The following is a 110,441-nucleotide window of genomic DNA, read 5'->3' on the forward strand; positions in this document are numbered from 1 at the left end:
CACTACCGGCGAACGGGCCTACTACCGTTGCTCCTCGCCTGCTCCGGCACCCCTTGCCACGCTGGTCCGCGTCGCCGGGTCGAGGTGGCGAGTGGAGGAGACGTTCCAGTCGGGAAAGGGGCTTGCGGGACTGGACGAGCACCAGGTGCGCCGCTTCACCTCCTGGTCACGCTGGGTCACCCTGGTCATGCTCGCGCACGCCTTCCTGGCGGTCATCCGTGCCGCAGAACATGCCCGCCATCCCGCTCCGGACGGGTTGATCCCACTCACCTGCAATGAGATCCAGCGGCTGTTCACGGCGCTCGTTAGACCCGCGCCCGATGCGGTCCACCGGCTGCGCTGGTCCCTCTGGCGGCGCCGCCACCAGGCCCGATCCAGAACCAGCCACTACCACCGACAAGTCGCCGAACAGACATGAAGATCACGATCTACAGCTGGAGTACTAGCCTGACACGAAAAAACGGGCTGCAGAGTGGAAACACCAACTGTGAAAGTGTCGCCGAACCAGAAAATCCGACACGAAAGAACGGGCTGCAGAGTGGAAACACCAACTGTGAAAGTGTCGCCGAACCAGAAAATCCGACACGAAAAAAGACAGCAGGGTGACCACCTGGCCTCCCTCCCTCCCTCCCTCCCTCCCTCCCTCCCTCCCTCCCTCCCGGCCTCCCGCCCGGCCGGGTAATAACCGCGGTGGCGGAAACCCGCACAGTGCAGAAGGAGGCCCAGGGGTGGCTTTACGGGAGCGCCGCCCGCCGAGCATTCGGTTCATTGGAAGTCCCGACAGCTTAAGAATGGGGGCCGGCCCAACAGTCATGCGGAAGCATCGGCTCCGAAAGGCGGTGGGGGATTTGCGCGGCGAGGTCGCTGTGCAATATCGTCCCGATCACTAGCGGGGAAGCGAGAAGGCCACCCAGCGCAATGGGTGGCCTTCGATCTCCATTAGTGCCTTGTCGTTGAGTCAACTAGGAGGAACTCATGGAGAACACTATGGTGCCACGCTTCGGCGTAACCATCGACATCACCCCGCGCGAACCCGCGTTCGCGGTAACCGGGGGCGTGGTTGGTGTACTCGGCCTCTGGGTGGGGGCACCCGTGTATGCCGTCGCCATCGGGGCGTTCTTCGTTACGTTCCGAGTGTGCGTCCGTGTCTGGAGGAGGCGAGACATCTAGTCGGGCGGCCCCACCACGGCCCAGGCATGACTTCAGGCCTCCTACCAGCGAAGAAAGTGCTGGTAGGAGGCCTGAAGCGTCGGGCTTACTACTTCTTGCCCTGGTTCTTCACTGCCTCGATGGCCGCCTTCGCCGCGTCCGCGTCGAGGTACGTGCCGCCCGGGTTCAGGGGGCGGAACTCCGCGTCGAGTTCGTAGGTGAGCGGGATGCCCGTGGGGATGTTCAGGCCCGCGATGTCGGCGTCGGAGATGCCGTCGAGGTGCTTGACCAGGGCGCGGAGGCTGTTGCCGTGGGCGGCGACCAGGACCGTGCGGCCGGTCAGGAGGTCCGGGACGATGCCGTCGTACCAGTACGGCAGCATGCGCGTGACGACGTCCTTCAGGCACTCCGTGCGCGGGCGCAGCTCCGGCGGGATCGTCGCGTAGCGCGCGTCGTCGCTCTGGGAGAACTCGGTGCCGTCCTCGAGGGCGGGCGGCGGGGTGTCGTACGAGCGGCGCCAGAGCATGAACTGCTCCTCGCCGAACTCGGCGAGCGTCTGGGCCTTGTCCTTGCCCTGGAGCGCGCCGTAGTGGCGCTCGTTCAGGCGCCACGAGCGGTGTACGGGGATCCAGTGGCGGTCCGCGGCCTCCAGCGCGAGCTGGGCGGTGCGGATGGCGCGCTTCTGGAGCGAGGTGTGCAGCACGTCGGGGAGCAGGCCGGCGTCCTTCAGCAGCTCACCGCCGCGGACCGCCTCCTTCTCGCCCTTCTCGGTGAGGTTGACGTCCACCCATCCGGTGAACAGGTTCTTCGCGTTCCACTCGCTCTCGCCGTGGCGGAGGAGGATCAGCTTGTACGGTGCGTCGGCCATGAGTCCGAGCGTAATCGAACCCGTCCGAGCCGCGCGCGACCGGTCACAGAGCGGACAGGGCCGGAAGGGGCCTGCCGACGTTTGACGGCGCCCGTCAATTGAGTGGCAGGCGGGCCCCGAGGATTCGTAATGTTCGGACCGTCGGTGGGCCACTTACCTCCCCCGGCCCCATCCGTCGTATGTCCCTGGGGGGGAACCCGTATGTCTGCCACCGGTCTCGGACGGGCCACCCGTGCCACCCGGGAAACCGTCTCCGGGCTCCCCAGGGAGTTCTGGTGGCTGTGGACCAGCACCCTGGTCAACCGCCTGGGCGCGTTCGTCGCCACCTTCATGGCCCTGTACCTGACCCTGGACCGCGGCTACTCCGCCTCGTACGCCGGTCTGGTCGCCGCACTCCACGGGCTCGGCGGTGTCGTCTCCTCGCTCGCGGCCGGGGTGCTGACCGACCGCATCGGGCGGCGGCCCACCATGCTCGCCGCGCAGCTCTCCACCGCCGCCGCGGTCGCCGTGCTCGGCTTCATGACGCATCCCGCGGCCATCGCCGGTGTCGCCTTCCTCGTCGGCATGGCGAGCAACGCCTCCCGCCCGGCGGTCCAGGCGATGATCGCCGACATCGTCCCCGCGAAGGACCGGGTGAGGGCCTTCTCGCTCAATTACTGGGCCATCAACCTCGGTTTCGCGGTCTCCTCCGCCGGCGCCGGGTTCGTCGCCGAGTACAGCTATCTCGCGGGCTTCGTCGGCGAGGCCGCGATGACCCTCGTCTGCGCGGTCGTCGTCTTCCTGAAGGTCCCGGAATCGCGTCCGGAGCGCTCGGCGCCGGCGGTGCCCGGCGGTGTGCCGGCCGACGACGGCGTACGGCTCTCCACCGTGCTGCGCGACGGACGGTTCATGGGTGTCGTCGGCCTGTCGTTCGTGATCGCCCTGATCTTCCAGCAGGGTTACGTGGGCCTGCCCGTGGCTATGGGCGCCGACGGGCTCAGCAGCTCCGACTTCGGCACGGCGATCGCCGTCAACGGCGTCCTCATCGTCGTGCTCCAGATCCCCGTCACCCGGTTCATCCAGAGCCGCGACCCGCGCCGGCTGCTCGTCGCCTCCTCACTGCTCGCGGGGTACGGGTTCGGGCTGACCGCCTTCGCCGGTTCCGTCGGGGTGTACGCACTGACCATCAGCGTGTGGACGGTCGCCGAGATCATCAACGCCCCCGTGCAGAACGGCCTGGTCGTCCAGCTGGCCCCGGCCCACGGCAGGGGCCGCTACCAGGGCATGTACACCCTGTCCTGGTCGGCCGCCGCGCTCATCGCCCCGCTGATGTCCGGTGTGGTCATCGACCACTTCGGCGCCGGCTGGCTGTGGGCGACGACCGCCCTCCTGGGCACGGTGGCCGCCGCAGGCTACTGGCTGCTCATGCGCGGTCTGCCGACGGGGGAGACCGCGGTGGCCGAGACCGCCGCACCGTCGCCGCGGACCGGGGCACGGGTCACGAAGGCGGAGGCGTCGCCCTCGTAACCCGTACGGCCCGGCGGTGTCAGCCGGAGCAGCCTCCGCACTGGCAGGGCGCCCCGGACTGGCAGCCGCACCCGCAGCCCGAGCCGCAGCCGCAGGCGCCCAGGACGGTCAGCGGCACCACCTCGGCGGGGGCCTCCCGCTCCGGTTCGGTCATGGGGGAATCGGCCATGGTTCCTCCTCAAGGCGTACGACAGGGCCGCACGCCCGCTACGGGGAACGCGACCGGGGCGTACGGACACGTCGTGCCGCCCCGTCCCATTGCATGCCCACCCGGGCGGGCGCATCAACGGCGCACATGCGCAGGAACGTATGTACGAGCCGTGCGCGCGGGCGTGCGCCAGGCCGCTCGCGCCCCGCCCTTCCCGCACCGGAGCCCCGCTAAGCCCCCTCGACCGGCGCGGGCTGCTGGATCTCGTCCGCGTGCTCGCCCGTCACCAGGTAGACCACGCGCTTCGCCACCGACACCGCGTGGTCGGCGAACCGTTCGTAGTAGCGGCCGAGCAGCGTCACGTCGACGGCCGTCTCGATGCCGTGCTTCCAGCGGTCGTCCATCAGGTGCTGGAACAGCGCGCGGTGCAGCAGGTCCATCTCGTCGTCGTCCTGCTCCAGCTGGAGCGCGAGGTCGACGTCCTTGGTGATGATCACCTCCGCGGCCTTGGCCATCAGGCGCTGCGCGAGCTGGCCCATCTCCAGGATGGTGGCGTGCAGGTCGTGCGGGACCGCGGACTGCGGGAAGCGCAGCCGGGCCAGCTTGGCGACGTGCTGGGCGAGGTCGCCCGAGCGCTCCAGGTCCGCGCTCATCCGCAGCGACGTCACCACGATCCGCAGATCGGTCGCCACCGGCTGCTGCCGGGCCAGGAGCGCGATGGCCCGCGCCTCCAGATCGTGCTGGAGGTCGTCCACCTTCTGGTCGGCGGCGATCACCGACTCGGCCAGCTTCAGATCGGCGTCGAGCATCGCCGTCGTCGCCCGGCCTATCGCCGAGCCGACGAGCCGGGCCATCTCGACCAGGCCCTCGCCGATCGAGTCGAGTTCCTCGTGGTACGCGTCACGCATGGGTGTCCCTCTCCAGTCCTTGACCGAGGCCGGGGCCCGCCGACGACCGGCTCCGAACCCCACGACACCACCGTGACGGCCGTACGCGTCGGATTCCGACCGGCCAAGTGAACCGCCCCTTGCCCCTCGGTGAACTCTGGGCGACGAGTGGCCGTGGAGGGCATCGGACGGCTGGGAGAGTGTCCGAGGTGCCGCATAACCTGGGGACATGGACGTGAACGCGGCGGTCGCCGCAGCTGCCGCGATCGCCGGTGTCGGTACCGGCGTGATCGCCATGCTGGCGTTCCGCTGGAGCGAGCGCGACCAGAAGAAGCCGACGCGCACCTCCCTGCGGCCCGACAGCGGTGCCCCGCTGCCCCCCGGTGTCGACACGGTCCTGTCCGTGCTCAGCTCCTCCGCCGTGGTGCTGGACGAGAGCGACAGCGTCGTCAAGGCCAGCTCCGCCGCGTACGCGCTGGGGCTGGTCCGAGGCGGCCGCCTGGCCGTCGAGGCGATGCTCAACATGGCGCGGGACACCCGCCGCGACGGCGAGATACGGCAGGTCGAACTGGACCTCCCGCGCCGCGGCACGGGCCGGGGCGAGGCCCTGGCGGTCTCCGCGCGGGTCGCCCCGCTCGGCTCCCGGCTGGTGCTGCTGCTCGTGGAGGACCTCACCGAGGCCCGCCGCATCGAGGCGGTCCGGCGCGACTTCGTCGCCAACGTCAGCCATGAGCTCAAGACCCCGACCGGAGCCCTGTCCCTGCTCTCGGAGGCCGTGCTGGACGCCTCCGACGACCAGGAGGCCGTCGAGCACTTCGCCCGCCGCATGCAGATCGAGGCGACCCGGCTCACCAACCTGGTCCAGGAGCTCATCGACCTCTCCCGGGTGCAGAACGACGACCCGCTGGAGGACGCCGAGCCGGTCCGCGTGGACGAGCTGGTCGCCGAGGCCATCGACCGCTGCCGCCAGCAGGCCGGCTCCAAGCAGATCACCATGGCCGCCGGCGGCACCGCCGACCTGCGGATATGGGGGAACCGCGGCCAGCTCGCCGCAGCGCTGGGCAACCTGGTCGAGAACGCCGTCAACTACAGCCCCGCCCGCACCCGCGTCGGCATCGCCGCCCGCCGCGTGGCCGTGCCCGGCGGGGACGAGATCGAGATCGCCGTGACCGACCAGGGCATCGGCATCTCCGAGAAGGACCGGGAACGGGTCTTCGAACGCTTCTACCGCGTCGACCCGGCCCGCTCACGCGCCACCGGTGGTACGGGCCTCGGCCTCGCCATCGTCAAACACGTGGCCGCCTCGCACGGCGGGGAGGTCACCGTGTGGAGCTCGGAGGGACAGGGCTCCACCTTCACCCTGCGGCTGCCCGAAGCGGGCTCCGCACGCGGCCGGGACCGTGTGTCCGGCGGCCCGCTCATCGTCAACGGCGACGAGGCGTCCCACCTGGACGCCGCCCCCGACTCCTTTGATTCATTCCCTTCCCCGGAGGCCCTTCCGTGACCCGAGTGCTTGTCGTCGAGGATGAGGAATCCTTCAGCGACGTCCTGTCCTACATGCTCCGCAAGGAAGGCTTCGAGGTCGCCATCGCGGCCACCGGACCCGACGGCCTGGACGAGTTCGAGCGCAACGGCGCCGACCTCGTGCTGCTCGACCTGATGCTGCCCGGACTCCCCGGCACCGAGGTCTGCCGCCAGCTGCGCAGCCGCTCCAACGTGCCCGTGATCATGGTGACCGCCAAGGACAGCGAGATCGACAAGGTCGTCGGCCTGGAGATAGGGGCCGACGACTACGTCACCAAGCCCTTCTCCTCCCGCGAGCTCGTTGCCCGCATCCGGGCCGTGCTGCGCCGGCGCGGCGAGCCCGAGGAGGTCGCCCCCGCCGCCCTGGAGGCCGGACCGGTCCGCATGGACGTCGACCGGCACGTCGTCACGGTCTCCGGCGGCAAGGTCGACCTGCCGCTGAAGGAGTTCGACCTGCTGGAGATGCTCCTGCGCAACGCGGGCCGGGTGCTGACCCGGATGCAGCTCATCGACCGGGTCTGGGGCGCGGACTACGTGGGCGACACCAAGACCCTCGACGTCCACGTGAAGCGGCTGCGCGCCAAGATCGAGCCGGACCCGGGCGCGCCCCGGTTCCTGGTGACGGTGCGGGGCCTCGGGTACAAGTTCGAGCCGTAGGCCGGCCCCGCGCTCCGCGCACATGGCCGAGGCGCCTCCCCCGGGTGGGGAAGGCGCCTCGGCCATGTGCGGTGCGGGCTGCGGCTCAGCCGGGCTGGCCGGACGCGGAGGCCGCGGACGAGGCCCCGGCCTCGCCGGACGGGCTCCCGGACGCGTCCGGGGACGCGGACCCGGACGGCGAGCCGGACGGCGAGGCGTCCGGCGTCGTCGACGGCTCGGGCAGGGCGCTGGGGCCGAAGCCCTTGAAGTAGTGCGCCGCCGGGACGACGGAGGCGCCCAGCGAGATGTCGCCGGTGCGGCTGAACTTGAAGACCAGCGGCTGCACGTTGCCGTTCTCCGTGGCCTCGTGGCCGTTCTCGATCACGGCGGACGCGTTGCCCTGGCCGCCGAGGATCACCCGGCCGCCGGCCGGCACGACGACCGGACCCGAGCCCTTGGCGGGGTGCAGCTGCACGGAGCCGCTGCTGCCCGTCAGGGTGATGGAGTCCAGGGTCTCCGGCGTGGAGCCGTTGTTGAACAGGGTGGCGGTGACGACCGCCGGGCCCTTGGCGTCGCGCTCGGGCTGGGTGATGACGTTGGCGTTCTGGATCTTGATGGCGCCGGACCGGGTGGAGGCGTTGTCCGGCCGGACTTCGAGCGTCTGCGCGTTGTTGCCCGCGCCGCATGCGGTGAGCGCGGTGATCGAGAACGCGATGGCAGTGGCGGCGAGGGCGCCGTGTCGAAGGCTGCGGCTCACGGCGGCGGCAACTCCTTGAACGTGCGGACGGTGCGGACGGGTCGGGCGCCTGGGGTAAAGCCGCCCTAAGGGTCTGTCAGCGGTCAGGTTACCGAGCCCTCCTCGCCGCCCCGCACCCGACCCGCCCCTGACGGGCCGGTGATCGCGGGGCTCGGACACGTACGGACATTCGCTGTCTCTTCACATAACGCGCTTGATCAAATTCCGGCCATCCGTTCGTCCCGGGCTTCGTGGCCGTTCACGGACGGTGGCGCATTCATTGCGCATAATCCCCGTCGGCGTCGTACGTTGATCAATTTCATTGGCCATCGGCACTTACGCCCGAACGAGTGATCCATCCTCGAACGCGCTACGGAAAGTTCCGCAAGCTGAACCCGACAAAACGGGACGTTCGGCCCCTTCGGAGCGGGGTGGAGTGTGTGTAGGGTCCGCGTTTCCCGGTCGCCGGACAGCCGCTCCGACCTGCGAATACCGTCTTCCGCAGGCCCCGCGCAGCACGTTCCCGTCTCTCTTGTCAAGCCCCGAGATATGCCCTGACCTGCGAAAACGCCATTCAGGAGTAGCGATTCTCGTGTTACGCTTGATAGCCACGGAAGGGGTACCTGTCACATGACGTTCAAGGTTGGCGACACCGTGGTCTATCCCCATCACGGGGCCGCGCTGATCGAGGCTATCGAAACTCGCCAGATCAAAGGCGTGGACAAGACCTACTTGGTGCTCAAGGTCGCTCAGGGCGACTTGACGGTGCGTGTACCGGCGGACAATGCGGAGTTCGTGGGCGTGCGCGACGTAGTCGGGCAGGAAGGGCTGGACCGCGTCTTCGAGGTGCTGCGCGCACCGTATGCCGAGGAGCCGACGAACTGGTCCCGGCGCTACAAGGCAAATCTCGAGAAGCTCGCGTCCGGCGATGTCATCAAGGTCGCCGAAGTCGTGCGCGACCTGTGGCGCCGCGAGCGTGAGCGCGGACTCTCCGCAGGTGAGAAGCGCATGCTCGCCAAGGCCCGCCAGATTCTGGTGAGCGAGCTCGCTCTCGCGGAGAACACCAACGAGGACAAGGCCGAGGCTCTCCTCGACGAGGTTCTCGCATCCTGAACCGGATGGCGCCGGTCATGACGACCGGATCGCACCGGCTGTAGATAATGTGCCGCGGTGCCCGCTGACCAGCCGTATTCACGCTGTGTCGTCGGGCGCTGCGGCATGTCCGGACCGCGAAATCCAACGGCGAATTCCGGCCACGTGCCGACGATCCCCCGGTACACGTCCTTGGTACGTTGCTCGCGATCTTGCCGAACCCGGCGTGCGAGACCGACCCCGGACGGCCGCGGCGTGTCCCGGCCCGCCCGGGGTCACGGAAAGGGTCCCGGTCGAGTCATGGCGCAGCGCCCGGCTCGCTTGTGGCCATACCCACGCCGGCCGTGGACACAAACATGCCGAAGCCTCGGAGTGCAACCGATGTCTGAACAACCGCGTCCTTACCGCACGGCCGCCGTGATCCCCGCGGCCGGCCGCGGCGTACGGCTCGGCCCGGGCGCCCCCAAGGCGCTCCGCGCGCTCGGCGGTACCCCCATGCTCGTGCATGCCGTACGCGCCATGGCGGCCTCCCGGCACGTGTCCCTGGTCGTCGTCGTCGCGCCGCCCGAGGGCGTCACCGAGGTCCGCAACCTCCTGGACGAGTACGCCCTGCCGGAACGCACCGACTTCCTCGTCGTGCCCGGCGCCGAAACCCGCCAGGAGTCCGTGAAGCGCGGCCTCGACGCGCTCCCCGACACCATCTCCGCCGTCCTGGTGCACGACGCGGCCCGGCCCCTCGTCCCCGTGGACACCGTCGACGCCGTCGTCGAGGCCGTACGCGACGGCGCCCCCGCCGTCGTTCCCGCTCTGCCGCTCGCCGACACCGTCAAGGAGGTCGAGCCCGGGGCCCCCGGCGCGCCCGAGCCGGTGCTCTCCACCCCGGCCCGCGCCCGGCTCAGGGCCGTACAGACGCCGCAGGGCTTCGACCGGGCCACCCTGCTCCGCGCCCACGAGCAGGTCGCCGTCAGCGGCGAGGGCGCGACCGACGACGCGGGCATGGTCGAACAGCTCGGCGCCCCCGTCGTCGTCGTCCCCGGGCACGAAGAGGCGTTCAAGGTCACCCGCCCCCTGGACCTGGTCCTGGCCGAGGCGGTTCTCGCACGCAGGAGGGCCAACGATGGCTTCTGAGGCCCCCCGGCCCGACCGGGCCCCCGCGCCGGTGATCCCGCTCGTCGGCATCGGCACCGACATCCACGCCTTCGAAGAGGGCCGCGAGCTGTGGTGCGCCGGGCTGCGCTGGGACGGCGAGGGCCCGGGCCTGGCCGGCCACTCCGACGCGGACGTCGTCGCCCACGCGGCGTGCAACGCGCTCTTCTCCGCCGCCGGCCTCGGCGACCTCGGGCAGCACTTCGGCACCGGGCGCCCCGAGTGGTCCGGCGCCGCCGGGGTCACCCTGCTCACCGAGGCCGCCCGCATCGTCCGCGCGGCCGGGTTCGAGATCGGCAACGTGGCCGTCCAGGTCGTCGGCGTGCGCCCGAAGATCGGCAAGCGGCGCGAGGAGGCGCAGCAGGTGCTGTCCGACGCGGTCGGCGCCCCCGTCTCGCTGTCCGCCGCGACGTCCGACGGGTTGGGTTTCACCGGCCGCGGCGAGGGCATCGCCGGCCTCGCGACCGCCCTCGTCTACCGCACCGGCTGACCCGCGCGCGGGGGCGCCCGGGACCGTTCCGAACGGTCCCGGGCAGCCCCCGTAACAACTGCGCCCGCAAATATCCACAGGGGCGCGGGGCACTGGTGCGGGCCCACTACCCTTGAGGGGTGACTATTCGCCTGTACGACACCAGCGCCCGGCAGATCCGTGACTTCGTCCCGCTCGCAGCGGGCTGTGTCTCGATCTACCTCTGTGGCGCTACCGTCCAGGCCGCCCCGCACATCGGGCACATCAGGTCCGGACTGAACTTCGACATCATGCGCCGCTGGTTCGCCCACCGCGGCTACGACGTGACGTTCGTCCGGAACGTCACGGACATCGACGACAAGATCATCGCGAAGTCCGCCGAGCAGGGCCGCCCCTGGTGGTCCATCGGTTACGAGAACGAGCGGGCGTTCAACGCGGGCTACGACGCGCTCGGCTGCCTGCCGCCCACCTACGAACCGCGCGCGACCGGGCACGTCCCGGAGATGATCGAGATGATGCGCGGCCTCATCGAGCGCGGCCACGCGTACGCCGCCGACGGCAACGTCTACTTCGACGTGCGCTCGTTCCCCGGCTACCTGGGGCTGTCCAACCAGGAGCTGGACGACCTGCGCCAGCCCTCCGGCGAGGGCGAGACCGGCAAGCGCGACCAGCGCGACTTCGCCATGTGGAAGGCGTCGAAGCCCGGCGAGCCCAGCTGGGAGACGCCCTGGGGCCGCGGCCGTCCCGGCTGGCACCTGGAGTGCTCCGCCATGGCGCACAAGTACCTCGGCACCGCCTTCGACATCCACGGCGGCGGCATCGACCTGATCTTCCCGCACCACGAGAACGAGATCGCCCAGGCCAAGGCGTTCGGCGACGATTTCGCGCGCTACTGGGTGCACAACGGCTGGGTCACCATGTCCGGCGAGAAGATGTCGAAGTCCCTCGGCAACTCCGTTCTCGTCAGCGAGATGGTCAAGACCTGGCGCCCCATCGTCCTGCGCTACTACCTGGGCACCCCGCACTACCGGTCCATGATCGAGTACAGCGAGGAGGCCCTGCGCGAGGCCGAGTCGGCGTTCGCCCGCATCGAGGGCTTCATCCAGCGCGTCACCGAGAAGGCCGGCGAGACCGTCGCCCCCGCCGCCGAGGTGCCGCCCGCCTTCGCCGAAGCCATGGACGACGACCTCGGCGTCCCCCAGGCCCTCGCGATCGTCCACACCACGGTCCGCCAGGGCAACTCCGCCCTCGCCGCCGACGACAAGGAAGCCGCCGTCGCCCGCCTCGCCGAGGTCCGCGCCATGCTCGGCGTCCTCGGCCTCGATCCGCTCGACGACCACTGGGCCGGTGAGAGCGACCGCGGCGACGACCTCCACGGCGTCGTGGACACGCTCGTCCGCTTCGTCCTCGACCAGCGGCAGTCCGCGCGTGCCCGCAAGGACTGGGCCGCCGCCGACGCGATCCGCGACCAGCTCAACCAGTCCGGACTCGTCATCGAGGACAGCCCGTCCGGCCCCCGGTGGACACTCGGCCCGCGCCAGTAGCCACCACATGCCGCCCGGTCCGCCGGGCGGCACACTTCACTTATACGTACGCACGACCGAAGCAACGAAACAGGTAGGTCATGGCCGGGAACAGCCAGCGCAGGAACCGCCGCACGTCCAACAAGAAGGGCGCCACGGTCGGCAGCGGTGGCCAGCGACGCCGGGGCCTCGAAGGCAAGGGCCCCACCCCGCCCGCCGAGCAGCGCAAGAAGCACAAGAAGAACCGCATCGCGACCGCCAAGGCCAAGCAGGCCGCCAACCGCCGCCCCGCCCCCCGGCGCGGCGGCGTCAAGGGCACCTCGGAGATGGTCGTCGGCCGCAACCCGGTGTACGAGGCCCTGCGCGACGGCGTCCCCGCCACCACGCTCTACGTCCAGCAGTACATCGACAACGACGAGCGCGTCCGCGAGGCCCTCCAGCTCGCCGGTGAGCGCGGCAACATCAACCTCATGGAGGCCCCGCGCCCCGAGCTCGACCGCATGACGGGCGGCCTCAACCACCAGGGCCTCGTCCTCCAGGTCCCGCCCTACGAGTACGCCGACCCGCAGGACCTCCTCGAAGCCGCGTACGACAACGGCGAGGACCCGCTCATCGTCGCCCTCGACGGCGTCACCGACCCGCGCAACCTCGGCGCGATCGTCCGCTCCGTCTCCGCCTTCGGCGGCCACGGCGTCGTCGTCCCCGAGCGCCGCGCCGCCGGCATGACCGCCGGGGCCTGGAAGTCCTCGGCCGGCACCGCCGCCCGCACCCCCGTCTCCAAGGTCACCAACCTGACCCGCTCCCTCGAAGCGTTCAAGAAGGAGGGCATCGCGGTCGTCGGCCTCGCCGCCGACGGTGAGCACACCGTCGAGGACCTCGAAGCGCTCGGCGGGCCCGTCGTCATCGTCATCGGCAGCGAGGGCAAGGGCCTCGGCCGCCTCGTCGGCGAGACCTGCGACTACCGCGTCCGCATCAACATGCCGGGCGGCGCCGAATCCCTCAACGCCGGTGTCGCCGCCGGCATCGTCATGTACGAGGTCGCGCGCCGCCGCGCCTGACCGGCCGGCCCGACCCGGCCCGAGGGCCACCCGGGGGCGCGCGCGCACGTGCACGCGCCCCCGCGCAACCCCCCACCACCTGTTGACGGGTCTCGGACACCTTCGGCACGGTCAAGGCAGTGTCCTAAGCACACATCACTCGGTTAGATGAGTGTGGACACCAGAACGCCTCGGTTCGACGAACTACCCGCCCTGAGCATGACCAAGGTGGACTGCGACCCTGCGCAGGTCATCGTCAACCACGCCAGCTTCCGGGTGCAGCTCGCCCCCGGCCAGCGCGCACGGCTGCGCGGTGTGACACCCGCCGGCGCGCCCAGGATCCCCGCCATGAGCGCCCCCGGAGCGGGACGCGGCCGACGCGCCCCCGTCGTCTGGAGCGGCAAGTCCGCCCCCGGCGACCCCGGCGCCACCGGACTCCTCCAGGCCGTACGCAACTCCACCGCCGGCCGCCCCGAGGGCGCGTACGACCCCTATGACCCGTACGCCTCCTACGAGTACGACCACGGACGCGGCGCCGGCACCCAGGTCATCCCGCGCCTCGCCGAGTCCCCCCTCGAAGAGACCCAGCCCAACCCCGTCATCGGCGCCCCCCGCTCCGGCGGCCCCCTGCTGCCCCCCATGCGCCGGGCGGTCGGCGCCTACGACCCGGTCGACCCCGGCCCGTACGACCCGGACGGCTACGACGAGCGGGGCCCGTACGACGACGAGGCCGCCGTCGACCTCACCGACGAGGAGGCCCGCGGCCGGCGCCAGGGCGGCGCCGACGACGTCCGTCACGCGTACTACCCGGGCCGCCGCATGAACCTCGGCGTCGTCCTCCTGCCGATGCGGGTCTTCCTCGGCTTCATCTCCATCTACGCCGGCATGGGCAAGCTCTGCGACCCCGTGTACTTCGACGGCGGCGAGCGCGGCTCGATGGTCAAGTGGCTCAACTCGCTCCACCCGTGGGCACTGGCCGAGCCGCTGCGCGAGTTCGCCCTCTCGCACCCCGTCGGTGCCGGGCTCTCGATCGCCTTCCTCCAGGTCGTCGTCGGCGTCCTCACCGTCCTCGGACTCTGGCAGCGCGTCGCCGCCACCGTCGGCGCCCTGCTGTCCGCCGCCCTCCTGGTCACCGTCAGCTGGCGCACCGTCGCCGCCTACGACGCGCCGGACATCATCTACCTCGCCGCCTGGAGCCCGCTGATCATCGCGGGCGCACCCGTCTACTCCATCGACGGACGGCTCGCCGGAGAAGCCTGGCGCAAGCTCGGTCCCCGCTCCGAGATCTGGGACCTGCGCCGCCGCGTCCTGCGCCGGGGCGCCGTCGTCGCCAGCGTCGTCGTCGGCCTCACGCTGCTCATCGGGTCCGTCCTCGGCGGCGCCGTCCGCTCCACGGAGGTCGTCACCGTCCCCGGCCCCCACGGCGTCCCCACCAACCAGCTCCCCGGCTCGCCCCTCCCCGACAAGTCCCGCAAGGGCAAGGCGTCCAAGAGCCCCACGGGCCACCAGCCCACGCCCTCGCACAGCACCGCACCCCTCACCCCGTCCGCCGACGCCTCCACACCCTCGTCGGACAGCGTCCGCGAGACGGGCCAGACGGCGGGCGCGAGCACCGGCCAGCCCAGCCAGACCCAGGGCACCGGCCAGCAGACCCCGCGGCAGACCACCCCCCAGCAGCCCCCCGCCACCAGCTCCGGCCCCAGCTCCTCCGGAAGCACCGGCACCGGCGGCGGCTCCACCACCGGCGGCACCGCCCCCGACCCCGGCACCGGCTCGGGCGGCGGCGACGGCGGCAGCGGGGGCCGCAACCCGATCGGCGGCCTCCTCGGCTGAGGCTGACCGCGGGCGCCCCTGAGCGGCACACGGGGCGGGCCCGGAGGAACTCCTCCGGGCCCGCCCCGTTTCCGTACGCGCTACCGCCCGTCCAGCTCCTTGGCGGCCTCCGTCAGGTCCTTCGCGGTGTCGATCGCCCGCCAGTACGCCCCGTGCGGCAGCGGATATCCGGCCAGCCGGCGTTCGCGGGCCAGCCGGGGGAAGGTCGTCCGCTCGTGGTCGCCCAGGTCCGGCAGCATCCCCGTGAACGCGGGGGAGAACACGTACACCCCCGCATTGATCAGATACGGCGACGGCGGCGCCTCGATGAAGTCGGTGATGTGCCCGAACGCGTCCGTCTCCACCGCGCCCCACGGGATCCGGGGCCGTGCCAGCGCCAGCGTCGCCGTCGCGTCGCGCTCCGCGTGGAACGCCGCCATCTCGCGCAGCGAGAACCGGGTCCAGATGTCCCCGTTGGTCGCATACCACGGCTCGTCCGGCTCGGGCAGCCGCGCCGCCGCGTACTTCAGGCCGCCGCCGCGTCCCAGCGGCTCGGACTCCACCACCGTCGTCACGCGCAGCGGCAGCACCGCGTCGGCCAGCCACTCCTGGAGCACCTCGGCCAGATGCCCGCACGACACCACGGCGTCGGTCACGCCCTCGGCGGCCAGCCAGGAAAGCTGATGGCCGATGATCGGCGTCCCGGTACCCGGGATCTCGACCATCGGCTTGGGGCGGTCATCGGTATACGGGCGCAGCCGTGACCCCTGGCCACCCGCCAGGATCACGGCCTGCGTCGGAAACGTATGCATGCCAGGCACGATAGGCCGTGCCCGGCAGCGGAGAGGGGCGTGTCGGTCAGCTGAACTGGGCGACGCCCGAGGCGAACGAGGTGTCGCAGACGGGGCGCGAGAAGCGGTGCGCGCGCGTCGGGCCGTACTTCTCGACGGCCGCCTTGCCCAGGGTCTTCGCGAGGGACATGCAGTGCTTGGCGAGCGACGGGCGTCCCTCGACGGCGCGCTGGAGGTCCGTCAGGGCGACCCCCGGGTCCTTGGCGCGGAGCTCCTGCAGGAGCCGGTCGCGCAGGACGTCCTGCGGGGCACGCGGCTTGACGGCGGCCTCGGCACCCTTGGCGTCGGGGACGGTGCGGGCCGACGCGGCGAGGAGCTGCGAGTCGGAGTTGCTGGCTGCCCACGGCACGGCGGTGACCGCGAGGGTCCCGGACAGGACCATGACGACGGGCAGTACGAAAGCGAGGGTTCGGCCGATACGGCGCACGGTGTGGGTCACGCAGCGAGCGTAGCGGCCGGTGATGACATGGCGACATTACGTCACCCTCGCGGGGGATGGTTCGAGTGTGCTTTTCGAATCGCGTGTTGACGAACGGGGGTGAAATGACCGTTCCGGCGGGGAATCCGCCTCCGCCGCTTCAAACGCCCCGCCGCTTCGGACCCGGCCCGTGACGCGCGGTGGCCCCGCACGAAGATCGTGCGGGGCCACCGTACAGCGTGTGCGACGTCAGTCGGTGAGGCGCTCACCGGTCGACGTGGCGAAGACGTGCAGCTCGTCCGGGCGGGGCACGACGTGCAGCTTGGTGCCCTTCTCCGGGACGGCGCGGCCGCCGACGCGGACGACCAGGTCCTTGTGCTCGCCACCGACCTCGGCGGCGCCGTAGACGAAGCCGTCGGCGCCGAGCTCCTCGACCACGTTGACCGAGACGGCCAGGCCGGCCGGGGCCTCCGCGGAGTCCTTGGTGAGGGTCTTCGCGGCGGCGCCGCCGTGCTCGACGATGTCGAAGTGCTCGGGGCGGATGCCGACCGTGACGGTGGTGTCGCCGCGGTTCGCGGCGGCGGTCAGCGCCTCGCGGGAGACCGGGACGACGCTGTTGCCGAACTTCACGCCGCCGTCGGTGATCGGGACCTCGACGAGGTTCATCGCCGGGGAGCCGATGAAGCCGGCCACGAAGAGGTTCGCCGGGCGGTCGTACATGTTGCGCGGCGAGTCGACCTGCTGGAGGAGACCGTCCTTGAGGACCGCGACGCGGTCGCCCATGGTCAGGGCCTCGACCTGGTCGTGGGTGACGTACACGGTCGTGATGCCCAGGCGGCGCTGGAGCGAGGCGATCTGCGTACGGGTGGAGACACGGAGCTTGGCGTCGAGGTTCGACAGCGGCTCGTCCATGAGGAAGACCTGCGGCTCACGCACGATCGCGCGGCCCATCGCGACACGCTGGCGCTGACCACCGGAGAGCGCCTTCGGCTTGCGGTCCAGGTAGTCGGTGAGGTCCAGCATCTTGGCGGCCTCTTCGACCTTCGCCCGGATGTCGGTCTTGTTGACGCCGGCGATCTTGAGCGCGAAGCCCATGTTGTCCGCGACGGTCATGTGCGGGTACAGCGCGTAGTTCTGGAACACCATGGCGATGTCCCGGTCCTTCGGCGGCAGGTGCGTGACGTCGCGGTCACCGATGCGGATGGCGCCGCCGTTGACGTCCTCAAGACCCGCGAGCATGCGGAGCGAGGTGGACTTGCCGCAACCGGAGGGACCGACGAGGACGAGGAACTCACCGTCCGCGATGTCGATCTCGAGCTGGTCGACCGCGGGCTTCGTGGAGCCGGGGTAGACGCGGGACGCCTTGTCGAACGTGACACTGGCCATGCTGATGCTTCTCCTTCACCGGCAGGTACGTGCCGGACGATCCGTCGTAAGGGAGTGGTCTGGTCCATCGGAGTGAACCTGCAAGGACGCTACCTGGCGGTTTCGGATCTGTCAGCAGTTCTTGGGGGAGGAAAATCTCGCAGCAGAGCGATTGCCTTTTGGCCGCGTACGAGCAAGGTGGCAGAGCACCGCACTTTTGACCCGCACCACCAAGGCAGAGCACCGGATTTTTGGCTTTGCGCCTTGGTGGCACTTCCTGCTTCGACGCCCCCGCCGCCCGGACGCACCCCTGGGGGGTGCTTCCGACCGGTCTTACATGGGCTCCGCAGGCATGACGGCCGACGGCCCGTCGGTCCGCACCGCAGTACTTCTTACGCAGCCAGCTGTACGTCGGCCAGCTCCGACGCCTTGATCACCGACGGCGGCATCCGCCCCGGCGGGAGCGCGGTGGCCATGAGCCAGTACAGGCGCATCCCCTCGTCCCGGAGGTTCCGTGCCGCGTTCACATCCCGGTCGTGGACCGCACCGCACTCCGTGCAGGACCACTCCCGTACGGACACGTCGAGGGACGGCCCCTGCGCGTGACAGTCGGAGCACCGCCGCGTCGACGGGAAGAAACGGTCCACGATCACCAGCGTCCGCCCGTACCACGCGCACTTGTACCGCAACTGTCGTACGAGCTCACCCCAGGCGGCATCGATGATCGACCGGTTCAGCCGGGCCTTGCGGCGGCGGCCCTTCCCGGCTGCCGGACGCAGCAGATTCATGACGGCCAGGTCCTCCACCACGAGCACTTGGTTCTCGCGCACGAGGCGGGTGGTCAACTGGTCCAGCATGTCCCTGCGTACGTCACTGATCAGCGCGTACAGCCGAGCGATCCGCTCCCGGGCCTTGCCCCGGTTGTTCGACCCCTTCTTCTTGCGGTGCAGACCCCGCTGCAGCCGCGCCAGCTCCTTGTCGTACTTCTTCAGCAGCCGTGGATGGTCCACCTTCGTTCCGTCGTCCAGAGTCACGAGGGCGGCCAGGCCGAGGTCGATGCCGACAGCCTTCGGCTCGCGACTGCCCGGCAGGAGCGCTGTGGGCAGATGAGCGATGTACTCCTCCACCAGCACCGCGAGGAAGTACCGGCCGGCGCGGTCACGCGTCACGGACAACCTCACCGGCGCCGCACCAGCCGGCAAGGGCCGGGACCAGCGCACATCCAGTGGCGTTGTCTGCTTCGCCAGTGTCACCAGGCCCGTGCCGGGCCGCTCCGGGTCCTCCGACCACCGGAAGCCGGTGCGTACGTACGTCGCCGAATCCCGCGACCGGTGCTTCTTCTTTCGTTGCGGATACTTTGCCGACTGCTTGAAGAACCGGGTGAACGCCCCGTCCAGATGCCGCAGTGCCTGCTGAAGCACCGTCGAGGAGACCTCACGCAACCACGAGGTCTCCGGCGCCTGCCGCCAGCCCGTCAATGCGCGGCACGACTCGGCGAAGCCGACCGACACGCGGTGCCGCTCCCATGCGCCCGCCCGGAGCGCCAGGCCCTCGTTGTAGACCCAGCGGCAGGCCCCGAAGGTCTTCTCCAGCTGCTCGGCCTGGGAGGGGGTGGGGTAGAAGCGGTAGCGGTACACGCGCTGCTGCGTACCCGGCTCCTTGACCCTGCTCTTGATGGCCGTGGCCGCACGACCCTGATGCTTTCTGCGGTCGCCGATGCCCATTGCCTCGCGCTTGATGCGCTTGGCCTCGTCGCTCGAAACGCGCGTCCGCTGGTCCTCGGCGTCCGCCATGAGCCCTCCCCACCCTTCGACTGTCCGATATCCGGATCAGCACGTCAGTGTTCTTAACGCACGGATGCTCGGGTGGTTACGGGGACGATGGAACTTCGTGGAGTAGAACGTGGGGTGCTGTGTAAAGTGAGGCTCGCGCGCGTGGCCTTCTCGGCGTGCGCGTTGCCGCCTTAGCTCAGTTGGCCAGAGCGTTCGATTTGTAATCGAAAAGTCGTCGGTTCGATTCCGACAGGCGGCTCAAAACCCCAGGTCAGCGTCCCACTGGCCTGGTTTTTTTATGTCCCGCGCCGCGTCAGCGGGTAGCACCCCAGTCCGGTCAGGGCCGCTGTCAGGTGGCCGATGTCCGTGAAGGTCGGGTTGGTGATCAGCGGCACCGTGTAGATCACCAGGACCGCGAAGAGGTAGACGGGGCGCCAAGGGCGGGGGACGTAGGAGGTGAGGACCGCGACCACGCCGGCGAGGGCGTAGCTGACGCCGATGTCGAGGGTGTGGGCGGCGGAGAGCGGGGCGTGGCCGTGGCGGATGGCCCAGGCGAGGACGGACTCGCTGACGAGGGTGGCGAGGACGTGGGCGGTGGCGGCGACGGTGAGCCAGCGCGGGGTGCCGAGGCGGCGTTCGGCGGGGGCGTGGAAGACGGTGTAGAGGACGGCGTAGGGGAGCCACGTGCCGCCGTCGATCCAGAAGGCGCTGGTGATGAGGGTGCGCACCGGGTTCTGGGACAGCTCGTGGATGTTGGTGGATTGCCGGCGCAGGAACTCCTCCTCGAAGGCCGGTGACATCTGGTGGACGATCACCGTGGTGACGAAGAGGGCGGTCAGCCAGAGGTAGGTGCCGGGGGCGCTGCGGATCCAGGAGCGGAGGGCGTGGAGCCACGAGGCAGGCGTGGCGTAGGGCCGTGCTGGGTGGCCGGAGGGCATGCCCGATTGACGCACGCCCCTACGATCGGGGGTGTGATCGACATTCCGGATGCGCTCATCGCCACTCAGTCCGCATACAACGGGGAGGCGGGCCGGGCGTTCGTGGCCGCGCTGCCGGGGATGGCGGCGGAGTTCCTGGAGCGGTGGGGGCTGCGCCGGGACGGTGCGGCGATGCACGGGGTGTGCGCGCTGGTCCTGCCGGTGGTGCGGCTGGGGGACGGGCGGCGGGCGGTGCTGAAGTTGCAGCCGGTGGACGCGGAGACGGCGGGGGAGCCGGTCGCGCTGCGGCTGTGGGGTGCGGCGGGGGCCGGGGCGGTGCGGTTGCTGGAGCACGATCCGGTGACCGGGGCGATGCTCCTGGAGCGGCTGGACGGAAGCCGTTCGCTGGAGGGCGAGCCGGACGCGGACCGGGCGGTCCGGGTGATCGCCGGACTGCTGGCGGAGCTGACGGCGGTGCGTCCTGGGGCCGGGCACGGGCTGCGGGGGCTCGGGGAGGCGGCTTCCCGGATGCTGGCCGCAGCCCCGGACGTCGTGGCGGGGCTGGCGGACGAGGAGGAGCGGGGGCTCGTACGGGACTGTGCGGCGGCGGTGCGTGAGGTGGCGGGGGAGCCGGGGGACCGGTTGCTGCACTGGGACCTGCACTACGGGAACGTGCTGGCGGCGGAGGGCGGGGCGGGGTGGGTGGCCATCGATCCGAAGCCCCTGGTGGGGGACGCGGGGTTCGAGCTGCTGCCCGCGCTGGTGAACAGGTTCGACGCGGGTGCGGTGGGGAAGCGGTTCGATGCGCTGACCGGGGCGCTGGGGCTCGACCGGGAGCGGGCGGCGGCGTGGACGCTGGGGCGGGTGCTCCAGAACGTGCGCTGGTCGGTGGAGGGCGGTGCACGGCGGCCGGCGCCGGAACTGGCGGAGATCGCACGGGTGGTGCTGGGCCGGGGGTAGGCGTCGGAAGGGCGTTGTTTACGCTGCCCCCCATGATTCGTACCGCTGCTCCCGCCGATGTCCCCGTCATCCACGCCATGGTGTGTGAGCTGGCCGATTACGAGAAGGCGCTGCACGAGGTGCGGGCGACGGAGGAGCAGTTGCACGAGGCGCTGTTCGGGGAGCGGCCCGCCGCGTTCGCGCACATCGCCGAGTCGGACGAGGACGGCGAGGTCGTCGGTTTCGCGCTCTGGTTCCTGAACTTCTCGACCTGGCGCGGGGTGCACGGGATCTATCTGGAAGACCTGTACGTACGCCCTGAGCGGCGCGGCGGCGGGCATGGGAAGGCGCTGCTGACGGAGCTGGCGCGGATCTGTGTGGAGCGGGGTTACGAGCGCCTGGAGTGGTCGGTGCTGAACTGGAACGCCCCGTCGATCGCGTTCTACGAGTCGCTGGGCGCGCGTCCGCAGGACGAGTGGACGGTGTACCGGCTGACCGACGGGGCGCTGGCGGAGCTGGGCGGGGCGTGAGGCGGGCCGGGTCCCTCGTCAGGGGATGAGGACCACCTTGCCGAGGGTGCCCCGGGTCTCCAGGTCGCGGTGGGCGTCGGCGGCGCGGGCGAGCGGGTAGGTCTGGATCGCGGGGCGCAGGCGGCCGGCGGCGGCTTCGGCGAGGGCGCGGGTTTCGAGCGCGCGTGGTCCGCCGCCCTTGTGGAACAGGGCGGGGCCGAGGACGTTCTGGGAGGTGATGCCGCGTGCGTGGAGTTCGTCGTCGGTGGGGGAGTAGGGGCGGCCGTTGCCGGACCGGCCGTAGATGACGTGCTGTCCGCCCTTGCCGAGGAGGTCGACGGCGGCGTGGGCGGTGATGGAGCCGACGGAGTCGTAGACGACGGTGGCGCGGCGGCCGAGTGCGTCCAGGTGGGTGCGGACGTGGTGGGGCCAGTCGGGGCGGGTGTAGTCGACGGCGAGGTCGGCGCCGTTGTCCAGGGCCCGGGCGGTCTTGGCGGGGCCTCCGGCGAGGCCGATGACGGTGGCTCCGGCGTTCTTGGCGTACTGGACGATCAGGGTGCCGATGCCTCCGGCGGCGGCGGTGACGAGAACGAGGGAGTCGGGGCCGAGAGGGGTGAAGTCGAGGATGCCGAGGGCGGTGCGGCCGGTTCCGATCATGGCGACGGCTTCCGCATGGCCGAGTCCTCGGGGTACGCGGTGGAGCCGGTCGGTGTCGCTGACGGCGAGTTCGGCGTAGCCGCCGGGGACGTTGCCGAGGTGGGCGACGACGTCGCGGCCGAGCCAGGCCGGGTCGGTGCCTTCGCCGAGCGCGTCGACGGTGCCGGCGACTTCGCGGCCCGGGACGGTGGGCAGTGCGGCGGGCGGGAAGGGGCCGGGGAGGCCCTGGCGCAGCGTGGTGTCGATGAGGTGGACGCCGGCGGCGCGGACGGCGATGCGGACCTGGCCGGGGCCGGGTCGGGGGGCGTCGGTGTGTTCGTAGGTGAGGTTCTCGGCGGGGCCGAAGGCGTGGAGGCGTACGGCGTGCATGGTGGGGTCCCCCGGAGCGGTGTGCGTTCTGGTGGCCCCAGCCTGTGACCTCAAGCGGGGTTGAGGTCAAGCGTGGGCGGGGTGTTGTCAGTGGCGTGCGTCACGATGGGGGCATGGTGCGTGCTGGTGGTCGGAGCGGTGGTGTGAAGGCGGCGCGGCGGCCGGAGGTGCGGTTGCCGTCGCTGGTGGAGTTCGAGGAGGGCGGGCTCGAACCGGACGGGGATTACGACGGGGTGCGGTTCGGGGCGTCGGTGGATCTGGCGGACGCGTCGGGGCGGGGTGCGAGGTTCATGGACTGCGCGCTGGAGGGCTGCGCCCTGGACCGGGCGGAGCTGGTGCGGGCGCGGTTCATCGATTCGGTGCTGACGGGGGTACGGGGGGTGGGCACCGATCTCGCGGAGGCGTCGCTGCGGGACGTGGAGGTGGTGGACGCGCGGCTGGGCGGGACGCAGTTGCACGGCGCGGTGCTGGAGCGGGTGCTCGTGCGGGGCGGGAAGATCGATTACCTGAATCTGCGGGAGGCCCGGCTGACGGACGTCGTCTTCGAGGGCTGTGTGCTGGCGGAGCCTGATTTCGGGGGTGCGCGGCTGAGGCGGGTGGAGTTCCGGGACTGTGTGCTGAGGCGGGCGGACTTCAGCGCGGCGCGGATGGAGGCGGTGGATCTGCGGGCGGTCGCGGAGCTGGACATCGCGCGGGGGGTGGAGCGGCTGGCGGGTGCGGTGATCAGCCCGGTCCAGCTGATGGAGCTGGCGCCGGCGTTCGCGGCGCAGATCGGGGTGCGGGTGGAGGTGTGAGGGGGCGGCCGGGCCGGGGTCAGAGGCGGGGGAAGCGGGCCTGGAGGTCCCAGACGGCCGGGTTGTCGGCCAGGCCCTCGTGCATGTCGGCCAGGTCGGCGATCAGGTCGTGCAGGAAGTCGCGGGCTTCGCGGCGCAGGAGGGAGTGGCTGAAGGTGAGCGGCGGTTCCTCGGGGTCCATCCAGTCTGCCTCGATGTCGACCCAGCCGAAGCGGCGCTCGAAGAGCATGCGGTCGGTGGACTCGGTGAAGTCGAGTTCGGCCTGCTGGCGGCGGTGCGAGCGGCTGCCGCGCGGGTCCTGGTCGATCCGTTCCACGATGTCGCACAGCGCCCAGGCGAAGTCGAGCACCGGCACCCATCCCCAGGCTGTGGATACTTCGCGGTCCTCCTTGGTGTCCGCGAGGTAGACGTCTCCGGAGAACAGGTCGTGCCGCAGCGCGTGGACGTCCGCGCGGCGGTAGTCGGTCTGCGGGGGGTCGGGGAAGCGGCGGGAGAGGGAGTAGCCGATGTCGAGCACGGTTCGATGGTGTCATGCCCGGCGTGTCGTCCGTTACGGCAGCAGGCGCTGCTCCTTGGCGACGGCGACGGCGCCCGCGCGGGTGTCCACGCCGAGCTTGTCGTAGATGCGGCCGAGGTGCGTCTTGACCGTGGCCTCGCTGATGAACAGGGCGCGGGCGATCTCCCGGTTGCCGAGACCCCGGGAGAGCTGACCGAGGATGTCGCGTTCGCGGTCGGTGAGGGTGGGGCGGGGCGCGCGCATGCGGGCCATCACGCGGCTGGCGACGGGCGGCGAGAGTGTGGTGCGGCCCTGGGCGGCGGAGCGGATGGCGGCGAACAGCTCCTCGGGGCGTTCGGCCTTGAGCAGGTAGCCGGTGGCGCCGGCCTCGATGGCGCGCGTGATGTCGGCGTCGGTGTCGTACGTGGTGAGGACGAGGACGTGGGTGCCGGGGCCGGCCGCGATGCGGCGGGTCGCCTCGGCGCCGTCGATGCCGGTGCCGAGCTGGAGGTCCATCAGGACGACGTCGGGGGTGAGCCGGGCGGCGAGCGCGACGGCTTCCTCGCCGCTGCCCGCCTCGCCGATGACCTCGATGTCGGGTTCGCTGCCGAGGAGGGCGAGGAGCCCGGCGCGTACGACGGCGTGGTCGTCGCAGAGCAGGATGCGGATGCGGTCGGCGGCGCGGTCGGCGCTCATGCGGGGTCCTGGTGTGTGGGGTGCCGGGGTGTGGGGGCGACCGGCACGGTGGCGGTGACGACGGTGCCTTCGCCGGGGGCCGATTCGATGGTGAGGGTGCCGCCGAGCTGGTGGAGCCGGGCGCGCATGGCGGGGAGTCCGTGGCCGCGCACCCCGCCGGGGGCCGTGGCGGTGGGTGTGAAGCCGCGGCCGTTGTCGGCGATGTCGAGGACGGTGCGGTCGTCCAGGTGCGTGAGCGTGAGGGCGGCCTCGGTGGCGCCCGCGTGTTCGGTGACGTTGGCCAGGGCGCCCTGGGCGATCCGCAGCAGGGCGGACCGGGTGCGGTCGGGCAGGATGGTGGGCGGGGCGCCCTCGATGTGGCAGCGGACGGTGAGCCCGCCTTGCGCCTGGGCGGTTTCGCGGGCGGCGAGGGCGTGCAGGGCCGCGTCGAGGCCGCCGCCCTCGGCCAGGTCGGCGGGGGCCAGGTCGTGGACGAAGCGGCGGGCCTCGGCGAGGTTGCGTTCGGCGATGCCTTCGGCGGTACGGACGTGGCGTCGGGCGGCGGCCGGGTCGGTGTCCCAGGTGCGGTCGGCGGCCTGGAGGAGCATCTGCTGGCTGGACAGGCCCTGGGCGAGGGTGTCGTGGATCTCCGCGGACAGCCGCTGGCGTTCGGCGAGGGTGCCTTCGCGGCGTTCGGTGGCGGCGAGTTCGCGGCGGGTGCGGAGCAGGTCGTCGATGAGCCGGCTCTGGCGTGCGGCCTGGCGCCGCATGTGGACGAACACCGCGGTGGCGACGGCGGCGACGGCGGGCGGGGCGAGGACGAGGTTGGGGTCGAAGCCGTGGGCGAGGCGGAGCTGCGCGGCGACGACGAAGAGGGTGAGCAGGGCGACGAGGGCGTACGCGGCGCGGGGCGGCAGGATGCGCAGCCCGGTGTAGAAGAGCGGCACCGCGCACCACGCGAAGCTGGGCGCGAGGACGACCACGACCATCCACACGGCGACCAGCGCGCCGAGCCAGACGAGGCTGCGAGGGGTCGGCCGTGAGCCGAGCACGGGCCCGAGGACGTAGAGGGCGGCCAGGGCGATGGACAGCCCGATGATCCACGGGGTGCGGGCCTCCCCGGGGTGCCGCAGCAGGAACCGGGCGAGCGAGGCGCCGAGCAGCAGGAAGAACGCGGCGTGCATGAGCAGGGCGAGCGGGCGGGTGTCCCCGTCGTCGGCGTCCCGCTCCGGCACGGGCCGGGGCCCGTCCTCGTACGCCTGCTCCACCTCGTACTCCTGTTCTCCGGTCCCGGACCGGACCCCGCTGACCTGCGTGGACATTCCATCGTCACCTCGTACGGACGCGGGCGCATCAACCGATCGGCCGATGGGGACGTCGGCCGTCCCGGGCGCCGGGTCGAGCCGGTACGACGACCGTCCGGAGGCGGTTGTGGGCCAACGATGGACGACAGGACGCGGGAACCACCCGCTTCCGCCCCCGCTGAGGAGCCCTTGATGAAGAAGATGTCGCTGCGCACCCGTGTCCTGACCGGTGCCGTCGCCGCCGCCCTCGGGGCGGGCACGTTCGGCGCGATGTCCGCGAACGCGTCCACCCCGGCCGCCGCTCCCGCGACCACCGTCACGGCGGACACCGCGCACCGCAACCTCCAGCAGACGACGCACCTGACGCTCGACGCCGCGACGAAGGCCGCGAAGGCCGCCCTGGACGCGGCGAAGAAGGAGAACCAGCGCGTCGCGGTCTCGGTGGTCGACCGCAACGGCAACACGATCCTGACCCTGCGCGGCGACGGCTCGGGCCCGCAGGCGTACGAGTCGGCCGAGAAGAAGGCGTACACCGCCGTGTCGTGGAACGCCCCGACCTCCGAGCTGGCCAAGCGGCTCGCCCAGGCCCCGAACCTGAAGGACATCCCTGGCACGCTGTTCCTCGCGGGCGGCGCCCCCGTGCAGGTCAAGGGCGCCCCGGTGGCGGGCATCGGCGTCGCGGGCGCGCCCAGCGGCGACCTGGACGAGAAGTTCGCGCAGGCCGGCGTCGCCGCCCTCGCCAAGTAGTACGCACGCGCACATCCCCGGGAGACGGACATGAACGCCCTCGATCACCGGCTGCTCGACGCCGCGCGCACCGGCGACACCGACGGAGTGCGGACCGCGATCGAGGGCGGCGCCCGGGTCGACGCACGCGACGCGGAGGCGCGCACCCCGCTGCTCCTGGCCGTCCACGGGGACCACGTCGAGGCCGCCCGGCTGCTCGTCGCGGCGGGCGCCGACCCGGACGCGCGGGACCGGCGCGAGGAGAGCCCGTGGCTGGCCACCGGTGTCACGGGAAGCGTGGAGATGCTGCACGCCCTGCTCCCGGCCGGTCCCGACCTGAAGCTGCGCAACCGGTTCGGCGGGATCGCGCTGATCCCGGCGAGCGAGCGCGGCCATGTCGCGTACGTACGGGAGCTGCTGCGGGTCACCGACATCGACGTGGACCACGTCAACCGGCTGGGCTGGACGGCCCTGCTGGAGGCCGTGATCCTCGGTGACGGCGGCCGGGCGCACCTGGAGATCGTGGAGCTGCTGCTCGCGGCGGGCGCGACGCCGGGGCTGGCGGACGGCGACGGGGTGACGGCGCTGGAGCACGCGGAGCGGCGCGGGTTCGCGGGAATCGCGGCGCTGCTGCGGGGCGCGGGGAGCGCGGAGGCGCCGGACAGCGGGGGCACGCGGTGAGCGCCCGCGGGCCGGGGCCGCGCCCGCCGCCCCCTCCCCGTCCTCCTGGCCGCCGTCGCGGCGGCGGCCGTGCTCGCCGGCTGTGGGGCCACGGACGCGCCCGCGTCCCCCGGCACCTCGCCCGCCGCGCAGGCCCCCGCGCCCACCGCCAGGGCTCGGGTCCTGGCTGAAGCCGCACCACGCGGTGGTCCGGCCGTCCGACGGGAAGCTGCTGCTGCCGTTCGAGGGCGAGCGGCTCGCGGTCCTCGACCCGCGCACCGGGAAGGCGGCCGTCGAGCGGATGACGGCCGACACCCACCAGCACGGCGCGGCGCTCACCCCCGGCGGCACCCTGCTCGTCGTCGGCACCGGCCCGATCACCTCCGACGACGAGGAGGCGTCGTTGACGATCCGTAAGCCGGACGGCTCCGAGCGCGTCGTGAAGCTGGACGGTCCGCACGAGGACGTCGCCGTGTCGCGGGACGGCCGTACGGCGTACGTCACGGCAGGCTTCACCCGGGGCGGCTACGGGAACGGCATCACGGTCGTCGCCCTCGACGGGAAGACCCCTCCCGTCCGGCTGGCGGCGGGCGAACGGCCGCTGGGGATCGCGGTGCTGTGAGCCCGCCGCACCACCTCCGGATTACGACATTCCGCACATAGGATCATCCGTGTGGATCATCGAACTCCGGTACGCCGCAGGGCGGCCCGCGCCGCCCTCCCCCTGCTCGCCCTCGCCCTCCTGGCGCCCGCCTGCTCCGGCGGGGTCGAGGGGAAGCCGGGCGCGTCCGGTGTGCGCGATCCGTACTTTCCGAAGCTGGGCAACGGGGGCTACGACGTCACGCACTACGCCCTCACGCTCGACGTGGACCCGGACGAGCAGACCGTGCGCGGGACGGCCGAGATCACCGCGCGGGCCACGCAGGACCTCAGCTCGTTCAATCTGGACCTGGCCGGGCTGACCGTGGAGTCGGCGACCGTGGAGGGGCGTCCGGCCGCCGTGAACCGCGCGGGCAACGAGCTGACGCTCCGTACGGACGCGAAGGTCGAGGACCGGCTGCGGAAGGGCGAGACGTTCCGGGCCGTCGTGCGCTACTCCGGATCGCCGAAGACGATCACCGACCCGGACGAGTCCGAGGAGGGCTGGCTGCCGACCGACGACGGGGCGCTGGCCCTCGGTGAGCCGACCGGTTCGGCGGCCTGGTTCCCGGGGAACCACCACCCGAGCGACAAAGCCGCGTACGACCTGACGGTCACCGTGCCGAAAGGGCTCACGGCGGTCTCCAACGGGGTGATGGCGGGTTCGCCGGTCACGGAGAAGGGCCGCACCACCTTCCGCTGGCACACCGCCGAGCCGATGGCGAGCTATCTCGCGACGCTGGCCGTCGGGCGGTTCGAGACGAAGACGTCCACGATGGCCGGGGGCGTCACGGTGTTCACGGCCGTGGACCCGGAGGTGGCGAAGGCGAGCGCGCGGACGGTCGCCCGGGTCCCGGAGGTCGTGGCGTGGGAGGCGGAGCACTTCGGTCCGTATCCGTTCTCCGCGACGGGCGCGATCGTGGACCGAGAGGACGACGCGGGGTACGCGCTGGAGACGCAGACCCGGCCGTTCTTCCCCGGACCGCCGAGCGTCGGGCTGCTCGTCCACGAGATGGCGCACCAGTGGTTCGGCGACTCGGTCACGCCGGAGAGCTGGCGCGACATGTGGCTGAACGAGGGCCTGGCGACGTACGCGGAGTGGCTGTGGGAGGAGGAGAAGGAGGACACCCCGGCCGAGGAGTCGTTCGACGACGCCTACGAGGACGAGGACAACTGGGCCTTCCCGCCCGCCGATCCGCCGTCCGCCGCGTCCGTCTCGGACGATCCGGTGTACGGCCGCGGGGCGATGGTCATCCACAAGATCCGCGAGGCGGTGGACGACGACGAGGAGTTCTTCGCGCTCTTGCGGGGCTGGACGAAGAAGTACCGGCACCGCAACGCGTCGACGGCGGACTTCACGGCGTACGTGGAGGAGGAGACGGGCCAGGACCTGTCGGACCTGTGGAAGGCGTGGCTGTACGGCGGGAGCCGGCCCGCCGCGGACGGCTGACCGGCTCCCGCTTCCGCTCCCGCGTACGGGCTACTTCACGTTGACGCCGCTCCAGGCCGCGTCGACGGCCTTGAGCTCGGCGCTGTCGCGCCGTAGAGGTCGGTCGCCGCCTTTTCGGTGGCGGTGCGGGCGCCCGCGTAGTCGGTGGTGGAGGACGGCGGCGGTCTGGCGGTCGTTGCCGGTGCCGTCGCCCCAGGTGTCGTCGTCGTCCGCATGGGGGGTCATGCGAACTCCGTTGCTCGTTTTGTGGGGGGTTACGAGCCGGGAGCCTGCCACCGAATCGGCATTATTGACGGTGTACCAACAAATGCCTCGCATTTCCTTGACCAGTTCTTGTCCGGCTGAGGCGCTGTCATGTCTGTTATCCGGCGGCCTTCGTCCGGTCATGACCGGACCTCCGGACATACGGGAGCCCCCGGCCGCAGGACGTTCGGCCGGGGGCTCCTCGTAAGGGTTCGGGCCTGTCTGGCGGATCATGGCCGGGGTCGCGGCGTCTGGCACGGCACCTCGCGGCGTTGCCGAAACGCCCGAATAGCTCCGCTATCAGGACGCTCCGGCGCCTTGCGATGCACCGCGCCAGACGTCGCGCCCTGTCCGACCCTGATCCGCCGGACAGGCCCTAGCTGGGCGTCAGAGGCTGACGCCGAAGTCCTGGGCGATGCCGCGCAGGCCGGAGGCGTAGCCCTGGCCCACGGCGCGGAACTTCCAGTCGGCGCCGTTGCGGTACAGCTCGCCGAAGACCATGGCGGTCTCGGTGGCGGCGTCCTCGCTCAGGTCGTAGCGGGCGATCTCGGCGCCGCCGGCCTGGTTGAGGATGCGGATGTACGCGTTGCGCACCTGGCCGAAGTTCTGGCTGCGGGTCTCGGCGTCGTAGATGGAGACCGGGAAGACGATCTTGTCGATGTCGGCCGGCAGACCCGCCAGGTTGACGTTGATCTGCTCGTCGTCGCCCTCGCCCGCACCCGTGACGTTGTCGCCGGTGTGCACGATGGTCTGGTCCGGGGTCGCCTTGTTGTTGAAGAAGACGAAGTGGGCGTCGGAGTAGACCTTGCCGGCCGTGTTGACCGCGATCGCCGAGGCGTCGAGGTCGAAGTCGGTGCCGGTGGTGGTACGGACGTCCCAGCCGAGGCCGACCGTGACGGCGGTGAGGCCGGGGGCCTCCTTGGTGAGGGAGACGTTGCCGCCCTTGGACAGGCTTACTGCCATGGGAAGTCCCTTTCATCTGTCGGTGCGGGCTTCGCGGTCACGAAGCTACCGTCACAGGTCATAACGCCGACAGGGGACCGCGAGGTTCCGCCCGCCTTTACTTTCTTTGCCGAAGGGGGCCGGGGCGCCGCAAAAAGAGGTGACGAACAGCTGGTGGGGCGGGGAACATGGGTGTCATGTCCGGGCCCTATGTCATCCGCGGTTCGGTCTCCCTGCCGGAGGCCGAGCTGATGTGGCGTTTCTCGCGGTCCTCCGGGCCGGGCGGCCAGCACGTCAACACCAGCGACTCGCAGGTCGAACTGCGCTTCGACCTCGCGGCCACCGAGGCGCTGCCCGAGGTGTGGAAGGAACGCGCGCTGGAAAGGCTGGCGGGCCGGCTGACCGGCGGGGTGATCGCGGTACGCGCCTCCGAGCACCGCTCGCAGTGGCGCAACCGCGAGACGGCCGCCGTACGCCTCGCGGCGCTCCTGGCGGAGGCGTCCGCCCCGCCGCCCAGGCCGCGCGTGAAGAAGAAGGTCCCCCGCGGGATCAACGAACGCCGGCTGCGCGAGAAGAAACAGCGCAGCGATACGAAGAAGGGCCGCTCGGGGCGGGACTGGTAGCGCGCTCCGGGGTCCGGCTCCGTGGGCTGTCCGGCGCGCTCGCCCCGGCCCCGGCCCGGCCCCGCGGGCGTTCCGGCGGCTCGGCTCAGCCCAGCTGCCGGTACGTGCCCCGGAAGTACGTCAGCGGTCCGCCGTCCCCGCTCGGCACCCGCGCCGCCAGTACCCGGCCGATCACCAGGGTGTGGTCGCCCGCGACCACCCGCTGCTCCGTGCGGCACTCCAGCGTCGCGAGCGCGCCGCCCGCCAGCGGCGCACCGGTGACCTCGCCGCGTACGTACGGGATGTCCTCGAAGAGCAGCCGGTCGCTGATCCGGCCCTTCATCGCGAACCGGCCCGCGATGTGCCGCTGGCTCTCCGCCAGCACGGACACCGCCCACAGCGGCTGCTCCGCCAGCAGGTCGTCCATCCGGGAGTCGTTGCGCAGGCTGACCATGACCAGCGGCGGGTCCAGGGACACGGACATGAAGGCGGTCGCGGTCATGCCGACGTCCTCGCCGCGCCCCTCCTCGTCGAGCGGCGGCTCCTGGGCGGTGACCAGCACCACGCCGGCCGCCAGCCGGGACAGGGCGGCACGGAACTCTTCGTTGCTCACCCCCTCAGCATGGGGGACGGGTTCGGTACGCGGGGTGGGGGGCTTCGTCTGCAACACACCGGGAACGCTAGCCGCGCGTCCGGGCCGCCCGCATCGGGCCAGGGGACCAGCCGGGTCCTAGGACCTGACGCCGCCCCGCCCGCCCTCCGGGCGGCCGACGGGAGAGGACGACAGGGCCCGGGGTTGCCTGGTTCCACCACCGCTCTGACCTGCCATGACCTCTTCCCGCTCGTTTGTGACTTGAGTCACAGAGTGCAATATTTGCTGACCCTGTGTACCGGGTGCACAGCTCGCTGTGATTCAGTGGCCGTGACACTGCAGTAAGTACGTCACGTACGTCGATATGAATTCTGGAGTGCTGTCGAGGTCTCGGGGAGTGCGAGCGATGGACGCCGAGTCGGAGCCCTACGTCCGTCTCGCGACGATGCGGCAGCTGCACCAGGCCGTCGCCGATCTCAACACGGCGCGGAGCCTGGCCGACACACTGCAGACCGTGGCCGACGGGATCGTCGCCAATCTCGGCTACGAGCTCGCCTGCGTCAACCTCGTCCGCCCCGACGGCGACCTCGTCGTCGCCGCCCTCGCCGGGAACCACGCCGCCGAGGCCCTGATCACCGGCCGGGTCGGCTCCCGCGCCTCCTGGGAGCGCCGGCTCCTCATGGGAGAGGCGTGGGACGGGCTGCGGTTCATACCGCACACCGAGGGCTGGGTCCTCCTCGACGACGACGTCCCGCAGTGGCACACGGAGGGCCCCGAGCCACGCTTCGAGGACGAGTGGCACCCGCAGGACCGGCTGTACGCGCCGATGTACGCGTCCGGCGGCGGCTCGGACCTCCTGGGGGTCATATCCGTCGACCGGCCGCGCAACGGACGCCGCCCGGGCGCCTGGGGACGGGAGGCGCTCCACATGTACGCCTCCCAGTCCGCCATCGCGATCAGCAACGCCCGGCTCCGGGCCAACATGCAGCGGGCCCTGGTCCGGCTGGAGCGCGAGCAGCAGGCGCTCCGGGCCAGTGAGGAATCCTTCCGCCAGGCATTCGAGTACGCCCCCAGCGGCATGGCGATCGCCGAGCTGGGCGGCGACCAGCAGGGGCGGCTGCTGCGGACGAACGACGCGCTGTGCCGGCTGCTGGGCCGCCCCGCGTCGGTGCTGCGCCGCTACTCCTTCGCCGACCTGGTCCACCCCGAGGACATCGGCACCCTGCTCCGTACCTCCGCCGAGGGCGGCCGGGCCGAGCTGCGCCTGGGGCGGCGGGACGGCTCGTACCTGTGGGTGTCGCTGCGCAACTCCGTCGTCGCGGACACGGCGGACGGGCCGCGCTTCCTGCTGACGCACGTCGAGGACATCGAGGAGCGCAAGCGCCATGAGCTGAACCTCGCCCACCGCGCCTCGCACGACGCGCTCACCGGTCTGCCCAACAGCGCGGAGCTGCGGACCCGGCTCGGCGCCCGGCTGTGCGCCCGCCCGGACGCGGCGGCGACGACCGACGTCGAGGCGCTGGACGCGGCGTACGGGGACGTGGACGAGACGCGGGGGCACTACCCGGTCGCCGGTCAGGGGGCGCACCCGTTCGACCACCATGTGCACGCGGTGGCTCCGGACACGTCGCGGGACGACGGGGCGAAGGGGCTCGCGGTCCTCTTCTGCGACCTGGACGGCTTCAAGTCGATCAACGACCGCTTCGGGCACCACACGGGTGACGCGGTGCTCATCGAGGTGGCCCGGCGGCTGACCACCTGTGTCCGGGACGGGGACACCGTCGCCCGGCTCGGGGGTGACGAATTCGTCGTCCTCGCGGACGGCCTGGGCGCGGCGGACGCCGCTGACCTGGCCGTTCGCCTGCGAAATGCGATCATTCCTCCCATTCGGGTCGACGGGCGCGCGGTGCGTGTGGGGGCGAGTTTCGGCATCGGCTGGGCGGCCTGCGGGATGACCGCGGAAGAGGTCCTGCGCTCCGCCGACCAGCGGATGTACGTGGAGAAGCGGTCGCGGTCGAAGGTTCACCGCAGGGCAGGCTGACGTTCTTCCGCGTGTCCCCGTCCGGGTTCCCGCCGAGGTCCTCGTCCATCCTTGACATCGTCCATTCGAGGTAGGCTCGGCCGGTCGGCGAGGGCCGGCGCTATTCGGCGACGGCTGGCGACATGGTGAGGAGTGACCCAGGGATGGCCGGGAACAACGGCGCGAGCACACCCGAGGACGACGATCCGTTCGGCTACCTCTACGCGGACGGGCAGGCGGCCGGTGCGCAGCCCCCGGGGCAGGGTGGCTACGGCTACCCGGGTCCCGCCGCCCAGCCGGGTGTGCCCAGGACCTCGTACAACCAGGTGCGGACCGTCGGCGAGCGGCAGTACGGGCAGCAGGTGCCGCCGCAGCAGGCGTACGGCTACCCGCCCCAGGCGCCCCAGGGCCGGCCGAACGGGCAGAACGGCGCGTACGGCCGGCCGAACCCGCAGTACGCCGCTCCCGAGACGTATCCCGGCGGCGCGGCCACCACGCAGGTGCCGCAGCAGGGCGGGCGCGGCGGTTCCGGCAAGGGCGGCCCGAACACCAAGGGCCTGCTGATCGCGGCGGTCGCGGTCGTCGCGGTGGTGCTCATCGGCATCGGCGCGGCGCTGATGACGAGCGACGGCGACAAGGACAAGAAGGCCGAGGCGACGGCCTCCGAGGGCCCGGGCAAGCAGGTCGAGCAGTCTCCGACCCCCGAGACCTCCCCGAGCTCGTCGGCCCCGGTGGAGCTCCCGAAGCAGGACGCGGCCTCGCTCCACCTGGGCGGCTCGGCGCAGCTCGACAACTCCGTGAAGGGCGCCAAGAGCGCGAACGGGCAGTACATCAACCTCAACGAGGTGGGCCGGTCGGCGACCTGGACGGTCGAGGTGCCGGAGGCCGGTGAGTACACGCTGTTCGTGACGTACGGCGTGCCGGGCAAGGACGCCAAGACCTCGCTGACGGTCAACTCCGAGGACCCGCGCTCCATCAACATGGAGAACTTCGCGCACGCCCCCGAGGGCGATCTGGAGAAGGGCTGGACGACGACGTACGCCTACGTCAACCTCGTCAAGGGCCAGAACACGCTGATGATCTCGTGCAACGAGGGCGACCAGTGCGACGCCAACCTGGACCAGCTGTCGCTGAAGGCCGGTCACCAGACCCGCTGACCGTACGGCGTACGACTTTCCGGCCCCCTCGCTTCCGGGCGAGGGGGCCGGTGCGTTTCCCGGGTCGGCTCAGCCCATCAGGGCGAGGAAGGCGGCGACCGTCGCGGCCATGGCCTCGCGGCCGGGGGCGATGTACTTGCGGGGGTCGACGCCCGTGGTGTTCTCGGCCAGGTGGGCGCGGACGGCGCCGGTGAACGCGGTGTTCAGGGCGGTGCCGACGTTGATCTTGACCATGCCGGAGGCGGCGACGGCCTGGCGGATCTCGTCGTCCGGGACGCCGCTGGAGCCGTGCAGGACGAGCGGGACGGGGACGGCGGCGCGGAGCCGGCCGATCAGCTCGTGGTCGAGGGCCGCGGTGCGCTCGGTCATGGCGTGCGAAGAGCCGACCGCGACGGCGAGGGCGTCCACGCCGGTCGCGGCGACGTACGCGGCGGCCTCGTCCGGGTCGGTGCGGACGCCGGGGGCGTGGGCGTCGAGCGGGGCCTCGCCCTCCTTGCCGCCGACCTTGCCGAGCTCGGCCTCGATCCAGATGCCGCGCTCGTGGCCCCAGGCGACGGCCTCGGCGGTGGCCCGGACGTTGTCCTCGTAGGAGAGCTTGGACGCGTCGAACATCACGGAGCCGAAGCCCTCGTCGTGGGCCTGGTGGAGCAGGTCCACGGACTCGACGTGGTCGAGGTGCAGGGCGAGCGGCGCGGAGGAGGTCCGGGCGACCGCGGCGGCGGCCGCGGCTATGGCGGTGAGCCGGCCGCCGTGGAACTTCACGGCGTTCTCGGAGACCTGGAGGATGGCGGGCGCGCCGGCCCGTTCGGCGCCGGTGGCGATGGCCTCCGCGTGTTCCAGGGTGATGACGTTGAAGGCGGCGATCCCGCGTCCCCGGGCCTGGGCGGCCGAGACGAGTTCACCGGTGCTGACGAGCGGCATTGCTGACCTCTGTTGTGTTTCTCCGGGCCCGAGGGGCGGGCCCGGTGCGGGGCGGGCACGGCGCTCAGGCCGCCCCCGCTGCGTGTTCCTCGATGGCGACGCGCGGCAGCAGCTCCTCGTACGCCGTGCGGTCGAAGTCGCCCGCGGTGGGGGCCAGCACGGTCGCCGTCGACAGTGCCACCGCCCGGCGCAGCCGGTCCGGCCAGCTCAGGGCCTCCACGAGGCCGGAGAGCAGCCCGGCCACGGCGGAGTCGCCCGCTCCGGTCGGGTTGCCCCTGACGGGCGCGGGCGGCGAGGCCCGCCAGACGCCGTCCGGGGTGACGGCGAGCATGCCGTCCGGGCCGAGCGAGGCGATGACGCCGTGGGCGCCGCGGCGGCGGGCGTCGCGGGTGGCGCGCAGGGGCTCGCGGGAGCCGGTGAGCTGGGCGAGCTCGTCGGCGTTCGGCTTGATCAGGTCGGGGCGGGCGGCGATGCCCCGGCGCAGCGGTTCGCCGCTGGTGTCCAGGAGGACGGGGACGCCGGCGTTACGGGCGAGCCGGACGAGTTCCGCGTACGCGCCGACGTGGATGCCGGGCGGGAGGCTGCCGCACAGGGCGACGGCGTCGGCGGTCTTCAGCAGACCGGCGTACGCGTCGAGGAAGGCGGCCCATTCGCCGGCGGTGACGTGCGGTCCCGCCTCGTTGAACTGGGTGGTGTCGCCGGTGGCCGCGTCGGCCACGGCGAGGGTGCGGCGGGTGTCGCCGGAGACGGGGACGAGCGCGTCGGTGAGGGTGGCGCTCTGCCGGGGGAGCGCGGCGAGCAGGTCGCGCAGGACGGTCCCGGTGGCGCCGCCGGCGAAGCCGGTGACGACGGTGTCGTGGCCGAGGGCGGTGAGGACGCGGGCGACGTTGAGGCCCTTGCCGCCGGGGCGCTCGGAGAGGTCGGTGACCCGGTGGCTGGAGTGCGGTACGAGGGCGGGGACGGAGTAGGTGAGGTCGAGTGCCGTGTTCAGCGTGACCGTGAGGATCACCGCGGCCGCCCTTTCGCGTTCGGTCCGTGCTGCGCGCTGATTCCTTGCCGGAACGCGCTTTCCGTGCTGGTTTCCCAGGCGATCATGCCAAAGAGGGGGCGGTTGGCCCAGACCTCGGGGCCAACCGCCGTCTCTTCGTTACGTGCGGGTCAGCGCGTCGCGGCGTCGGGGCGCACGATCCACTCGCCCTTGCGCATGACGCCCTTGAGCCGGAAGTCCTCGTCCAGAACGACCAGGTCGGCGTCCTTGCCGGGCTCCAGTGAGCCGACCGTGTCGTAGAGGCCGAGGAGCCGTGCCGGGTTGGCGGAGATGGACGTGACGACGTCCTCGACGGGGATGCGGTCGATGGTCACGGCGCGGTGGAAAGCGGTGTCCAGGGTGAGGGTGGAGCCGGCGATGGAGTTGCCCTCGACCAGCCGGGCGACGCCGTCCTCGACGTTCACGGCGAGCGGGCCGAGCTGGTAGCGGCCGTCCCCGAAGCCGGCGGCGTCCATGGCGTCGGTGATGAGGGCGACGCGGCCGGCGCCCGCGTGGTGGTAGGCCAGTCCGAGCGCGGCCGGGTGCAGGTGCGTGCCGTCGTTGATCAGCTCGACGGTGATCCGCTCGTCCTCCAGGAGCGCGGTGATCGGGCCGGGCGCGCGGTGTCCGATGGCGGGCATCGCGTTGTAGAGGTGCGTGGCGACGGTGGCGCCGGCGTCGATCGCCTCGACGGTCTGCTCGTACGTGGCGTCGGTGTGGCCGATGGCCGCGATGACGCCGTGCTCGGCGAGCAGCCGTACGGACTCGATGCCGCCGGGCAGCTCGGTCGCGAGGGTGAACATCTTCGCGGTGCCGCGCGCGGCGTCCATCAGCTTGCGGACCTCGGCCGGGTCCGGGTGGCGCAGCAGGGCCTCGCTGTGGGCGCCCTTGCGGCAGGGGGAGATGAAGGGGCCCTCGAAGTGGATGCCCGCGAGGTCGCCCTGTTCGACGAGTTCCGAGAGGATGCCGGCGCGCTCGGCGAGGAAGTCCATCTCGCCGGTGACCGTGGAGGCCACGAGGGTGGTGGTGCCGTGCTCGCGGTGGGTGCGGACACCGGTCAGGACCTCGTCCACGGTGCCGGAGGTGAAGGAGGCGCCGCCGCCGCCGTGGTTGTGCATGTCCACGAAGCCCGGGACGATCCAGTGGCCGGAAAGGTCCACGACCGGGGCGTTCTCGGCCTGGGTGCCGGAGATACGGGTGCCTTCGACGGTCACCCGGCCGTCCTCCACGGTGCCGGTGGGCATTACCACCCGGGCCCCTGCGAGAACGGTGCTGTCTGCGCGTCCGGCCATCAGGCGGATACCTCCGTGGAGAGTAGATCCCAGGCGAGCAGCCCTGCGCCCAGGCATCCGGCGGTGTCCCCGAGGGCCGCCGGGACGATGTGGGGCAGCTTCTGGAACGTGACGCGTTCCTCGACGGCCGCACGGAGTGGTGTGAACAAGGTTTCCCCGGCCTCGGCGAGCCCGCCACCGATGATGAGCGTGCGCGGGTCCAGCAGGGTGAGCGCGGTGACGAGTCCGGCGGCGAGCGCGTCGACGGCGTTCTGCCAGACCTCGGCGGCCTTCGGGTCGCCGGATTCGACGGCCTTGGCGCAGTCGGCGGCGTCCGCCTCCGGGTCGCCGGACGCGGCCGCCCAGGCGCGGCTGACGGCGGAGGCGGAGGCCAGGGTCTCCAGGCAGCCGCGCTGGCCGCAGCCGCAGTCCGGGCCGTCCGGCCGGATCACGATGTGGCCGATCTCGCCCGCGTAGCCGTGGGCGCCCTCCTCGATCGCGCCGGCGATGCCGATGGCTCCGGCGATCCCGGTGCCGAGCGGGATGAAGAGGAAGCGGTCGGCGCCCCGGCCGGCGCCGATCCGGCCCTCGGCGAGCCCGCCGGTGCGGACGTCGTGGCCGAGCGCCACGGGCACCCCGCCGAGCCGTTCGCCGAGCAGCCGGCGCATGGGTACGTCGCGCCAGCCCAGGTTCGCCGCGTAGACGGCGACCCCCTTCGCCGCGTCCACGATGCCGGGCACGGCGACACCGGCCGCGACGGCGCTCTCGCCGAAGTGCTCCTCGCCGTATGCGCGCAGGTCGCCGGCGAAGGCGAGGATCGACTCCACGACGGCGTCGGGCCCGCGCTCCCTGCCGGTCGCGCGCCGTGCCTCGTGGAGCAGGGCGCCGTCGGCCCCGACCAGTGCGGCCTTCATTCCGGTGCCGCCCACATCGAGGGCGATGACGTGTTTCACGGGAAACAGTTTCGCCCGAGCGACCCCAAAAGGTCTAGTCCACTAGTGCTGTTTGTTGCGCACCCATACAAAATCCCGGGACCGGTTACGGGGAACGGCCCGGTTTGTGGAGAAGGCCGCCCGGGAACGGCTCGGCGCCTGCCCGGTTCCGGTCCGGCCCCCGGTTCCGGCCAGGAAAGGGGCTACTCCGGCAGGATCACGCTGCGTGTCAGGTTCCGGGGGTGGTCGGGGTCGTACCCCTTCGACTCGGCCAGGGCCACCGCGAGCCGCTGCGCGCGGATCAGGTCGGCCATCGGGTCCGCCGTCCCGTTGGCGACGAGCGTCCCGCCGACCGCCGCGACCTCGCCGGCCAGCCCTTCGGGCAGCGCGCCGAAGACCCAGGCCACCCGGTTCGGGCCGGTGATCGCGATCGGGCCGTGGCGGTACTCCATCGCCGGGTACGACTCGGTCCAGGCGCCGGCCGCCTCGCGCATCTTCAGCCCGGCCTCCTGGGCGAGGCCGTAGGTCCAGCCGCGCCCCAGGAACGTCCACTGCTCGGCCGCGACCACCGCCTCGTCCAGCGGCTCGGTCACCGCCAGCTCCGCGTCGACGGCCGCCTCGGCGACCGTCTTCACGCCGGCCGGAAGCGGACCGGCCGCCTCCAGGCCCGCCCGCAGGAAGGCGAGCGCGGTCGTCGCGAAGCGGGTCTGGACCACTGACTCCTCGTCCGCCCAGTCCAGCACCGCGACCGCGTCGGCGGCCTCCATGACGGGCGTCCGCGGGTCGCCGGTCAGCGCGACGGTCGCGGTCCTGCCGCGCAGCTCGCGCAGGAGGGCCAGCACCTCGCTCGTCGTGCCGGAGCGGGTGATCGCGACCACCCGGTCGTACGGCCGGTCCACCGGGAACTCCGAGGAGGCGTACGCGTCGGTCTCGCCCTGCCCCGCGGCCTCCCGCAGGGCCGCGTACGCGATGGCCATGAACCACGAGGTGCCGCAGCCTGTGACGGCGACGCGCTCGCCCGGCTTCGGCAGCCCCTCGAACTCCGCGCCCGCCTGTGCGGCGCGCCGCCAGCAGCTGGGCTGGGTGGCAATCTCGGATGCGGTACGCGACATGCGGAGCGGCTCCTCGGGCTGGGCGGGTCGGACGCGACGGGGTGGACCGGTACGAGAACTGACGCGCCGTCGGCTAAAGGTCTGGACCAATAAGGCCCGTGCGTCGAGACTTACTTAGCAGTCGCCACCGGCCCCGTGCAATGCTGCTGCGTTGTGGAAGCGATACCTCCGTGGTGTAGACCTCTATGCCGGTGGCGGGCAAAATCGCAGCTCACCCGGAGCGCTCCGCACAGAAGCGGGAGCCGCGGGCAGTGCGATCGACGAGGATGGGCAGAGCTGTGCAGCGGCGTTACTTGGGACTGACGGCGGCTGTGGCCGTACTGGGGATGACGGCGACGCTGTCGGGCTGCGGCGCGGACGGAGGCTCCGGCGATGTGACGCTGAAGCTGGTCGCGGCCGACTACGGCACGAGCGCGGCGAACAAGTCCGACAAGTACTGGGACGGCATCGCCCGCAGCTTCGAGGCGTCCCACCCCGGCATCAAGGTCGACGTGACCGTCCTGCCCTGGACCGACGTCGACCGCGAGGTCGCCAAGATGGTCAAGGACGGCAAGGCCCCCGACATCGCGCAGATCGGCGCCTACGCGGACTACGCGAAGGCCGGGAAGCTCTACTCGGCCGACGACATGCTGAGCATCCCGACCCAGGCCAACTTCCTGCCGAAGCTCATCGACGCGGGGCAGGTCAACCGCATCCAGTACGGGCTGCCGTTCGTCGCCTCCACCCGGCTGCTCTTCTACAACAAGAAGCTCTTCTCGCAGGCCGGCCTCGACGCCCCCAGGACCTGGAGCGACATAGCCTCCGACGCCGCCGCGCTCAAGCAGCGCGGGGTGTCCTACCCCTTCGCGCTGCCGCTCGGTCCGGAGGAGTCCCAGGCCGAGACCCTGATGTGGATGCTCAGCGGGGGCGGCGGCTACACCGACGAGGTCGGCTCGTACGACATCGCCTCCGAGGAGAACGCCAAGACGTTCGACTGGCTGAAGTCGAACCTCGTGGACAAGGGCCTCGTCGGCCCGGTCGCCCCCGGCAAGCTGAACCGCGCGAAGGCGTTCGAGGAGTTTTCGAAGGGGAAGGTCGGCATGCTCAACGGCCACCCCACGCTGATGGACGAGGCGCAGAAGCAGGGCGTCGAGGTCGGCATGGTCCCGCTGCCCGGCGAGCACGGCCCCACCGCCGGGTCCATGGGCGTCGCCGACTGGATCATGGGATTCAAGCAGAACGATCACCGGGTCGAGATCGGCAAGTTCTTCGACTTCCTGTTCACCGACAAGAACGTGATCGAGTTCGCCGACATGTACGACATGCTGCCGGTCACGGGCAGTGCGTCCGCCGCGATGGAGGACGACGCCAAGTACAAGCCGCTGCACCAGTTCCTGGCGGCGCTGCCGGAGTCGGAGTTCTACCCGTTCGGCAAGACGTCCTGGGCGGCGGCGAGCGAGTCGATCAAGGCGAACATCGGCAAGGCGGTGCAGCCGGGGGCGAACCCGCAGAGCGTGCTGGAGCGGATATCGCGGGACGCGACGCAGGCGGAGGCGGCGGAGTAGCCTCCGCGTTCCACGGGGGCGGGGCGCGCCATATATTGGCTGATATGACCGCCCACCCCCCGAACGGCCCTGCCGAGTCCGCGCCGCTGTCCGACCGCGATCGCGCGGTGCTGGCGGTGGAGCGGCAGTCGTGGGCGGGGGCGGGGGCGAAGGAGCGGGCGATCCGGGAGCGGCTCGGGCTGTCGCCGACGCGGTACTACCAACTGCTCAACGCGTTGCTGGATGACCGGCGGGCGCTGGAGGAGGACCCGGTGACGGTGAATCGCCTTCGGCGGGTACGGGAGGCCCGGCGGGGGAGGCGGTAGGGGCGCGTGCCCTGCGCCGCGCCTGCGGCGGAGGCGGAAATCAAGCCCCTGCGGCGATTGAGCAGCGGGGGTACGGGGCAGCGCCCCCGCATCGGCAACGCGGCGGCGCTACGCTCACCGCATGGGCACCCCTCCACACACCCCCGCAGGCCGCACCGGACTCGACGCCATCCTCGCCCGGCCGGCCGAGGCCCTCGTCGCGCTCGACTTCGACGGGACGCTGGCGGACATCGTGCCGGACCCGGAGCAGGCGCGGGCGCACCCCGGAGCCGTGGCGGCGCTCGCCGCCCTCGCGCCGAAGGTCGCGTCCGTGGCCGTGATCACCGGGCGGCCCGCCGACGTCGCCGTGCGGTACGCCGGGGTCGCCGGGGTCGAAGGGCTCGACCACCTCGTCGTGCTCGGGCACTACGGGGCCGAGCGCTGGGACGCCGTGACCGGGACCGTGCACGCCCCCGCCCCGCACCCCGGCGTCGGCGCCGTGCGCGCGGAACTCCCCGGCGTGCTGGCGGAGTCCGGCCTCCAGGGGGAGACCTGGACCGAGGACAAGGGCCGCGCCCTCGCCGTGCACACCCGCCGCGCCGCCGACCCGCAGGCCGCGTTCGACGCGCTGCGCGGGCCCCTCGGCGAGCTGGCCGCGCTGCACGGGCTGATCGTCGAACCGGGGCGGCTGGTCCTGGAGCTGCGCCCGCCGGGCATGGACAAGGGCGTCGCGCTCACCGAGTACGTGCGCGAGATCGGCGCCACGTCCGTGCTGTACGCGGGCGACGACCTGGGCGACCTCGCCGCGTTCGCGGCCGTGGAGAAGCTGCGCACGGACGAGGCGGACCCCGTCCCCGGCCTGCTCGTCTGCAGCGGGAGCGCCGAGGTGCCGGAGCTCGCCGACCGCGCCGACCTCGCCCTGCCGGGGCCGGCCGCGGTCGTGGAGTACCTGCGGGAACTCGCCGGCCGGCTCGGCTAACCGCGGCGCAGCGCCTCCAGCTGGTCCAGGAACCACTGCTGCGGCGGCAGCGCGGTGGCCGCCTCGGCCAGGCGCTCCGTGCGGGCGGCCCGCACGTCGTCCGGGAGCGTCAGCGCCTCGTGCAGCGCGTCGGCCGTCGCGGAGACGTCGTACGGGTTGACCGTGAAGGCGTGCTCGCCCAGCTCCTCGTACGCGCCGGCCTCCCGCGACAGGACCAGTGCGCAGCCCTCGTCGGAGACGACCGGGACCTCCTTGGCGACCAGGTTCATGCCGTCGCGGATCGGGTTGACGAGGGCGACGTCGGCCAGCCGGTACGCGGCGAGCGAGCGGGCGAAGTCGTCCTTGACGTGCAGGACGACCGGGGTCCAGGCGGCCGTGCCGTACGTCTTGTTGATCGCGTCGGCGACCTGCTGGACCTCCGCGGTGTACTCCCGGTAGACCGCGAGGTCCTGGCGCGAGGGGTAGGCGAAGGCGACGTGCACGACGCGTTCGCGCCACTCGGGGCGTTCGTCCAGCAGGGTGCGGTAGGCGTGGAGGCCCCGGACGATGTTCTTGGACAGCTCCGTGCGGTCGACCCGGACGATGGTCTTCCGGTCGGGCCCGATCTGCTCGCGCAGGGCCGCCATCCGTTCGTCCACGTCCGCCTCGTGCGCGCGGCTCCGCAGGAATCCGGCGTCGGCGCCCAGGCCGTGGACGCCGACGCGGGTGTGGCCGGTGCCGCCCAGGATCTCCGTGCAGCAGCCGATGAAGGCGTCCGCCCAGCGGCGGGTCAGGAAGGCGGCGCGGTCGGCGCCGAGGATGCCGCGCAGCAGCTGTTCGGCGATGTCGTCGGGGAGCAGCCGGAAGTAGTCGACGGGGGCCCACGGGGTGTGCGAGAAGTGGCCGATCCGCAGGTCGGGGCGGAGCTCGCGGAGCATGCCGGGGACCAGCGAGAGGTGGTAGTCCTGCACGAGGACCGCCGCGCCCTCGCCCGCCTCCTCGGCCAGCGCCTCGGCGAAGGCGCGGTTGTACGTCTCGAAGGAGGCCCACTGCCTGCGGAACTCCGCGTCGAAGACGGGCTCGACGGGCGTCTGGTAGAGCATGTGGTGGACGAACCACAGCACGGAGTTGGCGATGCCGTTGTACGCGTCGGCGTGCACCCCGGCGTCGATGTCGAGCATCCGGACGCCCGGCTCGCCGACCCCTCGGCGCACCGCCTCGCGGTCGCCGTCGCCGAGGGCGGCGCAGACCCACATCTTGTCGTCGACGGCGCTGAGGCCGGAGACGAGTCCGCCTCCGCCCCGTTTCGCTTCGAGGGTGCCGTCGTCGCCCAGGGCGTACGAGACGGGGCCGCGGTTGGACGCGACGAGGACCTGGGCAGCGGGCTGGGGGGCGTGCTCGGAGACCATGGCCGGAATCTAGCCCGAACCCGATCCGCCCAAACGTACGAAGTCGGACGGGATGGGGTCGTGATCAGGCCGCGTGGCGTGTCACGTACTCCTCGATCTCGCACATGGGCGGCCTCTCCTGCGTGTCCACCGGGTAGGTGTGCGGAACGAACCCGTCCGGTCCCCGTTCGAACTGGGTCAGCGCGGGCCGCACCAGATGGCCCCGGGAGAGCCGCACCTGCGCGGTGCGGTAGATCGCGGCAGCCATCCGACCGAGCGCCTGGCCGTCCTGGTGGCGGTGGACGCGGACGCCGACGTCCACCTGCGCGAGGGCGTCGAGACCCACGGTGTGCAGCGCGTCCACGAGCAGGCCGAGCTCGACCCCGTAACCGACCGGGAACGGCAGCCGCTCCAGGAGCGAGCGGCGTACGGCGTACTCGCCGCCCAGCGGCTGGACGAAGCCGGCGAGGAGCGGCCAGTGCAGGTTCAGCAGGGGGCGGGCCACCAGCTCGGTGACGCGGCCGCCCTGGCCGGGCAGCTCGCCGAGCGGCCGGTCGTACATCGCCTTGACGAACTGCACCTCGGGGCGGGCGAGCAGCGGGCCGACGATGCCGGAGACGAAGTCGGCCGAGAAGTCCTTCAGGTCCGCGTCGATGAAGCACAGGATGTCGCCGCTGGTCACCAGGAGCGACCGCCACAGCACCTCGCCCTTGCCGGGGACGGCGGGGAGGCGGGGCAGGATCGCGTCGCGGTGGACGACGCGGGCGCCCGCGCGGCGGGCGACCTCGGCGGTGGCGTCCGTGGAGCCCGAGTCGATCACGACCAGCTCGTCCACCAGCGGAACGCGCTCCATCAGCTCGCGCCGGATCGTCGCGACGATGTCCCCGACGGTCGCGGCCTCGTTGAGGGCCGGTAGGACGACGCTGACGCCCGTACCGGTCGCGGCGGCCCGCACGCTCGCCGGCGGGTGGTCGGCGGCCGACCAGGAGCGCCTGGTCAGCCAGCGTTCGACCTCTTCGAGCACCGTCGATACTCCCTGTATGTGATCCATCTCGCGGTACGGACGGCTATCTCACCCGTCCGGTCCTTCGGTTACAGTCTTGAACAACGCGGACGGCCCTCGCATGCCGGGGTCGGTCCGCCGACAAACGCGCGGATCCATGATCCGTCGCCACAGCGCTCATCCAGAGGGACAGAGGGAACGGCCCGTTGAAGTCCCGGCAACCCTCCTGCCGACCGCGAGGTCAGGTGGGGAAGGTGCCAATTCCGTCTCACGGCGAAACGCGTCGTGAGGAAGATGAGGAGAAAGGGCCTCGCCATCATGGCTGTTGAGACTGTCGCAGCGAACACCGAATCTTCCGTGGACCTCGGTCCCGCCGCGGCCCTTTCCTGCCGCGAGTGCGGTGAACGGTTCGCACTGGGACCCATTTTCGCCTGCGCGTCCTGTTTCGGGCCGCTCGAAGTGGCGTACGACCTGCCGAGCGGCTCCCCCGACGAGCTGAAGAAGCGCATCGAGGCCGGCCCGAACAACATCTGGCGTTACGCGCCGCTGCTGCCGGTGCCCGCCGATGTGGCCGACAAGCCCAATCTCAACCCCGGCTTCACCAAGCTGGTCAAGGCCGACAACCTCGCCCGCGAGCTGGGTGTGACCGGCGGCCTGTACGTGAAGGACGACTCGGGCAACCCGACGCACTCCTTCAAGGACCGGGTCGTCGCCATCGCCGTCGAGGCCGCCCGCGCCTTCGGCTTCACCACGCTCTCCTGCTCCTCGACCGGCAACCTCGCCGGAGCGGTCGGCGCCGCCGCCTCCCGGGCGGGCCTGCGCTCCTGCGTGTTCATCCCGCACGACCTGGAGCAGGGCAAGGTCGTCATGGCCGCGGTGTACGGCGGTGAGCTGGTCGGCATCGAGGGCAACTACGACGACGTCAACCGCTTCTGCTCCGAGCTCATCGGCGACCCGCTGGGCGAGGGCTGGGGCTTCGTCAACGTCAACCTGCGTCCGTACTACGGCGAGGGCTCCAAGACGCTGGCGTACGAGATCTGCGAGCAGCTCGGCTGGCGGCTGCCCGACCAGATCGTCATCCCGATCGCGTCCGGCTCGCAGCTCACGAAGATCGACAAGGGCCTCCAGGAGCTGATCAGGCTCGGCCTGGTCGAGGACAAGCCGTACAAGATCTTCGGCGCCCAGGCCGAGGGCTGCTCCCCGGTCTCCACCGCCTTCAAGGCCGGTCACGACGTGGTCCGCCCGCAGAAGCCGAACACGATCGCCAAGTCCCTCGCGATCGGCAACCCGGCCGACGGCCCGTACGTCCTGGACATCGCCCGCCGCACCGGCGGCGCCGTCGAGGACGTGAACGACGAGCAGGTCGTGGACGCGATCAAGCTGCTGGCCCGCACCGAGGGCATCTTCGCTGAGACGGCGGGCGGGGTGACGGTCGGCGTGACGAAGAAGCTGATCGACGCCGGTCTGCTCGACCCGGCGCTCACCACCGTCGTCCTGAACACGGGTGACGGCCTCAAGACGCTGGACGCGGTGGCCGACACCTCACAGGCGACCGCCACCATCCGCCCGAGCCTGGACGCCTTCCGCGCCGCCGGACTCGCCACCAGCTGACCACCCGAGACTTCAGGAAGGCACCGCCATGAGCGTCAAGGTCCGCATTCCCACCATCCTCCGCACCTACACCGGCGGCAAGGCCGAGGTTCCGGCCGAGGGCGCGACCCTCTCCGAGGTCATCGCCTCCCTGGAGAAGGACCACCCGGGCATCGCCGCGCGCGTGCTGGACGACCAGGGCAAGCTGCGCCGCTTCGTCAACGTGTACGTCAACGACGACGACGTGCGCTTCGAGGGCGGCCTCGACGCGGCGACCCCGGACGGTGCCGGCGTCTCGATCATCCCCGCCGTGGCCGGCGGCTGCTGAGCCCACGGCCGCGCAGCGTCACCGTGATTGCCCCCTCCGCGACAGAAGCGGAGGGGGCAATTCTGCATGGTTGAGCGGGGTAGAGTGTGGGAAGTCCCCTTCGCTGCCCGTGCCCCCCGCATATGAGAATGCGCCGCGCCACGATCAGAAGCAGCCAATGTGCCGGACTCTCTTGTTCCATAAGTCACCTTTGCCGGGCCCGACTTGCCCCGCAAGCTCATGGATTCCCCGTATTCGGGCGATCGGTGCTGCGCAGAATTGTCGTCCGATTGACCTGTCGCACAGGGCAGTTGGGCAGATACATTCAGCCGCGGTCGACGCGCTTCGGCGCACACACGTTACAGGGGAGTTAGGCATGGCTCAGGGCACCGTCAAGTGGTTCAACGCGGAGAAGGGGTACGGCTTCATCGCGGTCGACGGTGGTGCGGATGTATTCGTCCACTACAGCGCGATCCAGATGGACGGGTACCGCACCCTCGAAGAAGGTCAGCGGGTCGAGTTCGAGATCTCGCAGGGCCAGAAGGGGCCGCAGGCGGACATGGTCAAGCTCGCCGTCGGCTGAAGCGCGGCACGGCACGTCGGCCGCGACGCCACGCACGTACGAAGGGTCCGTACCTAGGGGTACGGGCCCTTCGTCGTGCCCGGGGGTTACCGGGGGCGGGGGTTGTCCCCGTGCCGAGGCCGGCGCTTGCGCCCTCCCGTCGCCGGACCGCCACCCCTCAAGGAGCCTTCGGCGCTTGCACTCAACGGGGTCGAGTGCTAATCATTGGGCTTAGCACTCTCCAGGTGAGAGTGACAGAATTTGGACCGGGCCGGTGAGGCCCGCAGGCCAGGCGGGAAGGAACCGCAGGGCACGCAGGCCGTCCGTCGCGGGCGCCACTCGGTCCGGAGCAATCCACCCCTGTCCGGGAGGACCACTTCACATGGCCAAGATCATCGCGTTCGACGAGGAGGCCCGGCGCGGTCTCGAGCGCGGCATGAACCAGCTCGCCGACGCCGTCAAGGTCACCCTTGGCCCCAAGGGTCGCAACGTCGTCCTCGAGAAGAAGTGGGGCGCCCCCACGATCACCAACGATGGCGTGTCCATCGCCAAGGAGATCGAGCTGGAGGACCCGTACGAGAAGATCGGTGCGGAGCTGGTCAAGGAGGTCGCCAAGAAGACGGACGACGTCGCCGGCGACGGTACGACCACCGCCACCGTTCTCGCCCAGGCGCTCGTCCGCGAGGGCCTGCGCAACGTGGCCGCGGGTGCGAACCCGATGGCTCTCAAGCGGGGCATCGAGAAGGCCGTCGAGGCCGTCTCCGCCGCCCTCCTGGAGCAGGCCAAGGACGTGGAGACCAAGGAGCAGATCGCTTCGACCGCCTCCATCTCCGCCGCCGACACCCAGATCGGCGAGCTCATCGCCGAGGCGATGGACAAGGTCGGCAAGGAAGGCGTCATCACCGTCGAGGAGTCCCAGACCTTCGGTCTGGAGCTGGAGCTCACCGAGGGTATGCGCTTCGACAAGGGCTACATCTCGGCGTACTTCGCCACCGACATGGAGCGCATGGAGTCGTCCCTGGACGACCCGTACATCCTGATCGTCAACTCCAAGGTCAGCAACGTGAAGGACCTCCTTCCGCTGCTGGAGAAGGTCATGCAGTCCGGCAAGCCGCTGCTGATCATCGCCGAGGACGTCGAGGGCGAGGCCCTGTCGACCCTGGTCGTCAACAAGATCCGCGGCACCTTCAAGTCCGTCGCCGTCAAGGCCCCGGGCTTCGGCGACCGCCGCAAGGCCATGCTCGGTGACATCGCCATCCTCACGGGCGGCACCGTCATCTCCGAGGAGGTCGGCCTCAAGCTGGAGAACGCCGGTCTCGACCTGCTCGGCCGCGCCCGCAAGGTCGTCATCACCAAGGACGAGACGACGATCGTCGACGGCGCCGGTGACAGCGACCAGGTCCAGGGCCGCGTCAACCAGATCCGTGCCGAGATCGAGAACTCCGACTCGGACTACGACCGCGAGAAGCTCCAGGAGCGCCTGGCGAAGCTGGCCGGCGGCGTGGCCGTCATCAAGGCCGGTGCCGCGACCGAGGTCGAGCTGAAGGAGCGCAAGCACCGCATCGAGGACGCGGTGCGCAACGCCAAGGCCGCCGTCGAGGAGGGCATCGTCGCCGGTGGTGGCGTGGCTCTGCTCCAGGCCTCGGCCGTCTTCGAGAAGCTGGAGCTCTCGGGTGACGAGGCGACCGGCGCGAACGCCGTCAAGCTCGCGCTGGAGGCCCCGCTGAAGCAGATCGCCGTCAACGGTGGTCTCGAGGGCGGCGTCGTCGTGGAGAAGGTGCGCAACCTGCCGATCGGTCACGGCCTCAACGCCGCGACCGGCGAGTACGTCGACATGATCGCCGAGGGCATTCTCGACCCGGCGAAGGTCACGCGCTCCGCCCTGCAGAACGCCGCGTCGATCGCCGCGCTGTTCCTCACCACCGAGGCCGTCATCGCCGACAAGCCGGAGAAGGCCGCCGCGGCCGCTCCGGGCGGCATGCCGGGCGGTGACATGGACTTCTGATCCCGACGGGTCAGCAGTTCCAGCAGTACCAAGACACCGGCCCCCGGGGATTCGTCCCCGGGGGCCGGTGTCGTTGTGTGTGCGCGTACGGGCTCAGCCCGCGTCGAGGCCGTCCACGAGGCGGGTGAGGAAGCGGTCGAACATGGCGTCGGGGGTGACGGGCCGGCCGGCCGTCGCCAGGGCCTCGGCCAGTTCCGGATGGTCGCCGTCCGCCGCGACCTCGGCCAGATAGAGCGCTTCGGCGGCGGCCCGGCCGGGGTCCTGGGCAGCCCGGGCCCGGCCGACCTCGTAGCCCACCTGGGCCGCCACGAACGAGGTGAGCTGGGCGAAGACCTCCAGGCGGGCCGCCCCGTCGAGCCCGCTGGGCCGCAGGGCGGCCAGTGCGTGCTCCACGAAGGCGAGCGTGCGGGGGCCCAGGGACCGGCGGGCCTGCACGGCGGCGGGCAGCCAGGGGTGGCGGAGCATGTTCGCGCGCTGGTGGCGGCCGATGGTCTTGAGGTCGGCGCGCCAGTCGCCGGTGAGCGGGTCCGACGCGGGCAGCTCGCCGGAGACGTGGTCGACCATGAGGTCGAGCAGCGTCTCCTTGTCCGGGGCGTAGCTGTACAGCGACATGACGCCGGCGCCCACCTCGGCGGCGACCCGCCGCATGGTGACCGCGTCGATCCCCTCGGCGTCCGCGACGGCGACGGCGGCGGCCGTGATCGCCTCGCGGCTGAACGCGGGTCTGCGCCCGCGCCGGGGCCGGTCCTGCTCCCGCCACAGCACGCGCGGATCAATGCCTCCGGCCCCTTCGGTGCGGGTCACGTTCTCAGCCTCTCTCACCCGGGTCGCCTCCACGGCCCATCCAAGCATCCAGTATTCTCGTACGCAGTACGAGAATAGAGTGCGGGCTGCCGCACCGCCGCATGACGTACCGATGGAGGCGAAGATGACCCGACCGACGCCCGACGCCCGCCCCCGGGCCGCATGGACGCCGTCGTCCGCGAAGCCGCCGCTCGCCTCCCGGCTGATGCGCGCCTCCTGGCGCGGGCTGCCCGCCGCGCGCTACAAGGTGGGCGTGGAGCGCGGTCTGGCGGTCCCCGCCGCCGACGGCAGTCCGCTGGTCACCGACCACTACTTCCCGCGCGCCGAGGGCGACTTCCCCACCCTTCTGGTCCGTACGCCGTACGGACGGGGAGTGCCGTGGTCCCCGCAGTACGGCATCCTCTTCGCCGAGCAGGGCTTCCATGTGGTCCTGCAGAGCTGCCGGGGCACCGGCGGTTCGGGCGGTGCCTTCCACCTCTGGCGCAACGAGCCCGCCGACGGCCTGGCGGCGGTCGCCTGGCTGCGCGAACAGCCCTGGTTCGACGGGCGGCTGGGCACCGCCGGCCCCAGCTACCTCGGGTACGTCCAGTGGGCGCTGGCCCTCGATCCGCCGCCGGAGCTGAAGGCCATGGTGGTGCAGGTGGGGCTGCACGATCCGTACGCCCTCTTCCACACGGACGGCGTCCTCGCCCTGGAGACCGCGCTCGCTGTGGGCGCCGGCATGACGTATCAGCACCGGGGCATGGGCCCGTTCGTCCGGGCCACCCTGCGCCTCCAGCGCCGGGTGCGTTCCGCCGTCACCGCGCGTCCGCTGCGCGGGGCGTACGCGGACGCGCTCGGCGGGGAGATCCCCTGGCTGGACGACGTGATGGCCCACCCGGACGCGGACGACCCGTACTGGGAGGGCGCGTCCCTGGCCGGGGCGGCGGACCGGGCGGCCGTGCCCGTCGCCCTGATCACCGGCCGGCACGACGCCCTCGCGGACCAGACCTTCGCGCAGTACGGCCGGCTGCGCCGGGCGGGCGCCGAGGCGTCCCTGCTCGTCGGCCCGTGGACCCACACCTCGGCGCTCCAGGCGGGCTGGGCCGAGGTGTTCACCGAGTCCCTGGCCTGGCTCCGGGCCCACCTGTGCGACGACCCGTCCGGTCTGCGCCCGACGCCGGTGCGGGTGCACGTGGGCGGCGCGGAGGCGACGGTCCGGGACCTGGACGCGTGGCCTCCGGAGGCGTCCACGGCTTCCTGGTACCCGACCGCCGACGGCCACCTGACCCGCGAGGCCCCCACGGACACCGCCCCCGTCGCCTCCTTCCGCCACGACCCGGACGACCCGGTGCCGACGCTGGGCGGTGCGCTGCTCTCCCGTACCGCCGGGGCGCGGGACAACGCGTCGTCGGAGGCGCGCGCGGACGTCCTGACGTTCACCGGGCCCGTCCTGGACGCACCGCTCACCGTCCTCGGCCCGGTCTCCGCCCGGATCAGCGCCTCCACGGACACGGGGTACGGCGACGTGTTCGTCCGGCTGTGCGACGTGGACCCGGAGGGCCGCTCGGCCAACGTCTGCGACGGTCTGGCCCAGCTCCGCACCCCGGGCCCGGACCCGGTCCACGTGACGGTCCCGATGACCCCCACCGCCCACCGCTTCGCGCCCGGCCACCGCATCCGCTGGCAGATCAGCCCCGGGCCCCACCCGCGCTACGCGCTGAACCCGGGCACGGGGGAGCCCCGGACCGACGCGACGGAGTTCGTACCCGTACGGGTGACGGTGCACGCCGACTCGGAGCTGACGCTGCCGGTGGGGGCGACCGGGTAGGGGTACGCGCCTGGCCTCCCCTGTCAGTCCCGGGTGATAGACATACGACTGGCCCTCGTGAATCAGGCCAGTAAAATAGATTCAACAAGGAGGTGCTTCGTGGATCTCGTACGTGTGGGGGAGCGGATCCGCCGCGAACGTGAGCGCGCTGGGCTCAATCAGCGTGACCTCGCGCGACGCGCCGAGCTCTCCCAACCGACCTTGACCCGTATCGAGACCGGCGCGCGCGCCAACGTGACGCTCGCGGAGTTGGACCGCCTCGCCGTCGCGCTGGACATCCCGGTACGGCTGCTCACCAGTGGCGACCCGGTACGCGAGAGGGTCCAGATCGCGGCCAGAACCGACGAGGTGACGGTCGCGGAACGTGAGGAGGCGCTTCGGCGCACCCTCGAAGTGCTGGAATTGGATGCCCGTCTGGACAAGCTGGGGACGAACACTACGCAGCGGCGAAAGCCGCAGGGGAGTCTGCAGATCCCGGACGAGCAGCTTCCGGGGGAGGAGCAGGCCGGCGAGCTGGCTGAACGGGTCCGGGCAGCTCTTCATCTGGGCTGCGCCCCCATCGCCGATGTGGATGAACTGATTGAGCAGCTCACCGGTGTGGACACAGCGGTACTGAGGCTGCCGAAGGGCGCCGAAGGATTCACCGCCACCGATCCTGCTCGCGATACGACGCTCATCGCTGTCCGCGCATGTGACGTGCCTGAACGGCAGCGATTCAGTTTCGCTCACGAACTCGGGCACTTGTTGTGGAATGACGGTGCCCAGGTTCATGCGCTGAACGACGGAAGAACCCCGGGCGAGAGACGCTGTGACGCCTTTGCCCGCAACCTCTTGGCGCCGAGGGAAGGCATCAGGTCGTGGCTGTCCGCCGAGAGGTTTCCGGAGGGTGGCCGGATGGACGAGCGTACGGCCGCGCTCCTGGCCCGCCACTTCCGCGTCAGCTTTCCCGTCATCCTCATTCAGCTGGAGGAGATGTCGCTCGTCACGACCGACGAGAAGAACGGCCTGCGGGGCCCGACCGGCGCGCAGTTGGCGCACCGTTATGGCTGGGGCCCGGCGTATGAGCAGGAGAAGGACGCCGCCCAAGCCGTACGAGCTCCCAGGCGCATTCTCGAACGGGCCGTTGATGCCTATCGGCAGAACCTCTTGGGGGTGCGGGCTCTGGCCATGCTGGAAGGATGCAAGCCGGAAGAAGCCGAGGCCCGACTCACGGAAGCCGGCATCGTCCCCGATCCCCCGACTCCCAGGCGAGCCAACGTGTCCCGGCTGGTCGCCCGCGGTCTGGCGAAGCACGAGTAAAGCAACCCCGCCGGGGGCACGAAGTGCTCGTCGCCATCGACGATCAGGGCGGCCAAGCCCTTGCGGCCGATCGGGACCTGGAGGTCATGACCGTCGAGGACGTACTGGTGATGGCCATTGAGTTCGGCCACTTCTCCACCGAGGGGGATGTGAAGAACGTGTACGGAAAGCTCCGGAAGTTCGGCGACGGACTTCCCTCGTACGCGCAGACGTCCCTGGCCATCTGCTACAAGGACTGGCGCGGCCGGCAGTCGGAGGAGAGCTGAGCGCTCCGGCACGAGCAGTGGCTCACCTGCGCCGGGGACGAGCCCGATGAGGCCGAAGGAAGCCGAAGGTCCCGCCGGACGCAGCCGCCGGGACCTTCGTGTCGCCTGTGCAGGCGGGTGCTGACGTGGGCTCCGCCCTGCGTGGGTGATCCGCGCCCCGCACCTCAGGGTTCATGCGCCGCCCGTCCGCCGGATGGATCAGTGGTGCCCGGCGCCCCGGCCCAGCGTCTTCAGGAGCGCCTGGGCCATGACCTCCTCGCCCTTCGCGTTGGGGTGGGCCGGGGCGGCGGGCGCCGCGGGGCTCAGCGGTTCGATCCACCGGTCGGCGGGCGCCTTGCACATGTCGTGGCCCACCGTCGGGCCGTATGTGTCCACGTAGTCGGCGCGGTTCAGCAGCGCCACCGCCCGCAGCATCAGGTTGAGGCGCTTCTCCGTGTCCCGCAGGTAGGGGAAGTCCTTCGCGGCGAACGGGACCTGGGGGTAGCAGCCGGTGCCGTCCTCGGGGAGGAGGTCCGGGTAGCCGACGACGACCACGCGCGCGTGGGGGGCCTTGCGGTGCACTTCCCGCAGTACGCGCGCGACCTTGGGCGCCGTCTGGAGGATTTTCAGCGTCAACTGGTCGTGTCCCGTGGCCCCGTAGTACTGCTGACAGGGATTGCCGGTGAGGTCCTTGGCGCTGAGGGCGGCGCAGGTGCCGATGATGGAGCCGAAGCCGACGTCGTTGCCGCCGATCTGCAGGGTCACGAGGTCGGTGTCGCGTTTCACCGCGTCCAGCTGGGGTCCGTTGGTGCCTTGGGCCTGCCACATCTCGGCGGTCGTCGCGCCGCCGCAGCTCACGTCGGTGAACGAGGCGACATGGCGCTCGCGCGCGGTGATGGACGGGTAGTTGTGGTCGGACCGGGCGCAGTTGGCGTCGACCTGCGTGGGTATCAGGGGCCCGGAGGTGTAGGAGTCGCCCAGCGCCACGTAGGAGGAGCGGGGTGTTCCGTGCGCGCCCCCCGTCGCGGCTGATGCCGTGCCGGTGAAGCCGGCCGTGAGCGCGCAGCTGCTCAGCGCGGCCAGCGCGACGGCGGTGCGTCGCTTGGATACGGCCCTGCCCGGACGCGTGCGGTGGATCATCATGCCCTCCCCAGAAATTCCGACAGTCCGCGGACGGGCAGCGGTGACCGGGGCGCACAGGGCGTCAGAAGGCGCGCCCGGCCGCTCGGCGGCTCGTGCCCGGCGGACCCAACCACGTCTGTATACCGGCCAGTAGGCCGTGAGACCAGTGATCGGACTCAGTCCGAACGAGGGACTGGAGGCACCCCGCAAACCTTGCGCTCTGTACGCAAAAAATCGATCTGGCTATGTATCTGTGCTGCACTCACGCGGAAAATTCGCGCACGGAGCTTGTGTGCGGGCAGGCGCCCGCCCTACTGTCGCCTCACCCATGACGGCGGCGATTCCCCACGCGCGCACGGCCGTTGGCACCCAGGACTCAGAGAAACGGGTATGCGATGTCACGGAAGATCGCCGCGGTCGCGGCGGCGGTGCGAAGACCGCGCCGGGCCGGGCTGTACGCGTCCGCGGTCGCCTCGGTGACCGCGCTCGCCGTCGGGTTCGGGGTGCTGGCCGGGGCGCCCGCGCTCGCCGGGCCCCGGCCCGCCGCCGCTCCGGCCCCGGTCGTCACGCGCGCCGCCCTCGATCCCGCGCTGGTGCGGGGGCGCGGCGCGAAGGTGGCGTTCGCGGAGCAGGAGGCCGAGAACGCGGTGACCGACGGGACGGTGATCGGCCCTGACCGGGACGCGTACACGCTGCCGTCCGAGGCGTCGGGCCGCAGGGCGGTGAAGCTGGCGCCCGGGCAGCACGTGGAGTTCACGCTGCCCGCGGCGGCCAATGCCGTCACCGTGCGCTACAGCATCCCGGACGCGCCGGGCGGCGGCGGGATCACGGCGCCGCTCGACGTCTCGGTGAACGGCCACAAGCGGTCCACGATGACGCTGACCTCGCGGTACTCCTGGCTGTACAACCAGTACCCGTTCTCCAACGACCCGGGGGCCGGGCTCCTCCACCCCGACTGGTGGATCACCGAGTGCGGCTGTGTCCCCGCCGACACGACGCCCGCCCCGGTCGTGGACAAGCCGTTCCGGCCCAGCCACTTCTACGACGAGCAGCGCCTCCTGCTCGGCCGTACGTACCGCGCGGGCGACACCGTACGGCTGACCGTGCCGGCCGGGAGCCGGGCCGCGTGGACGGCGATCGACCTGCTGGACTCCGAGCGGGTCGGGCTGCCGCACGTCGAACCGCTCGCCGCCAACGTCCTCGCTTTCGGGGCCGACCCGACCGGGCGGCGGGACGCGGCGGGGGCGATCGAGAGGGCGATCGCGTTCGCCCGGCGCGCCCAGCTGAAGGTGTACATCCCGCCGGGGACGTACCGGGTGGACCGGCACATCCTCGTGGACGACGTCACGATCACCGGCGCGGGCAGCTGGTACACGAAGATCAAGGGCCGTGAGGTCGCGCTCGCCGAGCCCGCCGCCGACGGGTCCACGCACACCGGCGTCGGCTTCTACGGGAAGCCGGCGGCCGAGGGCGGCAGCCGCGACGTGCATCTGTCCGGCTTCGCCATCGAGGGCGACGTGCGCGAGCGCATCGACACCGACCAGGTCAACGCGATCGGCGGCGCGATGAGCGATTCGACCATCAAGGGCCTGCACATCAGCCACACCAAGGTCGGCATGTGGTTCGACGGCCCGATGCGGAATCTGAAGGTCTCCGACACCGTGATCGTGGACCAGATCGCGGACGCCATCAACTTCCACACCGGCGTGACCGATTCACGCGTCACGAACACCTTCGTGCGCAACTCGGGCGACGACGGCCTCGCCATGTGGGCCGAGAGGACCACGAACGCCCGCAACACCTTCGACCACAACACCGTGCAGACCCCGGTCCTCGCCAACGGCATCGCGATCTACGGCGGCAGCGACATCACCGTCTCCGACAACCTCGTCGCCGACCCGGTCCGCGAGGGCAGCGCGCTGCACCTCGGCTCCCGCTTCGGCGCCGAGCCCTTCGCCGGGAAGGTGGACCTCGCCCGCAACACCACCGTCCGCGCGGGCACGTTCGAGCTCAACTGGAAGATCGGGCTCGGCGCGCTGTGGGTCTACGCCCTGGACCGGAGCATCGACGGCGCGGACATCCGGGTGACCGGCAACGACTTCCTGGACAGCACGTACAACGCGATCATGCTGGTCTCCGACTGGGCGGTGAAGGACCGGTACGCCATCGAGAACATCCACTTCAAGGACATCCGGGTCGACGGCACGGGCACCTCGGTGCTGAGCGCCCGCGCGGCGGGCGGGGCCACCTTCGAGAACGTGGACGCGCGCAACGTGGGCGCGGTGGGCGTCAACAACTGCGGCTCGTTCAACTTCCCGGCGACCGGTTCGGAGTTCGGCCTGACGGACCTGGGCGGCAACGACGGCGGCTGGCTCGCACCGTGGCTGCTGCCCCGCACGATCACCTGCGACGACCGCCCGGCGGTGGTCCCGCCCCCGGCGCCGGGTGCCTGGTCGGAGTCGTAAAAAACGCAGTCGGCTCAGTCGGTGGCCGGTCCGGGCGGGCCGGCCACCCCTATGCACGCCTCGTTGCCCTCGGGGTCGGCGAGGACCCAGTTGTGCGGGGCGTCCGCGTCGTTCAGCAGGCGGCCCCCGGCGGCCAGGGCCGCGGCGATCCGGGCCTCGGCCTGGTCGTACGGCACCCACACGTCGACGTGGACGCGGTTGCGCTGGGGGCGCGGGGCGTCCATCCGCTGGAAGTAGAAGGGGGCGCCGCGCCGGCGCGGGTCGGCCAGGTCCTCGGGGCTGCCGGCGCGGTGCTCGTAGCCGAGCAGGGCGCGCCAGAACGCGACCACGGCGGGGCCGTCGAGCGCGTCGACGGTGACCTGCACGGTCTGGATGAAGGACGGGTCCGGGGTGAGGCCGAGGGTGCGGGCCGCCTCCGATATCGCCCGGGCCAACTCGACATGACGAGCGGTCATGCCGAAGTACTCGTCGGTGAGGGTGATGAGCCGTACCGTCACGCCGTCCCGCCGCACGTCGATGTCCGGGTGGTCGTCGCCGAGGTCCGGCAGCTCGCCGATGGCCTGGACGAAGCGCGTACCGGCCGCGAACGAGCCGCCGGTGCGCCAGTACGCGCACGCGCCCTCGCCGACGACGCGCCAGTCCTCCAGGCCGGCGGTCTCGTGGAACTGCTGCGGCCTGATACGCACGGTGGCGTCGCTCCCGGAAGTCATAGGCTCAACGTAGCGCGCGGGTCCGACAACGGCCCCTGCGCGCAGGGAAACCAGCTGTTCACGCGACCCACGGGAGACCTCCGGCATGGCCGTCATCCACCGCACCACCCTGTCGCCGACCAAGCTCGAACTGCTCACCGCCTGGCTTCCGACCCGCCCCTGGTACGCGGGCTCCACGAGCCCGTCCCTTGTCAAGTCCGGCGGCTTCCGCCTGGACGACCCGCAGGGTGAGGTGGGCATCGAGTTCATGGTGGTCACCGACACCTCGGGCGCCGGGCCGGTGCCGTACTTCGTGCCGCTCACCTACCGGGGCGCCGCACTCGAAGGCGCGGAGGACGCGCTCATCGGCATGACCGCGCACGGTGTGCTCGGGAAGCGCTGGGTGTACGACGGCTGCCAGGACCCGGTCCTGGTGGCGCAGCTGCTCGCCCTGCTGGACGGCCGCGTGGAACCCCAGGCCCAGAGCGTCAGCGACACCCCGGACCCGACGATCACGCACGCCCGCACGGGCGCCCCCCTCGGCCCGGCGGCCTCCGGGGCGACGGACACCCCGGAGGGCACGGACCTGCCCGTCCCGGGCATCACCCTCCACGTGAATCGCGTTCTGCACGCCGCCGCGGACGCCCCGGAGGGCACGACGGGGCACATCTCCGGCCCCTGGCGCACGCCGGAGGACGCGGAGGTGCGGGGGGTGTTCGCGGAGGTGCGTCCGGCGTAGGGGATCGGGAGTCCCGGCTCAGAAATCCCGGCTCACCGGTCGGCGCTGCCCGGGGGGACGACCCATTCGGCGGGCTGGCCGGTGAGGGAGGCGATCATGTCGAAGTCGCCGTCGTAGTGCAGGACCGTGAGCCGGTTCAGCTCCGCCGTCGCGGCGATCAGCAGATCGGGCAGCGACAGCGCGCGGTGGAAGCCGGCGTGGAGGGCGTGGCGCTGGACTTCCAGGGCGCGGGCGAAGGCGTCGTCCGTCACGTGCAGGTAGTCGAAGGCGTGCAACCAGGTGCTGATCCGGGTCGCCTCGGAGCCGTCCCGGGCGGAGTGGACCATCTCGTACTCGGTGGGCCGGCAGACGGCCAGCAGGTACCGCTCGTGCAGCGGCTTGAGCACCTGCTTGACGGCGGGTTTCGTCCACCGTGCCAGCGCGGACTTGTCGATCAGGTAGCGGTCCTGCATCAGGCGGCTCGGCCGCCGCGCTTGAGGCTTCCGTCGGTGTCGCGGGGGCCGGTGTTCTCGACGATCTCGCTGAAGTCGAACTCGCCCGCGTCCATGGCGTCGAAGCCTTCCTGGCGCAGGTGGCGCTTGACCGCGTCCTCCATGGCGAGTCGCACCGCCTGAGCCTTGGTCTTGGTGCCGAATATGCGCATGGCCTCGACGACCATGGCTTCGTCGAGATCGATGACGGTCCTGGCCATGTTCGTGCTCCTTGCTCGCGACCCTGACGAAATGATATCGCCTTCTCTGGTTGCGCGATATCGCTTCGGATGCCTCGTCGTCGTGGGTGATCGCTGCGGAGTCGCCCCGTGGACCCCCGGGCGTGGCTCGTCCGGACGCGCCCGCTGCCCGGAAGTCCGATTCATGCCCTTCGTGACATTCTGGGATGGGTCGAGTGGCGCGGAGGTGGGTCGTGGGAAGGCGCTGGAGGCGGGTCGTCGGCTCGCCCGATGCTCTGCCGGTGGGGATCATGCTCGGGACCGCGGTCGTGGACGCGCTGACCGGGCCCGAGTACAACCTGCTGCCCGTGTACGCGGCCGGGCCCGCGCTCGCCTCCGCGCGCGGGACCGTGCGGAACGTCGCCGCGATGGGGGGCGTCGCTCTCGCCCTGTGCCTGCTCTTCGCGTGGAAGGCCGATCGCTTCGGGAATCTGCGCATGTGGGTCGCCCTCGCGGCCATCGTGTACGTCACCCTCGCCTCCGCCTACGCGGCCGGGGTGCGCCGGAAGGTGGAACGGCGGCTGATCGACGTCGGGGATGTGGCGCGCACGCTGGAGGACGTGCTCCTCACCCCGGTCCCCCCGGAGCTCGGGCCGGTCCGGCTGGGCACCTCGTACGTCTCCGCCGGCCGCGCCACCCGCATCGGAGGGGATCTGTACGACGTGGAGTCGTGCCCCGACGGCGTGCGTCTGGTCGTCGGGGACGTCCAGGGCAAGGGCCTCGAAACCGTCCGCTGCGCCTCGGTCGTCCTCACCGCCTTCCGGGAGGCCGCCCCCGGAGCCGGGCAACTGGCCGACGTCGGCCGTCGCATCGAAGCGGCCCTGGAGCGCAGGACGGACGGTCAGCGCTTCGTGACCAGCGTTCTCGCGCAGATCGGGCAGGACGGCGGTCTGCTTGTCCTCAACCACGGCCATCCCCCGCCCCTCCTCCTCCCGCGCGACGGCGAGGCCGCGTCCGTCGAGTCGGGCGAAACCGTCCCGCCGTTCGGGCTCGCGGCCCTGGCGGGCCCGGCCGACCTCCGGGACAGCGTCGCCCGCGCCACCCTGCACGTCGGCGACAGGCTGTTCTTCTACACCGACGGCCTGAGCGAGGCCCGCGACGACGAAGGACGCTTCTACCCCGTCCGCGAGCGCGTCGCCCCGCTGCTGGCGGCCGGTGAGCCCGGCGAGGCGCTCCGCCGCGTACGCGCGGACGTCGCCGCGTTCTCCGGCGGCCCGCCCGACGACGACTCGGCGCTGCTCCTGGTGGAGTTCCGGGGGTCCGCCTGACCGGTCAGCGTGTGGGGCGGTCCGACTTGGGGATCAGGCCCGCCCGTACGGCCCGGGCCTTGGCGCGGACCTGCTGGGCGGGGAGGGCCGGGGTCGGGCGGGCGGGTCTGCCCGCGCACGCGCGGCACTTGCCGCCGGGGAGCGCGTCGGCGGTGCCGGGGGCCCGGCACTCGCTGCATTCCAGAGTCCGCAGGACCGGGTGGGGCTCACGGGCCGGGGGCAGCTTCGTCTGGAGGCGCTTGGCCACGAAGGCCGCCGGGTGGTGGACCGGGTGCGGGAGGCCGGTGGTGAGGGCCCGGAGGAACTCGGTCTCCGTGGCCCCCCTCCGCAGCCACTCCGACGCCTGCGGTTCCAGTGCCACGCAGTCCCTGTGCGACAGCGACAGGGCGGGGGCCGTGCGGCCCAGCGCCGCCAGCAGGATGAACGCCCTGGAACGCGTTTCCCGCCGGGCCTCCTTGGGTACGTCGCCCCGGCTGAAGCCCGCCCACCAGGTGTCGTCGCGCGCGGTGCGGGAAAAGAACGTCCGGGTGACCCACAGCAGGTTCACCCCGCTCGCCACGCACTCGCTGCCCCGGCGCAGGTGCCCCGCCTCCTGAAGCCGGTTCAGTGATGTCCGGATCGCGCACTGCCCGTACGGAAGCGTCTTGGCCAGCGCCTTCACGGAGATGTCGGCGCCGTCGCACAGCCCGTCGATGTACGCCGCGATGGCCGCGTCACGGGGATCGAGGTGCGTGAAGTCCTCACCCGTACGGGGGCGTTGGTCCGGGGCGGAACGTTTGCCGTAACCGGGGTTCGCCATCGGGTGGTCGGGGAGGGGTGCGCTACTAGACTGGTCGTCAGCCATCTGATCGTCTCCGTCAGCCTTCGATCGAGGTGGTCAGGCCCCTGGCGGTGTGCCAACACCGGCGGGGGCCGTCTTGTGGTCTATGTCCTCGCTGAAGCTAGAACGTGCCTACCGTCCGTCGCAACTCGATCGCGAAAAGTGAACCCCTGCGGGTAACGGGGGCGGGTGGGTGGGTACAGGCCCACCCAACCAATCCATTCAAAGAGCGCTCGAAACTCGCGGCTTGAGCCCCGGGGCGAACGTGTGGCCTCACGTGTGGCGGCGCCCGCCGGTCCGCGAGGACCACCAGGTGGCGGGAGTACGGGAGGCCGGAACTCTCAACTATCAGCCCCGCTGACCACCGTGTGGTCCCGCAGCGACCATCCACCCCGGCCCCTGCGGCACACCTGGCCTCCCGGGACAGAACACCCCCGTACCAACCAGTGAACGCGGCTCGATGCATGCGGGTGACCTGACCGTCACGAGCCGCTGGTGTCGGAGACTTGCCAGGTCAGAGCGGGCCGGCCGTCCTGTAGACGGACACGTGGGAGCGCGACTCCGCGGTGAATTCCGCTCCCGTCCAGTCCGCGTGCCTGGACTCCAGCGTCATTCCGGCCAGCTCGGCCATCAGGTCGAGTTCAGCCGGCCAGATGTATCGGTGCGGGCTGCGAAACAGGCTGGCCTCGCGGCCACCTTCGGCGTCGAACCCGAAGTGGTGCGAGACGACCTGCTGGCGCAGGACATCATAGGTGTCGAGCCCGATATAGCCCGGCGCCGACCCAAAGACCACGCCCTGCTGACCTGGCGGCAACTTGCGAAGCTCGGGGACCCACAGCTCGATGACGAACCGCCCACCCGGCGCGAGGTGGTGTGCGGCGTTTCGGAAACAGGCAACCTGCTCAGCCTGCGTGAGCAGGACCGAGATGCCGTTGTAGACGAGGTAGACGAGCTGGAACTCGCCCGGGACTCGCGCAGCGGCCATGTCGCCGATGACGACCGGAATGGCGGCCTCGTCCGCTTTGGTGCGGAGCTGATCGACCATCGGCTTCGACAGCTCGATGCCACTGACCGGGACGCCGCGCTCCGCGAGCGGCAGTGCCACCCGCCCGGTCCCGATGGCGAACTCCAGCGCCCGCCCGTCCCCAGCGAGCTCCGCCAGGCGGTCCACCGTCGGCCCCAGCACCTCCGATGCGAACATGCCGGTCCCAGGGGTGTCATAGCTCTGAGCGGCCCGGTCGTCCCAAATCTCGTCTTGAAGCATGAGCAGCGATGATTGACCACCGCCCGAGAAACGTCAACGCACTTTCTCCACAGCCGAGATGAGGGCGCGGCACTGCGAGCTCGATACGCGCCCTAGCGAGGTCGTGCGTCGTGCGACTCGCGGCTGGCGAGGACCTGGTCCATGTGGGTCTGCGCCCACTGACGGAGCCCGCGTGTCAGGTGGTGGAGCGAGAGACCGAGGTCCGTCAGCTCGTAGGTGACGGTGACGGGCACCGTCGGCGTCACCGTCCGGGAGAGCACCCCGTCGCGTTCGAGGGCGCGCAGGGTCTGGGTCAGCATCTTCTGGCTGACACCGGCCAGGAGCCGGGCGAGCTCCGAGTAGCGCATCGCCTGCGGGCCGTGCGACGCGCCGGACTGTTCGGACGCGTCGTCACCGCCCAGCGCGCACAGGATCAGGACGACCCACTTGTTCGAGATCCGGTCGAGTAGCTGACGGCTGGGGCATACCGCCAGGAACGCGTTGTACTCCGCCTTGGCCTGCGCCTTCTTGTCGGCCTTCGTCGTCGTCACTGAGGTCGCCTCTCACTCTCCGGGATGGTTACACACTTCAAGGTGCCTACTTCCCGTAAGGGAGTAACTCCCCAACACTGATACGGGGGGTGGGAGACACCACCCCTGGCAAGACGCGAAAGGCACTGTGATGAACACGCCCTCCACAGCATCTCTTCCGGGCGGATTCTGGACGCTGGGTGACTCGGCCGTCACCCGGTTCGGATACGGCGCGATGCAGCTCGCCGGCCCGTGGGTCATGGGCCCGCCCGCCGACCACGACGGCGCCCTGGCCGTCCTGCGCGAGGCGGTCGGCCTCGGGATCACCCACATCGACACCAGCGACGCCTACGGGCCACGCATCACGAATGAGCTGATCCGCGAAGCGCTGCACCCGTACCCGGAGTCGCTGTTCATCGCCACCAAGGTGGGCGCGACCCGCGACGCGGAGGGCGGCTGGCCCACGGCCCGGCGCCCCGAGGACCTGCGCACGCAGGTCCACGAGAACCTCGAATCCCTCGGCGTCGAGGCCCTCGACCTGGTCAACATGCGCATGGGGGATGCCCAGGGCCCCCAGCCCGGCTCGATCGCCGAAGCGTTCGAGACGCTTGCCGACCTCCAGCGGGAGGGCCTGATCCGACACCTCGGCGTCAGCAACGCCACGCCGGACCAGGTCGCCGAGGCACGCGGCATCGCCCCGATCGTGTGCGTGCAGAACATGTACAACCTCGCCCACCGCCATGACGACGAGCTGGTGGACCGCCTCGCCGCCGATGGCATCGCGTACGTGCCGTTCTTCCCCCTGGGAGGCTTCACCCCGCTCCAGTCCGAGGCCCTCTCGAAGGTCGCGAGCCGGCTGGGGACGACGCCGATGTCGGTCGCGCTGGCCTGGCTGCTGCAACGCTCGCCGAACATCCTGCTCATCCCCGGCACGTCGTCCACCGCCCACCTGCGCGAGAACATCGCGGGCGCCGGACTCTCCCTCTCCGACGAGGACCTGGCCGAACTGGATGGCATCGGCCAGTGAGCGGTCCGGGTCGCTGCCCGGGGCGAGTGCGCCCCACGGAGGGTGTGGCGGTGGTGAGCGGCGCGGGGGTTTCAGGGGCCCTGACCGGCGTTTCGTGGTTCCTTCGGCAGCACAGCGGGGTCTCTCTGCGGCCGCGTCCACCTGGTAGACACTGCGAGTGACGTACTACGAGGACTTGACGCCATACACGTATGACAGGGACAACTGGGCAGGAGATGCGACGGGCCTCTGGCACGGTGTCCCTTTGATCAACGTGGGCTGGCTTGAGCGCGGCCGGCCGTACGAGCAGGGCGATGCTCCCTCCGGGCTGGCTGCAGTGCTGAGCCGCATGAGCCGCACGCACCGTGCTCAGCAAACTCGCGGCTTTCACTCCTGCCCGTTCTGCGCTTCGCGGATATTCGGCAGTCGCGCCAGTGGCCCGCAGGGGACCGCCGAGATATGGGTGATGGGTGGGGATGTCGCCTACGCTGCACCGGAACTGATCGCTCACTACGTCGAGGCACACGGCTATGTGCCACCAACCTCTTTCATCCAGGCGGTTCTCGCCGCAGCCTGACCCCGGACAGTCTCACGGTTGGGTGAGGATCCGGGGCGCCCGTTGACCGGCGGTCGAGCCCCGGGGCCTTCCCGGGGCTCGACCGGGTGACGTGGCGGGTCAGCCCCGCTTGAGGTCGGTGACGAACTGCTGCCAGGCGGTCGTCGCGAAGACGACCGCCTGGCCGTCGGTCACCTTGGAGTCGCGGACGGGGACGACGTCGGGGATGCCGTCGAGGACTTCGAGGCAGTTGCCGCCGCTTCCATCGCTGTACGTGGACTTGCGCCAGGTGGCGACCTCTACGCAATCGCCACCGCTGGCGCCGCTGTAGCTCGACTTCTGCCAAGTGGCCGTTGAAAGGTCGTAGTTAGAACTGCTGCGCTTCATGCTCGTAATCCTCCGCCACCGACTCGATCAACGCCAGGGACGCTGCCGGTGAGAGCGCGCTGGCCACGACCAGATCGTAGGTCAGTTCGTACCCGCTCACTGTTCCTGGATCGTCCAGGAGTTGACCCGATCCGAGGCCGTCCAGGTAGGCGAGCGGGGGCGCGTCGGAGAACCGCATGAGCTTCAGGCCGCCGCCCATCGCGGCGTGGCCGCCTGCGGTGAACGGCAGCACCTGCACGATGACTCGGCGCTGGCGGAGCAATGCCGCGATGTGGCGGAGCGCCCCCGCCATGCACTCCGGCCCGCCTACCTGCCGACGTAACACTGCTTCGTCCAACACGACCCACAACATCGGCAGTGTTGGATCCGCGAGGAGGTGTGCCCGCTCCAGACGGGCGGCCACCAGTTCTTCGATCACACTGTCGACCGCCGTGGGCTGGTACTCCCTGAACACCGCCCGTGCGTACGCCTCCGTCTGCAACAAGCCTGGGATGAGCTGCGGCGCGTACTCCTTGATCTCCGTCGCGCGAGCCTCCGCTTCCGCCGCCTCCGCGAAGTGATCCGGGTACTTCGACTTCTCCAAGGCCGCACAGTTGCGCTTGAAGAAGCCCTCCGCGTTCAGGATGTCGTCAAGCTTGATCGCCTGGTCCATTTGCATGCGGCGGGAGCCGTTCTCCAGCTGGCCGATGAAGGAGCCGCTGACGTACAGCAGTTCCCCCAGATCGACTTGGGAGAGGCTCGCGCGTTCCCTTCGATGGCGGAGTTCCGCCCCCAGGAGGGCCCGGGGGGATGAGGAGGGGTCCAGTTTTCTGGGACCTGGCATGACAACTCCCTGTTACACACGTGCGCTTGTTGGGCCTGCACCTCTTCCAGGCTAGCGAGAGAATCACCACTCTGGGTATGCATCGTCGTTACTCAGTGTGGAAGGAATGGATCATGACGACTACGGAACGGCGCAGGGCGGCAGTGGCGAAGATTCGGGAGGCGGAGGAGTTGGTGGCGGTGCTGAAGGAGCGCTTCGCGCGGGCCGGGGTGAAGCTGCCCTCGCTGCGCATCGACCTGGCCTCGTGTGCGGGCGACGACCCGGCGGTCCTGGTGGACCTGGGGCGCTGCAACCTCGCGGCGGCGCAGCAGCTCAGCAGGGTGCTGGAGGAGAAGGCGGCGGCCTCATGAAGGGTGGGGACGGCCTGGAGGCTTGTACGCCGGAGCCGGGGTCGTTCGCCGTGGATGTGCGGGACGGCCGGATCGGCCGGGTGATGGGGCGCGTCGGGCCGCACGTGCGGCTGCGGCCGCCGGGCGGCGGGCCGGCGTGGGACTGCCCGGCGGACTCCGTACGGCAGGCGTCGCCGGGGGCGGTGCTGCGGGCGCGGGTGACGGAGATCAACCGGGAAGGGCAGTTGCCGCGGTGAGCGCGTGGGAGGCGGGCTCGGCCGCGGCGTCGTCTCCCTCATGGGAGCGGCGTGCGCGTGCCGGACGGGACCTCGCCGGCTTCGCGCAGGTGCCGGAGGTCGCGGAGGCGCTGGTGGGGCTGCTGCTGGACGCCGAGGACACGGCGGTGACCCGGCGGACGGCGGAGGCCCTGGCGCAGGTGGGGACGGTGGCGGCGGTGCGGGCGCTTGCCCGCGCGGTGGCCGGGGCCGACGAAGGCCAGGCCGACTGGCTGGAGACGGGGGTGCTCGACGCGTTCGCGGACGCGGATGCGCCGGACATCGCGGCGGCCTGCGCGGCGCTCGCCGGGGACCGGGGTGCGGCGGTTCGCCGGGGGGCCGCCGAGATCGCGGTGTGGGTGGAGGAGAACGGGGCCCGGCGAGACGGGAGTCAGCCTGCGGAGATGGTGACCACGGACATGGGCAGCGATGCGCAAGTGGCCCTTCGGGCCGCGTCGGCGGGTGCGGCCGTCGTACGCGGGATGTACGGGGCGTCGCTTGCGCGGTACGAGAAGGGCGGGGGTGACTTCGCCACGGCCGCCGACATCGCGGCGGAGGAGGCCGTCCTCGGTGTGCTGCGCGCGGCCCGGCCGGATGACGCGGTGACGGGCGAGGAGAGCGGGGACATCGGGGCGGCCGGGGCGGGGCGCCGGTGGCTGGTGGACCCGCTGTGCGGGACGCTCAACTACGCGGTGGGCAACATGCTCGTCGCGGTGAACGTCGCACTCCGGGACGCCTGCTCCGGCATCGTGGCGGCGGCCTCGGCCGATCCGTTCAGCGGCGAGGTCTTCTGGACGGACGGGGCGGGCGCGTGGGTCCGGCGGGCGGACGGCCGCGACGAACGGCTCATACCCTCGGCCGGCTCCCGGCTGGTGGACGTCAACCTGGACCCGCCGTTCCCGCACGCGCCGGGCTTCCGGGCGGTGGAGCTCATGGCCGCGCCGGAGTTCGTCGCCGGGTTCCGGCCGCGCGTCGTCTCCAGCACGGTGGCCGTCGCGTGGGTGGCGGCGGGGCGCCGCGCGGCGTACGTCACCGACGGCGGGCCCGGCCTCCGGCTGGACAGCGTCCACTTCGCGGCGGGCATCGCGCTGTGCGAGGCGGCGGGGTGCGTGGTCACGGGGATCGACGGGCTGCCGGTGGACGAGGGCGCGGGCGGGCTGGTCGTGGCGGCGGACCGGGAGACGCACGGGGTGCTGTTGGGGTTGGTTCAGGGGCAACGGTGAGTGGCGCTCGGCGCGTCGCTCACACGAACGTGGGACGCGGAGGAAAGCGGCCCCCGCGTCGCTGAACCGTCGATCTACGCTCCTCGGACAGGCTTCAGAAGAAGGGACCCGCGATGACCGCCGCGATGGTCGAACACCAGCGGGACCCTGAAGGCCGTCAGTGGGACTACTTCCTGCGCACCTGGCAGGAACTGGATGTGCCCGAGGGGTGGCGCGCCGAGATCGACGAAGTGCAGATCGTCTTGGTACCGCCGTCGCACGCGCATCACAACGGGATCGCCGAAAGGGTGCAGCGCCGTCTCTATGCGAACCTGCCCGACGAGTTGGGGGTCTACCAGACGCTGGGCGTGCATGTCGCGCCCCTCGACAAGCTCTACGTACCCGATCTCGTCGTCATGCCGTCCGAGCTGATCGACGCCGCCGACCCCGACATCAGCACCCCCATGGACGCCTCCGAAGCCCTCCTCGTCGTGGAGATCACCTCGAAGGGCAACGCCCGCGAGGACCGCACGAAGAAGTACCGCGCCTACGCCCGGGCCGGGGTGCCGATGTACCTGCTGATCGACCGGTTCGACACCCGGGGCGCCATGGCCACCCTGTTCACGGAGCCGGGCGAGCACGGCACGTACAAGCACTCCGACGCGGTGCCGTTCGGCAAGCCGCTCGCGCTTCCCGCGCCCTTCGACGTCACGCTGCCCACGGACGGCTTTCCGGCTTGAGGCGTAGCAAAGCGGCGGCACCCCTCGCCCGAGGGGGCCGCCGCTTCGGTCGGCGTAGTGATCAGTACAGGCCGTTGTAGATGTTGAAGCCGTAGCCGATCTGTATGCGCTTGCTGATCGTGCCGGTCCCGGTGGACGTGTAGCGGTACAGGTCGCCGTAGCCGTTGACGCCGATCAGGTCGGCCCTGCCGTCCCCGTTGATGTCGCCGGGCGCGGCGAACTTGTTGTAGATGTCGAAGCCGGAGCCGATCTTCACGCGCGCCTTCAGCGGCGCGGACGCCTGGCCCGTGCCCGCGTACAGGTACAGCGTGCCGTCCTTGGCGACAGCCACCACATCGGTCCTGCCGTCATCGGTGAGGTCGCCGGCGCCGACGATGTGGCGGTACGTGCCGTAGCCGTAGCCGACCTTGATCTTGGCGCCGAACGCGGTGAGGCCGTTGCCCGGATACAGGTACAGGTCGCCCTTGGCGTCGCGGGCCAGCAGGTCGCCCTTGCCGTCACCGCTCAGGTCGCCCGGCCCGATGAGATCGTCGTAGACGCCCCAGCCGCTGCCGAAGGAGTGGTCCCCGATGGTCAGCCGGCCGTCCTGGACCCAGAGTTCTTCGGGCCGGCCGTCGGCGTCGAGGGAGGAGACGAGCCGCCTCATCGGCCCGGTCTCGACGACATTGCGGAGCGTGCGGGGGGAGAACTGCCCGTTGTTCTTGGAGTCGTACCACCACCAACGGTTGTCGTCGGTGGTGCCCACGGCCTCGTGCTTGCCGAAGTCGGGGTTGCCGCCCTGGCCGACGAACAGCGCGGCCTTCTGCCAGCCGAAGGCATCGGTGACACGCGCGCGGAAGGTGCCCTGACCGGTGGACCGGTAGATGTACGTGTCGCCGTTCGGCTTGCGGCCCATGAGGTCGCCGTGGCCGTCTCCGTTGATGTCGTCGACACCCACGAGCTGGTTGTAGATCTGGAAGCCGTAGCCGATTTTGTTGGGCGCCTTGAAGGGCTTCGCCGCGTCGCCGGTGCCCGCGAAGAAGTACAGGTCGCCGCTCGTGGTGCGGGTGACGACATCGCCGAACCCGTCACCGTTGCTGTCGTTGAGGCCGACGATCTGGTCGTACGTCGCCCAGCCGGAGGCCACCTTGACCGCGGGCGCGAAGGGCTCGCCCTTGATGGCGCCGGTGGAGGCGTGGAGGTAGACGTCGCCCGAGGGCGTGCGTGCGAGCAGGTCGTTGCGGCCGTCACCGGTCAGGTCGCCGGGGGAGAGGATCTTGTTGTACTTCTGCCAGCCGTCACCGGACCATGTGGCGGGGGAGGTCCTCTCCTCGCCCGCGCTCGGGTACAGCGTGAGCGTGCCGGTCGCGGACAGCGTGGCGATCTCGGGCGGGCCGTCGGCGTTGAGGTCGCCCAGCGCGATGATGTCCTTGTGCATCTCCTGCTGGTCGGTGGCGGGGATCCGGAACGGGTAGTCCGGGGCGTACGGGCCCGCCTTGACGTACAGGCCGCCGTCCACGCCTCGATAGATGAGGTCGTTGTCGCCGTTGCCGTTCAGGTCCAGGCGCGGTTTCGTGGTGGCCGGCGTCTCGGGGCCGCCGGAGCCCTTGGAGGCGTCGTCGGCCGAGGCCGGAGCCGCCAGCAGCATGCCGGCGGAAAGAACGAGTGCGGTGCAGGCCGAGATCCGTCTCGCGCGCTTCGCGCGTGCGAGACCGAAACGGCCGGGTGTAGCGGAAGACAAGGTCCCCCCAGGGATTCTCCGCGTATGGGTGTCACCAGCGGGACGGGAGTGATTCAGGCTTGAATCAGCTGGTGTTCACATCGACTCGCGGTGGCCCTCATTGGAGGGGGTGACTTCCAGACATCCCTGGTGCGAGTTTTCGGCCATCTCCCTGGGTGCCGGCAAGAACTGAGCCGTGACGACGGAGCGGCGGCACCCCTTGGTGAAGGGTGCCGCCGCTCCGTTCGGCGTGTGTCTCAGACCGCAGCCGGCGCCTTCGCCGTTTCGGAAGGCGTGGCCGGGTCCGGGGCCGCCGCCGTGCCCGGCGTGCTGCGTGCGGTCCGGCCGGATGACGCGGTGACGGGTGAGGAGAGCGGGGCCACGGGGGCGGCCGGGGCGGGGCGCCGGTGGCTGGTGGACCCGCTGTGCGGGACGCTCAACTATGCGGTGGGCAACATGCTCGTCGCGGTGAACGTCGCACTGTGCGAGGCGGCGGGCTGCGTGGTCACGGGGATCGACGGGCTGCCGGTGGACCGGGGCGCGGGCGGGCTGGTCGTGGCGGCGGACCGGGAGACGCACGGGGTGCTGTCGGGGTTGGCCGGGGCACGTACACCCGCGCGGGGTTGAAACGTACGAGGCGTCGGCGTCACGCCCCGCCCGGCACCTCGAACAGCCGCCGCTCCAGTGCATCGAGAGCCAGGCGCACGGCCCCCGTCGCGACCGAGCGGTCGCCGAGTTCGGAGGCCACCACGTCGACGGGGAACAGACACAGGCCGTCGAGCCGGTCGCGCAGCGGGTCGAGCAGGAGGTCCCCGGCGAGCGAGACGCCGCCGCCGATGACCACCAGTTCGGGGTCCAGGGCCAGCACCATCGCGGCGAGGCCCTGGACCAGGTCGTCGGCGTAACGCTCCAGGACCGCGAGGGCGCCCGGGTCGCCGGCGCGGACCGCCGTGAACAGGTCCGCGGCGTCGCCCCGGCCCTCGCCCAGCCAGTCGCGGGGATGAGTGGGGGCGGTGTGCCAGCGGGCGGCCGGAAGGTTGCCGATCTCCGCGGAAGCGCCGTTGCGGCCCGCGTGCACCCGGCCGTCGATGAGGGCGCCCGCGGAGATGTGCCGGCCCGCGTGGACGTAGAGGACGTCACGGACCCCCGTCGCGGCACCGCGCCAGTGCTCGCCGAGAGCGGCCAGCTTGGTGTCGTTCCCGGCGACGACCTCGGTGCCGAACGCCTCGGCGAACGCACCGGGAAGATCGGTGCCCGTCCACTCGGGAAGCAGCGAGCTCAGCCGGACCCGGCCCTCGGCGTCGACGATTCCGGTGGCGCCGATCCCGACCGCCCGGAGGTCGGACGCCTTCAGGCCCGCACCGCGCAGCGCACGATGACCGAGCGCGCGGGCCGCGGCGATGCGGTCGGCCGGTGAGAGCGCGGGGGAGACCGCCGTCTGCCGGACGGCGAGAGCGGTGCCCTTCAGATCGGTGACCATGGCGAGGACCTTGTGCATGCCGATGTCCAGGCCCAGGACGCAGCCTGCCTCGGTGCGGAAGCGGTAGCGCCTGGCCGGGCGGCCCACCTGGCGGCGGCCGTCGGCGGGTGGCGCGACCTCCTCGACCCAGCCCTGGCCGACCAGTCCGGTGAGCGCGTTCTCGACGGTGGCCCGGGTGACCGCGGTAGAGCGCACCAGTTCGGTCAGGGTCAGGCTGGGCGCCTCGTACAGGACACGCAGCACCGCCACCGAGTTGAGGCGGCGCAACAGGGACGAATCTCCCCCGGCGATTTTCATCTGGCGTAGACCCCTTGACTCCACGGAGCTGAGCGCTGCACCATCAGCGCGATGTTATTTGAGAAGGTACCAAAAATAATCAACGGCGTTGCCCCCCTCCCGGATTGAGGAAACCCAGTGAATCGCATCGCGCGTCTGGCGGCGGCAGTGACCGCCCTGAGTGCCACGGCAGTCGCCTGCTCCCCGGCCGGTTCCGACGCTTCGGGCGGGGGCGGGAAGGGCGACAGGACGATCACCTTCCTGACCTTCGAGACCCCCAACCTGGACGCCGCGTACTGGGACGACGCCATCGCGCGGGCCCGGGCCAAGGTCCCCGGACTGAAGGTGAGGAAGCTGGTCGCGCCCAGCACCGACCGCACGGGATACGCGAAGCAGCTGCTGGCCTCCGGCCAGTTCCCGGACGTGATGATCTCGGTCTCCCCCGTCGGCTTCGGGGAGGCCGGGGCGATGGCGCCCTGGACGGACGAGGAACTGGCGTCGTTCACCTTCCCGCACTCCAACCCCATCGGCGGGAAGATCTACCAGCTGCCCTACAACACCCAGCCCACGCCGCTCGTCTACTACAGCAAGAAGCTGTTCGCGAAGGCCGGAGTGGCCGGGCCGCCGAAGACGTACCGGGAACTGCTCGACGCGTCCGCGAAGCTCAAGAAGAAGGGCATCGCCCCCTTCGTCGTCGGCGGTGGCGGCAAGGACGCCTTCGCCTCCTCGTACCTGTGGACCGCCCTCGTCGGCACGGACGTCTACAAGAAGACGCCGGACTGGATGGCGCAGCGCCGCGCGGGCAAGGTGAAGTTCGCCGACGCGGACTTCAAGGGCGCCACCGAGAAGTTCACCGGCCTGGTCGAGAAGGGGTACGTCGACAAGGCGGGGCTCTCGCGGGACTACGCCAACACCGAGAAGGCGTTCCTCTCCGGCAAGGGCGCGATGTACCCGATGGGGACCTGGTTCGCCACGGCAGCCGACAAGAGCCCCATGAAGGACGACATCGGCGTCTTCGCGTTCCCGACGGACGACGGCTCCCCGGCCGTTCCCTCGTACACCGGCGGCGGCATGTCCGTGTCCGCGAAGTCCAAGCACCTGAAGGCGGCCAAGGAGTTCGCGCTCGCCTTCCAGCAGGACAAGGCCAACCTGGACGCCGTGGTCAAGAGCGACGGCGCCATCATCGCCATGAAGGACTACACCCCGCCCGCCGACATGGGGCCCGTCTACAACGCCACCGTCCAGGCGTACGACGAGGCCGCGAAGAAGGGCGGGGTCGTCAACGCCTTCCTCGTCGAGACCGGTGACGACGCGCTGCTCCCGGGCATGGTCGAGAAGACGTACGCGCTGGCCCAGGACATCATCGCCGGCCGGAAGGACGCCGACGAGGCCACGAAGGCCCTCGACGACGACTGGGCGAAGGCCGGTACCCGGTGACGGCGCCTCTGGCCGAGAAGGCCCGGCGGGGCGCCGGCACCGCGGACACCGTGACCGGCACCCGCCTGCCCGAGGCACGCCGCCGCGGCCCGCGCCGCAGCCCCTGGCCCGGAGTCCGGCACTTCCTCGGCTTCGGCGCGCCCGGACTCCTGGTCTACGCGTGCTTCGTGCTCGCCCCGATCGCGCTGAGCGTGGGCTACAGCTTCACCAACGCCAACCAGTTCGCGCCCGAGACCCACTTCACCGGACTCGACAACTACACCCGGCTGCTCGGCGACGAGGAGTTCCTCACCGCGCTCAAGGTCACGACGATCCTCACCCTCATCGTGGTGATCGTCCCCAACGTGTGCGGCCTCGCCGTCGCCGTACTGCTCGACCGCGACAGCCGGCTGTACCGGGTGCTGCGCAGCGTCTTCTTCGTCCCCGTCGTCCTCAGCGCGGTCGTCGTCTCCGTCGTCTGGCAGGCGATGCTCACCGACGACGGGCTCGTCAACACCGTCCTGCGCTCGCTCGGCGTCGACAGCCCGCCCGGCTGGCTCTCCGACCCCGGTCTCGCGCTGTACACGGTCGGCTTCATCATCAGCTGGCAGATGCTCGGCTTCTGCGCGGTCGTCTACCTGGCCGGTCTCCAGGGCGTGCCCGGGGAACTGCACGAGGCCGCCGCCATCGACGGGGCCGGCCCCTGGCTGCGGTTCCGCAAGGTCACCTGGCCGATGCTGGCGCCCGCCCTGACCATCAACACCGTGATGCTCCTGATCACCGGCTTCAAGGCGTACGACCACATCCAGGTGCTCACCAACGGAGGTCCCGGGACCGGGACGACCGCGACGCTCGCCTTCTCCGTCGTCCAGACCGGATTCACCGCCAACCGGACCGGTGAGGCGTCCGCGATGGCCCTGATCATGCTGGTGATCGTCGCCGTGGTCTCCAGCGTCGTGCTGCGCTTCCTGCAGCGCCGTGAGGTGGACTTCTGATGCAGCAACGCGAACGCGCACCCTGGATACGGCCCGTGGTCGCCCTCGCGGTGACCGCCGTCTTCTTCCTCCCGCTCTACCTCGTCCTCGCCAACGTCTTCAAGCACGGGGCGGACATCACCGACTCGCCCGCCTCGCCGCCCTGGCCGCCGACGCTCGACAACCTGTCGGCCGCCCTGTCCCGCCCCGACCGGCTGTTCTGGAACGGCCTGATCAACAGCGTCACGATCACCTTCCTGTCGATCATGGTGCTCACGGTCCTGTCCGCGATGCTCGGCCACTACCTGTGCCGCAGCCGCAGCCGGACCGCGCGGATCACCATGCTCGTGCTGCTGGCCGGGCTGATGATCCCGCCCCAGGTGATCCTCGTACCGGTCACCGACATGCTCCAGCTGACCGGGATGATGGCCACCCTCCAGGGGATCGTCGCCTTCAACGTCGGCTACTACGTTCCCTTCGGCGTCTTCGTCTTCTCCGGATTCATCCGCACCATCCCGATGGAGCTGGAGGAGTCCGCCGCCATCGACGGCGCCGGCCGCTGGCGCACCTTCTGGCAGGTCGTCTTCCCGCTGCTGCGGCCCGCGACCGCCAGCGTGCTGATCTTCCTCGGCGTCTGGATCTGGAACGACTTCCTCAACCCGCTGATCATCCTCGGCCCGGCCGGCGGCACCACCGTCACCGTCGGCGTCTACCGGGCGATCGGCGAACACCAGCAGGACTACGGGCAGGTGTTCGGCCTGATGTTCCTCGCCGCCCTGCCCGTCCTGCTCTTCTACATCGTCCTGCAGAAGCACTTCGTCAAGGGCCTCACCGGTGGGGCCGTCAAGGGATGACCGTGACCGTTACGCATGTGGACGCGACCGACCAGGTCTTCAGCAACCTCTCCTCGCACCAGGGCCGCCCACTGGACCGGCCGCTGACGCTCGCCCTCGCAGGTGCGGGCGCCCGGGGCACCGGATACGCGAATCTCGCCGCGGAGGGCGACACCCCCGTCGCCCTCGTCGCGGTGGCCGAACCGCGCACCGCGCGGCGCGACGAGCTCGCCGACCGCCACGGGGTGCCCGCCGGGCACCGCTACACCGACTGGCGCCTGATGGCCGCCGCACCGCGCCTCGCCGACGCCGTCGTCATCGCGGTCCAGGACGCCCAGCACGTCGAGGCCGCCGAGGCGTTCGCCGCCCGGGGGTACGACATCCTGCTGGAGAAACCGATGGCCACCGACGCCGAGGAGTGCGCGCGCATCGCGGCGGCGGCCGAGGCGGCGGGCGTCTCCGTCACGGTGTGCCACGTGATGCGGTACTCGCCGTACAGCAGGAAGGTCAAGGCCCTCGTCGACCAGGGACGCATCGGCGACATCGTAAGCGTCCAGCACCTCGAACCGGTCGGCTACTGGCACTTCGCGCACTCCTTCGTACGCGGCAACTGGCGGCGCGAAGACCTCTCGAGCTTCGCCCTGCTCACCAAGTCCTGCCACGACATCGACTGGCTCGGTCACATCGTCGGCAGGCCCGTCGAGGCGGTCTCGTCCTTCGGCTCGCTGCGGCACTTCCGCGCCGAGAACGCGCCGCAAGGGGCGGGGGAGCGGTGCGTGTCCTGCGCGGTCGAGCCGGACTGCCCGTACTCGGCGCGCAAGCTCTACCAGATCGGCCTGCGCGAAGGCGGGGTCAAGCGGTACTTCACCCGGATCGCCGCCGAGGAGATGACCGAGGAGTCGGTCGAGAAGGCGATGGCCGAAGGCCCGTACGGGCGCTGCGTCTACCGCAGCGACAACGACGTGGTGGACCACCAGGTCGTCAACCTCCAGTACGAGGGAGGGGCCACCGCCTCCTTCACTCTCACCGCCTTCACCCCGCAGGAGAACCGGCACACCAAGATCTTCGGCACCCGCGGCCAGCTCACGGGTGACGGACGCACCATCGAGATCTACGACTTCACCACCGACGAACGCACCGTGATCGACACGGACAACGGCGGCTCCTCGGGCGCCGAAGGACACGGCGGCGGTGACGCCGGCCTGGTCGACGCCTTCGTCCGCGCCCACCACGAAGGGCGCCCGGATCTCCTGCTCACCGGAGCCCGGGAGAGCCGCGACAGCCACCGCGTGGTCTTCGCCGCCGAGCGAGCCCGTGTGACGGGCCAGGTCGTCCGGCTCTGAGCCCGGCTCCCCGCAGCTCCCAGCTCCTCCGCTCCGTACTTTCTCGTGAAAGGGACAGCGAATGCAGCGTGCACGTATATGGGGTACCGCCGTCGGGGCCGGTGCCGTCGTACTGAGCCTGAGCGTCGCGGCCGCTGTGCCGGCGACCGGTGCGGAGGGCCCCGGTGCCGCGTCCGCCACGGCTTCCAGCGACGCCCGCACCGCGGTGGAGATCGCGGCCGGATACCTGCGCATCGGCCTGGACTCCGCCGGGACCGTCACCGCCCTCCGCGACGTTCGGACCGGCCGGGACCACCTGGCGGCCGGGAAGGCCGCCTCCCTGGTCAGCCTGGTCGTCGATGGCCGGCAGGAGCGGCCCGACCGGGTCCGGCGCTCCGGGAAGGACGGCGGGCTCCTGACCTTCACCAGCCGGAAGGCGGGCTTCCGCGTCGATGTCCGGGTGACGGACAAGGACGGTTACGTCACCTTGGAGGCGGTCCGCGTGGACGCCCGGCCCGGAACGGACGTGCAGACGCTGCTCTGGGGCCCGCTGGCCACCTCCGTCACCGAGACCGTCGGCGAGACCGTCGGGGTGGTGCGCGACGCGGACTTCGCGATCGGGCTGCGGCCGCTCACCGACCGGACGGAGGGCGCCTGGCCGCAGGAGTACCAGCAGTACGGGTGGGAGAACGAGGTCGAGAACAACCCCTCAAAGCTCCAGGTGGCCGCCCACGAGGAATGGAGCGCCGCGGGCCGGACCCCGTGGGGCTCGGTGCTGCGCTCCTTCACGTACGACTACACGAAGGAACGTGAGCGGCAGAACACCGGCGGCTACCGGATTCCCGTCGGGCCACTGCCCGGGACCAGTGGCAGGACCACCGGTTCCAAGGTCGCGCTGTTCGGCTCCACCCCCGAGATGACCCCGACCGTGCTGTCGGACATCGCGGCCGGGGAAGGGCTGCCCTACCCGACACAGAACGGTCAGTGGCAGAAGGCCGCCCAGGCGAGCAGCCAGTCATTCCTCGTGCTGCGCGACCTGAAGACCAGCAACATCGCGGCGGGTTCCGCCTTCGCGAAGGCCGCCGGCATCGACTACATCTACTCCCTCGACAACTCGGTCGGGCCTTGGCAGTCGACGGGCCACTACCAGTTCGACTCCACACTCGGCGGCAGTGACGCCGGTGCCGCCGCAGCGGTGGACATCGCCGCGGCCAACGGCGTACGGCTCGGGGTGCACACCATCTCCGACTTCATCAGCACGAACGACCCGTACGTCACGGCGGCACCGCCCGACGACCGGCTCGCGACAGGTGGCCGCGCCGCGCTGACCCGGCCCCTGACGGCCGACGACACCACCCTCTACCTCGACTCCGGCACGCTGCTCGGCACCGGGGTACGCAATCGCGTCCTGCGCGTCGGCGACGAGTTCATCGGATACGACGCGGCCCGGCAGGTCGGAGCCGAGTGGGAGGTGACAGGGCTGCACCGGGCCCAGTGGAGTTCCGCCGCCACCGCCCACGCCACCGGGGACCGGGCCGCCCGGCTCGTCGTCAACAGCTACAACGGTGCCATCGGCGGGCGCGGCGTCATCGACGAGATCGCCACCCGGCTGGCAGCCGCCTGGAAGTCCACCGGCATCATGGCCAATTCGTACGATGGGGTGGAGTCGGCCTCGGAGTCCGGCTGGGGCAACTACGGCCAGGCCCGCCTGATCAACGGCACGTACCGGCAGAACGCGGCCAAGGACGGCTTCGTCACCGAGACGAGCCGGATGACCTCCAACACCTGGGACGCGCTCACTCGGGCGAGCTGGGGCGAAGTGGGCGTCACCAGCATGGACCAGGTCTACCTCAACAATGCCTTCTACCAGGACAACTTCCTGCCGGGGATGCTGGGCTGGATCAAGCTGTCCGGCACGGAGAGTCTGCAGAGCGTCGAGAGCGTGCTCGCGAGGGGCGCGGGCCTCAACGCCGGTGCCGGATTCCAGGCGACGGTCGCCGGGCTCACCAGCAGCGGCGCGCACGGGCGGCAGCTGCTCGACGCGGTCAAGCAGTGGGAAACAGCCCGGAATCTCGGTGCGTTCACCGACGCGCAGCGAGCCCGCCTGAGGGACCGGACCACCCAGTGGCACCTCGCGGTGGTCACCCCGGGCGAGAAGTGGTCGCTCCAGGAACTCGACGCCGACGGCCACCCGGTCGGCGCTGCCGAGGACGTCGTCAAGCCGACTCCCCGGCTGAGCACGGCACCGCTGCCGACCGCCACCACGCACCGGCTCTACGAGACCGGGCTGACCACGAACACCCCCGCCACGGTCCGCTTCGAACTCACCGGGGGCGCCCTGCCCCGCGGGCTCCGGCTGAACGAGGACACCGGGGGCATCACGGGGACGCCGGTCCGGCCCTCGGCGTCCACCTTCACCGTCACGGCCCACAGCACGGCCGGACTGCCCGACGCGAAGGCCACGTACCGGCTCAGCGTCCGTCCCTGACGGCTTTTCCGCCCGGTGGCCCCTCTGTCCGCGGAGGGGCCACCGTTCCTGCCCCTTTGTCCCGGAGGTCCCGCATGACCGGCTCTTTCCTCAGCCGCCGCACCACGCTCGGCCTGCTCGGCGCCGCCTCACTCGTTCCGCTGCTTCCCGTACCGGCCGCGGCGGACACCCGCCGCGCGGGCATGGCCGCGGACGGTTTCGAATGGGAGGCGTTCCGGACCCGCCTCGACGCGATCCAGGGGGTCGCCACCGCGCCGCCCGCGGCCGTCGTCACCAAGGGGTTCACTCAGGGCGCGCTGCTCGGCAACGGGGACCTGGGCGTCGTCGTCGGGGACCACGCGGCCGACGCGCAGAGCTTCCGCCTCGCCCGGATGGAACACATGGGCCGGACCTGGATCGACTACGCGAACGAGATCCGCGACTCCGTACTCACCCTCGCCCAGCTGCGGATCTCCTCCCCGGACCCGTCCCCGGCGCCCGGCTCCGTGTACCGCGTGACCCAGGACATCAGGACCGCCGAGGTCAGGTCCGTCGTCCAGCTCGGCGGGCAGACCGTCACCCTCACCTCCTGGCTGAGCGAGACGGGCAACACCCTCGTGACCGAGGCGTCGACGCCTCGCGGCGCGGCAGACACCACGCTCACGCTGGACCTCACGGCGACCGACTCCGCGCCCGGCCACGGCCTCAGCTATCCGACCACCGCGTCCGTCGCCGCCGGCGGTTCCGTGCTGTGCCTCACCCGGGAGGGCGGCGGCGGCACCGAGGACTGGCGTTCCACACAGGCCGTGGCCGTGCGTCTGCTCGGGGGGTCGTTCTCGGCCGCCTCGGCCGGGGCGGAGGCCGCCACGGGCACCTTCACCCTCACGGCCGGTTCACCGGTGACGATCGTCACCGAGGTGCGGGGCGACGCCCGACCGGGCGCGGGCGGCCCGTCGGCCCCGACGCTCGCCGGGCAGGCCGCGAAGGCGGCCCTCGCTCTGGACGGCCACCGGGTCGGCGCGCTCCGCGACGCCCACCGCGCGTGGTGGAGGGCGTACTGGCTCCGTTCGTACGTCTCACTCGGCGGAGACGCGGAGCTCGAGCGCTACTACTACGGCGCGCTATACGTGCTCGGCTCGTGCGTGCGGGCCGGGAAGCTCTCGCCGGGTCTGTGGGGTCCCTGGGTCACCAGTGACACCAACTCCTGGGGAGACATGTACTTCCTCAACTACAACTTCGAAGCGCCGTTCTACGGTGCCGGGTCCACCAACCGGCCCGAGCTCCTGCGCGCCTACAGCCGCACGGTCCTCGACGAACTGCCCTTCCAGCGCGCCAGAACGGCCGCTCTCGGCTACCGGGGCGTCTGCTTCAGCCGTACGTTCATGGGACGGCACACCGGGCGGTCCGCGCCCCCGGCCACGCCCGTCGCGCCACAGAAGAACCCGGACGCGCTCGTCGACCAGAAGTCCAACGGGAGCTTCGCGGTCATCCCCGCGATCTGGCGCTGGGAGTACTACCGGGAAGTCTCCTACCTGCGCGAGGAGTTGTACCCGGCGCTCGAGGAGCTGGCCGCGTTCTGGGACGACTACATGACGTGGGACGCGTCGGCGTCCCGTTACGTCGTCGAGCACAGCGGCTCCCACGAGGGCTGGGACGACTTCAACGCCGGCCTCGACCTCGGATACATCCGGACCGTTTACCGCACTCTCATCGAGACCTCCCGGGTGCTGGGCGTCGACCGCGCGGTGCGTGCCCACCGGCAGCACGTCCTCGACACCGTCTCGGACCTTCCCACCGGCACGTACGCGGGCACGTCCGTCTACACCCTCGCGGAGACCATCGACCCGGCGCACTCCGCGTTCGTGGTGGGCGACCAGCCCATCAACCTCGAAGGAGTCGTCCACCCCGCCGAGAACATCCAGCGCGGTGCGGCGGACGCGGACGTGCTGCGGGCCCAGGACACCCTGCGCCTCATGAACTCCTGGGGCCACTCCACCAACGGCTACGCCAAGACGTTCGTCATGGCCGCCCGGACCGGGTGGAACGGCACCGACCTGCTGGCCAAGTTCGGCATCCAGACCGCCAAGCGCTGGCGCGCCTCCAACCTCACGTACGAGCAGAGCGGCGGCGGGATCGAGACCGTCGCCAACATCGAGATGGTCAACTCGATGCTCCTCGGCGGCGAGTCGGAGACCCTGAGCTTCTTCCCCGGCTGGCCGGCCGAGCGCGATGCCTCGTTCACCCGGCTCCGCACCAAGGGCGGTCACGTCGTCAGCGGCTCGCTGACCGACGGCCGGGTCGGCGCCATCACCCTGGTCGCCGGTGCCGCCGGGCCGCTGCGGCTGGCCTCCCCCTGGCCGGGAGCGGCGCCCGAGGTGCGGATGACCGGGGCGCACGGGAAGCCGGGGCCCGCGCGCAAGGTCACCTTGGTCGCCGACGGCACGTACACGTTCACAGCGGCGACGGGGCAGACCTACGTGATCACCCGCGCCGGTGGCCCCGCGGCCGGCGGAACCCTCGCCGGAACGATGAGCCGCGCCACGCCGGGGGACGTGGACCTCACGGCGGGGGGCGGCATCGACTGGGTGCACTGGGGGCGGACGGCGGTAGGCGACACCGACCGCAAGGCCACCGCGTCGCCGTCCATCGGCGCACTCGCCACCCTGGGGCTCGCCACTCCGGCACGGCTCGGTGACAGCAAGGTCACCTACACCTGGAGCGACGGAGCCCAGGCGGCCGCCGTCACGGCGACCGGCACCGCCGTTTACGTCCGGGGGGTCCGCAACGGCTTCCGGTTCACGGTCCCGGCAGTGCGTTCCGTACGCCGGCTGCGGATCCACCTCGGCGCCTGGAGCGCGGAGGGGGAGCTGACGGCGACCCTCAGCGACGGCTCCGCGCCCGTGTGGCGGGGCACCTTCGACGCCGCGGCGGGCAGCGCGTACGGAACGGCCGAGCTGCGGTTCGCGGCGGCCTCGGCGGACGCCACCCTCACGGTCACGTACCAGGTCAGGACCTCACACAGTGCGGCCGGAGACGGCAACGCGACGCTCCACGCGGCGACGCTGGAGGGGTGAGAGGACCTCCGGTGCCGATCGTTCTCATCCTGCTGCTCGCCGGGACCTGGCTGCTGTCCGGAGCCCTGGTCACCGGGACGGAACCGCTGACCGTGGCGGTGGGGCGGACCGCCGTGTGCTGCCTGGTCCTGACCGCTGTCGCCGCGTCGTCCGCGAGCGGGCGGGCCGACCTGCGGCGGGCCGCGGGGCGGCCGGGAACCGTGTGGCTGCTGGGCCTCCTCGGCTTCGCCGGGTACGCCGCCGGTACGCTGCTCGCCATCCCGCGCATCGGCATCTCGCTCACCAACCTCGTGGTCGCGCTGATGCCGTGCGCCTCGGTGGCCGTGGGCGCCCTGTTCTTCGGGGAACGGTCGGGGCCGCGCCGGGCCGGTGGCGCCGTGCTGGCCTGTGCGGCGGCCGCCGGGTACGCGGCGCTGGGCGCGGACGCGGGGGACCTCGCCGGTGGGGGGCTCCTGCTCGTGGCGGCCGCGACGGTCGCCTTCGCGGTGTACGGATTCCTCTACCGGCGACGGCTGTCGGGGCTGCCGCCGCTCGCCGTGCTGCCGGTGCTGCTCGCGGCGGCCACGTGCCTGCTGCTCCCGATGGCGCTGCCCACGCTGATCGCGCACCCGCCGGGTCCCGGCGCGGCGGGCGGGATCGTCGTGCTCGGAGCGGTCGTGTACGCGCCCGCCTACCTCGTACAGCACCGTCTGATCCTGCGCCGGGGGCCGGTCTTCACGGCCGCCGTGCAACTGGCCGTTCCGTTCACCGTCCGGCTCGGTGACTGGGCGCTGGGCGGCGCGACCGCTCCGTCACCCGCCGAGCTCCTGCTGCTGGCGGTGTGCTGTGCGGGGATCGCGCTGGTGACCGTACGGACGGGGGACCGGGCCGCGGACGCGGTGCGTGCGGAGGGGTGAATCAGGCGGGCCCGCCGCCGGGTCGGGGTCGGTGAACGCGGAACGGGTGAACGCGGAACGGCGGCACCCGTGTGGGCGCCGCCGTTTCCGTTGCGGGGTGGGTCCTGGTGCGCGGCCTCAGACCGACGCGGGCTCCTTCGCCGTCCCGGTCGCCGTGGCCGCCGTCGTCGGGGCCGCCGTCGTCGGGGCGGTGGCCTCCTCCTGGCTCACGTTGAACTCCGCCAGGAGTTCCTTGCTGAAGCCGAAGAAGTACGTGGCGAGGAAGCCCGCGAGGTAGCCGACGACGAGGCCGCCCGCGTAGATCGCGATCGTGGCGCCCAGGCCGTGGTTGCCGTCGAGGAGGGGGAACAGGGCCCAGCCGGAGGGGCCGATCGCGGTGGAGCCGACCGCGTCGCCCAGCTGGTTGAAGAAGCCGACGAACGCGCCGCCGAACGCACCGCCCACGCAGGCCGTGATGAACGGGCGGCCCAGGGGGAGCGAGACGCCGTAGATCAGGGGTTCACCGACGCCCAGGAAGCCGGCGGGCAGGGCGGACTTGATGGTCTTGCGGATCGACTCGTTGCGCGGGAGGCGGAAGTACGTGGCGATGGCCGCGCCGACCTGGCCGGCACCGGCCATGGCGAGGATCGGGAGGAGGACCGTGTAGCCCTGCTGCTCGATGAGCGTGGTGTGGATCGGGATCAGCGCCTGGTGCAGGCCCAGCATCACCAGCGGGAGGAAGAAGCCGCCCAGGATCAGGCCCGCGCCCGCGCCGCCGTTGGACAGCAGCCAGTCGGCGAAGTCGCCGATCGCGGTGGAGACCTCACCCGCCACGTACATCAGGCCGAAGATCGTGACCAGGCCGGAGACGAGGACCGTCAGCGTCGGCGTGACCAGCACGTCCAGCGCCTCGGGCACCCAGCGGCGGCACCACTTCTCCACGTACACGGCGAGCACCGCCGCGCCCAGGGCGCCGAGCACGCCGCCCTGGCCGGGGGAGAGCTTCTGGCCGAACGCCTCGATGTTCGCGACGCCGGGGAAGACGATGATCGCCGCCACCGCACCGCCCAGGATCGGCGTGCCGCCGAACTCCTTCGCCGTGTTGTAGCCGACGAAGACCGCGATGAGCGCCATGAAGCCGGAGGCCATCGCGGCGAGGGCGGGGGTGACGGAGGGCAGCCATGCGAGGTTGACCAGCAGGCCGTTGAGCCCGGCGATGATGCCGCAGCCGATCAGGGCCGGGATCAGCGGCACGAAGATGTTGGCGATCTTGCGCAGGAACAGCTTGAACGGCGTCGCGTTCTTCGCCTTGCGGGCCGCCTTCATCGCGGCGCCCTGCGCGGCCAGCTCCTCCGCCGTGAGCGGGGCGGCGTCGGCCGGGGCGGGGGCCTCGGCCTTGCCCTCCTCGACCAGCTTCTCGAACTCCGGCGTGACGCGGGCGACCGTACCGGGACCGAGGACGATCTGGTACGTGTCGTCCTCGACCACGCCCATGACCGCGGGGACGGCCTTCAGCGCGTCGTCCTGGACGAGCGAACGGTCGTGCAGCCCGAGCCGGAGCCGGGTCATGCAGTGGGCGATGGAGCTGACGTTCGCGGCGCCACCGACGAGCGGAAGGATCGCGGCGGCAGTGGCGCGGTTCTTGTCTTCTGTAGCCATGGTGCGTGGTGCCTTGCTGTGCGAGGGAGAGGTGGTGCGGCAGGTCAGGTGGTGCGGGGGGCGGCGGCGAGTGCGGCGCGGAGGTGGCCGTCCGACTCGGACAGGAGCGCGGCGGCCGTGGGGCCGTCGACCTGGCCGAGGATCGTCAGGATGGCGTTCTTCACCTCGCCGTCCGTGGCGGCGAGCGCCGCCTCGATCTCCTCGTCGGGCGCGCCGGTGGCCAGCGCGACGATGCGCCGGGAGCGGGCCCGCAGCTTCTCGTTGGAGGCACGCACGTCGACCATGAGGTTCCCGTACGTCTTGCCGAGGCGGATCATCGTGATGGTCGAGATCATGTTGAGCACGAGCTTCTGCGCCGTGCCCGCCTTGAGCCGGGTGGAGCCGGTCAGCAGCTCGGGGCCGACGACGACCTCCAGGGGGTGCTCGGCGGCGGCGCCCAGCGCGGAGTCCGCGTTGCACGACAGGCCGATGGTCAGGGCGCCCTTCGCGCGGGCGTGCTCCACGGCCCCGATCGCGTACGGCGTGCGGCCCGAGGCGGAGATGCCGACCACCGTGTCGTCGGCGGTGAGCTCCAGCGCCTCCAGGTCGGCGGCGGCCAGCTCCTTGCTGTCCTCCGCGCCCTCGACGGCGGTGACCATGGCGGACGGGCCGCCCGCGATCAGGCCGATGACGTCGGCCGGGTCCGTGTTGAACGTGGGCGGGCACTCGCTGGCGTCCAGCACGCCCAGCCGGCCCGCGGTGCCCGCGCCCGCGTAGATCAGCCGGCCGCCGCGGGCCATGCGCTCGGCGGTGGCGTCGATCGCGGCGGCGATCTCGGGAAGCCGCTCGGCGACGGCGGCCGGGACGGTCCGGTCCTCGCCGTTCATGATCCGGGCGATCTCCGCGGTGGCCAGCCGGTCGATCTCGGCGAGCTCCGGGCGGAACGCCTCGGTGGTGAGGGTCGCGAGCTGGGCGCGCAGCTCGCCGTAGCCGTCGGGGGTGGCGTCGGTGAGGGAGGTCATGGAGAGCGGCTCTGCTTTCTCGTACGGCGTGGGGGTGCGGGGCGGGTGCGGGGTGCTGCCGGAGGGTGTCCGGGTGACGGTCAGCGGGTGGTGCGCGGGGTGTGGCGGTGGGCCAGCGCCTCGTAGGAGGCGGCGAGGGCCGGGGCGGCCGTCTCGTACGTACGCTGGGCGACGCCTATGAACAGGCAGTCGACCACCAGGAGCTGGCTGGTGCGGCTCGACATGGCGGCCGGGCGCAGCTCGCTCTCGCGCGCCGTGGACGTCGTCAGCACGTGGTCCGCGTACTGCGTGACGGGGCCGTCGGGGCGGCCGGTGATCGCGACCGTCGTCGCGCCCCGGTCGAAGGCGACGCGCAGCGGCTCTATGACGTCGCCCGTCGAGCCGGAGTGCGTGATCGCGATGGCCATGTCGCCGGAGCGGAGCTGCACGGCGTTGGTCACCGCGAGGTGCGGGTCCGTGTGGGAGTGGGCGATGAGGCCGATCCGGGCCAGCTTCTGGGCCAGGTCCTGGCCGACGAGGGAGGACGCGCCCACCCCGTAGATGTCGATCCGGCGGGCCGTGGCGGCGGCGGCGACCGCGGCGCCCAGCTGCACCGTGTCGAGCCCGGCGGCCGTGTCGGCGAGGGTCTGCTGCTCGTCGTAGGCCAGCTTGGCGACGACGTCGGCGATGGGGTCGTCCACCGCTATGTCCGCGGTGACGGCGGGGGCGCGCCCGGACTCCTGGTGGGCGGCGAGCCCTGCGAGCGCGAGGCGCAGGTCGCGATAGCCCGGATACCCCAGGAGGCGGGCGGTGCGGACCACCGTCGCCTCGCTGGTGCCCGTCAGCTCGGCGAGACCGGTGACCGTCAGGGCGGCGCAGCCCGCCGGGTCGCCGGCGACGGCCTCGGCGACGCGCTGCATCGAGCGGGTCATCGACGGCGCCAGCGTCCGCACCTTGGCGGCGAGGGCCGCCGGGGCCGGCGGCGAGTCCAGGATGAAACTTTCCTTCAGGTCATTGGTCACCCTTGAAAGATATTTTCAAGCCCCGGGCCCGTCAACCCTCTTTGGTGTGACCTTTGGAAGAAGCGGTTGACGTCGGATCGGGGAGCTGTCCGCCGGGCAGGTGGACAATGGCTGCATGGAGCAGAATCCGCCGGAGTCCGACCGGCCCGACCAGCCCGACCGTCAGGAGCAGGCGCTGCACACCGCCCGAGCCCTCGTCATGGCCGACCTCGCCGCCGGAGACGTCGCCGAGGCGCAGATCGTGTCCCTGGTCGAGGACGCCGTGACGCACCGCCGGTGGTGGGTGGAGCAGTGGCCGGAGGGCGCGGAGTTCGTCGTCGGCCTCATCGCCCAGGACGTGCAGGACGCGCTCCTGGAGCGGTACGGCCGCTGGCCGCTCTGCCCGGTCTGCGACGCGGGCGACCCCCATGCGCTGGACGTCGAGCCGGAGCTCGGGCCGCACCCGCACTGGGTCTGCACCAAGGCCGCGGTGGCGGTCGCCCCGGTCGGCGCGCTCAGCGGGATACTCCGGCGGTGAGGCGATGACGCTCTACATCGACCCGCCGACCTGGCCCGGCCACGGGCGCCTCTGGTCGCACCTGGTCAGCGATGTGTCGTTCGAGGAGCTGCACGCCTTCGCGGCGTCCATCGGCGCCCCGGCGCGGGCGTTCGAGCGCGACCACTACGACATCCCGGCCGCGAGTTACGAGGACGCGGTGCGGGCCGGGGCGCGGGAGATCGGCTCGAAGGAGCTGGTCCGGCGGCTGACCGCGGCCGGGCTCCGGCGGCCGAAGGGGCGGCCGGCGCCCTGAGCGCCCCGGCTCAGCCCGGCGCGGCCCCCGTCGACTCCACCGGCGCCCCCTTGGGCGCTCCCGCCCCCTGCGCCACCAGCCGGGAGGCCGCCGAGCCGCGCGCCCGCTGGAGCCGCAGCGAGAACACCACGGTCACCAGCGCCGCCACGGTCATCGCCGCTCCGGCCCAGGCCGTCGCCTCGAAGCCGAAGTCCGCGTCGATCACCGTGCCGCCGAGCCACGGTCCGCCCGTGTTGCCCAGGTTGAACGCGGCGGTCGTCGTCGCCCCCGCCAGCGTCGGCGCGGCGCCCGCCACGTTGAACATCCGGGCGTTGAGCGCGGGCGCGGTGTAGAACGCCGAGAGGCCCAGCAGGAACGACAGCGTGATCACGGCCGCCTGGTTCGACGCGAACAGCGCCAGTGCCGCCAGGAAGACCGTGGACGCGGCGATTCCGCTCAGCAGCACCCCGAAGAGGTGCGCGTCCGCGACCCGGCCGCCGATCGTCGTACCGACGAGGGCGCCCACACCGAACAGCGCCAGCACGGTCGGCACCCAGCCGGAGTCCAGGCCGGCGACGTCGGTCAGCAGCGGCGCGAGGTAACTGAACGCGCAGAACACCCCGCCCGCCGCGAGCGCGGTGATCACGATGGACAGCCACACCTGGCGGTCGCGGTAGATGCCCATCTCCCGCTTCAGCTGCGGCTTCTCGGCCGGCAGCGGGATGCGCGGGATCAGCGTCGCCACACCGGCCAGGGCCACCGCCGAGGCCGCGCCGACCGCCCAGAACGCCGACCGCCAGCCCAGGTTCTCGCCGAGGAACGCGCCCAGCGGCACGCCCAGCACGTTCGCGATCGACAGCCCGCCGATCATCACGGCCATGGCGCGGGCCCGCGCGTTCACCGGGACCATCGCGATGGCGACGGCCGCCCCGACCGCCCAGAAACCGGCGCACGCGAAAGCGCTGACCACGCGGGACGCGAACAGCACCTCGTACGTCGGCGCGAGCGCGCCCGCGACCTGGCCGAGGCCGAAGACCGAGATCAGCGCGATGAGCGTGGTGCGGCGCGGCAGCCGCAGCGTCGCCACGGCGAGCAGCGGAGCGCCGACCACCATGCCGATCGCGAACGCGGATATGAGCAGTCCGGCGCGCGGAATCGACACGTCCATGTCGTCGGCGATCGGAGGCAGCAGCCCGGAGAGCATGAACTCGCTCGTGCCCAGGGCGAAGACCGAGAGGCCGAGGATGTATACGGCCAGGGGCATACGGGAACGGGCGCGCGCGGCGGAGTCAGGCATGACAGGTGGCAACAGCAGAAACGTTCCTGACATTCCCCGGCCGACGGCCGCCCGCTGCCGGCCCCCGGCCGACGGCCGCTCCCGGTCAGCGCGTGAGCAGTTCGAGCTCCGTCAGCAGGTTCTGCCGCGCCCTCGGCTCCCACTCCCTCATCCCGTACGGCGTACGGAACAACTGCGGCAACCCCAGGAGCTGCCGCAGCACCGCCGCCCGGCCCTCCCGGAACGCCTCCTCCGGCACGAACCCGTACTCCTCGCGGACCTGCGCCGCGTACTCCCCGTACTCCTTCGGCGCCGCCGCCAGGATCGCCAGGTCCGCGTCGCACAGCACCTCTCCGTTGGCGTCGCCGGCGGCCGGGTCGTGCGTGACGGTGAGCCGGACGAGCCGCGCGACCTCCGCGGTCACCGCGTCCGGCACCCCGGCCTCCGGGAGCGCCCGCTCGGCGAGCACCGCGCTGCGCTCCTCGTTCTCCGACCGGTCGGGCCGGTACACCGCGTCGTGGAACCAGGCCGCCAGGCGCACGGCGTCCGCGTCCGCGGCATGCCCGGCGAGCGTGTCGACGCGGTCCAGGACCGCCGCGAGGTGGGCGGTCGTGTGGTACTCGCGCTGCGGCTCGGCCCAGCGGGCGAGGAGGTGCTCGGCGTACGGAAGCGGATCGGGGCCGTCCGCCCCGCCCCGGGCCGCGACGAGGGCGTCGTGCCAGCGGGTGCGGAGGGCTTCCTCGTACTGCGCGCGGTCGTCCGTCATGCGGACGAGGGTAGGCCGAAGTGGTCGGCGATGATCCGCAGGGTCACGGCACCGTCCGCGTTGAACCCGGGCTCGGCCTCGTAACGCGGGGTCTCCCGGCCGATGATTCCGGCGGACAGCAGCTCGCGCACCAGCAGGTCACCGTGGCGGCGGGTCTCGCGGCGGGCGCCCATGTTGAAGTACGTCGTCGCGAAACCGCGCCTGCTGTGGATGAAGTGGAACGGGTGCGCCTCGCAGTGCGGGACCATGAAGTTCTGCCCATGGGCGCACTCGCAGGCCGGCGTGGAGGCCAGGAACACGGTTTCCAGGGGGTTGGGGCTGCCGAAGCGTTCCTCGTAGCGGAAGCCGGTGAGATATCCGGCCCAGGTCGCGAGGTCGCCGCCCTTGTACGTGGCCGCGTCGTGCGTCAGCCAGGCCCAGCCGTCGGATGCGCCCTCTGTACGAGCGGGGAGGCCCAGGTCCGCGTAGATCCCGCTCAACGTGGGAAGGTCGAGGCCCTTGGCGTACGTGACAAACGTGTCCGGCGCGATGAACGGCGTGGTCACAGCGCCGCCACCTCCCGGGCGAGCGGCGGTGAGGGCAGGCCGAAGCAGGCGGCTATCGCGCGGGCGATCCGCTCCTCCTTGTCGGAGTCGTGCTGCTCGTAGCAGTCGTGGCTCGGATCGGTCTCCCAGGCGAGGCATTCCGCCTCGGGGCCTATGAGGTTCGCGGCGAGCAGTTCGGCCGACATGTAATCAGGGTTGTCGCCGACGCGCTGTTCCACGTCCTCGAAGCTGAAGTGGACGATCCACTTCCCGTCGCGCAGATACGTGAAGTCCGGCCCGTGGGCCTTGGCACTGCACGGCTCGGTCACGATGACCACGATCTCGCCCCCGGACGCGCAGAGGCGGGTGTAGTCGATGTTGTCGTAGTCCTCGATCTCCCAGTTGGCCATGTCATGCACCGCCCATGCCCAACCCCCCGCCTCCCCCTCGGCCAGCGCCTCACGGTGCTGCTCGCGCAGCCCCGCCACGAGCGCGGACCGGGTCAGGCCCCGGGCGAACACGAGGTTGACCTCGTGACCCGGGAACTCGCACGCACTGTCGATAAACGTCATGTCGGGAGCGTAGGCGGGGGGACTGACAACGGGTTGGGCGTGCGGCCATATTCGGGCGACATGGGGGGCGGGGCTCTGGGAATCTACGCGCGGGCGTGGGCCCGCTGATTCCTTGGTGCCGACTGGATGGTGAGCGATGACTTTCGTGCTGGTGGGGCCGGTTCTGGAAGGTTCTCGGGTGCGGCTCGAACCGCTTGAACACCGGCATGCGGAAGGGTTGTCGCGGGCCGGGCAGGAGAACCGGAGTGCGTACGGATACACCTGGGTGCCCGGGCCCGGGGAGGTCGAGGGTTATATCGACGCCCAGTTGGGAAGGGCCGCCGCCGGGAAGCTGGCGCCCTACGTGCAGGTGGACCGGGCGTCCGGGCGGGTCATCGGGGCCACGGCCTTCTGGGAGCCGCGCTGCTGGATGGATGACGACAGCCTCACCGCCATCGAGGTCGGCTTCACCTGGCTCGCCGCGTCCGCGCAGGGCACCGGGGTGAACACCGAGTCCAAGTACCTGCTCTTCCGGCACGCCTTCGAGGAGTGGGGCGTCTCGCGGGTGGACCTGAAGACCGACGCGCGCAACCGGCGTTCCCGGGCCGCGATCCAGTCGGTGGGCGCCACCTTCGAGGGCGTCCTGCGGAACTGGTCGCCTTCGTGGGTGCCGGGCGAGGAGGGGCGGTTGCGGGATTCGGCGATCTTCTCCATCACGGCGCAGGAGTGGCCGGACGTGCGGGGGCGCCTGGAGGCGCGGATGGGGCGGGGGGTCGCGTAGACGCGACGCCGCCCGCGTCGGACGGACCCGGCGCGGGCGGTGTGTGACGGACGGGCGGGTTTACGCCTCGCCCCGGAACCTCCGCAGCCTCAGCGAGTTGCCGACCACGAACACCGACGAGAACGCCATCGCCGCGCCCGCGATCATCGGGTTCAGCAGGCCCGCCGCGGCCAGCGGGAGCGCCGCCACGTTGTACGCGAAGGCCCAGAACAGGTTCGTCCGGATGGTGCTGAGCGTCCGGCGGGCCAGGCGGATCGCGTCCGCCGCCGCTCGCAGGTCGCCGCGGACCAGGGTCAGGTCGCCCGCCTCGATGGCCGCGTCGGTGCCCGTGCCCATGGCCAGGCCCAGGTCGGCCTGGGCCAGCGCGGCGGCGTCGTTCACCCCGTCGCCGACCATGGCCACCGAGCGGCCCTCCGCCTGGAGGCGCTTGACGACGTCCACCTTGTCCTGCGGCATGACCTCCGCGTAGACCTCGCCGATCCCGACCTCGGCCGCGACCGACTCCGCCACCGCCCGGTTGTCCCCGGTCAGCAGGATGGGGGTCAGGCCGAGGCGGCGCAGGCGGGTGATCGCCTCCGCGCTGGTGTCCTTCACCGCGTCGGCCACCTCGATGACCGCGCGGGCCTCACCGTCCCAGGCGACCGCGATCGCCGTCCGTCCGGCGGCCTCCGCCTCGGCCTTGCGGGCGGCCAGGTCCGCGGGGAGGCGGATCTCCCACTCCGCGAGGAGCTGTTCGCGCCCGACGAGGACCGCGTGGCCGTCGACCACGCCCTGTACGCCGAGTCCGGGGACGTTGGCGAAGTCCTTCGGGGTGGGGAGAGTGGCGCCGGTGCGTTCGGCGGCTCCGGTCGCCACGGCCTGGGCGATGGGGTGTTCGGAGGCGTGTTCCAGGGCGCCGGCGAGGCGGAGGGCGTCGGATTCGGTGGTTCCGGGGGCGGTGTGGACGGTCTGGAGGGTCATCCGGCCGGTGGTGACGGTGCCGGTCTTGTCCAGGACGATCGTGTCGACGCGGCGGGTGGACTCCAGGACTTCGGGGCCCTTGATCAGGATGCCGAGCTGGGCGCCGCGTCCGGTGCCGACCATGAGCGCGGTCGGTGTGGCCAGGCCCAGCGCGCACGGGCAGGCGATGATCAGGACCGCGACCGCCGCCGTGAACGCGGCCGTGAGCCCCGCCCCGTCCGCCAGCCAGAAGCCCAGGGTGCCGAGCGCGAGCGCGATGACCACGGGGACGAACACCGCCGAGATCCGGTCCGCCAGGCGCTGCGCCGCCGCCTTGCCGTTCTGCGCGTCCTCGACCAGCTTCGCCATCCGGGCCAGCTGGGTGTCCGCGCCGACGCGGGTCGCCTCGACCACGAGACGGCCGCCCGCGTTGAGGGTCGCGCCGGTCACCGTGTCGCCGACGCCGACCTCGACCGGGACGGACTCGCCGGTGAGCATGGACGCGTCCACGGCCGAGGAACCCTCGACCACGGTGCCGTCCGTGGCGATCTTCTCGCCGGGGCGGACGAGGAAGCGGTCGCCGACGTGGAGGTCCGCCGTGTCCACGGTCACCTCGCGGCCGTCGCGCAGGACCGTGACCTCCTTGGCGCCCAGTTCGAGCAGGGCCTTCAGCGCGGCGCCCGCCTTCCGCTTCGACCGGGCCTCGAAGTAGCGCCCGGCGAGGATGAACGCGGTGACGCCGGCCGCCGCCTCCAGATAGATGTTCCCCGCGCCGTCGGTGCGGCCGATGGTCAGTTCGAACGGGTGCGTCATGCCGGTCATGCCGGCGGTGCCGAAGAACAGCGCCCACAGCGACCACAGGAACGCGGCGGACGTGCCGAGCGAGATGAGCGTGTCCATCGTCGCCGCGCCGTGCCGGGCATTGGTCCATGCGGCCTTGTGGAACGGCCAGCCCGCGTACGTGACGACGGGCGCGGTGAGGGTGAGGGCGAGCCACTGCCAGTCGTCGAACTGGAGCGCCGGGATCATCGACATCGCGATCACCGGCACCGCGAGGAGCACGGCCGTGATCAGCCGCTGCCGCAGGGTGTCGGGCGCCTGCGCGGCGGGCGCGGCCGCGTCTTGCGCCGTACGCGCCGGGGGTGCGGGTTCGTGCGCGGTGTAGCCGGTCTTCTCGACCGTGGCGATGAGGTCCTGTACGGAGACGGCGGCGCCGTCGTAGGTGACGTGGGCCTTCTCCGTGGCGTAGTTGACGCCGGCCGTCACGCCGTCCATCCGGTTGAGCTTCTTCTCGATGCGGGCCGCGCAGGAGGCGCAGGTCATGCCCCCGATGGCCAGCTCGACCTCGGCCTCTGCGGTGTGCGTGGTGTGCGCGGTGTGCGCTGACACGGGGGCCTCCTCGTGGTCCAGGGTACCCCGTTTCGGGTACCCCCTGGGGGTATCTCCCTCCGACCATGTATACCCCCACCCCCTATCCCGAAGCAAGAGTGATCCTCTGCGGGGTGCGCGGGGCGTGCCGGTCGGTCGCCTGGCGTCCGTTCGGCCTCGCGTATCTTCACGTTCACGGTCAGGGCTGCGCCCTGGGTCTACCGCCCCGTAGGCTGGCCATTGGACTAGACCTATAGCTGCTTCCTGGAGGATTGGGTTCCCATGAGCAACCGTGCAGTCCTGGAGGTGATCGCTCTCGACGCGGAGGACGCGGTCGCCGCCCAGGCGGGTGGTGCGGACCGGCTTGAGCTGGTCACCGACATGGCGGCGGACGGCCTCACCCCGTCCTGCGCGACCTTCGCGGCGATCCGCGCCGCGGTGGACATTCCGCTGCGGGTGATGCTCAGGGTCGCCGACGGCTTCGCGGCCGGTGACATCGACGTGCTCGTACGCAAGGCCCGTGAGCTGCGGTCCGAGGGCGCGGAGGAGTTCGTGCTCGGCTTCCTGGACGCGGACGGAAACCCGGACCTGGTCGCGGTCGAGCGGCTCGTCGCCGTGCTGGACGGCTGCCGGTGGACGTTCCACCGGGCGATCGACCGGGCGGGCGACCGGGACGCGCTGCGCAAGGCGCTCGCGGATCTGCCGGGGCTGGACACGTATCTGACGGCCGGGGCGGCGGCCGGGGTGGACGCGGGGATACCCACGTTGGTGGCCGAGGCGGGGCGGGCGGGCGAGCCGGGGTACGAGCCGCGGATTCTCGTCGGGGGCGGCCTCCGCCTGGAGCACCTGCCGGCGCTCCTGGACGCGGGGATCGACGCCGTCCACATCGGGGGCGCCGCGCGGCCGGGCGGCTGGTCCGGGCCGGTGGACGCGGATGCGGTGCGGGAGTGGCGGGACGTGCTGGACCGCTAGGCGTGGGGCCGCTGGGCGCGGGGCCGGGGGGTGGTGTGGTGCCGCCGGGTACGCCCGTTGCGCGTTGCCGTCGCGGGGGCGCTGCCCCCGGACCCCTGCTCCTCAAGCGCCGGAGGGGCTGATTTTGCGGGCTGCCCCCTAGCGCCAATTCGCCGGAGCGGAGCAAGGGCGGGTGAGCATTCGCCCGCCGTGCGGGCGCGAAGGACTTACCGGCGATCGCTGAGGTATGTGCGTGCTCGTTCGTCCAGCTCGATGGCGCACCGCAGTCCACGTGCGCGGAAGCGGGTGAGGTCGCGGCGCATGTTGCCGACGGCCTTTCTGGTACGCCCGGACTGAACACCCGCCATGTGGTCCATCGCCCGCCCCCAGGTGGTGCATGCCTGCTCAATGCGGCCCCCGGCGGCCTGCATCTCGGCCTGCGCGACCAGGTCCAGGGCGGCAATCCGGGCGTACGTGCCGGGCGGTCGGCTGGCTGCGGCCGCCCCGTACAGCGCCGCCGCCTTCGCCCGGTCGCCGAGTGTCTCCCAGACCTTGGCTGTCCGGCTGTGAACGGTCGCGGCCGGCGGCCCCCACGAGAGCGCCCAGAACGGCACCTCGTCCCCCTTGGCCGCGCCCAGCGCCGTACGGGCCCGCTCCACCTCCCGTACGGCCTCCTGCCGCTGGCCGGACTTGGCGAGGGCGTGGGCGTGCGTGACGGCGAACAGCGCCTCGGTCTGGGTATCGACCCGCCCGTGGACGCGGTCGACGGCGGAGGCGGCCAGCGCGAGGCAGTGCTCGGGGCGGCGGAGTTTCATGCCCTGCTGCGACATCGTCCGCATGACGAAGGCGCTGTGACCGGTGATCCCGGACTCCTGGGCCAAGGCGTACGACTGGAGGTAGTACCTCTGGGCGAGGCCCTGTTCGCCTCCGTCGTAGGCCCGCCACCCGGCCTGGTGCACGCCGACGGCGGCGGCCGAAAGCATCTGCTGGTGGTCGTCCTCGAAGGTGAACCGGCCCCGGCACAGGGTCGCGACATCGGTCATCAGGTACTGCACCAGCGCGGACCGGCCGTGCTGGCCGCCGTGACGCTCGTCCATCACCGCGAACATGGTGATCATGTCTCGCACCGCTGCTACGTCCGCGTGCCCGACGCGGGCCCCGGTCCGGGCCTTCGAGGCGCGGGACGCGATGTCGGCGACGTGCTCCAACGGTAGAACGGCGGCCGCGACCGAGTACGCGGCGCCGGACAGAAAGCCTCGGCGGTCCAAGTCACCCCTCCAGATCGGCATCAGAGCGTCCAACGGGTCGTCGCCGATGGACAGTCCGATGCTGTCACTGCCCCAGCCCGGCGGCACCGGCAGGCCCAGGTCCTCGGGAGAGAGCGCCCTGCCGAGGCGGCGGGAGAGGGCGACCGTCAGGTAGCGGCGCGTCTGCCCGGAAGGCACAGCCCCCGCGATCCAGTGATCCACCGCCGACTTGTTCGTTCGCAGGATCTGGCCTGCTTCTGCCGCGACTTGGCGGACAGCCTGCGCGACACCGGCGTAGGTCCATCCCGACTCCGCGATGGCGGCCCGCAGCTTTTCGTTCGGTAAGCGCTGGGTCATGACAGCCCCCTCGTATACCTCGTATACCCATCCGTCGGCTGCAACCGTACCGACGATCAGTGACCGCCGCTTGACTGTTAGTCATGTCCGGCAGGGCGGTGGGCCCCCTCCCTGCCGGGCGCACAACTGTGCATGCCCACACATAACCCTTCATCCGAACGGATGTTGGGCTACCACTGTCGAAGGAGTTCCCATGCGGCCGAACCCGCCCGAGCCGGGCCCTCCGCCGCCCCCGCCGGGGCCGATCCCCACGCCGCCCCCGCCCGGCGGCGGCCGGTAGTCCCAGCCCCCGGCCGCGCGTCCCACATCCGGCGGGGCGCGCGGCCTTCCTGTCCCACCCGCAGCATCGACAAGGAGACCCCTGTGCAGGGATTCACCGTGCTCAACCCCGACGAGCTGGGCCAGGACCCCGCCGTCGGCATGGACCTGGCCCTGGCCCTCGGCGTGCACCACCTGGAGATCCGCACCGCCTACGGATCGAACGCGCTCGTGCTGGATGACCAGCAACTGCGCCACATCCGGCAGTTGGCCGACGAGCGGGGCCTTCGGGTGGCGGCGCTGGCGTCCCCGCTGTGGAAGTGGTGTCGCTCCGAAGCCGCCCCGGGCCGAGTCGACTCCTTCGGCTTCCCCACCCAAATTCGCGCCGAGGACCGGGAGCGGTGGGTGGACCGGGCGCTCACGGTCGCCGGCCTTCTCGGTACGGACCGGGTCCGCGTCTTCTCGCACCTGTCCGTGGGCGAGCAGACGGAGACCTTCCGCGACGACCCGCTGCTGCCGTACGCCCTCAAGGCCGCGGAACGGGCAGGGGTTCGGCTGCTTCTGGAGAACGAGCCGGTGTGCACGGTCCACGAGCCGGCCTCGCTCCTCGATGTCCTCCAGGCGCACCCCGGGCTGGGGCTGTGGCTCGACCTGGGGAACCTGTTCGAGGTCGGCTACGGCACCGCCGAGGCGGTGGACGCGCTCGCCCCGTACACGGAGTACGTCCACATCAAGGACTACCGACCCCGCGACGACGGCATGAAGGACTTCGTCGCGGCGGGCACCGGCGCCGTGCCGTACCGGGAGCTGCTGCCCGCCCTGCACCGGGCGCGGCCGGGGCTGCCGTACGCACTGGAGACCCACGTGCGCGAGACGCCGGGCCAGGCGCTGACGCGCGGCGCCGCGTTCCTCCGCGCGACGGTACCGGGCGGCCTGGCGTGAGGCGGGTGCTGCTCATCGGCTGCGGCGAGGTCGGCGCCAAGCACGCCGATGCCCTCACCCGCGCCGACGGGCTGGACCTGGTGGCGGTCGCCGACCCGTCGCCGGTCGCCAAGCCTCCCTCCGGTGTCCCGCTGGTCGCCGGCTGGGAGATGGCGCTGAAGGAGTACGCACCCGATGTGGTTGTGGTGGCCACCCCGCCGGGCTCCGCGCTGGTGGCGGCCCGCGCGGCCGCCCGGACCGGGGCGGTCGTCCTGGTGGAGAAGCCGGCCACCCTCACCCCCGCAGACCTTCGGCCGGCCGAGGAGGAGGACCGCCGGATCTACGTCGCCTTCCAGCCGCACTTCGCCCCCGGCCTGGCCTGGCTCCTCAGCCAGACCCCGACGGCCCGCCGGGCCGCGGTGCGACTGGTGTGCCGCCGAGACCGCGGTTACTACCGGGACTGGCGCACCCGGTACGCGACCGCGGGCGGCATCCTGCACCAGCAGGCCATCCACGGCCTGGCGCTCGCGCTGCGCCTCCTGCCGCCGGGGCCCGTCAGGTCCTCCACGGCCGAAGTGCGCCGCGTGCGGCAGTGGGGTGAGTCCGAGGACCGCGTCACCGCCACGGTCCTCTTCGAGAGCGGGGCCGTGCTGACGGTGGAGGCTCGGGTTGACAGCGACGAGCCCCGAAGCCACGACGTCACCCTCCACCTCGACGGCGGCCAGGAACTGCACGTACGCGGCCGGAACCTCGAAATCGGGCTTGGCCGCCCGCATTCCGCGCCCGACGACCGGGCGCTGCGCCTGGCCATGTACCGCGCCCTGCCCGACGATGCCGGCCCGCTCCACCCCTGCCTGTTCCCGCTGTCCGAGCTCCGCCGCACCCTGGAGGTCATCGACCATGCCTACCGCACCGCGCGCACCGTTCCTGAGGGCCGCACCGCCTCATGACCTCGACGTCGAGGTTGTCGAGCGCAAGGGCATCGGACACCCCGACACCCTGGCCGACGGCATCGCCGAGCTCGCCTCCATCCGCTACAGCCAGTACTGCCTGGCACAGTTCGGCGCGATCCTCCACCACAACCTCGACAAGGTCGCCGTCCTCGGCGGCCGCGCCCGCTTCGGCGACACGGACGGCACGTACGACCGCCCCGTACGCGTCGTCTTCGGCGGCCGGATCTCCACGACGTTCAACGGCCGGGTGATCCCGGTGCGCGAGATCCTGGAGGGCGCCGCCGCCGAGCAGCTGCGCACCGCGCTCCCCGGGTACGAGCGCATCACCTGGGCCGCCCGCCACGAGACGACGGACTCTTCGAAGTTCCCGTACTGGTTCGCCCCGCGCGGGCTGGAGGACCTGCCGGAGCGGCCGAGGGCCTTCTCCAACGACACCGCGTTCCTCGTCGGCACCGCACCGCGCACCACGGCCGAAACCGTCGCGCTGCTCGCAGAGGCGTGGTTCCGCCGTCAGCCCTGGGCCGGAAGCGACATCAAGGCCCTGGTCATCCGCAACGGCCGAGCCCTGACCATCACGGTGTGCGTCCCGGCCGTCGCCGGGCACCTGGCCGGCAGCGCCGAGCTCGATGACGCGGTCACCGACACCGCCCGGACCCTCACCGCGCAGCTGCGTGAGCGCATCGAAGGGCCGGTGACGGTGGTCTGCAACACCCGCAACACCCGCACCGGTCCGCTGTCCGGGCAGTACTTCACCGTGTCCGGGTCGGCCATCGACTACGGCGAGGACGGACTCGTCGGACGCGGCAACGCCCGGTCCGGCCTGATCACGCCGGGCCAGCAGGCCGGCAACGAGGTCCTGTTCGGGAAGAACCCCGCCTACCACGTCGGGAAGGTCGGCGGCTGGCTCGTGGACGAGGCGAGCCGCGCGCTGGCCGAGAAGACCGGCGCTCCGTGCCGCGTCGCGGTGATGTGGCGCAACGGCGACCCCTACCCCGAACCGGCCTCCCGCGACATCGAGGCCGCGCATACCGACCCGGCGCACGCCGACGTGGTCCGCGAGGTGCTCCAGCGCACGGACTGGGTGCCCGACCTCGTCGAGCACCAGCGCTACTTGCCCGCCCTGCTGCCGGTCCCCGAGCTGCTGGCCGAACTCGACGCACCGACGCTGTCATGACCAGGGCCGCCGTGACGACCGGCCACCTCACCGCCACGCTGGAACTCCCGCCGGGGCTGGACACGGGCCCGGCCGTCACGGCGGCCGACCGGCTCCCCGGCGGCTGGCACCCCACCCTGCCACCGGTCGCCGGACTCCCCGACGGCCCGGTGCTCACCGTGTCCGACACCGGCCCCGAGCCAGCCGTCCGCGTGCACGGGCAGACCGTGCACCTGAACCTGCCCCACCAGGCCGCCCGCACCTCGACCCTCGCGTACGTCACCTACACCGCGCTCGAACGTGCCCGCCAGCAGCGGCAGATCCTCACCCTCCACGCCAACGCCGCGGTCACCCCGAGCGGGCAGGGCATCCTCCTGCTGGGGAACAAGGGTGCGGGCAAGACCAGCGTGACCCTGGCCCTCGGCGCACGGGGCTGGACGCACGCCGGCGACGACCTGACCGTCCTGGTTGAAGCCGGGCCGGACCTGCTGATCTTCCCCGGGAAGCCGACCGCCGCCGTCCGCCCGGCCGACCCCGCCCTGTGGCAGGCCCCGAAGCCGGTCATCACCCTGACGCCTTTCCTCCACGTCCCCGTACCGCTCGCGGGCGTCATCCGTCTGACCGTCCACCCCGCCGTTCCGGGCCCGCTCCTGGCTTTGGCCACCCCGTTCTCACCGAACGAGCAGTTGCGGCTCCACGAGGCCCTGGCCCGCTACATCAGCGGACTCCCCACCCCGCTGACCGGCCCCGTCTGCGCCCCGTACGGACCGGTCTGGCCGCTGGACGACCCATCGCTCGCTCGCTGGCGCACCCACCTGATCACCCGCCTCGAACAGCACCCGTACAGCTACTTGTACGCCCCCGACGCGCGAACCGCAGCCGACCTGATCACCAAGAGGTACATGTGAGCCCGATGCCCGCCGCCGCGATCCTGCCCAGCCGGAACGAGCCGTTGACGATCTCCGCCGTCACCACCGCCGTGGACCTCGCGCTGAACGACATGCACGGGGTGATCGTGCACGCCGACTCGTCCGACGGCCCCGACACGGCCGCGGCCTTCGCGACCACACCCACCCGTGCGAAAACGCTCGTGCTGACCGGGCTGGAGCGCGGCAAGGGCGCGCAGATCCTCGCCGCGCTCCAGCGTCCGGAGCTTGTGGAAGCCGATGCGGTGCTGATTGCCGACACCGACACCCATGCCCCGGAGCCGGCTGTCTACCGTGCGCTTCTCGACCAGGTCCGTGCCGGGGCGGCCCTCGCGATAGCCGACTACCCCCGGTACTGGGATGAGGCCAATTTGACCAACCATGTGGCCCGGCCGCTGATCGCCGCCGCCACCGGGCTCGACGTCCCACAACCACTCGCCGGCGACCTCGCTGTCTCCGGTCGAGTCCTCGCCGTAGCCCAACAGGCCGCAGCCGAACTACCTGACGAACTCGCGCGGTGCGTCGCCGGATACGGGATCGATGCGTTCCTGCTCCTGACCGCCGCCACGACCGGCCCCGTCACCTCAGTTCGGGTCACGGGACCCAAGCGCCATGCGGGGTCCTTCGATCACCTCCCGGCGATCTACCACCAAGCCGTGCCGGTCCTGCTGCACCTGACCGCGACGTGGCCGCTGCCGCCCGCACCGGCCCGCAGCAGTACGGACCTCTACCGCGCGACCGACCGGGCCCTGCCCCCCGGCAGGGTCCGAGAGATGGTGACTGTGCTCAACGGCCTCGACCCCGCCCCCGGCGGATACGATGACGATGCCTGGCCGCACCACCTCGCCGGAGGCTGGCGGGCCGTCACCTCCGGGACGCCGCCGACCGAAGCAGCCGTCCGACTGTGGCCGCACTACGTGCGCCGCGTCCGTGCCTGGCTCACCAGCGCACAGCACGCCACTCCCCGGCAGCGAGCCCGGATACTCACCGCCGCACACAACTGCCTATGCGCCGCCCTCAACCCCACGGCAGGAGCACCATGACCACCGCACCGTCCCCCACTTCCGGATTCTCCGCGTTCGCCCTGGAGCCCTTTCCCGAAGTCCGGCCCGGCGACGACGTCGCGAGCGCGATCACCGACGTGCTCTCCCGGACCGGCACCACCCTGCTGGACGGAGACGTGGTCGTGGTCGCCAGCAAGGTCGTCTCGATCGCGGAGAAGCGCTACGTCGACCTGGCCGACGTCACCCCCTCCGCCGAGGCCCTGGACCTGTCAGCCCGGACGGGCAAGCCCGCCGCCGTTGTCCAGCTCATCCTGGACCACTCCACCGAGCACTTCCTCGCGACCGAACGCGGCCCGATCATCGCCCGACACCACCTCGGCCACGTGCTGACATCGGCCGGAATCGACCGGGCAGGAGACGAAGGGGCCTGGCTGCTGCCCGTGGACCCCGACGCTTCCGCCCGCGCCCTGCGCGACGCCTTGGTCGCCCACACCGGCGCGGACGTCGCGGTCGTCATCGCCGACTCCGACGGCCGCGCCGACCGCCGCGGCGCCACCTGCATCTCCATCGGCGCCGCCGGAGTCGCACCCCTGCGACTTACCGAGCACGACGGCAAACGTCAGGAAGAGACCTTTACCGACATGGTTGCCGCAGCAGCCGGAATCATCCTCGGGCAGCGCGGTCGTGGAGTCCCCGCCGCCGTCCTGCGAGGCGTCGGCTACGTCCCCTCGGACGTCGGAGTCGCGGCGATGTTGCACCCTGCCCCCACCCATTGAGCCCTGGCACGGGGCGTGCATAGGGGCGGTAGGCGCCGGAGGGGCTGAAATGGCCGGCGGACCTCGAATCCTCCGTGACGGAACGCCAGCCTGTCATGACCCTGGCGCAACCGGCGCCCCTCGTCCCACAATGGCCTCGCGGTGATGGGAACGCTCCCATGGCGCGCCTCCCCGGCATGCCCGTTCGTCGTGGGAGCGCTCCCATCATTCTTCCGTCCCCACGACGAAAGGCCCCTGGTGAACGCCTCCCCGCCCCCGTCCTCCGTCCGGCGCAGACGCCGCGCGCTCGGTGTTCTGGCCGTCGCCGCCCTCTGCGGCGGCATCCTCACCGCACCCGGTGCCGTCGCCGCCGACGGCGACCCCGCTCCGGAGCAGATCACCAACGGTGACTTCTCCGCGGGGACCGCGCCCTGGTGGTCCACGGCCAACGCGCCCGTCGCCGTCGTGGACGGGCGGCTGTGCGCCGACGTACCGGGCGGGACCGCCAACCCGTGGGACGCGATCATCGGGCAGAACGACATCCCGCTCGTCGCGGGTGAGGCGTACACGCTGTCGTACACGGCGAGTTCGACCGTACCGCTGTCCATCCACACGAACGTGCAGATGGCTACGGAGCCGTACACCACCGACCTCTCCGCGACCGACCACATCGGCGCCGAGGCGACCACCTACACGCACGTGTTCACCGCCGCAGCGGACCTGGACGGGGCGCAGGTGGCCTTCCAGGTCGGCGGGGGAGCGGAGGCGGCGACCTTCTGCGTGGACGACGTGTCGCTGCGCGGGGGCGCCGAGCCGCCCGTGTACGTGCCCGACACCGGCTCGCCCGTCCGCGTCAACCAGGTCGGCTATCTGCCCAAGGGGCCCAAGAACGGCACCCTGGTCACCGATGCGACCGACCCGCTGCCGTGGACGCTGAAGGCGGCCGACGGGACGGCCGTCGCGAGCGGGACGACCACGCCCGGCGGCGAGGACCCGACCTCGCGGCAGAACGTGCACACCTTCGACTTCAGCGACGCCACCGCCACCGGCGACGGCTTCACGATCGAGGCGGACGGGCAGGTCAGCGAGCCCTTCTCGATCCGGGCGGACCTGTACGACAGCCTCCGGTCCGACTCGCTCGCGTACTTCTACCAGAACCGCAGCGGCATCGCGATCGACGCGGACCTGGTCGGCGAGGAGTACGCGCGCCCGGCCGGGCACCTCGGAGTCGCGCCGAACAAGGGCGACACGGACGTGCCGTGCCAGGCGGACGTCTGCGACTACCGGCTCGACGTGCGCGGCGGGTGGTACGACGCCGGGGACCACGGCAAGTACGTCGTGAACGGCGGCATCGCGGTCGCCGAGCTGATGGACACCTACGAGCGCACGCTGACCGCCGACGGCGCGGAGTCCGCCGAGCTGGGCGACGGCGCGCTGCGGGTGCCCGAGCACGGCAACGACGTGCCGGACATCCTCGACGAGGCGCGCTGGGAGCTGGACTTCCTGATGCGCATGCAGGTCCCGGCCGGGGAGCCGCTGGCGGGCATGGTCCACCACAAGGTGCACGACGCCAACTGGACCGGTCTGCCGATGCGGCCCGAACTCGACCCGGAGCAGCGTGAACTGCACCCGCCGACGACCGCCGCGACCCTGAACCTCGCCGCCACGGCCGCCCAGTGCGCCCGGCTGTACGCCCCGTTCGACGCGGAGTTCGCCGCCACGTGCCGTACCGCCGCCGAGACGGCGTGGGCCGCCGCGAAGGCGCACCCGGACGTGCTCGCCAGCCCGGCGGACGGCGTCGGGGGCGGGACGTACGAGGACAACGACGTGCGCGACGAGTTCTACTGGGCCGCCGCCGAGCTGTTCACCACCACGGGCAAGGACACGTACCGGCAGGCGCTGCTGGACTCGCCGCTGCACGGGGACGTGGACGCGGCCTTCCCCGCCGACGGCGGCATCTGGTGGGGCGGCACCGCCGGGCTCGGCGTGCTGACCCTGGCCACGGTCCCGAACGACCTGACGGCCGCCCAGCTCGCGGACGTGCGGAACGTCGTGACGACGGCCGCCGACCGCTACAAGGCGCAGACCGAGGACCAGCTGTACGGCGTGCCGTACGCGCCCAAGGACCAGAACTACGCCTGGGGTTCCAACAGCCAGGTCCTGAACAACATGATCGTGATGGCGGCGGCCGCCGACCTCACCGGTGAGACCGGTTACCGCGACGCCGTGCTGCGCGGCGCGGACTACCTGTTCGGGCGCAACCCGCTCAACCAGTCGTACGTCACCGGCTACGGCGAGCGGTACTCGCAGAACCAGCACCACCGGTTCTGGGCCCACGAGTCCGACCCGTCCCTGCCGCACCCGCCGGCCGGGTCCCTCGCGGGCGGGCCCAACCTGACCGCCCCGACCTCGGGCGACCCGGAGGCCGCCTCGAAGCTCAAGGGGTGCGCGGCCGCGATGTGCTACCTCGACGACAACGGCTCGTACGCCACCAACGAGGTCGCCATCAACTGGAACGCCCCGCTGGCCTACATCGCCTCCTACCTGGACGACGCGGGCGACGCCACGGGTCCGGAGCGCGCCTGCGCGGTGACGTACTCCTCGCACCCGTGGAACACCGGCTCGACCACCACGGTCACGGTGAAGAACACCGGCACCGAGCCCGTCACCCCGTGGTCGCTGACCTGGCTGCTGCCCGGTGACCAGAAGCTCAGCCACACGTGGAGCGCGGAGATCAGCCAGTTCGACAGGACGGTGACGGCGACGCCGCTGTCCTGGAACCGGACCATCGCGCCCGGGGCCTCCGTGGACTTCGGGTTCAACAGCAGCATCACGGGTCCGGCGGCCGACCCGGGCACGGTGAAGCTGAACGGGCGGTCCTGCACCGCCGGTTGATGACCGGGCGGGGGCGGGGGTGGACGAAGGTCCCCCCGCCCCCGTTCACTTCGTTACGCCAACTCCTCCGGCAGCGGTGCGGCATGAAGCACCGTCAGGCCGGAGACCGCACGGGTCAGCGCCACGTACAGGCGGCGCAGGCCCGTGCGTTCGTCCGGTTCGCCGTCGACCACGGCGGCCGGTTCGTCCAGCACCACGTAGTCGTACTCCAGGCCCTTCGCCAGCGACGCCGGGACCAGGGTGAGCCGGGTCTCGGCGGTCGTCTCCTGACCGGGGGAGAGGTACGTGTGACCGGCCGCCGTCAGCGCGACGGCCAGGGCCGGGACGCGCGCGTCGGCCGCGATCAGGCCGATCGAGCCCTCGTGGACCAGGGACTCCTCGCAGGCCGCGACGACCGCCGAGTCCAGGGCATCGGCGCCCACCTCCCGTACGGACAGCGAACCCGGCGACTCACGTACCGACTCCACCGGCGTCAGCCCGGGTGAGATCACCGGGAGCAGCCGGGAGGCGTACGCGATCACGTCGCGCGGCACGCGGAAGCCGGCCGTCAGCTCCTCCACCAGCGCGTCCGCCTTGCCCAGGTGGTGCAGCGCCTGCTCCCAGCTCTGCGTCGACCACGGCGTCGTGCCCTGGGCCAGGTCGCCGAGGACGGTGGCCGAACCGGTCGAGCAGCGGCGGCCGACCGCGCGGTACTGCATGGGGGAGAGGTCCTGCGCCTCGTCGATCACGACATGGCCGAGCGAGTGCGTACGGGACACCAGGTCGGCCGCCTCGTCGATCAGCACCGCGTCCGCCGCCGACCACTTGGCGGTCTTCACGCTGCGGGCCGGCCTGGTCCACAGGATCGCCTTCTGCTCGTCCTCGGACAGCAGCCCCTGCGCGTGCTCCGCCAGGAATTCCGCGTCGGACAGCAGCCGCAGGACCAGTTTCGCCGGATCGACGGCCGGCCAGATCGCCTTGACGGCCGCCTTCACGGCGGGGTTGCGGGCCACGGAATTCTGCACCCGGTCGTCGGGCGCCTCGCCCGCCTGCTCCATCCGCACCAGGACCGCGTGCGCGATGCGCTGGGGCAGCGCCTCGTGCGCGGCGCCGTAGCGCATGTCCCGGGCCAGCAGCTCCTGGACCATCTCCTCGATCTCGTACGCCGGAACGCGCCAGCGCCGCGAGCCGCGCACCACCATCACCGGCTCGGTCGGCGGCGTCACGTGCGACCGCAGGGCCCGCCGCAGCACCTCCGCCATACGGGCGTCGCCCTTCACGACGGCGGCCGGGGCCTCGTCCGTGCCCCTGACCTCGATCTGCGCGGTCACCAGGTCCTCGACGGTCGCCTGCTTGACCTCCAGCTCGCCGAGGGCCGGGAGCACCTGCTCGATGTAGTGCAGGAACGAGCGGTTCGGGCCGACGACCAGGGTGCCGGTGCGGGCCAGGCGCTCGCGGTGCGCGTACAGCAGATACGCGACCCGGTGCAGGCCCACGGCGGTCTTCCCGGTGCCGGGCCCTCCCTGCACGCAGACCGTGCCGCCCAGCTCGCTGCGGACGATCTCGTCCTGCTCCGGCTGGATCGTCGCCACGATGTCCCGCATCGGCCCGACGCGGGGGCGCTCGATCTCCGCCTGGAGCAGCTTGCTCGTCTGCTCCGCCTCGGCGGGGTCGGTCAGGTGCTCGTCCTCGTACGCGGTGAGGTCGCCGCCCGTGTAACCGAAGCGGCGCCTGCGGCCGACGTCCAGCGGGTCCTTGCGCGATGCCCGGTAGAACGGCTGGGAGACCGGGGCGCGCCAGTCGATCACCATCGGGTCGCCCACGGCGTCGTGCACATGGCGGCGCCCGATGTAGAACTGCTCGCCCTCCGCCCCCTCGGCCTGCTCCGCCCCGACGACGTGCAGATAGTCCAGGCGCCCGAAGAACAGCGGGGTGTGCGCCAGGTCCGCGAGCGACTTGATCCGCTCGTCGATCTGCGCCTGGAGCACCGCCGCGTTCACCCAGTTCGCGGTGACGTCGCGGATGTCGAGGTTCTGGGCGTCCTCCCGCATGGCGCGCAGCGCGGCGCGGGACGCCGCGAGATGGGCGCGCTCATGGGCGAGGGGGTCGGTGGTGGTGTCGCTCTCGAATTCGTGCGCGGGCACGGTGTTGCCTCCGGCATTCAACGCAGGACGACGGACCGCGTTTCACCCTGGGGGGTGTTGCGGTCCGCTCGGGGATCGATCGTGCGTACGGTTGTCGGCCGGTTTCCGTCCGGTCGGCGGCGCTCCCCCGGCTGCCGGCACGACCCCTCGGGGGCGGCCGGTACCACGGTGCGGGAGGCGGGCAGACCGGGGAGTGTACCGGGGGGCGGGGAGTGGGCGCGAATGGTTTTACGGGGCGCGGTGGACAGTGCCGGGTGCGTACGGCTCCGAGGGTCGCGCCCGTCCGTCCCGTAAGGGATGCCGTGCGACCGGAGGCGTACGCGGGCCGCGTCGCGCTTCCGTCTGCGGGGCGACGCCCCGGCGTACCCGTCCGGAGCACCATGGATACATGAGCACCGTCACCCTTGACCCGAGAAGGACCGGCGCCACCGCGGCCCCCGGTCACCCCCACAACCGCGCCTCCGGCGCCCTGCGTGCCGTGAAGGTCTTCGCGCAGGCCGCCTTCGGGGTCGTCGTCCTCGGCGAGTACGCGGAGGAGGCGGGGGTGCGGCGCCGCTGACCGCACCCCCGCGCCTCCCTCAGCTCTCCGACAGCAGCTCGTCCGCGTCCACGATGCGGTACGCGTAGCCCTGCTCGGCCAGGAACCGCTGGCGGTGGGCCGCGAAGTCCTGGTCGATCGTGTCGCGCGCGACGACCGAGTAGAACCGCGCCTCGTGCCCGTCGGCCTTCGGCCGCAGCACCCGGCCCAGGCGCTGCGCCTCCTCCTGGCGCGAACCGAACGTCCCCGACACCTGGATGGCGACCGTGGCCTCCGGCAGGTCGATGGAGAAGTTCGCCACCTTCGACACCACCAGCACGTTCAGCTCGCCCTGCCGGAACGCCTCGAACAGCTTCTCGCGCTGCGCGTTGCTCGTCTCGCCCTTGATCACCGGGGCGTCCAGATGCTCGCCCAGCTCGTCCAGCTGGTCGATGTACTGCCCGATGACGAGTGTCTGCTCGCCCTTGTGCTTGCGCACCAGCGCCTCGGTGACCTTCCGCTTCGTCGCGGTCGTCGCGCAGAACCGGTACTTCTCCTCGGCCTCGGCGGTCGCGTACGCGAGCCGCTCCGAGTCCGTGAGATTGACCCGGACCTCGACGCAGTCCGCCGGGGCGATGTAGCCCTGCGCCTCGATCTCCTTCCACGGCGCGTCGAACCGCTTGGGGCCGATGAGCGAGAACACGTCCGACTCGCGGCCGTCCTCGCGGACCAGCGTCGCGGTCAGACCGAGGCGGCGGCGGGCCTGGAGGTCGGCGGTGAACTTGAAGACGGGGGCGGGGAGCAGGTGCACCTCGTCGTAGATCACGAGCCCCCAGTCGCGGGAGTCGAACAGCTCCAGGTGCGGGTAGACGCCCTTGCGGCGGGTCGTCAGCACCTGGTAGGTGGCGATCGTGACCGGCCGGATCTCCTTGCGCGTCCCGCTGTACTCGCCGATCTCGTCCTCGGTCAGCGAGGTCCGCTTCACCAGCTCGTGCTTCCACTGCCGGGCGGAGACGGTGTTCGTGACGAGGATGAGGGTCGTCGCCTTGGCCTGCGCCATCGCGCCCGCCCCGACGAGGGTCTTGCCCGCGCCGCAGGGGAGCACGACGACGCCGGACCCGCCGTGCCAGAACCCGTCGACGGCCTGCTGCTGGTACGGGCGCAGCGCCCAGCCGTCCTCGTCCAGCTCGATCGCGTGCGCCTCGCCGTCCACGTACCCCGCGAGGTCCTCGGCGGGCCAGCCGAGCTTGAGCAGCGTCTGCTTGACCTGGCCGCGCTCGGAGGGGTGCACGGCGACGGTGTCCGGGTCGATCCTGGCGCCCACCAGGGGCTGGACCTTCTTCGACCGGAGGATCTCCTCCAGCACGGGCCGGTCCGTCGTCGTCAGGACGAGCCCGTGCACGGGGTGCTTGGACAGGGTGAGGCGGCCGTAGCGGTCCATCGTCTCGGCGATGTCGACGAGCAGCGCGTGCGGTACGGGGTAGCGGGAGTACGTCACGAGCGCGTCCACGACCTGCTCGGCGTCGTGCCCGGCCGCGCGGGCGTTCCACAGCCCGAGCGGGGTCAGCCGGTACGTGTGGATGTGCTCGGGCGCCCGCTCCAGCTCGGCGAACGGCGCGATGGCCCGACGGCAGGCGTCGGCCTGCTCGTGGTCGACTTCGAGGAGGAGCGTTTTGTCGCTCTGGACGATGAGGGGTCCGCTCACGCGCGTGGGCCCTTTCGGCTCGGGGGAAACCTCCAGTGTGCCGCATGCGGGGACGGTGTGTCGTGGGCCCGGGCCACATGCGTGTAGATGCTCAGGAACTCCTCAAATCCCCGACGCCCCCGCGCCCCGGGCGATATACACGTTGCTCCCGATGGCGAGCGAACGCAGGGAGCGGGCTATGGAGATCGAACTGGCGGCCCTGGCGGGCCAGGCGGCGTCGACACTGGTGGACGGCCTGGCGACGGCCGGGTGGGAGCGCGCCCGGCAGGCGCTGGCCGATCTCTGGAGCCGGGTGCAGCCCAACCGGGCGGACCGGGTGGCGGCCGATCTGACGGACGCCCGCGAGGACGCGCTCACGGCACGGCGCACCGGCAACGAGGCGCTGGAGCAGGGCCTCGTCACCGAGTGGTCGGCCCGGCTGCAGCAGCTGCTGGCCGCCCATCCGGAGCTGGTGCCCGAACTCCAGCGCGTGATGGACGAACTGCGGCCGGCCGGAGCCGGGGACGCGGCTCCGCGGACGGTCACCATGAAGGTGCAGGCGTCCGGCCGCTCCCGCGTCACGATGGCCGGGCGGGACGTCAACATCACGAAGGGGTGATCGTTTGAGTTACGCGGGAGGGGACTCGGACGACGCCGACGACGGCGGCATCCGGATGGACGCCCGGGCGTCCGGGCGGTCCCGGATCACGATGGCCGGCCGGGACGTCAGCAGCACCTACTTCGTCAGCGCCTCGTCCGCGGTCCTCATCGGGCTCGTGGGCATCGCCCTTCTGCTGGGCCTGTGGCAGCCGTGGCAGAAGCAGGGCGGAGGCGGCGACGACAAGCCCGCCTCCGTGGTGTCGGAGTCGTCGTCCCGGACGTTCCACCGGGACCCGCCGCCGGACAGCCGGGACGACGAGGAGGAGACGGCTCCGGACGGCACGACCCCTCCACCGGCACCCAGCCCGTCCCCCACTCCCACGCCGTCCCCCACGCCCGACCCGCCGAGCCCCGTCGACCTGGCGTTCGCGTCCGTCCGGGTCGGCACCT

Annotated in this window: 104 protein-coding genes, 1 tRNA gene, 4 pseudogenes and 1 riboswitch (1 of these 110 running past the window's edge); of the genes and pseudogenes, 63 read left to right on the top strand and 46 right to left on the bottom strand. The window is 71.7% G+C overall.

The features are described from left to right. Positions 1–418 (top strand): annotated as a pseudogene (locus tag ACLQ2N_RS22490) (IS701 family transposase); the annotation flags it as partial. A gap of 840 nt (positions 419–1,258) precedes the next feature. Here the strand turns inward: ACLQ2N_RS22490 and ACLQ2N_RS22495 are convergent. After that, entirely contained in the window at positions 1,259–2,017 is a 759-nt protein-coding gene (locus tag ACLQ2N_RS22495; protein ID WP_265542705.1) for a phosphoglyceromutase, read from the bottom strand. 201 nt (positions 2,018–2,218) lie between these two features. On the opposite strand from ACLQ2N_RS22495, the gene ACLQ2N_RS22500 reads away from it, so the two are divergent. After that, positions 2,219–3,523 carry an MDR family MFS transporter gene (locus ACLQ2N_RS22500; protein ID WP_425815782.1) on the top strand — a complete coding sequence of 435 codons (1,305 nt, stop codon included), beginning with the start codon at positions 2,219–2,221 and terminating at the stop codon, positions 3,521–3,523. A gap of 19 nt (positions 3,524–3,542) precedes the next feature. Here the strand turns inward: ACLQ2N_RS22500 and ACLQ2N_RS22505 are convergent, their stop codons facing one another. Together ACLQ2N_RS22505 and phoU are read right to left on the bottom strand one after the other, a co-directional pair. Continuing rightward, on the bottom strand, positions 3,543–3,692 hold the full coding sequence (locus ACLQ2N_RS22505; RefSeq protein WP_185992863.1) for a hypothetical protein: 150 nt from the start codon (positions 3,690–3,692) through the stop codon (positions 3,543–3,545). A gap of 209 nt (positions 3,693–3,901) precedes the next feature. After that, the gene (gene phoU, locus ACLQ2N_RS22510; RefSeq protein ID WP_425815784.1) at positions 3,902–4,579 is read right to left on the bottom strand and encodes a phosphate signaling complex protein PhoU; all 678 of its coding nucleotides are present in this window, start codon (positions 4,577–4,579) and stop codon (positions 3,902–3,904) included. Between the two features lie 208 nt (positions 4,580–4,787). Here phoU and ACLQ2N_RS22515 point away from each other — a divergent pair, with 208 nt between their 5' ends. Next, on the top strand, positions 4,788–6,062 hold the full coding sequence (locus ACLQ2N_RS22515; protein WP_425815786.1) for a sensor histidine kinase: 1,275 nt from the start codon (positions 4,788–4,790) through the stop codon (positions 6,060–6,062). Further along, positions 6,059–6,739, top strand: a complete 681-nt coding sequence (locus ACLQ2N_RS22520; protein WP_018519642.1) for a response regulator transcription factor — start codon at positions 6,059–6,061, stop codon at positions 6,737–6,739. The genes ACLQ2N_RS22515 and ACLQ2N_RS22520 overlap by 4 nt, the downstream gene beginning before the upstream one ends. A gap of 85 nt (positions 6,740–6,824) precedes the next feature. On the opposite strand, the gene ACLQ2N_RS22525 is transcribed toward ACLQ2N_RS22520, so the two are convergent. Next, on the bottom strand, positions 6,825–7,475 hold the full coding sequence (locus ACLQ2N_RS22525; RefSeq protein WP_425815789.1) for a DUF461 domain-containing protein: 651 nt from the start codon (positions 7,473–7,475) through the stop codon (positions 6,825–6,827). Between the two features lie 609 nt (positions 7,476–8,084). Between ACLQ2N_RS22525 and ACLQ2N_RS22530 the strand changes: the two genes are divergently transcribed. The 6 genes from ACLQ2N_RS22530 (at position 8,085) to ACLQ2N_RS22555 (ending at position 14,554) form a co-directional block, all read left to right on the top strand. Further along, positions 8,085–8,567: a CarD family transcriptional regulator gene (locus ACLQ2N_RS22530; protein WP_006380568.1), complete on the top strand. Its 483-nt coding sequence runs from the start codon at positions 8,085–8,087 to the stop codon at positions 8,565–8,567. 360 nt (positions 8,568–8,927) lie between these two features. Then, positions 8,928–9,674, top strand: a complete 747-nt coding sequence (ispD, locus tag ACLQ2N_RS22535; protein ID WP_425815793.1) for a 2-C-methyl-D-erythritol 4-phosphate cytidylyltransferase — start codon at positions 8,928–8,930, stop codon at positions 9,672–9,674. Next, positions 9,664–10,182, top strand: a complete 519-nt coding sequence (gene ispF / locus ACLQ2N_RS22540; RefSeq protein ID WP_425815795.1) for a 2-C-methyl-D-erythritol 2,4-cyclodiphosphate synthase — start codon at positions 9,664–9,666, stop codon at positions 10,180–10,182. The genes ispD and ispF overlap by 11 nt, the downstream gene beginning before the upstream one ends. Positions 10,183–10,301: 119 nt before the next feature. Next, entirely contained in the window at positions 10,302–11,705 is a 1,404-nt protein-coding gene (cysS, locus tag ACLQ2N_RS22545) for a cysteine--tRNA ligase (protein ID WP_425815797.1), read from the top strand. Positions 11,706–11,785: 80 nt separating this feature from the next. Beyond that, on the top strand, positions 11,786–12,742 hold the full coding sequence (gene rlmB / locus ACLQ2N_RS22550; protein ID WP_425815799.1) for a 23S rRNA (guanosine(2251)-2'-O)-methyltransferase RlmB: 957 nt from the start codon (positions 11,786–11,788) through the stop codon (positions 12,740–12,742). Positions 12,743–12,940: 198 nt separating this feature from the next. Further along, positions 12,941–14,554 (top strand): DoxX family membrane protein, encoded by a 1,614-nt coding sequence (locus tag ACLQ2N_RS22555; protein ID WP_425815801.1) that lies wholly within the window; start codon positions 12,941–12,943, stop codon positions 14,552–14,554. A gap of 80 nt (positions 14,555–14,634) precedes the next feature. Here ACLQ2N_RS22555 and ACLQ2N_RS22560 read toward each other — a convergent pair whose 3' ends face one another. The 4 genes from ACLQ2N_RS22560 to ACLQ2N_RS22575 all read right to left on the bottom strand — a co-directional run bounded on the left by ACLQ2N_RS22560 (position 14,635) and on the right by ACLQ2N_RS22575 (position 18,960). Beyond that, the gene (locus ACLQ2N_RS22560; protein WP_425815803.1) at positions 14,635–15,345 is read right to left on the bottom strand and encodes a nucleotidyltransferase family protein; all 711 of its coding nucleotides are present in this window, start codon (positions 15,343–15,345) and stop codon (positions 14,635–14,637) included. Positions 15,346–15,391: 46 nt separating this feature from the next. Next, entirely contained in the window at positions 15,392–15,823 is a 432-nt protein-coding gene (locus ACLQ2N_RS22565) for a hypothetical protein (RefSeq protein WP_425815805.1), read from the bottom strand. 228 nt (positions 15,824–16,051) lie between these two features. Further along, entirely contained in the window at positions 16,052–17,188 is a 1,137-nt protein-coding gene (locus ACLQ2N_RS22570; RefSeq protein ID WP_425815807.1) for an ABC transporter ATP-binding protein, read from the bottom strand. Between the two features lie 371 nt (positions 17,189–17,559). Continuing rightward, on the bottom strand, positions 17,560–18,960 hold the full coding sequence (locus ACLQ2N_RS22575; protein ID WP_425815809.1) for an RNA-guided endonuclease InsQ/TnpB family protein: 1,401 nt from the start codon (positions 18,958–18,960) through the stop codon (positions 17,560–17,562). Between the two features lie 164 nt (positions 18,961–19,124). Between ACLQ2N_RS22575 and ACLQ2N_RS22580 the strand changes: the two genes are divergently transcribed. Further along, positions 19,125–19,198, top strand: a tRNA-Thr gene (locus ACLQ2N_RS22580). 37 nt (positions 19,199–19,235) lie between these two features. Here the strand turns inward: ACLQ2N_RS22580 and ACLQ2N_RS22585 are convergent. Beyond that, positions 19,236–19,877 (bottom strand): rhomboid-like protein, encoded by a 642-nt coding sequence (locus tag ACLQ2N_RS22585; RefSeq protein ID WP_425816267.1) that lies wholly within the window; start codon positions 19,875–19,877, stop codon positions 19,236–19,238. Between the two features lie 33 nt (positions 19,878–19,910). On the opposite strand from ACLQ2N_RS22585, the gene ACLQ2N_RS22590 reads away from it, so the two are divergent. Beyond that, complete coding sequence (locus ACLQ2N_RS22590; protein WP_425815811.1) at positions 19,911–20,816, top strand: aminoglycoside phosphotransferase family protein; 906 nt, start codon at positions 19,911–19,913, stop codon at positions 20,814–20,816. A gap of 32 nt (positions 20,817–20,848) precedes the next feature. Further along, positions 20,849–21,325 (top strand): GNAT family N-acetyltransferase, encoded by a 477-nt coding sequence (locus ACLQ2N_RS22595; RefSeq protein WP_425815813.1) that lies wholly within the window; start codon positions 20,849–20,851, stop codon positions 21,323–21,325. Positions 21,326–21,343: 18 nt separating this feature from the next. Here the strand turns inward: ACLQ2N_RS22595 and ACLQ2N_RS22600 are convergent, their stop codons facing one another. After that, positions 21,344–22,330: a zinc-binding dehydrogenase gene (locus tag ACLQ2N_RS22600; RefSeq protein WP_425815815.1), complete on the bottom strand. Its 987-nt coding sequence runs from the start codon at positions 22,328–22,330 to the stop codon at positions 21,344–21,346. Between the two features lie 113 nt (positions 22,331–22,443). On the opposite strand from ACLQ2N_RS22600, the gene ACLQ2N_RS22605 reads away from it, so the two are divergent. Continuing rightward, entirely contained in the window at positions 22,444–23,124 is a 681-nt protein-coding gene (locus ACLQ2N_RS22605) for a pentapeptide repeat-containing protein (RefSeq protein ID WP_425815817.1), read from the top strand. A gap of 19 nt (positions 23,125–23,143) precedes the next feature. Here the strand turns inward: ACLQ2N_RS22605 and ACLQ2N_RS22610 are convergent, their stop codons facing one another. From ACLQ2N_RS22610 to ACLQ2N_RS22620, 3 genes are read right to left on the bottom strand one after another with little or no spacing between them, the layout of a single operon-like run. After that, on the bottom strand, positions 23,144–23,641 hold the full coding sequence (locus tag ACLQ2N_RS22610; RefSeq protein ID WP_425815819.1) for a hypothetical protein: 498 nt from the start codon (positions 23,639–23,641) through the stop codon (positions 23,144–23,146). Between the two features lie 33 nt (positions 23,642–23,674). After that, on the bottom strand, positions 23,675–24,316 hold the full coding sequence (locus ACLQ2N_RS22615; protein ID WP_425815821.1) for a response regulator: 642 nt from the start codon (positions 24,314–24,316) through the stop codon (positions 23,675–23,677). Next, entirely contained in the window at positions 24,313–25,563 is a 1,251-nt protein-coding gene (locus tag ACLQ2N_RS22620) for a sensor histidine kinase (RefSeq protein ID WP_425816268.1), read from the bottom strand. The genes ACLQ2N_RS22615 and ACLQ2N_RS22620 overlap by 4 nt, the downstream gene beginning before the upstream one ends. Positions 25,564–25,791: 228 nt before the next feature. Here ACLQ2N_RS22620 and ACLQ2N_RS22625 point away from each other — a divergent pair, with 228 nt between their 5' ends. From ACLQ2N_RS22625 to ACLQ2N_RS22640, 4 genes and pseudogenes are all read left to right on the top strand, one after another. Continuing rightward, positions 25,792–26,346, top strand: a complete 555-nt coding sequence (locus ACLQ2N_RS22625) for a GlcG/HbpS family heme-binding protein (protein WP_425815823.1) — start codon at positions 25,792–25,794, stop codon at positions 26,344–26,346. Between the two features lie 30 nt (positions 26,347–26,376). Then, complete coding sequence (locus tag ACLQ2N_RS22630; protein WP_425815825.1) at positions 26,377–27,006, top strand: ankyrin repeat domain-containing protein; 630 nt, start codon at positions 26,377–26,379, stop codon at positions 27,004–27,006. Positions 27,007–27,157: 151 nt separating this feature from the next. After that, a pseudogene (locus tag ACLQ2N_RS22635) lies at positions 27,158–27,607 on the top strand (YncE family protein); the annotation flags it as partial. A 51-nt stretch (positions 27,608–27,658) separates the two neighbouring features. Further along, entirely contained in the window at positions 27,659–29,074 is a 1,416-nt protein-coding gene (locus ACLQ2N_RS22640; RefSeq protein ID WP_425815827.1) for a M1 family metallopeptidase, read from the top strand. A 30-nt stretch (positions 29,075–29,104) separates the two neighbouring features. Here ACLQ2N_RS22640 and ACLQ2N_RS22645 read toward each other — a convergent pair. Then, positions 29,105–29,229 (bottom strand): annotated as a pseudogene (locus tag ACLQ2N_RS22645) (M4 family metallopeptidase); the annotation flags it as partial. A 475-nt stretch (positions 29,230–29,704) separates the two neighbouring features. Continuing rightward, positions 29,705–30,280 carry a TerD family protein gene (locus ACLQ2N_RS22650; RefSeq protein ID WP_425815829.1) on the bottom strand — a complete coding sequence of 192 codons (576 nt, stop codon included), beginning with the start codon at positions 30,278–30,280 and terminating at the stop codon, positions 29,705–29,707. A 167-nt stretch (positions 30,281–30,447) separates the two neighbouring features. Between ACLQ2N_RS22650 and arfB the strand changes: the two genes are divergently transcribed. Beyond that, positions 30,448–30,882, top strand: a complete 435-nt coding sequence (arfB, locus tag ACLQ2N_RS22655; RefSeq protein ID WP_425815831.1) for an alternative ribosome rescue aminoacyl-tRNA hydrolase ArfB — start codon at positions 30,448–30,450, stop codon at positions 30,880–30,882. Between the two features lie 85 nt (positions 30,883–30,967). On the opposite strand, the gene ACLQ2N_RS22660 is transcribed toward arfB, so the two are convergent. Further along, a complete protein-coding gene (locus ACLQ2N_RS22660; protein ID WP_425815833.1) occupies positions 30,968–31,474 on the bottom strand; it encodes a flavin reductase family protein in 507 nt (168 codons plus the stop codon). Positions 31,475–31,859: 385 nt separating this feature from the next. Here ACLQ2N_RS22660 and cdgB point away from each other — a divergent pair, with 385 nt between their 5' ends. Together cdgB and ACLQ2N_RS22670 are read left to right on the top strand one after the other, a co-directional pair. After that, the gene (gene cdgB, locus ACLQ2N_RS22665) at positions 31,860–33,494 is read left to right on the top strand and encodes a diguanylate cyclase CdgB (protein ID WP_425815835.1); all 1,635 of its coding nucleotides are present in this window, start codon (positions 31,860–31,862) and stop codon (positions 33,492–33,494) included. A 143-nt stretch (positions 33,495–33,637) separates the two neighbouring features. Continuing rightward, positions 33,638–34,630: a carbohydrate-binding protein gene (locus ACLQ2N_RS22670; protein ID WP_425815837.1), complete on the top strand. Its 993-nt coding sequence runs from the start codon at positions 33,638–33,640 to the stop codon at positions 34,628–34,630. Positions 34,631–34,699: 69 nt separating this feature from the next. On the opposite strand, the gene ACLQ2N_RS22675 is transcribed toward ACLQ2N_RS22670, so the two are convergent. The 5 genes from ACLQ2N_RS22675 to ACLQ2N_RS22695 all read right to left on the bottom strand — a co-directional run bounded on the left by ACLQ2N_RS22675 (position 34,700) and on the right by ACLQ2N_RS22695 (position 39,893). Further along, complete coding sequence (locus ACLQ2N_RS22675; protein WP_425815839.1) at positions 34,700–35,551, bottom strand: class II fructose-bisphosphate aldolase; 852 nt, start codon at positions 35,549–35,551, stop codon at positions 34,700–34,702. A gap of 64 nt (positions 35,552–35,615) precedes the next feature. Continuing rightward, entirely contained in the window at positions 35,616–36,560 is a 945-nt protein-coding gene (locus ACLQ2N_RS22680; protein ID WP_425815840.1) for a 1-phosphofructokinase family hexose kinase, read from the bottom strand. 149 nt (positions 36,561–36,709) lie between these two features. Beyond that, a complete protein-coding gene (gene nagA / locus ACLQ2N_RS22685) occupies positions 36,710–37,870 on the bottom strand; it encodes an N-acetylglucosamine-6-phosphate deacetylase (RefSeq protein ID WP_425815842.1) in 1,161 nt (386 codons plus the stop codon). After that, entirely contained in the window at positions 37,870–38,763 is an 894-nt protein-coding gene (locus ACLQ2N_RS22690) for an ROK family protein (RefSeq protein ID WP_425816269.1), read from the bottom strand. Before ACLQ2N_RS22690 ends, nagA begins: the two co-directional genes overlap by 1 nt. Positions 38,764–38,984: 221 nt before the next feature. After that, on the bottom strand, positions 38,985–39,893 hold the full coding sequence (locus tag ACLQ2N_RS22695; RefSeq protein WP_425815844.1) for an SIS domain-containing protein: 909 nt from the start codon (positions 39,891–39,893) through the stop codon (positions 38,985–38,987). 266 nt (positions 39,894–40,159) lie between these two features. Between ACLQ2N_RS22695 and ACLQ2N_RS22700 the strand changes: the two genes are divergently transcribed. From ACLQ2N_RS22700 to otsB, 3 genes are all read left to right on the top strand, one after another. Next, a complete protein-coding gene (locus ACLQ2N_RS22700) occupies positions 40,160–41,437 on the top strand; it encodes an ABC transporter substrate-binding protein (protein ID WP_425815846.1) in 1,278 nt (425 codons plus the stop codon). Between the two features lie 44 nt (positions 41,438–41,481). Next, a complete protein-coding gene (locus ACLQ2N_RS22705) occupies positions 41,482–41,742 on the top strand; it encodes a DUF3263 domain-containing protein (RefSeq protein WP_164401777.1) in 261 nt (86 codons plus the stop codon). A gap of 121 nt (positions 41,743–41,863) precedes the next feature. Continuing rightward, the gene (otsB, locus tag ACLQ2N_RS22710; RefSeq protein ID WP_425815848.1) at positions 41,864–42,700 is read left to right on the top strand and encodes a trehalose-phosphatase; all 837 of its coding nucleotides are present in this window, start codon (positions 41,864–41,866) and stop codon (positions 42,698–42,700) included. Here otsB and ACLQ2N_RS22715 read toward each other — a convergent pair. Both ACLQ2N_RS22715 and ACLQ2N_RS22720 read right to left on the bottom strand, forming a co-directional pair. After that, positions 42,697–44,088, bottom strand: a complete 1,392-nt coding sequence (locus ACLQ2N_RS22715) for an alpha,alpha-trehalose-phosphate synthase (UDP-forming) (protein WP_425815850.1) — start codon at positions 44,086–44,088, stop codon at positions 42,697–42,699. The two genes, otsB and ACLQ2N_RS22715, sit on opposite strands and share 4 nt — an antisense overlap. A gap of 64 nt (positions 44,089–44,152) precedes the next feature. Further along, positions 44,153–45,091 carry a glucosyl-3-phosphoglycerate synthase gene (locus ACLQ2N_RS22720; RefSeq protein WP_425815852.1) on the bottom strand — a complete coding sequence of 313 codons (939 nt, stop codon included), beginning with the start codon at positions 45,089–45,091 and terminating at the stop codon, positions 44,153–44,155. 153 nt (positions 45,092–45,244) lie between these two features. Beyond that, positions 45,245–45,371: riboswitch (SAM riboswitch) on the top strand. A 17-nt stretch (positions 45,372–45,388) separates the two neighbouring features. Here ACLQ2N_RS22720 and thrC point away from each other — a divergent pair. The 4 genes from thrC to groL all read left to right on the top strand — a co-directional run bounded on the left by thrC (position 45,389) and on the right by groL (position 49,534). Beyond that, entirely contained in the window at positions 45,389–46,681 is a 1,293-nt protein-coding gene (gene thrC / locus ACLQ2N_RS22725; protein WP_425815854.1) for a threonine synthase, read from the top strand. Positions 46,682–46,709: 28 nt separating this feature from the next. Continuing rightward, on the top strand, positions 46,710–46,988 hold the full coding sequence (locus ACLQ2N_RS22730; RefSeq protein ID WP_425815856.1) for a MoaD/ThiS family protein: 279 nt from the start codon (positions 46,710–46,712) through the stop codon (positions 46,986–46,988). Between the two features lie 355 nt (positions 46,989–47,343). Further along, entirely contained in the window at positions 47,344–47,550 is a 207-nt protein-coding gene (locus ACLQ2N_RS22735) for a cold-shock protein (RefSeq protein WP_003967346.1), read from the top strand. A 361-nt stretch (positions 47,551–47,911) separates the two neighbouring features. Next, on the top strand, positions 47,912–49,534 hold the full coding sequence (groL, locus tag ACLQ2N_RS22740; protein ID WP_136201462.1) for a chaperonin GroEL: 1,623 nt from the start codon (positions 47,912–47,914) through the stop codon (positions 49,532–49,534). Positions 49,535–49,627: 93 nt separating this feature from the next. Here the strand turns inward: groL and ACLQ2N_RS22745 are convergent, their stop codons facing one another. Then, positions 49,628–50,338, bottom strand: coding sequence for a TetR/AcrR family transcriptional regulator (locus ACLQ2N_RS22745; protein ID WP_425815860.1), 711 nt, complete (start codon positions 50,336–50,338; stop codon positions 49,628–49,630). Between the two features lie 124 nt (positions 50,339–50,462). Here ACLQ2N_RS22745 and ACLQ2N_RS22750 point away from each other — a divergent pair, with 124 nt between their 5' ends. The 3 genes from ACLQ2N_RS22750 (at position 50,463) to ACLQ2N_RS22760 (ending at position 53,713) form a co-directional block, all read left to right on the top strand. After that, positions 50,463–52,148 carry a CocE/NonD family hydrolase gene (locus ACLQ2N_RS22750; RefSeq protein ID WP_425815862.1) on the top strand — a complete coding sequence of 562 codons (1,686 nt, stop codon included), beginning with the start codon at positions 50,463–50,465 and terminating at the stop codon, positions 52,146–52,148. A 99-nt stretch (positions 52,149–52,247) separates the two neighbouring features. Further along, positions 52,248–53,447 (top strand): helix-turn-helix domain-containing protein, encoded by a 1,200-nt coding sequence (locus ACLQ2N_RS22755; protein ID WP_425815864.1) that lies wholly within the window; start codon positions 52,248–52,250, stop codon positions 53,445–53,447. A gap of 23 nt (positions 53,448–53,470) precedes the next feature. Further along, positions 53,471–53,713, top strand: a complete 243-nt coding sequence (locus ACLQ2N_RS22760; protein WP_425815866.1) for a hypothetical protein — start codon at positions 53,471–53,473, stop codon at positions 53,711–53,713. Between the two features lie 198 nt (positions 53,714–53,911). Here ACLQ2N_RS22760 and ACLQ2N_RS22765 read toward each other — a convergent pair whose 3' ends face one another. Next, on the bottom strand, positions 53,912–54,832 hold the full coding sequence (locus tag ACLQ2N_RS22765; RefSeq protein WP_425816270.1) for an SGNH/GDSL hydrolase family protein: 921 nt from the start codon (positions 54,830–54,832) through the stop codon (positions 53,912–53,914). A 377-nt stretch (positions 54,833–55,209) separates the two neighbouring features. On the opposite strand from ACLQ2N_RS22765, the gene ACLQ2N_RS22770 reads away from it, so the two are divergent. Continuing rightward, positions 55,210–57,279 carry a glycosyl hydrolase family 28-related protein gene (locus ACLQ2N_RS22770; protein ID WP_425815868.1) on the top strand — a complete coding sequence of 690 codons (2,070 nt, stop codon included), beginning with the start codon at positions 55,210–55,212 and terminating at the stop codon, positions 57,277–57,279. Between the two features lie 14 nt (positions 57,280–57,293). On the opposite strand, the gene ACLQ2N_RS22775 is transcribed toward ACLQ2N_RS22770, so the two are convergent. Beyond that, entirely contained in the window at positions 57,294–57,989 is a 696-nt protein-coding gene (locus ACLQ2N_RS22775) for a VOC family protein (protein WP_425815870.1), read from the bottom strand. 85 nt (positions 57,990–58,074) lie between these two features. Between ACLQ2N_RS22775 and ACLQ2N_RS22780 the strand changes: the two genes are divergently transcribed. Further along, positions 58,075–58,707 (top strand): maltokinase N-terminal cap-like domain-containing protein, encoded by a 633-nt coding sequence (locus ACLQ2N_RS22780; RefSeq protein WP_425815872.1) that lies wholly within the window; start codon positions 58,075–58,077, stop codon positions 58,705–58,707. Between the two features lie 32 nt (positions 58,708–58,739). Here ACLQ2N_RS22780 and ACLQ2N_RS22785 read toward each other — a convergent pair whose 3' ends face one another. Both ACLQ2N_RS22785 and ACLQ2N_RS22790 read right to left on the bottom strand, forming a co-directional pair. Next, positions 58,740–59,159: a PIN domain nuclease gene (locus ACLQ2N_RS22785; RefSeq protein WP_425815874.1), complete on the bottom strand. Its 420-nt coding sequence runs from the start codon at positions 59,157–59,159 to the stop codon at positions 58,740–58,742. Continuing rightward, positions 59,159–59,398 carry a type II toxin-antitoxin system VapB family antitoxin gene (locus ACLQ2N_RS22790; RefSeq protein WP_425815876.1) on the bottom strand — a complete coding sequence of 80 codons (240 nt, stop codon included), beginning with the start codon at positions 59,396–59,398 and terminating at the stop codon, positions 59,159–59,161. Before ACLQ2N_RS22790 ends, ACLQ2N_RS22785 begins: the two co-directional genes overlap by 1 nt. A gap of 269 nt (positions 59,399–59,667) precedes the next feature. Between ACLQ2N_RS22790 and ACLQ2N_RS22795 the strand changes: the two genes are divergently transcribed. Further along, positions 59,668–60,684, top strand: a complete 1,017-nt coding sequence (locus ACLQ2N_RS22795) for a PP2C family protein-serine/threonine phosphatase (protein ID WP_425816271.1) — start codon at positions 59,668–59,670, stop codon at positions 60,682–60,684. 4 nt (positions 60,685–60,688) lie between these two features. Here the strand turns inward: ACLQ2N_RS22795 and ACLQ2N_RS22800 are convergent, their stop codons facing one another. The 3 genes from ACLQ2N_RS22800 to ACLQ2N_RS22810 all read right to left on the bottom strand — a co-directional run bounded on the left by ACLQ2N_RS22800 (position 60,689) and on the right by ACLQ2N_RS22810 (position 63,298). Then, a complete protein-coding gene (locus ACLQ2N_RS22800) occupies positions 60,689–61,483 on the bottom strand; it encodes a hypothetical protein (RefSeq protein WP_425815878.1) in 795 nt (264 codons plus the stop codon). A gap of 535 nt (positions 61,484–62,018) precedes the next feature. Further along, positions 62,019–62,768: a class I SAM-dependent methyltransferase gene (locus ACLQ2N_RS22805; RefSeq protein ID WP_425815880.1), complete on the bottom strand. Its 750-nt coding sequence runs from the start codon at positions 62,766–62,768 to the stop codon at positions 62,019–62,021. Positions 62,769–62,860: 92 nt separating this feature from the next. Then, a complete protein-coding gene (locus tag ACLQ2N_RS22810; protein WP_425815882.1) occupies positions 62,861–63,298 on the bottom strand; it encodes a winged helix-turn-helix transcriptional regulator in 438 nt (145 codons plus the stop codon). 130 nt (positions 63,299–63,428) lie between these two features. Between ACLQ2N_RS22810 and ACLQ2N_RS22815 the strand changes: the two genes are divergently transcribed. Further along, positions 63,429–64,304, top strand: coding sequence for an aldo/keto reductase family oxidoreductase (locus tag ACLQ2N_RS22815; protein ID WP_425815884.1), 876 nt, complete (start codon positions 63,429–63,431; stop codon positions 64,302–64,304). A gap of 157 nt (positions 64,305–64,461) precedes the next feature. Beyond that, entirely contained in the window at positions 64,462–64,860 is a 399-nt protein-coding gene (locus ACLQ2N_RS22820; protein ID WP_425815886.1) for a hypothetical protein, read from the top strand. A 99-nt stretch (positions 64,861–64,959) separates the two neighbouring features. On the opposite strand, the gene ACLQ2N_RS22825 is transcribed toward ACLQ2N_RS22820, so the two are convergent. Next, complete coding sequence (locus ACLQ2N_RS22825) at positions 64,960–65,226, bottom strand: DUF397 domain-containing protein (RefSeq protein WP_425815887.1); 267 nt, start codon at positions 65,224–65,226, stop codon at positions 64,960–64,962. Further along, entirely contained in the window at positions 65,207–66,049 is an 843-nt protein-coding gene (locus ACLQ2N_RS22830; RefSeq protein ID WP_425815889.1) for a helix-turn-helix domain-containing protein, read from the bottom strand. Before ACLQ2N_RS22830 ends, ACLQ2N_RS22825 begins: the two co-directional genes overlap by 20 nt. A 113-nt stretch (positions 66,050–66,162) precedes the next feature. Here ACLQ2N_RS22830 and ACLQ2N_RS22835 point away from each other — a divergent pair, with 113 nt between their 5' ends. The 5 genes and pseudogenes from ACLQ2N_RS22835 to ACLQ2N_RS22855 all read left to right on the top strand — a co-directional run bounded on the left by ACLQ2N_RS22835 (position 66,163) and on the right by ACLQ2N_RS22855 (position 68,595). Beyond that, positions 66,163–66,399, top strand: a complete 237-nt coding sequence (locus ACLQ2N_RS22835) for a hypothetical protein (RefSeq protein WP_425815891.1) — start codon at positions 66,163–66,165, stop codon at positions 66,397–66,399. Next, entirely contained in the window at positions 66,396–66,635 is a 240-nt protein-coding gene (locus ACLQ2N_RS22840; RefSeq protein ID WP_425815893.1) for a hypothetical protein, read from the top strand. Before ACLQ2N_RS22835 ends, ACLQ2N_RS22840 begins: the two co-directional genes overlap by 4 nt. Next, positions 66,632–66,850, top strand: a pseudogene (locus tag ACLQ2N_RS22845) (HEAT repeat domain-containing protein); the annotation flags it as partial. The gene ACLQ2N_RS22840 and the pseudogene ACLQ2N_RS22845, both read left to right, overlap by 4 nt. A 207-nt stretch (positions 66,851–67,057) precedes the next feature. Next, positions 67,058–67,876 carry an inositol monophosphatase family protein gene (locus tag ACLQ2N_RS22850; RefSeq protein ID WP_425816272.1) on the top strand — a complete coding sequence of 273 codons (819 nt, stop codon included), beginning with the start codon at positions 67,058–67,060 and terminating at the stop codon, positions 67,874–67,876. Between the two features lie 113 nt (positions 67,877–67,989). Next, positions 67,990–68,595: a Uma2 family endonuclease gene (locus tag ACLQ2N_RS22855; protein WP_425815895.1), complete on the top strand. Its 606-nt coding sequence runs from the start codon at positions 67,990–67,992 to the stop codon at positions 68,593–68,595. Between the two features lie 61 nt (positions 68,596–68,656). Here the strand turns inward: ACLQ2N_RS22855 and ACLQ2N_RS22860 are convergent, their stop codons facing one another. Continuing rightward, positions 68,657–70,222, bottom strand: coding sequence for an FG-GAP repeat domain-containing protein (locus tag ACLQ2N_RS22860; protein WP_425815897.1), 1,566 nt, complete (start codon positions 70,220–70,222; stop codon positions 68,657–68,659). Between the two features lie 324 nt (positions 70,223–70,546). On the opposite strand from ACLQ2N_RS22860, the gene ACLQ2N_RS22865 reads away from it, so the two are divergent. After that, complete coding sequence (locus ACLQ2N_RS22865) at positions 70,547–70,921, top strand: inositol monophosphatase family protein (RefSeq protein ID WP_425815899.1); 375 nt, start codon at positions 70,547–70,549, stop codon at positions 70,919–70,921. A gap of 19 nt (positions 70,922–70,940) precedes the next feature. On the opposite strand, the gene ACLQ2N_RS22870 is transcribed toward ACLQ2N_RS22865, so the two are convergent. Further along, a complete protein-coding gene (locus ACLQ2N_RS22870; RefSeq protein ID WP_425815901.1) occupies positions 70,941–72,071 on the bottom strand; it encodes an ROK family transcriptional regulator in 1,131 nt (376 codons plus the stop codon). 117 nt (positions 72,072–72,188) lie between these two features. Here ACLQ2N_RS22870 and ACLQ2N_RS22875 point away from each other — a divergent pair, with 117 nt between their 5' ends. From ACLQ2N_RS22875 to ACLQ2N_RS22905, 7 genes are all read left to right on the top strand, one after another. Next, positions 72,189–73,487, top strand: a complete 1,299-nt coding sequence (locus ACLQ2N_RS22875; protein WP_425815903.1) for an ABC transporter substrate-binding protein — start codon at positions 72,189–72,191, stop codon at positions 73,485–73,487. After that, positions 73,484–74,461, top strand: a complete 978-nt coding sequence (locus ACLQ2N_RS22880) for a carbohydrate ABC transporter permease (protein ID WP_425815905.1) — start codon at positions 73,484–73,486, stop codon at positions 74,459–74,461. The genes ACLQ2N_RS22875 and ACLQ2N_RS22880 overlap by 4 nt, the downstream gene beginning before the upstream one ends. After that, positions 74,461–75,294: a carbohydrate ABC transporter permease gene (locus ACLQ2N_RS22885; RefSeq protein ID WP_425815907.1), complete on the top strand. Its 834-nt coding sequence runs from the start codon at positions 74,461–74,463 to the stop codon at positions 75,292–75,294. Before ACLQ2N_RS22880 ends, ACLQ2N_RS22885 begins: the two co-directional genes overlap by 1 nt. 2 nt (positions 75,295–75,296) lie before the next feature. Beyond that, positions 75,297–76,616: a Gfo/Idh/MocA family protein gene (locus tag ACLQ2N_RS22890; RefSeq protein ID WP_425815909.1), complete on the top strand. Its 1,320-nt coding sequence runs from the start codon at positions 75,297–75,299 to the stop codon at positions 76,614–76,616. 61 nt (positions 76,617–76,677) lie between these two features. Next, positions 76,678–79,083 (top strand): Ig domain-containing protein, encoded by a 2,406-nt coding sequence (locus ACLQ2N_RS22895; protein ID WP_425815911.1) that lies wholly within the window; start codon positions 76,678–76,680, stop codon positions 79,081–79,083. Between the two features lie 74 nt (positions 79,084–79,157). Continuing rightward, complete coding sequence (locus ACLQ2N_RS22900; RefSeq protein WP_425815913.1) at positions 79,158–82,136, top strand: glycosyl hydrolase family 95 catalytic domain-containing protein; 2,979 nt, start codon at positions 79,158–79,160, stop codon at positions 82,134–82,136. An 11-nt stretch (positions 82,137–82,147) separates the two neighbouring features. Further along, positions 82,148–83,032 (top strand): DMT family transporter, encoded by an 885-nt coding sequence (locus ACLQ2N_RS22905; protein ID WP_425815915.1) that lies wholly within the window; start codon positions 82,148–82,150, stop codon positions 83,030–83,032. Between the two features lie 117 nt (positions 83,033–83,149). Here the strand turns inward: ACLQ2N_RS22905 and ACLQ2N_RS22910 are convergent, their stop codons facing one another. The 3 genes from ACLQ2N_RS22910 to ACLQ2N_RS22920 form a co-directional block, all read right to left on the bottom strand. Next, the gene (locus ACLQ2N_RS22910; RefSeq protein WP_425815917.1) at positions 83,150–84,670 is read right to left on the bottom strand and encodes a PTS transporter subunit EIIC; all 1,521 of its coding nucleotides are present in this window, start codon (positions 84,668–84,670) and stop codon (positions 83,150–83,152) included. A gap of 44 nt (positions 84,671–84,714) precedes the next feature. Then, positions 84,715–85,671 (bottom strand): N-acetylmuramic acid 6-phosphate etherase, encoded by a 957-nt coding sequence (gene murQ, locus ACLQ2N_RS22915; protein ID WP_425815919.1) that lies wholly within the window; start codon positions 85,669–85,671, stop codon positions 84,715–84,717. Positions 85,672–85,751: 80 nt separating this feature from the next. Further along, complete coding sequence (locus ACLQ2N_RS22920; protein ID WP_425815921.1) at positions 85,752–86,672, bottom strand: MurR/RpiR family transcriptional regulator; 921 nt, start codon at positions 86,670–86,672, stop codon at positions 85,752–85,754. A gap of 115 nt (positions 86,673–86,787) precedes the next feature. On the opposite strand from ACLQ2N_RS22920, the gene ACLQ2N_RS22925 reads away from it, so the two are divergent. Together ACLQ2N_RS22925 and ACLQ2N_RS22930 are read left to right on the top strand one after the other, a co-directional pair. Next, complete coding sequence (locus tag ACLQ2N_RS22925) at positions 86,788–87,189, top strand: hypothetical protein (RefSeq protein WP_425815923.1); 402 nt, start codon at positions 86,788–86,790, stop codon at positions 87,187–87,189. Between the two features lie 4 nt (positions 87,190–87,193). After that, complete coding sequence (locus tag ACLQ2N_RS22930) at positions 87,194–87,463, top strand: DUF4031 domain-containing protein (protein ID WP_365679136.1); 270 nt, start codon at positions 87,194–87,196, stop codon at positions 87,461–87,463. A gap of 10 nt (positions 87,464–87,473) precedes the next feature. Here the strand turns inward: ACLQ2N_RS22930 and ACLQ2N_RS22935 are convergent, their stop codons facing one another. The 4 genes from ACLQ2N_RS22935 to ACLQ2N_RS22950 form a co-directional block, all read right to left on the bottom strand. Beyond that, the gene (locus ACLQ2N_RS22935) at positions 87,474–88,706 is read right to left on the bottom strand and encodes a Cmx/CmrA family chloramphenicol efflux MFS transporter (RefSeq protein WP_425815925.1); all 1,233 of its coding nucleotides are present in this window, start codon (positions 88,704–88,706) and stop codon (positions 87,474–87,476) included. Between the two features lie 118 nt (positions 88,707–88,824). Beyond that, positions 88,825–89,484: an HD domain-containing protein gene (locus ACLQ2N_RS22940; protein ID WP_425815927.1), complete on the bottom strand. Its 660-nt coding sequence runs from the start codon at positions 89,482–89,484 to the stop codon at positions 88,825–88,827. Then, entirely contained in the window at positions 89,481–90,029 is a 549-nt protein-coding gene (locus ACLQ2N_RS22945) for a hypothetical protein (RefSeq protein ID WP_425815929.1), read from the bottom strand. Before ACLQ2N_RS22945 ends, ACLQ2N_RS22940 begins: the two co-directional genes overlap by 4 nt. Further along, positions 90,026–90,580 (bottom strand): hypothetical protein, encoded by a 555-nt coding sequence (locus ACLQ2N_RS22950; RefSeq protein ID WP_425815931.1) that lies wholly within the window; start codon positions 90,578–90,580, stop codon positions 90,026–90,028. Before ACLQ2N_RS22950 ends, ACLQ2N_RS22945 begins: the two co-directional genes overlap by 4 nt. Before the next feature lie 136 nt (positions 90,581–90,716). Here ACLQ2N_RS22950 and ACLQ2N_RS22955 point away from each other — a divergent pair, with 136 nt between their 5' ends. After that, positions 90,717–91,340, top strand: a complete 624-nt coding sequence (locus ACLQ2N_RS22955) for a GNAT family N-acetyltransferase (RefSeq protein ID WP_425815933.1) — start codon at positions 90,717–90,719, stop codon at positions 91,338–91,340. Positions 91,341–91,400: 60 nt separating this feature from the next. On the opposite strand, the gene ACLQ2N_RS22960 is transcribed toward ACLQ2N_RS22955, so the two are convergent. Continuing rightward, positions 91,401–93,668 carry a heavy metal translocating P-type ATPase gene (locus tag ACLQ2N_RS22960; protein ID WP_425815935.1) on the bottom strand — a complete coding sequence of 756 codons (2,268 nt, stop codon included), beginning with the start codon at positions 93,666–93,668 and terminating at the stop codon, positions 91,401–91,403. Between the two features lie 261 nt (positions 93,669–93,929). Between ACLQ2N_RS22960 and ACLQ2N_RS22965 the strand changes: the two genes are divergently transcribed. Then, on the top strand, positions 93,930–94,619 hold the full coding sequence (locus ACLQ2N_RS22965; protein ID WP_425815937.1) for a copper homeostasis protein CutC: 690 nt from the start codon (positions 93,930–93,932) through the stop codon (positions 94,617–94,619). A gap of 206 nt (positions 94,620–94,825) precedes the next feature. On the opposite strand, the gene ACLQ2N_RS22970 is transcribed toward ACLQ2N_RS22965, so the two are convergent. After that, positions 94,826–96,202 carry a hypothetical protein gene (locus ACLQ2N_RS22970; protein WP_425815939.1) on the bottom strand — a complete coding sequence of 459 codons (1,377 nt, stop codon included), beginning with the start codon at positions 96,200–96,202 and terminating at the stop codon, positions 94,826–94,828. Between the two features lie 363 nt (positions 96,203–96,565). On the opposite strand from ACLQ2N_RS22970, the gene ACLQ2N_RS22975 reads away from it, so the two are divergent. The 7 genes from ACLQ2N_RS22975 (at position 96,566) to ACLQ2N_RS23005 (ending at position 105,067) form a co-directional block, all read left to right on the top strand. Continuing rightward, a complete protein-coding gene (locus tag ACLQ2N_RS22975; protein WP_425815941.1) occupies positions 96,566–97,402 on the top strand; it encodes a sugar phosphate isomerase/epimerase family protein in 837 nt (278 codons plus the stop codon). Further along, complete coding sequence (locus ACLQ2N_RS22980) at positions 97,399–98,331, top strand: Gfo/Idh/MocA family protein (RefSeq protein ID WP_425815943.1); 933 nt, start codon at positions 97,399–97,401, stop codon at positions 98,329–98,331. Before ACLQ2N_RS22975 ends, ACLQ2N_RS22980 begins: the two co-directional genes overlap by 4 nt. Further along, entirely contained in the window at positions 98,282–99,508 is a 1,227-nt protein-coding gene (locus tag ACLQ2N_RS22985) for a methionine adenosyltransferase (RefSeq protein WP_425815945.1), read from the top strand. Before ACLQ2N_RS22980 ends, ACLQ2N_RS22985 begins: the two co-directional genes overlap by 50 nt. Beyond that, complete coding sequence (locus ACLQ2N_RS22990; RefSeq protein ID WP_425815947.1) at positions 99,505–100,395, top strand: hypothetical protein; 891 nt, start codon at positions 99,505–99,507, stop codon at positions 100,393–100,395. The genes ACLQ2N_RS22985 and ACLQ2N_RS22990 overlap by 4 nt, the downstream gene beginning before the upstream one ends. 5 nt (positions 100,396–100,400) lie before the next feature. After that, on the top strand, positions 100,401–101,456 hold the full coding sequence (locus ACLQ2N_RS22995; RefSeq protein ID WP_425816273.1) for a hypothetical protein: 1,056 nt from the start codon (positions 100,401–100,403) through the stop codon (positions 101,454–101,456). Further along, positions 101,453–102,193, top strand: a complete 741-nt coding sequence (locus ACLQ2N_RS23000) for a coenzyme F420-0:L-glutamate ligase (RefSeq protein WP_425815949.1) — start codon at positions 101,453–101,455, stop codon at positions 102,191–102,193. Before ACLQ2N_RS22995 ends, ACLQ2N_RS23000 begins: the two co-directional genes overlap by 4 nt. Positions 102,194–102,430: 237 nt before the next feature. After that, positions 102,431–105,067: a glycoside hydrolase family 9 protein gene (locus ACLQ2N_RS23005; protein WP_425815951.1), complete on the top strand. Its 2,637-nt coding sequence runs from the start codon at positions 102,431–102,433 to the stop codon at positions 105,065–105,067. Between the two features lie 53 nt (positions 105,068–105,120). Here ACLQ2N_RS23005 and ACLQ2N_RS23010 read toward each other — a convergent pair whose 3' ends face one another. Continuing rightward, positions 105,121–107,190 carry a HelD family protein gene (locus ACLQ2N_RS23010; protein WP_425815953.1) on the bottom strand — a complete coding sequence of 690 codons (2,070 nt, stop codon included), beginning with the start codon at positions 107,188–107,190 and terminating at the stop codon, positions 105,121–105,123. Positions 107,191–107,578: 388 nt separating this feature from the next. On the opposite strand from ACLQ2N_RS23010, the gene ACLQ2N_RS23015 reads away from it, so the two are divergent. Continuing rightward, complete coding sequence (locus tag ACLQ2N_RS23015; protein ID WP_185992977.1) at positions 107,579–107,749, top strand: hypothetical protein; 171 nt, start codon at positions 107,579–107,581, stop codon at positions 107,747–107,749. Positions 107,750–107,768: 19 nt separating this feature from the next. Here ACLQ2N_RS23015 and ACLQ2N_RS23020 read toward each other — a convergent pair whose 3' ends face one another. Beyond that, positions 107,769–109,412, bottom strand: coding sequence for a DNA repair helicase XPB (locus ACLQ2N_RS23020; RefSeq protein ID WP_132902774.1), 1,644 nt, complete (start codon positions 109,410–109,412; stop codon positions 107,769–107,771). Positions 109,413–109,590: 178 nt separating this feature from the next. On the opposite strand from ACLQ2N_RS23020, the gene ACLQ2N_RS23025 reads away from it, so the two are divergent. Beyond that, positions 109,591–110,010, top strand: a complete 420-nt coding sequence (locus ACLQ2N_RS23025; protein WP_425815956.1) for a hypothetical protein — start codon at positions 109,591–109,593, stop codon at positions 110,008–110,010. A gap of 4 nt (positions 110,011–110,014) precedes the next feature. After that, positions 110,015–110,441, top strand: partial view of a hypothetical protein gene (locus ACLQ2N_RS23030; RefSeq protein WP_425815958.1) — the beginning only. 449 nt of this gene lie beyond the right edge of the window; the window shows 427 of its 876 coding nt (coding positions 1–427); the start codon lies at positions 110,015–110,017; its stop codon lies beyond the right edge, outside the window.

The organism is Streptomyces sp. DT224 (assembly GCF_049844595.1).
Classification (GTDB): domain Bacteria; phylum Actinomycetota; class Actinomycetes; order Streptomycetales; family Streptomycetaceae; genus Streptomyces.

Bases quoted from the DNA above. Each gene is read 5' to 3' on its own strand.
- ACLQ2N_RS22495 (WP_265542705.1), bottom strand. From the start codon at position 2,017: ATGGCCGACGCACCGTACAAGCTGATCCTCCTCCGCCACGGCGAGAGC.
- ACLQ2N_RS22500 (WP_425815782.1), top strand. From the start codon at position 2,219: ATGTCTGCCACCGGTCTCGGACGGGCCACCCGTGCCACCCGGGAAACC.
- ACLQ2N_RS22505 (WP_185992863.1), bottom strand. From the start codon at position 3,692: ATGGCCGATTCCCCCATGACCGAACCGGAGCGGGAGGCCCCCGCCGAG.
- phoU (WP_425815784.1), bottom strand. From the start codon at position 4,579: ATGCGTGACGCGTACCACGAGGAACTCGACTCGATCGGCGAGGGCCTG.
- ACLQ2N_RS22515 (WP_425815786.1), top strand. From the start codon at position 4,788: ATGGACGTGAACGCGGCGGTCGCCGCAGCTGCCGCGATCGCCGGTGTC.
- ACLQ2N_RS22530 (WP_006380568.1), top strand. From the start codon at position 8,085: ATGACGTTCAAGGTTGGCGACACCGTGGTCTATCCCCATCACGGGGCC.
- ispD (WP_425815793.1), top strand. From the start codon at position 8,928: ATGTCTGAACAACCGCGTCCTTACCGCACGGCCGCCGTGATCCCCGCG.
- ispF (WP_425815795.1), top strand. From the start codon at position 9,664: ATGGCTTCTGAGGCCCCCCGGCCCGACCGGGCCCCCGCGCCGGTGATC.
- rlmB (WP_425815799.1), top strand. From the start codon at position 11,786: ATGGCCGGGAACAGCCAGCGCAGGAACCGCCGCACGTCCAACAAGAAG.
- ACLQ2N_RS22555 (WP_425815801.1), top strand. From the start codon at position 12,941: ATGACCAAGGTGGACTGCGACCCTGCGCAGGTCATCGTCAACCACGCC.
- ACLQ2N_RS22560 (WP_425815803.1), bottom strand. From the start codon at position 15,345: ATGCATACGTTTCCGACGCAGGCCGTGATCCTGGCGGGTGGCCAGGGG.
- ACLQ2N_RS22570 (WP_425815807.1), bottom strand. From the start codon at position 17,188: ATGGCCAGTGTCACGTTCGACAAGGCGTCCCGCGTCTACCCCGGCTCC.
- ACLQ2N_RS22575 (WP_425815809.1), bottom strand. From the start codon at position 18,960: ATGGCGGACGCCGAGGACCAGCGGACGCGCGTTTCGAGCGACGAGGCC.
- ACLQ2N_RS22585 (WP_425816267.1), bottom strand. From the start codon at position 19,877: ATGCCCTCCGGCCACCCAGCACGGCCCTACGCCACGCCTGCCTCGTGG.
- ACLQ2N_RS22595 (WP_425815813.1), top strand. From the start codon at position 20,849: ATGATTCGTACCGCTGCTCCCGCCGATGTCCCCGTCATCCACGCCATG.
- ACLQ2N_RS22600 (WP_425815815.1), bottom strand. From the start codon at position 22,330: ATGCACGCCGTACGCCTCCACGCCTTCGGCCCCGCCGAGAACCTCACC.
- ACLQ2N_RS22605 (WP_425815817.1), top strand. From the start codon at position 22,444: ATGGTGCGTGCTGGTGGTCGGAGCGGTGGTGTGAAGGCGGCGCGGCGG.
- ACLQ2N_RS22615 (WP_425815821.1), bottom strand. From the start codon at position 24,316: ATGAGCGCCGACCGCGCCGCCGACCGCATCCGCATCCTGCTCTGCGAC.
- ACLQ2N_RS22625 (WP_425815823.1), top strand. From the start codon at position 25,792: ATGAAGAAGATGTCGCTGCGCACCCGTGTCCTGACCGGTGCCGTCGCC.
- ACLQ2N_RS22630 (WP_425815825.1), top strand. From the start codon at position 26,377: ATGAACGCCCTCGATCACCGGCTGCTCGACGCCGCGCGCACCGGCGAC.
- ACLQ2N_RS22650 (WP_425815829.1), bottom strand. From the start codon at position 30,280: ATGGCAGTAAGCCTGTCCAAGGGCGGCAACGTCTCCCTCACCAAGGAG.
- arfB (WP_425815831.1), top strand. From the start codon at position 30,448: ATGGGTGTCATGTCCGGGCCCTATGTCATCCGCGGTTCGGTCTCCCTG.
- cdgB (WP_425815835.1), top strand. From the start codon at position 31,860: ATGGACGCCGAGTCGGAGCCCTACGTCCGTCTCGCGACGATGCGGCAG.
- ACLQ2N_RS22670 (WP_425815837.1), top strand. From the start codon at position 33,638: ATGGCCGGGAACAACGGCGCGAGCACACCCGAGGACGACGATCCGTTC.
- ACLQ2N_RS22675 (WP_425815839.1), bottom strand. From the start codon at position 35,551: ATGCCGCTCGTCAGCACCGGTGAACTCGTCTCGGCCGCCCAGGCCCGG.
- nagA (WP_425815842.1), bottom strand. From the start codon at position 37,870: ATGGCCGGACGCGCAGACAGCACCGTTCTCGCAGGGGCCCGGGTGGTA.
- ACLQ2N_RS22690 (WP_425816269.1), bottom strand. From the start codon at position 38,763: ATGAAGGCCGCACTGGTCGGGGCCGACGGCGCCCTGCTCCACGAGGCA.
- ACLQ2N_RS22695 (WP_425815844.1), bottom strand. From the start codon at position 39,893: ATGTCGCGTACCGCATCCGAGATTGCCACCCAGCCCAGCTGCTGGCGG.
- ACLQ2N_RS22700 (WP_425815846.1), top strand. From the start codon at position 40,160: ATGGGCAGAGCTGTGCAGCGGCGTTACTTGGGACTGACGGCGGCTGTG.
- ACLQ2N_RS22705 (WP_164401777.1), top strand. From the start codon at position 41,482: ATGACCGCCCACCCCCCGAACGGCCCTGCCGAGTCCGCGCCGCTGTCC.
- otsB (WP_425815848.1), top strand. From the start codon at position 41,864: ATGGGCACCCCTCCACACACCCCCGCAGGCCGCACCGGACTCGACGCC.
- ACLQ2N_RS22715 (WP_425815850.1), bottom strand. From the start codon at position 44,088: ATGGTCTCCGAGCACGCCCCCCAGCCCGCTGCCCAGGTCCTCGTCGCG.
- thrC (WP_425815854.1), top strand. From the start codon at position 45,389: ATGGCTGTTGAGACTGTCGCAGCGAACACCGAATCTTCCGTGGACCTC.
- ACLQ2N_RS22730 (WP_425815856.1), top strand. From the start codon at position 46,710: ATGAGCGTCAAGGTCCGCATTCCCACCATCCTCCGCACCTACACCGGC.
- ACLQ2N_RS22735 (WP_003967346.1), top strand. From the start codon at position 47,344: ATGGCTCAGGGCACCGTCAAGTGGTTCAACGCGGAGAAGGGGTACGGC.
- groL (WP_136201462.1), top strand. From the start codon at position 47,912: ATGGCCAAGATCATCGCGTTCGACGAGGAGGCCCGGCGCGGTCTCGAG.
- ACLQ2N_RS22750 (WP_425815862.1), top strand. From the start codon at position 50,463: ATGACCCGACCGACGCCCGACGCCCGCCCCCGGGCCGCATGGACGCCG.
- ACLQ2N_RS22765 (WP_425816270.1), bottom strand. From the start codon at position 54,832: ATGATCCACCGCACGCGTCCGGGCAGGGCCGTATCCAAGCGACGCACC.
- ACLQ2N_RS22770 (WP_425815868.1), top strand. From the start codon at position 55,210: ATGTCACGGAAGATCGCCGCGGTCGCGGCGGCGGTGCGAAGACCGCGC.
- ACLQ2N_RS22775 (WP_425815870.1), bottom strand. From the start codon at position 57,989: ATGACTTCCGGGAGCGACGCCACCGTGCGTATCAGGCCGCAGCAGTTC.
- ACLQ2N_RS22780 (WP_425815872.1), top strand. From the start codon at position 58,075: ATGGCCGTCATCCACCGCACCACCCTGTCGCCGACCAAGCTCGAACTG.
- ACLQ2N_RS22785 (WP_425815874.1), bottom strand. From the start codon at position 59,159: ATGCAGGACCGCTACCTGATCGACAAGTCCGCGCTGGCACGGTGGACG.
- ACLQ2N_RS22790 (WP_425815876.1), bottom strand. From the start codon at position 59,398: ATGGCCAGGACCGTCATCGATCTCGACGAAGCCATGGTCGTCGAGGCC.
- ACLQ2N_RS22795 (WP_425816271.1), top strand. From the start codon at position 59,668: ATGCTCGGGACCGCGGTCGTGGACGCGCTGACCGGGCCCGAGTACAAC.
- ACLQ2N_RS22800 (WP_425815878.1), bottom strand. From the start codon at position 61,483: ATGGCGAACCCCGGTTACGGCAAACGTTCCGCCCCGGACCAACGCCCC.
- ACLQ2N_RS22805 (WP_425815880.1), bottom strand. From the start codon at position 62,768: ATGCTTCAAGACGAGATTTGGGACGACCGGGCCGCTCAGAGCTATGAC.
- ACLQ2N_RS22815 (WP_425815884.1), top strand. From the start codon at position 63,429: ATGAACACGCCCTCCACAGCATCTCTTCCGGGCGGATTCTGGACGCTG.
- ACLQ2N_RS22825 (WP_425815887.1), bottom strand. From the start codon at position 65,226: ATGAAGCGCAGCAGTTCTAACTACGACCTTTCAACGGCCACTTGGCAG.
- ACLQ2N_RS22830 (WP_425815889.1), bottom strand. From the start codon at position 66,049: ATGCCAGGTCCCAGAAAACTGGACCCCTCCTCATCCCCCCGGGCCCTC.
- ACLQ2N_RS22835 (WP_425815891.1), top strand. From the start codon at position 66,163: ATGACGACTACGGAACGGCGCAGGGCGGCAGTGGCGAAGATTCGGGAG.
- ACLQ2N_RS22840 (WP_425815893.1), top strand. From the start codon at position 66,396: ATGAAGGGTGGGGACGGCCTGGAGGCTTGTACGCCGGAGCCGGGGTCG.
- ACLQ2N_RS22850 (WP_425816272.1), top strand. From the start codon at position 67,058: ATGGTGACCACGGACATGGGCAGCGATGCGCAAGTGGCCCTTCGGGCC.
- ACLQ2N_RS22855 (WP_425815895.1), top strand. From the start codon at position 67,990: ATGACCGCCGCGATGGTCGAACACCAGCGGGACCCTGAAGGCCGTCAG.
- ACLQ2N_RS22860 (WP_425815897.1), bottom strand. From the start codon at position 70,222: ATGCTGCTGGCGGCTCCGGCCTCGGCCGACGACGCCTCCAAGGGCTCC.
- ACLQ2N_RS22870 (WP_425815901.1), bottom strand. From the start codon at position 72,071: ATGAAAATCGCCGGGGGAGATTCGTCCCTGTTGCGCCGCCTCAACTCG.
- ACLQ2N_RS22885 (WP_425815907.1), top strand. From the start codon at position 74,461: ATGCAGCAACGCGAACGCGCACCCTGGATACGGCCCGTGGTCGCCCTC.
- ACLQ2N_RS22895 (WP_425815911.1), top strand. From the start codon at position 76,678: ATGCAGCGTGCACGTATATGGGGTACCGCCGTCGGGGCCGGTGCCGTC.
- ACLQ2N_RS22900 (WP_425815913.1), top strand. From the start codon at position 79,158: ATGACCGGCTCTTTCCTCAGCCGCCGCACCACGCTCGGCCTGCTCGGC.
- ACLQ2N_RS22910 (WP_425815917.1), bottom strand. From the start codon at position 84,670: ATGGCTACAGAAGACAAGAACCGCGCCACTGCCGCCGCGATCCTTCCG.
- murQ (WP_425815919.1), bottom strand. From the start codon at position 85,671: ATGACCTCCCTCACCGACGCCACCCCCGACGGCTACGGCGAGCTGCGC.
- ACLQ2N_RS22925 (WP_425815923.1), top strand. From the start codon at position 86,788: ATGGAGCAGAATCCGCCGGAGTCCGACCGGCCCGACCAGCCCGACCGT.
- ACLQ2N_RS22930 (WP_365679136.1), top strand. From the start codon at position 87,194: ATGACGCTCTACATCGACCCGCCGACCTGGCCCGGCCACGGGCGCCTC.
- ACLQ2N_RS22935 (WP_425815925.1), bottom strand. From the start codon at position 88,706: ATGCCCCTGGCCGTATACATCCTCGGCCTCTCGGTCTTCGCCCTGGGC.
- ACLQ2N_RS22940 (WP_425815927.1), bottom strand. From the start codon at position 89,484: ATGACGGACGACCGCGCGCAGTACGAGGAAGCCCTCCGCACCCGCTGG.
- ACLQ2N_RS22950 (WP_425815931.1), bottom strand. From the start codon at position 90,580: ATGACGTTTATCGACAGTGCGTGCGAGTTCCCGGGTCACGAGGTCAAC.
- ACLQ2N_RS22955 (WP_425815933.1), top strand. From the start codon at position 90,717: ATGACTTTCGTGCTGGTGGGGCCGGTTCTGGAAGGTTCTCGGGTGCGG.
- ACLQ2N_RS22965 (WP_425815937.1), top strand. From the start codon at position 93,930: ATGAGCAACCGTGCAGTCCTGGAGGTGATCGCTCTCGACGCGGAGGAC.
- ACLQ2N_RS22970 (WP_425815939.1), bottom strand. From the start codon at position 96,202: ATGACCCAGCGCTTACCGAACGAAAAGCTGCGGGCCGCCATCGCGGAG.
- ACLQ2N_RS22985 (WP_425815945.1), top strand. From the start codon at position 98,282: ATGCCTACCGCACCGCGCGCACCGTTCCTGAGGGCCGCACCGCCTCAT.
- ACLQ2N_RS22990 (WP_425815947.1), top strand. From the start codon at position 99,505: ATGACCAGGGCCGCCGTGACGACCGGCCACCTCACCGCCACGCTGGAA.
- ACLQ2N_RS22995 (WP_425816273.1), top strand. From the start codon at position 100,401: ATGCCCGCCGCCGCGATCCTGCCCAGCCGGAACGAGCCGTTGACGATC.
- ACLQ2N_RS23000 (WP_425815949.1), top strand. From the start codon at position 101,453: ATGACCACCGCACCGTCCCCCACTTCCGGATTCTCCGCGTTCGCCCTG.
- ACLQ2N_RS23015 (WP_185992977.1), top strand. From the start codon at position 107,579: ATGAGCACCGTCACCCTTGACCCGAGAAGGACCGGCGCCACCGCGGCC.
- ACLQ2N_RS23025 (WP_425815956.1), top strand. From the start codon at position 109,591: ATGGAGATCGAACTGGCGGCCCTGGCGGGCCAGGCGGCGTCGACACTG.